The sequence below is a fragment of the Pseudomonas sp. Irchel s3b5 genome (assembly GCF_900187435.1).
Classification (GTDB): domain Bacteria; phylum Pseudomonadota; class Gammaproteobacteria; order Pseudomonadales; family Pseudomonadaceae; genus Aquipseudomonas.
Genome location: NZ_FYDY01000008.1, coordinates 1 through 101,390, shown reverse-complemented (window position 1 = coordinate 101,390; position 101,390 = coordinate 1). Strand labels below are relative to the sequence as shown.

Sequence of the window (101,390 nt, the reverse complement as noted above, 5' to 3'; positions counted from 1 at the left end):
CAACACAGCACTGACCCAGAGCGGCACCTTCACCATCACCGCGCTGGACGGCGTGCAAACCCTCACCGTGGGCGGTATCGCCGTCGTCAGCAACGGCGTGGCGGTTGGTTTTCCGCAATCTATCGGCACACCGCTGGGCAGCACGCTGACCATCACCGGGTTCAACGCCACAACCGGTGTCGTCAGTTACAGCTACACCCTGGTCGATAACGAAGCGCACCCTAATGCGAGTGGCGCCAACTCACTGCCTGAGCAGTTCGCTGTCACGGTGGTCGATGACAACGGCAGCACCGCTAATGCCACACTCGACGTCAACATCATCGATGACTTGCCGACCGCCAAATTGGACACCAGCTCGGTGGTGGAGGGCGGTACGGTCAACATCAGTGTGTTGGGCAACGATGTCTTCGGGGCGGATGGCGCGGCGGTAAGCGGTGCGGTGGTCGGCGTACGCGCTGGCAGCAACATCGCGACTTCAGCCATCGGCGGCCTCAACAGCAACATCATCGGCAACTACGGCTACCTGACGCTGGATGCGGCGGGCAACGCGATCTATCACAGCAACCCGAACACGGTGGGCCCGGCGGGTGCCACTGACACGTTCACCTACACCATCCGCGACAGCGATGGCGACGAAAGCACCACGACCATCACCATCAGCGTTGCCGACGGCAACCTCATCGCCAGTGTGGATCGGGATGTAACGGTCTACGAAAAAGCCCTCGACCTGAGCCAGGGCGGCCTGGATCTGGCCCCTGGTACGGTCACCGGCAGCGACCCGACGCACACCGGCGAAACCGCCACCGGCACGTTGGTCGGTTCGGTCTCCGGTGGCAACGGTGCGCTCACCTACAGCCTGGTCGGCAACGCCACCGGTTTGTACGGACAGATCGAAATCCACGCCGATGGCACTTACACCTACACCCTGACCTCGGCGCCAAAAACCACGCCGAATATCAACGACGGAGTGACCACCCTTACCCCGAACGAGACCTTCACCTACAAAGCCACCGATGCGCTGGGTAACAGCACCACCAGCACCATCGTCATCAGTGTTGTCGATGACATACCCAAAGCGGTGGCGTCGGAGCGTTCGGTGTCGGCGATGGAAATCGATTCGAACCTGCTGATCGTGCTCGACGTCTCGGGCAGTATGGGCGATGCCTCCGGCGTACCGGGTCTGACGCGACTGGCATTGGCCAAGAATGCGATCAGTGCTTTGCTGGACAAGTACGATGCCCTTGGCGACGTCAAGGTGCACCTGGTCACCTTCAGCAGCGGCGCCAACGACAGCTCGGGCGTATGGGTTGATATAGCGACGGCCAAGTCCTTGCTTGCCAGCCTCACATCGGGCGGCACCACCAACTACGACGCCGCCGTAGCCATGTTGAAAACCGCGTTCGTCACCACGGGCAAACTCACCGGGGCGCAGAATATCGGCTATTTCTTCTCGGACGGTAAACCTACCGATGGCCAGGAAATTGGCACCGCAGATGAGGCCTCGTTGAAAGCGTTCTTCGAGGCCAACGACATCAAGAACTACGCGATCGGCCTTGGCAGCGGTGTGAGCAATGCCAACCTCGATCCTTTGTCCTACGACGGCATCAGCAATACCAACACCAACGCGGTGGTGGTCACCGATCTCAACCAGCTCGACTCGGTGCTCACCGGCACCGTGCAGGGTGCGCCGGTTACCGGTTCCCTGCTGGGCGTGGGTGGCACATTCGGCGCCGATGGCGGTTTCATCAAGTCCATCGTCGTGGACGGCACCACTTACACCTATGATCCAAAAGCACTCGGCGGCCAGGGTTCGCTGACCCCAAGCGGCGGCACCAACGCTGGCACCTTCAACACCGCGAATAACACCCTGAGCATCGCCACCAGCAAAAACGGCATCTTGGTGGTCAACCTCGACACCGGCGACTACATCTATACGTCGCAGAAAATCACCACCGTGGTGGTCACCGAGAACATCGGTTTCACCGTCAGCGACAACGACGGCGACCTGGCCAGCTCGACGCTGACGGTCAAGGTCATTCCGAATACGGCGCCGGTGGCGGGAGCTGATCACATCATCACCAACGTGTTCTCGGAAAACATCGTGGTGCCGGGCGAACTGCTACTAGGCAATGACATCGACGCGAACGGCGATGCGCTCAGCGCTACGCCAACCACATTCAAGACGGGTTGGAAGCTCACCGGCTCCGGTGCGATCAATTTCGACGGCGAGAACGATATCGTCGCCAATCAGAGCCTGGCCAACGTACGCAGCTCGTTTCTCACTAAAACCGGGACCATGACGGCTTTACTGGTGATCAGCGGCTATCTTGGGGCGGTGACCAACGACAATGCCAACGATGTAGACCTGATTACCGTCAAACTGAATCAGGGTGAGACCCTTAACCTGAATCATGATTTGGCGGCTGGTCGAATTAAAATGGAGTACTCGCTCAACGACGGCGCGTTCACAGCTATCAACGATGGCGGTGACATCATTGCTGGCGTTGACGGCACGTATCAGATCCGCGTGACCAACATCACGAACTCCTCCGGTAGCCAAAACACTCGAGATCGGGCGGAGGACTATAACCTCACCATGACGCTCAGCTACAACGGATCGCATGAGGTCATCCCGGACTTCGATGGCACCTACACCGCCAACGATAACCACGGCGGCAGCGGCACGGGCAACGTGACCATCAGCTACCAGGCCGGTCACACCCTCACCGGTACAACAGGCGACGACGTGCTGGTTGCCGGCGACGGCAACAACCTCCTCAATGCTGGCGACGGCAACGACGTGCTCACCGCAGGCTCAGGCAACAACGAAATGCATGGCGGCGCAGGCGATGACTTGCTCTACAGCGGTCCAGGCGCTGATGTGCTCGACGGCGGCACCGGCATCGATACCGCGAGCTACGCCCACGCCACGGCCGGGGTCACCGTTAATCTGGGCACCCTTGTCGGGCAAAACACGTTTGGCGCCGGGACGGATACCCTGACCAGCATCGAAAACCTCATCGGTTCGAACTTCAACGACAACCTGACCGGCGATAACAACAGCAACGTCATCACCGGAGGCCTGGGTAACGACGTGCTCAAAGGCGAGGGCGGCGACGACCTCTTGATAGGCGGTATGGGCAACAACACTCTCTCCGGGGGCGCAGGCACCGACACCTTCCAATGGCTCAACGGCAATAGCGGTCACGACCTCATCACCGACTTTACCCCCGGCACCGACAAGCTCGACCTGTCGCAACTGCTGCAAGGTGAAAACAGCACCACGGCGTCGCTCGACGACTACTTGCACTTCACCGTCACCGGCAGCGGTGCTTCACTCCTCACCAGCATCAACGTCAGTGCCACGGCCGGTGCGATACCGAACCAGACCATCGACCTGGCGGGCGTGGACCTTGCCGACCACTACGGCGTAACACCGGGGGCCGGAGGACTGGTAGGGGGGGCAGACACGGCGACCATCATCAACGGCATGCTCAACGACCATACCTTGAAGGTGGATACCGTGTGACCTGAGGACCTGGGGGAGCGAGCCTGCTCGCGATGGCGTGGATCATTCAACATGGATTTTGAATGTGAAACCGCTATCGCGCGCAGGCTCGTTTCTTTATGGATTCAGCTCATCTCAAGGCCCAGTTCCTCGGGCTTACATCGGCTCCGGTGGCCCGATCAATCGTCCCATGGCACCGAACACGCCCAACTCCTTGATCACCGCCAACTCCCCACGCGTCTCGACCATCTCCGCAATCAGCGGCAAATCAATGCTGTTGGTCGCGCGAAAAATGGCGTCGATGAACAGGCGTTTATCCGGTTGCTCATCGATGCTGCGGATATAGGCGCCGTCGATTTTCAGATAGGCCAACCCCAACTGGGTGAGGTTGCCGATCTGGCTGAAGCGCCCACCAAAGTGCTGCAGGCCGATGCGATAACCGGTGTTGAGCAGGCTGATGTTCAAACGATGCAGCTCCTCGGGAGACGGTAGCTGGCGCTCGTCGATTTCCAGGGTCAGCAGCGGTGCGAGTTCGGGAAGGGAGTCGAGCAGATCGAGGATTTCCCTCAACTGTGTCTGATCACTCAAGGTGCTCCCGGACAGGCTCAATGCCAAAGGCCAGCGATTAACCACCAGGTAATCCAGCGTGGCTTCCAGCATCGCCATGTCGAACCTTGCCGACCATCCGAACCGTTCGATCCACGGCAAAAAATGCCCGGCGGCAATCGCCTCGCCTTGTGGATCGAGCAACCGTGCCAGCACTTTGTGATGCAGTACCAGGCTGGTGTCAGCGCATTGCACGACCGGCTGGAAATACAGCTTCAATTTGCCCTCGTTCAGCGCCTCGTCGATCCAGGTCCGCCAGTCGTGTTGAGTGTGATTGACGGTCGTGTCGTGGTGACTCAGATGTATCCATGGGCGTTCGGGGTGCTGCCGTGCTTCGGTCAATGCCTGATCAAGCCGCAGCCATACATCACTCGCCGGCTCGCCGGGTCGGTAGGTGACGATGCCCAAATGAGCAACAGGCGTGCAGTCGCTGGAACCGGTCAAGCGCAGGTTTTCCAGGGTCGCGCTGACTTCCGTGGCCAGGCGTGCAGCCTCTTCGTTGTTCAGGCCGGGAGTCAGCAGGCTGAATTCACCGCCGCGATTACGCGCTGCCAGCCAGGTCCGCCGTTCCGGTAACTGGGTCAGGCGAGTGAGCAACTCAGCGACGGTGCCGATCAATGCATCGGTACGCTGACCGCCCAGGCGTTGATTGAGGCCGGCCAGGTTGTTGATCTGCAACATCAACAAGTGTCCGTCGCGGCTTTGTTCGCCGACCCGCAAATGATCGCCCAGTTGTTCGTCCAGCAAGCGGCGGTTGGCCAGCCCGGTCAGGTTATCCAGATACGCTTCAGCCTGAAGTTTTTCACTGCGCGCCGCCTCTTCGGCGAACAGGGCCTTGAGCTTTTCGACCATCTGGTTCATGGCCAGCACGACCCGTTTCAGTTCCGGTGTGCGCGGCAGTTTCGGCAGGCTGAGGAATTCGCGTTTGCTGATGGCTTCGGCCTGCCGGACCATATTGTCGAGTGGCCGAAGCTGTCGCCGCAGCAACCATGCGCCAAACACGGCGCTGAGCAGGCCGCACAGCAGCAACCAAATCAGGCTGCCAAGGGTGCTGTCCCAGAGCTTGGCCAGGGCAAACTGCGGATTGCTCAGCACTTCGACCCGCGCCACTTGCTCCCAGCCGCGCATGATCAGCGCATCGCCACCTTCGGGGCGCAGATGGACCAAGCGGACGAACCAGCGCGGCACACCGTCGATTTTCGTGGAGGTGCTGCGTTCCAGCATCGTCTGGTCATCCTTGATGTCAACGATGCGGATGGTACTGAAGTAACCGCTGTCAAAAATGGAACTGACCATCAGCTCCACCATCGCCGGGTCATCGATTTGCGTCGTCAGGGACAATCCCAGGGCAGTGGCTGCATCCTGGGCATGGGCGCGCAATTGGCTGAGCGTCTGCTCGCGCGAGCTTTCCAGGCTGACGAAAAAACTGCCGCTGAACGCCACCAGCAAGAACAGGCAGATGGCCAGAAACAACTGTTTGCGCAATGTCATGAAATGGCTCCTTGCTGTCGCGCCTAACCGTCGCCGACATCGAACCCTTCGGCCTGCATCTTTTTCAGCACATCCTGCCAGCGCGACAGTTTTTTCGAATCGCTGCTGCGCTGGCCACCGTTCTTGCCAGGCAGGTACAAGCCTTCAGCATTGAAGGCGTACACCGGCAACAGGTCTTTACGTTGGGAGGCAGGGCGGATGTCGCCGATCAGGTTGTCCAGCACCAGCGGTTCGGCCGTGGGGCTGCTGTAATAGGTCAGCACCATGTGTGCCTGGTTCTGATTCAAGGCCTTGACGTAGGTGATGCGCAGTTTTTCGCTGGGCACGCCGAGTTGGCGCAGGCTGAAATACTTGGCCAGGGCATAGTCTTCGCAGTCGGCGGCGCCCTTGTTCAAGGCTTCGACCGGCGTGGCCCAGTAGTCGGTCTGTTTCCAGATGCGTGTGTCGTCCTGAAAATTCAGTTGCCCGTTGAAGAACCGATTGACCGCCGTGAGTTGCTCGCGCTCAGGTGCGCCGCGTTCACCTTGCAGCATTTGGCTCCAGGCTTCGATCCGCCCTCGCGCCGGGCCAAGGGGACCGTAGCGTTTTTCGGCTGATTGCAGGATTTGGGTGAAGTTCCAGTCGGCCTGGACGGCGTTGAGGGCGGCCAGCAGTAATAAACTGGCCAGCAGCCATCCACCGAACCGGAGTCGGAGCGCTGGCCATCCTGGACTACGCGGACCGCGGGGCATGTCGGGCTGCTCGAATGCAGATTGGTGAAGTCTAGGTGGTGTTTGTTACTAGTGCTCGGTTGAGTGATGGCGGCCTGACAGTCAACATCGATGTTGGATGTACTGGCCTCATCGCGAGCAAGCTTGCTCCTACAGGTTTTGTGTCGTTCGAATAGTTTGCGGTCGACGCAAAAACTGTAGGAGCTGGCTTGCCGGCGATGGCGGCCTGTCGGTCAGCATCGATGTTGGATGCACTGGCCTCATCGCGAGCAAGCTTGCTCCTAGAGGTTTGGTGCCAGTCGAGTAATTTGTGTGCCACACAAAAAACTGTAGGAGCTGGCTTGCCAGCGATGGCGGCCTGTCGGTCAGCATCGATGTTGGATGCACTGGCCTCATCGCGAGCAAGCTTGCTCCTACAGGTTTTGTGTCGTTCGAATAGTTTGCGGTCGACGCAAAAAACTGTAGGAGCTGGCTTGCCAGCGATGGCGGCCTGTCGGTCAGCATCGATGTTGGATGCACTGGCCTCATCGCGAGCAAGCTTGCTCCTACAGGTTTGGTGCCAGTCGAGTAATTTGTGTGCCACGCCAAAAACTGTAGGAGCTGGCTTGCCGGCGATGGCGGCCTGCCAGTCGACCTGATTTCGCGGATGTATCACTCCGTAGGAACTGCCGAAGGCTGCGATCTTTTGATCTTGCCTGTAAAAAACAGAGTCAAAAGATCGCAGCCTCGTTGCACTCGACAGCTCCTACAGGGGAACACAGACGCATCAGAACCAGGCCGGTAGGCCGCCGCGGGCACGGAACGTCAACGCGCTTTGGTTGCTCCGGCTTTTCGAAAGTGACCCGCCGTAAGGGCGGAGCCAATAGCGGCCGTGACCGCAGCAACGGATATGTACTCCGACTCAGAATCTCAAGACTTGCGCAGAGTTTTCTGCCGCAGAATATAAATCGTCACCAACACCGCACTGGTCAGCATGAACCCCCGCGCCCAAGGCAACGGCACCAGATAGCAGGAAAACAGAATGCTGGCCCACATCAGGCCGATGGCATACACCTTGCCCTTGAGCGGTATGCCATTGCCATCGAGGTAGTCGCGAATCCACGGCCCGAGCCGCGGATGTTCCACCAGCCATTGATAGAAACGCGGCGAGCTGCGGGCGAAACAGGCGGCCGCCAGCAAGAGGAAAGGTGTGGTGGGCAGTACCGGCAGGAAAATTCCGATGACCCCCAACGCTACGCTCAACCAGCCGATGGCCAGCAGCACGTAGCGCAACATCAGGGGGCGGTTGCCTATGGGGTTGTCCATAGGCAGGACCTTAGTGGTGACGTGGTTTCAGAATTGCCGGTTTTTCGTCGGGTGCGTTGCACAGCAGGTACAGCGCAGTCAGGGCTTCCGGGATCTGCACGATCATGTCGTCCATCAGGTTGGCATCCTTGGCGATGTCTTCGAATTCTGGCTGTTCGTCGAACAGGCCCGAACCGACCATGATCGGCAGCAGCATTTCGCTGACTTCCTCTTCAGCGCTTTCGAACCAGGCCGCTTCGCGCAGGAACACACCTTCCATGAAGCCGATGCACCAGCCGCGCAGGTCGGAATCATCCGGGTCGTCGCCCAGGTCCAGATCGCATGGCAACTCGAACTCTTCATCGGAGGCCAGTTGACGAGCGATGTGCGCTTTGAGACCGATCAGGGTGGCTTCGATTTCTTCGCGCTGGGCTTCGCTGCTGTAATGCGGCTCTTCGGCGAAGAGGGCATCGATCCATTCGCGATCGGGAACGACCTCGGAACAGATCGACAGCGCGGTGAGGTAGCCGTGGGCGGCCACGTAGTCCAGCGCCTCGTCATGCAGTTCGTCGGCGTCGAGGAAGACTTGCAGGCGGGTTAGTTGCTCAGCGAAGGACATTAAAGGACTACCTTGGGGAATGTTCGATGCGGGAATTCTAGGCCTTCTTGAGCGCTTGGGCCAGCCGCACGGCATATTTGCCTCCCTATTAATGTAGGAGCTACCGAAGGCTGCGATCGTTTGATCTTGAAAAACAAAATCAAAAGATCGCAACCTTCGGCAGCGCCTACCGGATCAGATTTGACTTATCAGCGGTGCCCTTCGCCGGACAGCGCTCGGGTATACTCGCGCGTTTTGTGATGCCCTGCGGGTCTCACGGCTGAAATGTGAAGCGTCATGCAATGCACCCTTACGATTTGTCGGTGCAGCATCGCGTGTTCTGAACCAGCCTTGCAGGGATGTTTCGGTGATTTTTGGAGTTTTTATGCTCGAACAGGCTCAACGCGTCCTCAAGGACATCTTCGGCTACGACAGTTTCCGTGGTCGCCAGGGTGCAATCATTGAGCGCGTGGCCAACGGCGGCGATGCCCTGGTCCTGATGCCTACCGGCGGCGGCAAATCCCTGTGCTTCCAGGTTCCGGCGCTGCTGCGCGACGGCCTGGCGGTGGTGGTGTCGCCACTGATCGCGTTGATGGACGACCAGGTTGCCACCCTCGAAGAACTGGGTGTGGCCGCTGCGGCGTTGAACTCCACGCTCAGCGCCGAGCAGCAGCGCGACCTCGCGGCCCGCATCAAGCGCGGAGAGGTGAAAATGCTCTACCTCGCCCCCGAACGCCTGGTCCAGCCGCGCATGTTGTCGTTCCTGCAAGGGCTGAACATTGCCTTGTTCGCCATCGACGAAGCCCACTGCGTATCGCAATGGGGCCACGACTTCCGCCCGGAATACCTGCAATTGGGCCAGTTGGCGGAAATTTTCCCCGATGTGCCGCGCATCGCCCTGACCGCCACTGCCGACAAGCGCACCCGCGAAGAAATCGTCACTCGCCTGCATTTGCAGAATGCCGAGCGCTTTCTGTCGAGCTTCGACCGACCTAACATCTTCTATCGCATCGTGCCCAAGGAACAGCCGCGCAAGCAGTTGCTGGCGTTCCTCGCCGAGCGGCGCAGCGATGCGGGCATCGTCTACTGCCTGTCGCGCAAGAAAGTCGAGGAAGTCGCGGCGTTTCTCAGCGAGCAAGGCTTTCCCGCATTGCCGTATCACGCCGGTCTGCCGAACGATCTGCGCGCCTTTAACCAGAAGCGCTTCCTCAACGAGGAAGGCCTGATCATGGTCGCCACCGTCGCATTCGGCATGGGCATCGATAAACCGAACGTGCGGTTTGTCGCTCACCTTGATTTGCCGAAATCCCTTGAAGCCTATTACCAGGAAACCGGTCGCGGCGGTCGTGATGGCCTGCCGGCGGATGCGTGGATGGCCTACGGCCTGCAAGACGTGGTGATGCTCAAACAGATGTTGCAGAACTCCGAAGGTGACGAGCGTCACAAACGCCTGGAGCAACACAAGCTCGATGCGATGCTGTCGCTATGCGAGGAAACCCGTTGCCGTCGCCAGACCCTGTTGGCCTACTTCGACGAAGACATGCCCGAGCCGTGCGGCCATTGCGACAACTGTGTCGACGGCGTGCAGACCTGGGACGCCACCGAACCGGCGCGTCAGGCGCTCTCGGCGATTTACCGAACCGGCCAGCGCTATGGCGTCGGGCATCTGGTGGATGTGTTGTTGGGCAATGACAACGAAAAGGTCCGCAGTTTCGGCCATCAGCACCTGTCGGTGTTCGGGGTCGGCAAGGCGCGGGCCGAGGGCGAATGGCGCTCGCTGTTCCGGCAGTTGGTGGCTCGCGGGCTGGCCGATGTCGACCATGAAGGGTATGGCGGTCTGCGCTTGAGCGATTCGTGCCGGCCGCTGCTCAAGGGGGAAGTGACCCTGGAGCTGCGCCGCGACCTCAAGGCACAAACCACAGCCAAGAGCAGCAAGAGCCAGGCGAGTCAGCTGGTCCGTGGTGAAGAGCGCGAACAATGGGAAGCCTTGCGCGCCTTGCGTCGCAAACTCGCCGAAGAACATGGCGTGCCACCGTACGTCATCTTCCCCGACTCGACCCTGCTGGAAATGCTGCGCAGCCAACCGACTTCGCTGGCACAAATGGCCACGGTCAGCGGCGTCGGCGCACGCAAGCTGGAACGCTATGGCGAGGCCTTCCTCGAAGTGCTCGGCGGTCAGGTCGAGGCACCGAAGGTGGTGGCCGATGTGCGTCACGAGCTGATCACACTGGCTCGCGCCGGCATGACGCCGGTGCAGATCGCCGGTCAGTTGCAGTGCTCGGAAAAGAACGTCTACACCATGCTGGCCGAAGCGATCGGCAAGCAGCAGCTGTCGCTCGAACAGGCGCTGGATCTGCCTGAGGATCTGATGGGCGAAGTCCAGGACGCGTTCCTCGACGGCGAAGGCGAGTTGCCGCCGGTTTCCGAGATCTCCGCGCTGTTTGCCGGCAGGGTGCCGGAAGGGGTGTTGTACTGCGTCCGGGCAGCGTTGCAGTCTGAATTCGAGATTTGATTGATCCATGCAGGTGATGTAACGATTCACCAAGGAACAAGCCTTGCTTCATTCCAAGGCTCATGATTAGCTGGCTAATAATTAGTTTTCCTCTATTTCAGTCTAATCATGAGTGTTTTATGCCGTTAACCGAACCGCACCGATTTGGCATGCAACTGGCGCAGATGTCTCGCGGCTGGCGTGCCGAACTGGACCGTCGTCTGGCTGGCCTGGGGCTGTCCCAGGCGCGTTGGCTGGTGCTGCTGCATCTGGCCCGTTTTGAAGACGCGCCGACCCAACGTGAGCTGGCGCAAAGTGTTGGTGTCGAAGGGCCGACCCTGGCCCGGTTGCTTGACAGCCTCGAAGGGCAGGGCCTGGTGCAACGCCAGGCAGTGTTGGAAGACCGTCGGGCGAAAAAAATTGTCCTCTGCGCTCCGGCGCTTCCCCTGATTGAACAAATTGAAACCATTGCCAATCAGCTTCGTCTCGAATTGTTCGAAGGCGTGGACGAGGCGGATCTCAAGGTCTGCATGCGGGTTCACGGGCACATTCTGGCCAATCTGGAAAAATCTTGAGGCATAACAAACCGTCAGGCTTTTGAGCGACAGCGTTGCGCGGACTATAAGAACTACTTGGCAATATCGTGTTCGTACCGGATGTGCGAATACGTGCGGGTCGGTTCTCGTAATCTAAAGGATGCTCATGTTCAAGCGTTGGCGGTTGGTTTTGCGCGGTGGTGGTCGCCTGTTTCTGGTCGGGGCCGCCGTCACTTACTCGGCATTGGCACCTGCGTTGGGCCTGGGTGAAATCACCCTGCATTCGGCGCTGAATCAGCCGTTGCGTGCCGAGATTGCGCTGGTGGATGCCTCAGGGCTTGAAGAGGGCGATTTGTCGGTCAGGCTCGCGACGGAAGATGAGTTCAGCCGCGCCGGGGTTGATCGCGCACCGTTCCTCCATCATCTGACGTTCACCCCGGTCCTGCGCGGCAATCGCAGCCTGATCCAGGTGACCTCCAGCAAACCGGTCAACGAGCCCTTCCTGGACTTCCTCGTGCAACTCGATCAGCCCAATGGTCGATTGGTGCGTGAATACACCGTGCTGATCGATCCGCCAGGCTCACCGGAGATTGTTCCCGCCACGGATGGGCCGGTTTTCAGCCCTTCGTCTTCTGCCTTCCCCCGCGTGGAACCGTCCGTCGTGGCGCCACTGGCGACGAAAAGTCCATCGCTGAAAACCGAGCCTGCATCATTCGTGTCAGAGCCGGAAACGGGCCCCGCTGCCGAGCAACTGGCGGCCAGTGTCCTGCAAAACCGACAGCTGCAAACCACTGTCGATGAACTCACAGCAAAGCTTCAAAGGCAGGACAAGGAGATTGCTGTCCAGCAAAAGCAGTTGGCCGAGCAACAATCGCAATTGTTGGCGCTCAAGAGTCTGCAAGCCGAGCCGGTTCCACTCAACCCCGACGCGCTTGAAGAACCCGGCACGGACTGGCTGCAGGCCGCCAGGTATCCAATGATGGCGGCGTTGCTGGTGTTGGGCTGGTTGGTGCTTCGCCAGCGTCGCCGCGCTCAATCCGAGCCCGAGGGGGCGATGGATGAACCTCGGGGGCAGGAGCCAGTGATGCAATCGACTCCCGTGCATCACGAATCTCCTGCGGATCAGGAGCATCAGCAGCTTACGTATTTCTCCCCGGCCACTGAGACAACGATGGCCGCTGCGGCCCCACCCGAAGATGTGCCCGACGACACCTCTCGGCTAAACCTTGATCAGCTGACCATGGACTCAAGTTGGGAGCTGATCAATCCGTACGCAAATGCCAAACCCGTCACCTTGAGCGAGCACGAAGCAACAATGGAGTGGGTATTGGAGGCCGATCCGCAGCCACGGGATGACCTCAAGCGTTCAGCTCCGGAGCTGCAAGCCGGGCTATCATAGCGGCGTCCTCAGACTTGGAGTTTCGCCCGCCATGACCGCCAGCAAACCGGAAATCATCATCACCTATTGCACCCAATGCCAGTGGCTGTTGCGTGCAGCGTGGCTGGCGCAGGAACTGCTCAGCACGTTCGGTGATGACCTGGGCAAAGTGTCCCTGGTGCCCGGCACGGGCGGGGTCTTTCATGTTTTTTGTAACGATGTACAGATCTGGGAACGCAAGGCGGACGGTGGTTTTCCTGAAGCCAAGGTCCTCAAGCAGCGGGTGCGTGATCAGATCGATCCGGACCGCGACCTCGGGCACAACGACCGTACTCAGTGAGACGAGGCCTGTGCCACAGGTGCTTTCTTGGGAGAACCGCCTGAGAGTCTGCTGGACACCACGATCGCCACGATGATCAAGGCGCCGCCGAGCAGCATGCGCAGGGTCGGATTTTCATCGAACAACAGCCATGCCATGGTGATGCCGTATACCGGCTCCAGGGCAAACACCACGGCGGCGGTGCGCGCCTTGATCACCGCGAGGCTGGCGACAAACAGGCTATGGGCGACACCGGTGCAGAACACGCCGAGCAGACCGATCCACAGCCAGTCGAGGGCGCGCACTTCACTCAACTGCGGTGCGGCGACCGGCAGCAGGCACACGGCGACTACCACGTTCTGACACAGGGCCGCCTGCACGGCCGGGATTCGTCCGGAGCTGGCGCGGTTAGTCAGTGACAGCAGGGCGAACAGCAAACCGGAAGCCACCGCCCACAGCAGGCCGGTGGTGGCGCCGCTGGCCAGGTCAAAATCAGGCGTCACCAGCACCAGGCCGACGCTGACCAGCACCACCAGCAAAATCTCGTTGGCACGGATGCGCTCGCGGAAGATCAGCCCTTCGAGGATCACGGTAAACGCCGGAAAACTGGCAAAACCCAGCGTCGCAATCGCCACGCCCGAGACTTTTACCGCAATGAAGAAACTCACCCAGTGCCCGGCCAGCAACAAACCACTGAGCAACAGGCGGCGCCAATCCACGGCTTCGAGCCTTTGCCAGCGCGTCTGGCTGGCGAACCGGGCAAAAAACGCCAGGGCCAACACGGCGAAGGCGGCACGACCAAAAACGATGACTGCCGGAGAGGCGGCAGCAAGTTTGCCAAACACGCCGGTCAGGCCAAACATCAGTGCGCCGATATGCAGGGCGCCAAGGGCAGTACGGGGAGTCATTGCGATCCTTAACAGTAAAATCATGTAGGCGCTGACGGAGGCTGCGATCTTTTGATCTTGATCTTGAAAAAAACAACGTCAAAAGATCGTAGCCTCCGGCAGCTCCTACATTGAACCGTGCGGCCCCGTGGTGTCTGTCGGCAAACTAGCGTTTTTTGTCGCCAGCCTCGCGCCGCAGTTTGCCGGGCGATGCGCCGAACTCCCGGAGCACCGCTGCCGCAAACGCACTCTGCGAGCTGTAACCGACCCGACAGGCAATCTCGCCAATGGGCAGCGCTGAGGTGCGCAGTAGATCCACGGCGATGTGCAGGCGCCGGCTGCGGATGTAATCCATCGGCGTCTGCCCGCATTCGGTCACGAATCGTGCGTGCAAACGAGCGCTGGAGAGCCCGGCCACGCGGGCCAGGTCGGCCACTTGCAGCGGATAGGCTGCGTAATGATCGATGTGCGCATTCAGCGCGGCATAGGGCAGGCGGCGACCGCCGACGGTTTCGGATCTTGCCTTGTTGAGACTGGCCAGCAGCAAGACTGCGCCCTGTTGCGCAATCAGCGGATCATCGACCGGACTGTTCGCCAGCCACTGGACCAGTTGGCTTTGCCCGGCATCCAGTGCCAACCGGCCGGCATTGTCGAGCAGGCGCCGGCTGGAATCTGCGTGATCCCCCAGCGACTGGGCCACCCACTGTTCGCTGGGCACGTCCAGCACCAGGCAACGGCTGCCATTGGCACTGCCGCACGCGTGATGCGCGCCGGACGGTATCACCACGAAGCTCTGCTGAACCACCTGACTGCCATGGCCGCCGACCTCGAAATCCAGGGCGCCCGACAGCCCGAACACCAGTTGCGCATGTTCGTGGCTGTGAACGATCAGGTCGTGGCTGTACTGGCGTAGCGTGAGGATCGGTCTCATCGCAGGTCTCCCGGATTAGGCGGCCAGTCTACACCGAGTCGGGTTGCAAACGCTGTCACGGGACTGACTTGGCGCTGTCATGGACCATTAACCGGTCCGGCGCAAACTTGCCAAAACTTGCCAGAGGGTTGCCCATGACCAGCGCCGAGCTCGCCAAACCTACCCGTAAGCAACGCGTGCGAACTTTGTGGATTTCCGACGTGCATTTGGGCACCCGGGATTGTCAGGCTGAACACCTGTCGCAGTTTCTCAAGGGCTACCACGCGGACAAGGTTTACCTGGTCGGCGACATCATCGACGGCTGGAAACTGCGCGGTGGCATGTATTGGCCCCAGGCGCATACCAATGTGATCCGCCGCTTGTTGACCATGAGCAAGCGTGGCACCGAGGTGATTTATGTCACCGGCAACCACGACGAATTCCTGCGTCGTTATTCAAAGCTGATTCTGGGTAACATCCAGTTGGTGGATGAAGCCGTGCACGTCACCGCCGATGGCCGGCATCTGCTGGTAATCCATGGCGACCAGTTCGATGTGATCACCCGCTACCACCGCTGGCTGGCATTCCTCGGCGACTCGGCCTACGAATTCACCCTGACCCTCAATCGCTGGCTCAACCATTGGCGTGCGCGTTACGGCTACGGTTATTGGTCGCTGTCGGCGTATCTCAAGCACAAGGTCAAAACCGCGGTCAGCTTTATCAGCGACTTCGAAGAAGCCATCGCCCATGAGTGCGTCAAGCGCGAGCTGCACGGCGTGGTGTGCGGGCACATTCACCATGCCGAGATCCGCAAGGTGGGCGGGGTGGATTACCTCAATTGCGGGGATTGGGTGGAGTCGTGCACGGCGTTGATCGAGCACTGGGATGGCACGATCGAGTTGTATCGGTTGGCGGATGCCCAGGCGCGGGAGGCGCAGTTGAAAGCTTCGAAAGTCGCAGAACTGGCTTGAAAAGATCGCTGCCGCAGGCTGCGATCTTTTGACTTCAGGCTGGCGAATGTTCTTCCATCGCCGCTTTGTAGATCGAGTTCTTCGGCTGCGCAAACAACCGCTCCATCATCGGCTCGAAGAAGCTCAGCGGCAGCGTGTCATACGCCGGATCAAACGCCGCGGCATCGTATTTGGCGCAGAACTCGGCCGTCGCCTGAAACTGCGGATGGTCCTTGAATTGCTCGCGCAGGTGCCGGTCCATGCCCAGGTGATGGAAGAAATAGTAACCCTGGAAAATCCCGTGTTTCTCCACCATCCATAAACACTCGGCGCTGACGAATGGCTTGAGGATCGCCGCCGCAATGTCCGGGTGGTTAAAGGAACCCAGCGTGTCGCCGATATCGTGAAGAAGGGCGCAAACCACGTACTCTTCGTCGCGGCCATCGCGCCAGGCTCGGGTGGCGGTTTGCAGGGAGTGTGTGAGGCGATCCACCGGGAACCCGCCAAAGTCACCCTCCAGCAACTTCAGGTGCGCCACAATCCGGGTCGGCAATTGTCGGGCGTAGGCACTGAAATCTGCGGCGATGATCGCCCAGTCTTCTTCGGTACCATCCTTCATGTGGGTGAAGCGGGCATTGGCATTCATCGGCAGGTCTCTTTTGACGGCGTGTGACTAGAACGGAACGCGCCCCAGAATCATGTCCCGGTACATGACGAAGTCACCGAGCAGGCTATAAAAGGGATGTTGAAACGTCGCAGGACGATTCTTTTCGAAGAAGAAGTGCCCGACCCAGGCGAAGCTGTAACCCGCCAGGGGCAGGGCCCACAACAGCATCCAGGCACCACGACCGATGGTCAGCGCGAGAATGAAAATGACCAGGGTTGTGCCGATAAAATGCAATCGTCGGCAGGTACTGTCACTGTGTTCGCTGAGGTAGTACGGGTAGAACTCAGCGAAGCTGTTGAAGCGCTTGATGTTTTCCACGACTGCGATCTCTGTGGTTGTTGTTTCTGATGACAACTTGTTCTGTGGGTAGCTTATTTGAGTCTAGAGTGATCAGTGGCATCAGCCAGTGACAATAGGCGCCACTTTACTATCCTTCGACAATCAGCCGCCTCGAGACGGCTCACCAAGACAGAAAACGCCATGAGCGAACGAACGACCTCTGCAAGCTGGGCGATGGGGATTGTCAAAGCGCTGGAGATGGACGGCCTGGATTGCCGGGTTCTGTTCAAGCAGCTGGGGCTCGACTATGCGGCACTGGATGATCCGGATGCGCGCTTCCCGCAGGATTCCATGACACGGCTGTGGCAACGCGCGGTCGAGCTATCTGGCAACCCGGCCATTGGCCTGAACATGGGCAAAGTGGTGCGGCCTGCGCAGTTTCACGTGGCGGGCTACGCCTTGATGTCCAGCCAGACCCTGGCCGAAGGCTTCCAGCGCCTGGTGCGGTTTCAGCGCATCATCGCCGAAAGTGCCGACCTGAGTTTCAAGCTGCTGGACGAAGGTTACGCGCTGATTCTGACGGTGCACGGCGATCATCTTCCGCCGACCCGACAAAGCGCCGAAGCTTCGCTGGCCTGTGCGCTGGCCCTGTGCGGCTGGCTGACCGGGCGGACGTTGCAACCACGCAAAGTGCTGGTTCAGGGCGATCAGCCGGTCGACCTGGAACCGTACAAGCAAGCCTTCCATGCGCCGCTGGTGTTCAGTGCGCCTTACGATGCGCTGATCTTCGAACGCTCGGACATGGAAGCGCCGCTACCGACGGCCAACGAGGCCATGGCGTTGCTGCATGATCGTTTTGCCGGTGAATACCTGGCGCGCTTTTCGGAAAGCCGCGTGACCCACAAGGCGCGGCAGGTGTTGTGTCGTCTGTTGCCTCAAGGGGAACCCAAGCGCGACACCGTGGCGCAGACGCTGCATTTGTCCCAGCGAACCTTGCAGCGTCGCTTGCAGGAAGAGGGCACGAGTTTCCAGGTGTTGCTCGACGATACCCGACGCGAATTGGCCGAGCAGTATCTGGCGCAACCGAACATGACCTTGCTGGAAATTGCCTATCTGCTGGGGTTCGCCGATCCGAGCAACTTCTTCCGCGCCTTCCGCCGCTGGTTCGATGCCACACCCGGCGAGTACCGGATGCGGCTATTGCAAGCGCCTGCGGCGATCAATGACGCCAAAATGCCGGAATACACAGCACAAACACAGTAATGATTTCCAGTCGGCCCAGCAGCATGCCGGCCGACAGAATCCACTTGGCGGCGTCCGGCAGGGTGGCGAAATTGCCTGCCGGGCCGATGGTTTCGCCCAAGCCCGGGCCGACGCCGGACACGGTGCTGGCCGCGCCGGTCAACGCAGTCATCCAGTCCACGCCGAGCAGCGACAGCAGCAGTGCGATCACACAGATGGTGATGGCAAAGAAGAACGAAAACGTCAGGATCGAACGCACGATCTCTTCGTCCAGCCGGTGGCCGTTGTACTTCTGCTTGATCACCGCTCGCGGGTGAATCAGCTGGTTAAGGTTGGCCTTGAGCAGGATGTAGGCGACCTGGAAGCGGAAAATCTTGATCCCGCCAGCGGTCGAACCCGAGCAACCGCCGACAAAGCCCAGATAAAAGAACAGCATCAGCGAGAAATTTCCCCACAGGCTGTAGTCCCCCAGCGCGAAACCGGTCGTGGTTACGACTGACGTCACGTTCAGCGCCACATGCCGCAGCGCGTCCAGCCAATGCATCTGGGTGGTCCACCAGTACCAGGTGCCGAGTACCAGCCAGGTCACCAGCAACATGCCGAGCAAGCCCTGCACCTGTTGGTCCTTGATCAGCGCCTTACGGTTGCCACGCAACGTCGCGACATACAGGGTGAACGGCAGGGCGCCGAGAATCATGATGACGATCGCCACCCAATGCACCGCTGGCTGCGGCCACTTGGCCAAGGACTGGTCGGAGGTGGAGAAACCGCCGGTGGAAATCGCCGACATCGCGTGGTTGATCGCATCGAACGGGCTCATCCCGGCCCACCAGAATGCCAGGCTGCCGAAAATGGTAATGCCGACATAGGCTGCCACGATCAGGCGCGCCACCATGTGCGAGCGGGGCATGACTTTTTCCGATCGATCCGACGATTCGGTCTGAAACAGCCGCATGCCACCAATGCGCAAGAGCGGCAGAATCGCGACCGCCATGCCGATAAAGCCGATGCCGCCGATCCAGTGCAGCAACGAGCGCCACATCAGGATGCCGGGGGACATGGTGTCCAGGCCGTTGAGCACGGTCGCGCCGGTGGCGGTGATGCCGGACATGCTTTCAAAGAAGGAGTCGGTGTAGCTGATGTGCTGAGTCAGCAGGAATGGCAGCGCCGCGAAGATGCACACCACCAGCCAACTGCTCACGGTCAGCAGGTACATGTCCCGCGGGCGCAGGTGAATGTGCTCGGGACGCCCCGGAATCACCAGCGCCAGACCGGCGACAAAGGTGATCATGCTGGCCCAGAGGAACGATGTCAGGTCGCTGGTGCGGTCAAAGATGACCAGCGTGGCCATGGGCACGACCATGGCAATCGCCAGCGTGATCAGGAAGATGCCGATGATGAAACCAATGATCCGTAAGGTCGGCAACGCCATGAGGTCCGCTCGGCTGAAGTAAGGAAGGGCGCCATTCTACCTGCGAGGCGGGGCATGTAAACCGCACTGCGGTGGTAGTTACAGCTAGAATAGCCGCACAAATTTTTCAGGAGGTGGCCGATGCAGGCTCTCGACGCTTTGCTCAACCGTGTTTCCGTCCCACGACTGCTTGATCCGGCACCGACCGCGGAGCAACGTGAAGTGCTGTTTGGCGCCGCCATGCGGGCACCGGACCACGGCCATTTGCAGCCTTGGCGCTTCCTGACGGTGGAAGGCGTGGCACGTGAGCAAATGGGCGAGTTGCTCGCCGAAGCGGCAAGACTGCAGGACAGCGAAGTCACCGAAGCGGCCATCGACAAGGCGCGCAACGGTCCGCTGCGGGCACCGTTGGTGGTCGTGGTGATTGCTCGCGTGCAGGATCACGTCAAATACCCTAAGTCCGAGCAACTGCTGGCGGCGGGTTGTGCAGCCCACGGGATTTTGCTGGCGGCGTATGCCCAAGGCATCGGCGCGGTATGGCGTACCGGTGACCTGGCGTATTCGTCGCATGTGGCCAAGGGTTTGGGATTGGCGGAAGGGGAGGAAGTGATTGCTTTCCTTTATCTGGGGACACCGCAGAAAGAACCGCGAGTGGCCGAGAAGGTCGACCTGGCCGAGTTCGTCAGCGCCTGGCGCGGTAAAGCCTAAAGATCAACAGATCGCAGCACCACAGCGCTTACAACGGCGCAACAGCCCCCGGCACCAACGGCAATTCCAGGCTGGCAATAAACCCGCCTTCAGGATGGTTGGACAGCGCCAGGCTGCCGCCATGCCGTTCTGCCGCACGCCGTGCAATGGCCAGCCCCAGGCCATGTCCGGCGGCGGTTTGCCCGGGGGCGCGGTAGAACGGCTCGCCGAGCTGACTCAAGTGCTCGGCATCCACTCCAGGCCCATGATCGCGCACCGTCACCACAATGCGTTCGCCCTGACGCAAGGCCTGTATTTCGATGGGCATGCCACCTGCCGGGTTGAAACGCTGGGCATTTCGCAGCAGGTTGTCCACGGCCCGTTCGATCATGGTCGGCCAGCCTTTGAGGTTCAGTTGCGGCTCGGCTTCGAGATGGACAAGCTGATCCGGTGAGGCCAGTTGCGCATCCTTTTGCAGGGTGGTGAGCAACGCGTTGAGGTCCACCTCTTCCGCACTGGCGTTGTCGGAATCGACCCGCGCCAATACTAGGATTTCGCTGATCAGCGCTTCCAGGCGATCGCACTCGCGGGTCAGGCGCGGCCACAGCTGTTCGCGTTCTTGCGGAGTGGCCCGCTCGGCCAGTGCCAAGGCGATGCGCAAACGAGCGAGGGGAGAGCGCAGCTCGTGGGACACGTCGCGCAGCAATTGCCGCTGACTGCCGATCAGGCTTTGCAGGCGCGCGCCCATGCGGTTGAAATCGTTGGCCAGTACGCCGAACTCGTCGCGGCGGTTAGCCAGTTTCACCAGGCTGTTTTGTTGATAGGTGGTTTGGCCGAGGTCATGCACCGCGCCGCGCAGGCGACTGAGCGGGCGGGTGATGGAAAAGGTCACCAGCAGGCTGAATAAAGTCAGCACCACCAAGGCAATACCCAGCGCACTCAACGGCCATAACAGGCTTTCGCGGTGCCAGGCGTCCAGTTCCGGGTGGGGGATGCGGTAGATCAGCAGGTAGGTGTCGCCGGTTTTTTCGCTGGTGTATTCATCGGTCAGACGTCGCCATGGCAGGCGTCGGTCTTCGTTATTCTGCCGCGCTTCGAACGCTGCGGCGCGACGAGGGAATGTGCCGCGCACCACCGGGTCGCCACTTTCGTTGAGCACCTGAACGTCAATGTGATACTGACGTTTGCGTTGCTGAAGAAGGTCCTGGGCGGCCTCTTCGCCTTCGGACTCGTAAGTCTGCGTCCACTGTTCGGGCAGCGTGTTGAGGCCCGGGTGACGGCTGAGAATCCATGCGTCCTGATTGAGCATGTGCCCGAGCAGAATGGACAACCCTGCAACCAGAGCGATGGCCAGCCAGAAGCTGGCCAGAATACGCCAGAACAATGAACGCACAGTAAATCCTCGAAACGTGTGGGAGCGAGCCTGCTCGCTCCCACATTAGACCAAACGCATGCGACCCAACGCGGTTGAGCCGTTGGGTCCGGGGTTAACGCATTATTGCGCCTTTTGCGGTTGTTGCGCTTTCCAGGCCTTGAACTCGGTCCATTCAGCGCGACGCTCAGCCTGTTTCTTCTGGATTTCGTCGAATTCTTTCTGCTGATCCGGTTTCAACAAGGCGCGTACATCCGCTTCCGCTTTTTTGTGGTTCGCGGTCATCTCGTCTTTCATGGCTTTCTGGTCGGCTGGCGAGAGCTTCTCCAGGTATTTGTCGACCACTTGCTTACGCTCGTGCATTTGCTCGCCCATGATTTTGCGGATCTGCTCGCGCTGTTCGCGGCTCAGGTCCAGCTGGCTGTACGGGCCTTTGCCGTGCATGCCGTGCATCTGACCGCCGTGGCGCGAACCGTCCATCGAGCCATCCATCGGGCCTGCGCCTTCGGGCATGGCCATGGCAACGGTCGGCAGGGCGGCAGCGAACATCAGAGCGATAAGAGTCTTGCGCATGGTGTATCTCCTTGTCTCGTTCCCGGTACGTTCCGGATGAGTGCAGATTACGGAGATCAAGGTCAGCGGCGGTCAGCGGAGTGTAAGGCTTGGGTAAAGATGGTTTTCTATGTCCCTGACAAAACATCCCTGTAGGAGCCGGCTTGCTGGCGAAGGGGCCTTGAGGCCATCAAAAGCTTCGCTGGCAAGCCAGCTCCTACAGGGGGCGTGTTTCGTCAAAGGCTGTAGTAGTAGCCGCGGCTACGAAGGGCAACGATGCGCGGTCGGCCATCGGCGTGCGGGCCGATTTTTTTGCGCAGGTTGCTGACGTGCATGTCCAGGCTGCGGTCGTACAGGGTCAGCTTGCGGCCGAGGGCGATCTGCGCCAGTTCCTGCTTGTCCAGAGGCTCGCCGGGTTGCTTGAGCAAGGCTTCGAGCAGGCGACTTTCAGAGACGGTGAGGATGTATTCCTGTTGATCGATGCTGACCACGCCGCGCACCGGGCTGAAACACAGGTCGCCCAGTTCCATCTGGCTGGACACCGCCGCCGGATGGCTGCGGCGCAACACCGCACGCAGGCGGGCGGTCAGTTCCCGCGGATCGCAGGGTTTGGCCAGGTAATCGTCGGCGCCGAGTTCCAGGCCGAGGATGCGGTCCAGCGGTTCGCCCCGGGCCGAGAGCATCAGCACCGGCAGATCCGGATGATCGCTGCGCAATTGCTTGAGCAGTTCCAGGCCGCTGCCGTCGGGCAGCATCACATCCAGCACCACGGCCGCCGGGGAGGCCTCCGCCAGTGCACGCCGCGCACTCTGGCCGTCGTGACAGGCGCGAACCTGAAATCCTTCCTGGCTCAGCCAACTGCTCAGGAGCTCACACAACTCCTGGTCATCATCAATCAGTAACAGCTCGCTCATGACTCACTCAATTTAGCCATTGTCGACGTTTTCGACTTGCCCCACTGGCGAAGATACCGCAGAGCAGAGCCAATAGCGCTACCCCGGCGCCGATCACGAACCATTGTTGCTGATCGGTCAACCAGCGTGGCACCGAACTGCCGGCCTGGGCTTCCTTGAGTTGCAGCTTCAGTCGCTGGTTCTCTTGGCGCAACCGGGCCAGTTGGGCGCTTTCGCGCTCGCCATCGGCATTCTGCAGTTGTTTGCTCAGTTCTTCCCGTTGCCGCTCGCTGTCTTTCAAGCGTTGCTGCAATTCATTGATCTGGCTGCCGGCGCTCAAGGACAGCGGCGTGGAGTGACCTTCCTCGGCGCTTTCTTCACCGTGGGCGGGTGCCATGATCGACAACGTGACCAACATCAGACACAACGGACCTTTGCGCATCGCGACTCCTGATTCCAATACGAGTATTGGGCAAGTTGTCGGCCGGCAAACGAGAATAATGAGCGATTGAGAACGCGATGAACCAATAAGGTTCACCGCGTGGAGAGGTGTTACGGCAGGACTTGCTTGAACGGCTTGACCAGAACGTTGGCGTAGACGCCTGCGGCGATGTACGGATCTGCGTCGGCCCAGGCTTGTGCGGCGCTCAGGGAATCGAACTCGGCGACGATCAGGCTGCCGGTGAAACCCGCAGCGCCTGGATCATTGCTGTCGATCGCCGGGTGTGGACCGGCCAAAACGATGCGACCTTCACCTTTGAGCACTTGCAGGCGCTCAAGGTGTGCAGGCCGTGCGGCCAGGCGGGCTTCCAGGGAGTTGGCGACGTCTGTGGCAATGATTGCGTAAAGCATGTCAGTCCTCGGTTTTAGGCGTTGTGGTATCGGCATCATGCAGATGGCGGGACAGGTAGATGCCCTGGCCGACCAGGAACAGCAAAGTCATGCCCAGGCTGCCGAAGACTTTGAAGTCGACCCAGTAGCTCTGGAAGGTGAACGCGACAAACAGGTTGGCGGCACCGCAAAACAGGAAAAAACCGATCCAGGCGATGTTCAGGCGCGTCCAGACCGGCTCCGGCAGGGTCAGTGCATGGCCCATGATGCGCTTGATCAGCAGGCTGTCACCGATGAAGTGGCTGCCGATGAATGCCAGCGCGAACAGCCAGTTGACCACCGGGGCTTTCCATTTCAGGAACGTCTCGCTGTGGAAAGCCAGCGTCAGGCTACCGAAGACCAGGCAGGCGATCAGCGTCAGCCACTGGCTCTTCTCCAGCTTGCGCTGCTTGATGAACAGCGTGCCGTAAACCGCCAGCGAACTGATGATCAGCATGGCCGTGGCGCTGTAAATACCGCCTACAGTTACCTCATGACCGGCAATGTCGACGACCCGTGGATCGATTTTGAAGACGATGAAAAACAGCAGGAGCGGGATGAAATCGATGAATTGTTTCACAGTGGCAGCCAGAAGCAGGATGTGGCTGCATAATAACAAACATATGGGCGCGCGATAGCGCCAGCTGATTTGAGGTTACAAAGCCCTGTGAATGTTGATTTGCACTGCCATAGCACGGCCTCCGATGGCGCCCTGGCGCCTGCGGTTCTGGTTGCGCGTGCGTTCGAGAACGGCGTGCGAGTCCTGGCCCTGACCGATCACGACACCCTCGAAGGTCTCGCCGAGGCGCGCAGCGCAGCGGATGCGCTGGGGATGCAACTGGTCAACGGGGTCGAATTGTCCTGCACCTGGGGCGGCGCCACCATTCACGTGCTTGGCTATGGTTTCGACGTCAACGCCGCGCCGTTGGTCGAAGCGATCGCCAAATTGCACGATGGGCGCTGGCTGCGTTCCGAAGAGATCAGCCGAAAACTGGCGCTCAAAGGCATGCCGGGGGCGCTCGAAGGTGCCCGGTCGATACAGCAGGAGCTGGGCGACAGCGGCAACGCACCGGCCCGCCCGCACTTTGCCGACTGGATGGTCCGTGAAGGTTTCGTCAAGGATCGCGCCGAAGCGTTTCGCAAATGGCTGGGCGCCGGCAAGCTGGGCGACGTCAAGCAACACTGGCCGACGCTGGAAGACACCGTCGAAACCCTGCGCGCGGCCAAGGCCTGGGTCAGTCTTGCTCACCCATGGCACTACGAATTCACTCGCAGCAAGCGCCGCCGCCTGATTGCCGACTATATTCAAGCAGGTGGCCACGCCATCGAAGTGGTCAATGGTTACCAGCCCGCCGAGCAAGTGGGCAGCCTGGCCATTCTGGCCCGTGAATTCGGTCTGCTGGTCAGCGCCGGCAGTGATTTTCATGGTCCGGGAGGCTGGTCAGAGATCGGTGAGTACCGCCCGCTCCCGGAGGATCTGCCGCCACTTTGGTGCCGATTCAAACATGACCCAGTTATTGCCGCCGTCTGAACAGGTAGAAAATGTGAGTCAATTTTTCCAGATTCATCCGGAAAACCCGCAAGCGCGCCTGATCAAACAGGCAGTCGAGATCATCCGCAGCGGCGGGGTGGTGGTTTATCCCACAGACTCGTCCTACGCCATTGGTTGCCAGATCGGCGACAAGGTTGCCGTCGAGCGCGTGCGCCGTTTGCGCGGGCTGGATGAAAAGCACAACTTCGCGCTGATTTGCTGCGATTTGTCGCAACTGGGGTTGTTTGCCAAGATCGATACCGGGACTTTCCGTCTGCTCAAGGCGCACCTGCCGGGGCCATACACCTTCATTCTCAACGCCACCCGCGAAGTGCCACGGTTGTTGCTGCACCCGAAAAAACGCACCATCGGCCTGCGTGTTCCGAGTCATCCGATTGCCCTGGCACTGCTGGAACAGTTGGGTGAGCCGCTGATGAGCGTGAGCTTGATCATGCCCGGCGAAACTGACCCGATGTCTGATCCCTATGAAATGCGCCAGCTGCTCGAACATCAGGTTGATCTGATCATCGACGGCGGTTTCGGCGGCATCAAGGCGTCCACTGTCATCAACCTCGCCGACGGCGAGCCTGAAGTCATCCGCGTTGGCTGCGGCGACCCTGCGCCTTTCATGGCCGAGGCGTAGATGTCGGCAGTAGAACCCGTCGACAGTCAGGCCGGTGCCCAGCAAGAGCTGCCTTTCGCCATGGTCTATGGCCAGGCGGTCATGGAAATGCCGCTGGACCTGTACATCCCGCCGGATGCGCTGGAAGTCTTTCTTGAAGCTTTCGAAGGCCCGCTCGACCTGCTGCTGTACCTGATCCGCAAGCAGAACATCAACATCCTCGACATTCCGGTGGCGGAAATCACCCGCCAGTACATGGGCTATGTCGAGTTGATGCAGTCGGTGCGCCTGGAACTGGCGGCCGAGTACCTGGTGATGGCCGCGATGCTCGCCGAGATCAAGTCGCGAATGCTGCTGCCACGGGCTGAAACCGTCGAGGAGGAAGAAGACGACCCGCGCGCCGAACTGATCCGCCGCTTGCAGGAGTACGAACGCTTCAAGGCTGCCGCCGAAGGGATCGATGGCCTGAGCCGCGTCGGACGTGACGTGGTGGTACCGAAGCTGGATGCACTTGAAGCCCGGGCGCGCAAGCTGTTGCCGGACGTGCGTCTGTCCGAGTTGCTTTTGTCCATGGCCGAGGTTTTGCGCCGTGGCGACATGTTCGAAAGCCACCAGGTCAGCCGCGAAGCGCTGTCTACGCGCGAACGCATGAGCGATGTGCTGGAACGGCTCAAGGGCGGCGGTTTCGTGCCGTTTGTCGAACTGTTCACCGCTGAAGAGGGACGCTTGGGGGTGGTCGTGACGTTTATGGCGATTCTCGAACTGGTCAAGGAATCTTTGGTCGAGCTGGTGCAGAATGAGCCGTTCGCAGCGATCCACGTGCGGGCCCGAGCCGAATAACGAGTTGAATCATGAACCTGAGTGAACCCCGCGAGCTGGCGCCATTGCTTGAAGCCTTTCTGTTGGCCTCGGGAAAGCCGCAATCCCTGGAAAGCCTGTTCGAACTTTTTGAGGAAGGCGAGCGCCCTGAGCCGCCGGTGTTCAAGAAGGCCCTGACGATTCTGGCCAAGTCCTGCGACGGCCGCGCTTTCGAACTCAAGGAAGTGGCCTCGGGGTACCGCCTGCAAATTCGCGAAAAATTCTCGCCGTGGGTCGGGCGTCTGTGGGAAGAACGCCCGCAGCGTTATTCCCGGGCCATGCTCGAAACCATGGCGCTGATTGCCTATCGCCAGCCGATCACCCGGGGCGAGATCGAAGACGTGCGGGGCGTGGCGGTCAACAGCAACATCGTCAAGACCCTCATGGAGCGCGAGTGGATTCGGATCGTCGGTTACCGCGACGTGCCCGGCAAACCGGCGATGTTTGCCACCACCAAGGCCTTTCTCGATCACTTCAACCTGAAAAATCTCGACGACCTGCCGCCGCTGGCCGAACTGCGTGAACTGGAACCGGACCCGGTGCTCGATTTCGACGACGCCCCGGTGCCGGCCGCCCTGCAAGCGCTGGCCGATGCCAGCGCCGAGCCGGAGGAACCGAAGGAAGAGACCAGTTTCCATACGCTGCTTCTGGAGCTGGACACCATGGAGGAGGGGATCAAGACTGATTTCGACGATTTGTTGCGTGATGGTGTGTCGCCTGAATTCGATTCGGAGCAGTCGGATGTCGAGCCAGACGTCGAAGCGGCGCAGCCCGAGCCCGAGCCTGAAACTGAAACTGAACCGGAGCAGGAAGACGATATCCTCGGCGTCGCACAAGCCCGGGAAAAACTCCTGGCCGCCGTCGCCGCCCTCGAGCCGCCGAAACCCGAGCCTGAACTGTCGGACGAAGAGGCCGAAGCCCAGGCATTGGCCGAAGCCATCGAAGCCGAACGTCGCGAATTCGAAGACTGACCACCATCCCGTAGGAGTCGGCTTGCTGGCGATGGCATCACCGCGGTCTCTCAGATACACCGCGTTGGCCGCATCGCCAGCAAGCCGGCTCCTACAAAAGCTCGCGATCACCGGTCGGCGGAAAAGCAAATAACCTTGCCTTGATCAGCTAGTCTCTGATGCGCAAACGCCCGCATGCGCGTATGATTCGCGACCCTTCGGCGATCCCATCGCCAAGAACCCAGATTTACATCGCTTCAGGCAACGCCTGAACAGACCACACCGGGAGGTGCCCAGATGAGTATCAAAGACCAGAAAGACGACCAGGAAATCGGCCCAGCAGGCGAAAAGCTGCAGAAAGTCCTTGCCCGTATCGGCATTGGCTCGCGCCGTGACGTGGAAGCCTGGATCAGCCACGGCCGCATCAAGGTCAACGGCAAAGACGCCACTCTTGGCCAGCGTGTCGACATGCACGACGCCATCACCATCGATGGCAAGGTGATCAAGCGCGAAGAGGCTGCCGAGTCGGTCCGCCGCGTGATCATGTACAACAAGCCTGACGGCGAGATCTGCACCCGCGTCGACCCGGAAGGTCGCCCGACCGTGTTCGACAAGATGCCAAAGCCGAAAGAAGGCCGCTGGATCAACATCGGTCGCCTGGACATCAACACCACCGGTCTGCTGATGTTCACCACCGACGGTGAGCTGGCCAACCGCCTGATGCACCCTTCCTACGAAATGGACCGTGAATACGCGGTACGTGTGCGTGGCGAAGTCGATGACGAGATGATCGAGCGCCTGAAGGCTGGCGTGGTCCTTGAAGATGGTCCGGCCAAGTTCACCGACATCAAGCAAGCGCCAGGCGGTGAAGGTTTCAACCACTGGTATCACTGCGTGGTGATGGAAGGTCGCAACCGCGAAGTTCGTCGTCTGTGGGAATCCCAGGGCCTGGTGGTCAGCCGTCTGAAGCGCGTGCGTTTCGGTCCGGTGTTCCTCAACTCCGACCTGCCGATGGGCCGCTGGCGCGAAATGAGCCAGTACGAAGTTGATGTTCTGAGTGCCGAAGTCGGCCTGACGCCGGTCGCGATGCCGCAGATGAACGCCAAGAGCAAAGACAAACTGGACCGGATGCAGCGTAAATCGTCACGTCCGATGGCCAAGACCGAGCGCGTTCGTACCCTGCGTCCGGCTGCTGCCGTACCCGGTGCACCCGCCGCTCCGCGTGCCAGCCGCGAACCGAAGATCGAAGGCGAGCGTCCAGGTCGCAAGCCAGCCGCCCGTCAGGACGGTGAGCGCGGTCCACGCACGCCGCGTCCGGCCAATGGCCGTACCGAGCGCGGCGAAGGTCGTGGCACGCCGGTGGCCGATCGTCCGGTCGACACCAAGCGCCCGGCCAAGCCTGCACCGAAAAAGCGTCCTGGCATCAGCCTGGTCGACAGCGACAAACCGTCGGGCAAGCGCCGTGGCGCTCCGGCGGGTTCGGGTCAGCGTCCTGGCTTTGGTCGTCGCAAGCCTGAGTAATCGGTCAGCGCTTCATAAAAAACGCCAACCTTCGGGTTGGCGTTTTTTTTGGTCTGGTTTTAGCCATGAAGTGTTTTCAATGGCCTCTTCGCGGGCAAAGCGGCAACACCATACTCTCCCGAATGGAAACCCGATGTTACGGTCTGTAAAGAAATCCTGACAAATCCCACGGATTCACCCCGTGAATTCGACACTTCCTGGATGCCGTAAGAAAACGCTTACACATCAGCCCCTCCCGGTTAGCTTCCAGCCCTCTGGCCCGCTTGTTTCACCACTCCAGTCAGGGTGTCATGCGCGCCATGCCTGTCGTGCAGGTGCATAACAAAAAGGAGGCGCAATGATCGCCGCAATCCATTTTCAGTTCTCCGCGAGGGGCGATTTTACTGCCGTCCCCGTCTTTGATCCGCAAGGGTCCGACCCCGTATTTGCAGCCGCCCGAGCCTCTCGTGGCGGACACAGGCAATCCCGGCCATAGACACGCTTGTCCAGCGAGTCTGGCAGCAGGGGGTTACAGGTGTACAATGCGCCGCGTTTTACCTGTGACCTCCTGCGCATCTGCGCAAACCTCAAGGCTATCCGCCTTGTTCACTCCGCTGCGCCACAAGCGTGTCGGGTTCGATTTCGTCACAGATAAAAACAAACAGGTGACGCATGACCGTAGTAAATACGCTGAACTCCTGGTGCCTGCGCTGGGGTTTGATCGGTGCCGCTTAATGTCTTTGCTGAGCAGCAACGTTTACTGAACATCATCAAACCTTGCGTGAGACCCTTTTCATGAGTGGACAAAACTCGCATTCAGGCGAGCTGAAACGCGGCCTGAAGAATCGCCACATTCAACTGATCGCCCTCGGTGGCGCGATCGGTACCGGTCTGTTCCTCGGCTCGGCCGGGGTATTGAAATCTGCCGGTCCGTCGATGATCCTCGGCTATGCCATCTGCGGCTTCATTGCCTTCATGATCATGCGCCAACTGGGCGAAATGATCGTCGAAGAGCCAGTGGCCGGTTCCTTCAGCCATTTCGCGCACAAGTACTGGGGCGGCTTTGCCGGTTTCCTGTCGGGCTGGAACTGCTGGATCCTGTACATTCTGGTGGGCATGTCCGAGCTGACGGCTGTCGGCAAATACATCCACTACTGGGCGCCGGACATCCCGACCTGGGCCTCCGCTGCCGCCTTCTTCGTGCTGATCAATGCGATCAACCTGGCCAACGTCAAAGTCTTTGGCGAAGCCGAGTTCTGGTTCGCGATCATCAAGGTCGTTGCCATCGTCGGCATGATTGCCCTGGGCAGCTATCTGCTGGTCAGCGGCAACGGCGGCCCGCAAGCGGCGGTGAGCAACCTGTGGACCCACGGCGGTTTCTTCCCGAACGGCGTGAGTGGTCTGGTGATGGCCATGGCGATCATCATGTTCTCCTTCGGTGGTCTGGAAATGCTCGGTTTCACCGCGGCTGAAGCCGACAAGCCGAAAACCGTGATCCCGAAAGCCATCAACCAGGTGATCTACCGGATCCTGATTTTCTACATCGGCGCACTGGTCATTCTGCTGTCGTTGACGCCGTGGGACAGCCTGCTGGCTACCCTGAACGCGTCCGGTGATTCCTACAGCGGCAGCCCGTTCGTACAAGTGTTCTCGATGCTCGGCAGCAGCACCGCCGCGCACATCCTCAACTTCGTGGTCCTGACTGCGGCGTTGTCGGTGTACAACAGCGGCACCTACTGCAACAGCCGTATGCTGTTGGGCATGGCCGAACAGGGCGACGCGCCGAAAGGCCTGGCGAAGATCGACAAGCGCGGCGTGCCGGTGCGTTCGATCCTGGCTTCGGCGGCCGTGACGCTGATCGCAGTGTTGTTGAACTACTTGATCCCGCACAGCGCGCTGGAACTGCTGATGTCGCTGGTGGTGGCTACCCTGGTGATCAACTGGGCGATGATCAGCTACTCACATTTCAAGTTCCGCCAGCACATGAACAAAACCAAACAGACGCCGCTGTTCAAGGCCTTGTGGTACCCGTACGGGAACTACGTTTGCCTGGCGTTCGTGGTGTTCATTCTGGGCGTGATGCTGTTGATTCCGGGGATCCAGGTCTCGGTGTACGCGATTCCGGTGTGGGTCGTGTTCATGTGGGTCTGCTACGGCATCAAGAACAAGCGCAGTGCTCAACACGCGTTGCAGGCAGCAGTGAAGTAACACTGACGCAGAATCAACCAACCCGGCCAAGTGCCGGGTTTGTTTTGGGCGCTGCAAAACCTGTAGGAGCTGGCTTGCCAGCGATGACGGCGTCACGTTCACCATCGTCATCGCTGGCAAGCCAGCTCCTACGAAAGGTGGGCCGAAAACAGGGGGGATTCGCGGTATCCTGCACGCTCTGAATACGGACGCTTTTCCATGCTGGTAATTTCCAACAACGTGCATCTGCCGGATGCCGAGATCGAGTTGACCGCCATTCGCGCCCAGGGCGCCGGTGGCCAGAACGTCAACAAGGTCTCCAGTGCCGTGCACTTGCGCTTCGACATTCCGGCCTCGTCCTTGCCCGACTTCTACAAAGAGCGGCTGCTGGCACTGCGCGACAGTCGCATCACCAGCGACGGCGTGTTGATCATCAAGGCCCAGCAATACCGGACGCAGGAACAGAACCGGGCCGATGCGCTGGAGCGTTTGGTCGAGCTGATCCTCAGCGCCACCAAGGTGGAAAAGAAACGCCGTCCGACCAAACCAACCCTGGGCTCCAAGACGCGTCGGCTTGAATCCAAGAGCAAGCGCGGCAACATCAAGGCCGGTCGCGGCAAGGTGGATTTCTAAGGCGCGTCCCGCGATTCACGCAGCTTCGGTGCCTGCCGGTACAAATAGAGACTCAGCATCAATCCGCTCAAAGCGGCAAGGGCGGCAAACAGGAAGATCGAAGCAAATCCGAAACCTGCGGCAATCGCACCGGCCAACGGCCCGGTGATCCCCAGCGACAAATCGATGAACAGCGAGTAAGCCCCCACTGCCGCACCACGACTGGACGCCGGTACCAGATTGACCGCTTCCACCCCCAGCGCCGGGAACACCAGCGAAAAGCCGAACCCGCTCAATGCTGCACCCGCCAAGGCCCAATGCGCATCCGGTGCCAGCCATAGCAGCAGCAATCCCAGGGTCTCCACCGACAGGCAGGCAATCGCCACGCGAAAGCCGCCGAGGCGGTTGATCAGGTTGCCGAACAGCAAGCGCGCGCCAATGAAGCTGACGCCGAACAGGCTCAGGCACAGCACTGCGTTGTCCCAGTGCTGGGTGGCGTAATACAGCGTGATGAAGGTGGCGATGGTGCCGAAACCGATCGAGCCCAACGCCAGCCCGCAGCCATGGGGCAGCACGCGACCTAGCACATGCATGAACGGCAAACGTTCACCGGCAACGATCGGCGCGGCGGTTTTCGGCCAGGCCAGCAGCAGGCCAATGACGGCCAGCAGCACAATGCTCACGCCCATGCTCCACAAGCCCAACCGACTGACCAGCCACACGCCGAGCGGCGCGCCGACCGCCAATGCGCCGTAACTGGCGATGCCATTCCAGGAAATAACCTTGGCGGTATTCGCCGCGCCAACCCGGCCGATACCCCAGCCAATCGAACCGGAACCGACCAGACTTTCCGAGCTGCCGAGTATCAAACGGCCGATCAACAGGCTGATCAAGGTGAGCATCGGCAGGCTTTGCGTCCACGCCGACATCAACATGAACACACCGCTCAAGCCGCATCCGGCCAGGCCATACATCACCGCGAGTTTGCTGCCTTTGTTGTCGATGATTTTCCCGGCATACGGGCGGCTGAGCAGGGTGGCCAGGTATTGCACGCTGATCACCAACCCGGCGATCACGGTGCCGAAGCCCAGGTCGTTGTGGACGTAACCCGGCAATACGGCCAAGGGGATGCCGATATTCAGGTAGCCGATAAAGGTAAACAGGACGATGGATACAACTTGCAGCGTGACCGTCAGGGGGCGCTGGTTTTCAGACATGGGTAAAGGTCCACGGTAAAGCAGATAGATAGGCTGCTTATGATAGCGGCGAGGCCGCTCGTGGGCCGGGGAAAAATGAAACTATTTGCCGGGCGGTGTCACTCGGGCTTGGCGGGCGCAACCAGGTGCGTAGTGACCAGGGCGGCCAACGCGTTTTCTTCGGTGCCAAATCGGGCGAGTAAAGCGGCTTGTTTCTCGGGGGAGAGGCGATTCCAGATCTCGATCATTTTCTCGGCGGTGCCGATCAGGGCGCTGGCCTGGGCTTCGCTAAATTCATCGGTCATGGACAGGGTCTCGTTTCAGGCAGTGTGGAAAGCGCATGTTAGCGCTTTCCACACGGTCTGTACGGCGGGTATTTCAGTCTTCGCTGTCAGCTTGGCAGCTGTCAGTGCCATCTTTCGGCTCGGGCTGTTGGGCTCCGGCTTGTCGCGTGGTCGTCTGCTCAGGTTCGTGCAGGCTTGGGAAGGGGAGATTAGGAATCTCGTGCATAGTCGCGCTCCTCGCTAAGTCTGTTGATAGATCTGGTAGATCCGCGCTTTTACAAAGCCTGGGCAGGATACAGCAACAGAAATGACAAACAGACTTTTATATCCATTTGTTTCGATTAGCGGGGTTGTCTAGACAGGTCTGGAAGGGCAACGAGAATCCATTGTGGCGAGGGAGCTTGCTCCCGCTGGGTCGCGGAGCGGCCCCATGAGAATACAAGGAGTTCTTTCAGTGAGAACTCGTTTGCAGTTCAAGCGACCGCTGCGCGCTCGAGCGGGAGCAAGCTCCCTCGCCACAGGGTGTTCGGCATATCACTTTGTTACTGGCAAACCTTGGCAATCGCCTCGGCCAGCAGATCCAGGCGCGTGGCATCAATGCCGGCGACGTTGGCCCGGCCGGAGCTGACCATGTACACGCTGTGATGATCCCTCAGGTTCTTCACCTGTTCAGGTGAAAGGCCGGTGTAGGAAAACATCCCGCGCTGCGCGCCAATGTGCGCAAAGCGTTCGCGCAAACCATGTGGCTCCAGCGCTTCCACCAGGCCGCTGCGCAGCTGGGCGATGCGCAAGCGCATGCTTTCCACTTCGTCGGCCCAGAGGCTTTTCAGCTCCGGATCGCCGAGGATCGTCGCGACCACGGCAGCGCCATGATCCGGCGGCGTCGACCACAAATTGCGGGCGATGTTGGCCAGTTGGCTGCGAATGTCGGTGAGCTTGTCGGCGCTTTTCGCACAGACAATCAGCGCACCGGTGCGGTCGCGGTACAGGCCGAAGTTCTTCGAGCACGAACTGGTGATCAGCACTTCCGGCAACTCGGCGGCGAACAGTCGAGTCGACCAGGCGTCCTGCTCCAGGCCATCGCCGAAGCCTTGGTAGGCGAAGTCGATCAGTGGCAGCAGTTCGCGTTTGCGAACAACCTCCAGCACCCGGCGCCAATCGTCATGGGACAAGTCGAAACCGGTCGGGTTGTGGCAGCAGGCGTGCAGCAACACCACGTCGCCCTTGGGCGCTTCATTGAGCGCCGCGAGCATCCCTTCAACGTCGAGTCGGTTGTCGCTGCCCACGTACGGGTAATGACTGACCTTGACGTTGGCGGCCGCGAAAATGGTTTCGTGGATCGGCCAGGTCGGATTGCTCAGCCAGACGCCACGGCCCGGCAGGCACTGGGCGATGAAGTCCGCGCTCAGGCGCAGCGCCCCGGTGCCGCCCGGTGTCTGGGTGGCGCCAGCACGTTGCTCGGTCAGCAGCGTCGAGTCGACACCCAGCACCAGCTCATTGATCGCTTTGCCGAACGCCGGCTCGCCATGACCACCGATGTAGGTCTTGGTGGTCTGACGCTCGACCAGACGCGCCTCGGCCAGTTTCACTGATTGAGGAATCGGTGTCAGGCCCTGGGCGTCTTTGTAGACACCCACGCCAAGGTCGAACTTGCGCGGGTTCGGGTCCTGCGCGTAGGCCTCCATCAGGCCCAGGATTGGGTCGCCGGGCACACGGCCGATGGCGTCGAAGTGCATTACTTGCGGCCCTCGGCGTCCTTGGCAACGATGTCAGTGCGCGCGGCCATGATGAAGTCGTTGCGGTGCAGGCCCTTGATCGAATGGCTCCACCAGGTCACGGTGACTTTGCCCCACTCGGTCAGTAAGCCTGGGTGGTGACCTTCAGCCTCGGAGATTTCACCGACAGCGTTGGTGAATGCCAGGGCGTGCTTGAAGTTTTTGAACAGGAAGACTTTTTCCAGCTGCATGATGCCGTCGCGGACTTCGATGTTCCAATCCGGGATTTGCTTGATCAGGATCGGCAATTCTTCGTCGCTGACTTGTGGAGCATCGGCGCGGCAGGCTTCGCAATGGGCTTGGGTGAGTGCGGTCATGATGTGTTCCTGAAATCGAATGTTGGGAAATCGGCCCTCAGTGGCACCACGCTAATCCAAAGCGATGGTTTCTGACAGGCTCACTTGATTCTAAAAGCGGCGGATCACGCGGCTTTTGGTTTTGGCGGAAACTTCGGTGCGTGCAGACCCATCTGCATCGCTTGCTTGACCATGCCCATGATGTCTTCGTGAGCGAGGTCGAACAGACGCTTGAGATTGGGCAGCGCGAAGTACAGCGGTTGCAGGATGTCGATGCGGTAAGGCGTGCGCATGCATTCCAGCGGATCGAACGCCTGATGCTCAGGCTCGTCCGACAGGCAATACACGGTCTCTTTCGGCGAGGACAGAATGCCGCCACCGTAGATGCGTTGGCCTTGCGGGGTGTCGACCAGGCCGAACTCGATGGTCATCCAGTACAGGCGCGCCAGGTACACGCGTTCTTCCTTGGTCGCTTGCAGGCCGAGTTTGCCGTAGGTGTGGGTGAACTCGGCGAACCACGGGTTGGTCAGCAGCGGGCAGTGGCCGAAAATCTCGTGGAAAATGTCCGGCTCTTGCAGGTAATCCAGCTCTTCGCGGGTACGAATAAAGGTAGCCACTGGAAACTGCTTGCTGGCGAGCAATTCGAAAAAGGTCTGGAAAGGGATGAGTGCCGGTACGCGGGCGACCTGCCAACCGGTGGTTTCACCGAGGACTTTATTGATCTCGCCCAGTTGCGGAATGCGGTCGTGGGGCAGACCGAGTTTTTCGATACCGTCCAGGTATTCCTGGCACGCACGCCCTTCGATCACTTTCAGTTGGCGAGTGATCAGCGTGTTCCACACCGCGTGTTCTTCGGCGGGGTAGTCGATAAAACCTTGCGCATCGGGCTCACGAGCCACGTATTGCGTCTGCTTCATGCTGCTCTCCTGCTAGGGGATTCGTTCTTGTTATGTGCTGCTATGGACTTAGAAATACCCCAAGGATTGCGTCGTTGCAGCAGGCAGTCCGCGAACTGTGTGGGAAAACTCCTCAAATATAGTAAAGTTTTCGTTACGTATCGGCCGTCATCGCGCAGATGTTGAGATTGGCGGCTGGGAAACGCCCTACATCTGTAACATAATCTTGACGACTATCTGAGCGCCCCGACAGAAAAATGCTTGCCTGGGACCTTTGTAGGAGCCGGCTTGCTGGCGATAGCGTCCTTGAGGGTGTCATCGCCAGCAAGCCGGCGCCTACAGGTTCAATGCCACCCCTTTCATCCAGATCCAGGTCTTTTATATGCGTATCAAAGTCCACTGCCAGAACCGCATCGGCATCCTGCGCGACATTCTCAACCTGCTGGTGGAATACGGGATCAACGTGGCCCGCGGTGAAGTGGGCGGCGAGCATGGCAACGCCATCTACCTGCATTGCCCGAACCTGATCAACATTCAGTTCCAGGCGCTGCGCCCGAAGTTCGAGTCAATTGCCGGGGTATTTGGCGTCAAGCGTGTAGGGCTGATGCCCAGCGAGCGTCGGCACATGGAACTCAATGCGCTGCTCGGTGCGCTGGAGTTTCCAGTGCTGTCGATCGACATGGGCGGTTCGATCGTCGCGGCCAACCGTGCAGCGGCGCAGCTGTTGGGCGTGCGCGTCGATGAGGTGCCGGGCATTCCACTGTCGCGCTACGCCGAAGACTTCGACTTGCCGGAACTGGTGCGTGCCAACAAATCGCGGATCAACGGGCTGCGGGTCAAGGTCAAGGGCGACGTGTTTCTGGCCGACATCGCGCCACTGCAATCAGAGCACGACGACAGCGAAGCCATGGCCGGCGCAGTGCTGACGCTGCACCGTGCCGACCGGGTGGGCGAGCGTATCTACAACGTGCGTAAGCAGGAATTGCGAGGCTTCGACAGCATCTTTCAAAGTTCGAAAGTAATGGCCGCCGTGGTCCGAGAAGCTAGGCGCATGGCGCCGCTGGATGCGCCGCTGTTGATCGAGGGCGAAACCGGCACCGGCAAAGAATTGCTGGCGCGGGCCTGCCATCTGGCCAGCCCCCGTGGGCAATCGCCGTTGATGGCGCTCAACTGCGCCGGCCTGCCCGAGTCGATGGCCGAGACCGAACTGTTTGGCTACGGCCCCGGCGCTTTCGAAGGTGCGCGGGCCGAGGGCAAGCTCGGGCTGCTGGAGCTGACGGCGGGCGGTACGTTGTTTCTCGACGGCGTCGGGGAAATGAGCCCGCGGTTGCAGGTGAAGTTGCTGCGCTTCCTGCAGGACGGTTGCTTCCGGCGTGTAGGCAGCGACGAAGAGGTTTATCTGGATGTGCGGGTGATCTGCGCGACCCAGGTCGATTTGTCCGAACTGTGTGCCCGTGGCGAATTCCGTCAGGACCTGTACCACCGCTTGAACGTGCTGTCGCTGCACATCCCGCCGCTACGCGAATGCCTCGACGGGTTGACGCCTCTGGTGGAGCACTTCCTCGATCAGGCCAGCCGGCAGATCGGTTGTCCATTGCCAAAACTCGCGCCAGCCGCCATGGAACGGCTCAGTCACTACCATTGGCCGGGCAACGTCCGGCAACTGGAAAACGTGTTGTTCCAGGCGGTTTCCCTGTGCGAGGGCGGGACGGTCAAGGCTGAGCATATTCGTCTGCCGGATTACGGCGTGCGTCAGCCATTGGGCGATTTCTCGCTCGAGGGCGGGTTGGACGAAATTGTCGGGCGTTTTGAAAAAGCGGTGCTGGAACGGCTTTATTCGGAACATGCCAGCAGTCGATTACTGGGCAAGCGCCTGGGTGTTTCTCATACAACGATTGCCAACAAGTTGCGTGAATATGAAATAGGGAAGCTTGCTTAAATAAGAATACTTATTGAATACCAATATTTAACCAGCGCCTTGGTTTCGTATTTAAGGCGCTGGAACCACCGTTGTTGATCCAAATCATGGAACTTATTGCGTAAGCCGTCTAGGCTCCTTTGACAGTTTGGCAGGAGCGCTAACCATGCCATCAACGGATGACTCTACCCAGCGGGTTCGTAAAGAAACGCGCCTGTTCTATTTCCTGATCATTGTTCTGTTTCCACTGTTATCGGTGGCGATAGTCGGTGGTTACGGTTTTTTTATCTGGTTTCTGCAAATGCTCCTCGGTCCGCCAGGCCCCCCCAACTGATCGACATCCATCTCTAACTCAGCAGGGAGTACGGGTCGTGGAAAAGACGCTGCACATTGCCAGTCTGGTAGTACATGCCCGTCCCGCCTTGTTCGAGGCGGTCAAAGCCAACCTGCGGTTGCTCACGGGCGTTGAACTTCATCAGGAAAGCCCCGCCGGCAAGTTAGTGGTTGTGCTGGAAACCGATCACGAAAGCCAGATTCTTCAGCGAATCGATCAGATCAATCGCTTGCCAGGCGTGCTCAATGCCGCCCTGGTTTATCACGAGATTCTCGATGTGACGGGAGAAAGCACATGCCTATGACTCGGCGAGAGTTTGTCAAAGCCCAAGCGGCCGGAATCGCGGCAGCGGCTGCGGGTCTCCCGGTGTTTACCTCGGCCAGTAACCTGATTACCGAACAAGACATGGTTTCCCTGAACTGGAACAAGGCGCCCTGTCGTTTTTGCGGTACCGGTTGCAGCGTCATGGTGGCGACCAAGGACAACAAGGTGGTGGCAACTCACGGCGATGTAAAAGCCGAGGTCAACCGCGGGTTGAACTGTGTCAAAGGCTACTTTTTATCCAAGATCATGTACGGCGTAGATCGTCTGACGCAGCCGCTGTTGCGCATGACCAATGGGCAATATGACAAACAAGGCGAGTTTCATCCGGTGTCCTGGGAACAGGCATTCGATGTCATGGAGTTGAAGTACAAAGAGGCGCTGAAGAACAAGGGCGGGGAATCCGTCGCCATGTTCGGCTCCGGGCAGTGGACGATCTGGGAAGGGTACGCGGCCAACAAATTGATGAAAGCGGGATTCCGCTCGAACAACATCGACCCCAATGCACGCCATTGCATGGCATCGGCGGTCATGGGGTTCATGCGCACGTTCGGTATCGACGAGCCGATGGGCTGTTACGACGATATCGAAGTCACCGATGCGTTCGTCCTGTGGGGTTCAAACATGGCGGAAATGCACCCGATTCTTTGGAGTCGGGTGACTGATCGCCGTTTAAGCCAGCCGGATGTGAAAGTGGCCGTGCTCTCCACGTTTGAACATCGCAGTTTTGAACTGGCTGACATTCCGATGGTGTTCAAGCCACAGACTGACTTGCTGATTCTCAACTACATCGCCAACCACATCATTGAAAGCGGTTCGGTCAACAAAGACTTCGTCAGCAAACACACCAAGTTCGCCAAAGGCACCGATGACATCGGCTACGGTTTGCGTTCCGACAATCCGCTGGAGATGAAGGCCAAGAATGCCGACAAGGCGAATACCTGGACCGACATCGACTTCGAGCAGTTCGCCGCGTTCGTCAAACCCTACACCCTGGAGCGCACCGCGAAGGAAACCGGGGTGCCGGCCGAGCGCCTCAAGGCATTGGCCGAGCTGTACGCCGACCCCAAGCGCAAGGTGGTTTCGTTCTGGACCATGGGCTTCAACCAGCACACCCGAGGTGTGTGGGCCAACAACCTGATCTACAACATCCACCTGCTGACCGGGAAAATCAGCGAGCCGGGCAACAGTCCGTTCTCCCTGACGGGCCAGCCTTCGGCCTGCGGTACGGCGCGAGAAGTGGGCACGTTCTCCCATCGCTTGCCGGCCGACCTGGTGGTGACCAATCCGAAGCACCGCGCCACCGCAGAAAAAATCTGGAAACTGCCGGCGGGAACCATCAAGGAAAAGGTCGGGTTCCACGCCGTGCAGCAGAGCCGCATGCTCAAGGACGGCGTGCTCAATGTGTATTGGACGATGGCCAGCAACAACATGCAGGCCGGGCCCAACATCATGCAGGAAGTGTTGCCGGGGTGGCGCAATCCCGAGAACTTCGTGGTGGTGTCGGATGTGTATCCCACCGTCTCGGCGCAGGCCGCGGATCTGATTTTGCCCACGGCGATGTGGGTCGAGAAAGAGGGCGCTTACGGCAACGCGGAGCGGCGTACGCAGTTCTGGCATCAACTGGTTTCGGCGCCGGGAGATGCCAAGTCGGACCTCTGGCAATTGGTCGAATTTTCCAAGCGTTTTACAACCGACGAAGTCTGGCCGGCGGAACTGTTGGAGAGTTCACCGCAGTACAAGGGCAAGACCCTGTATGAGGTGCTGTTCAAGAATGGTCAGGTCGATCAATTCCCCGCTGATCAACTGGCTGAGGGCTATCAGAACGACGAGGCCAAGGCTTTCGGTTTCTACCTGCAAAAAGGCCTGTTCGAAGAATATGCCCAGTTCGGCCGTGGACATGGTCATGACCTGGCGCCCTTTGATCGTTATCACTCCGAGCGCGGTTTGCGCTGGCCCGTCGTCGAAGGCAAGGAAACGCTGTGGCGCTTTCGCGAGGGTTATGACCCCTATGTCGAGAAGGGCAGTGGCGTGCAGTTCTACGGCTATCCCGACAAGAAAGCGATCATCTTCGCGCTGCCTTACGAGCCGCCTGCGGAAGCCCCGGACGCGGACTTCCCGTTCTGGTTGAGTACCGGGCGGGTGCTTGAGCATTGGCACACGGGGACCATGACCCAGCGTGTCGAAGAACTCTATAAAGCAGTGCCCGATGCGCTGGTCTACATGCACCCGGCCGATGCCAAGGCGTTGAATGCGCGGCGTGGCAGCGAAGTGAAACTCATCAGCCGACGCGGCGAGATGCGTGCCCGGATTGAAACCCGAGGGCGCAACAAACCGCCTCAAGGTTTGGTGTTCGTGCCGTTTTTCGATGCCAACAGGCTGATCAACAAAGTCACGCTGGATGCGACGGACCCCATCTCCAAGCAGACCGATTACAAAAAATGCGCGATCAGGATTGAGTTGATCAAGACGGCATAAGGAGCGCTTTCATGAATTATCGTTCGCTGTCCCTGCTTGCCGCTCTGCTGGTGTGGGTGCCCTTGGCATTTGCGGCAGAGCCCGGTTACCCACTGGATGCGCCTGCACCGGATGGTCGTCGGGTCGGCGGGACCTTGACTCAGGAGCTGCCCGCTCCACCCATCGCGGAAGACGAGAACAAGGACCTCAAGCGTGAACGTAATTATCCCGAGCAACCGCCGACCATTCCCCACAGCATTCGCGGGTATGGCATCGACATGAACAGCAACAAGTGCCTGACCTGCCACAGTCGCGGCAACAGTGCGCGCACCCAGGCGCCGATGATCAGCATCACGCACTACATGGACCGTGACGGCCAGGCGTTGGCGGCGGTGTCGCCGCGCCGGTACTTCTGCAACCAGTGTCATGTGCCGCAGAAAGATGTGAAGCCACTGGTGAACAACAGCTTCAAGAACATCGATCAGGTGTTGCAAGACGAAATCAACCGTCAGCCGAAACCTTGAGGAGAGGCCATGAAATCTTTGCTTGCCTTGCTCAAGGATTATTGGAGCGTACTGCGTCGGCCCAGCGTGCATTACAGCCTGGGCTTTCTGACGCTCGGCGGGTTTATCGCCGGGGTGATTTTCTGGGGTGGGTTCAACACCGCGCTGGAAGCGACCAACACCGAGAAGTTCTGCACGTCCTGCCATGAAATGCGCGACAACGTGTTTGTCGAATTGCAGGAAACCATTCACTACTCCAACCGCTCGGGCGTACGCGCCACGTGCCCGGACTGCCACGTCCCCCACGAGTGGACGCACAAGATCGCACGCAAGATGCAGGCTTCCAAGGAAGTCTGGGGCAAGCTGTTCGGAACGATCAGCACCCGGGACAAGTTCCTGGGCATGCGCCGGGAGCTGGCCGAACACGAGTGGGCGCGGCTCAAGGCCAACGATTCCCGAGAGTGTCGCAACTGTCACAACTTCGAGTTCATGGACTTCACCCGCCAGGGCAAGCGCGCCGCCAATATGCACTCCACTTCATTGGCCAGCGGCCAGGCGACCTGCATCGACTGCCATAAAGGCATTGCCCACAAACTGCCCGACATGAGCGGTGTGAAAGGCTGGTAGCCGGGTTTTCCCGGCGTTGCCGCCAAGCGGCACAAGCGCGCCGGTTTTTCGTCTTCGATACATTGTTCAATTCCCCTCTGATGAGCCTCAAGCCCCGTGTTTAAAGGGGGTTTGAGCCGCTGCGCGCAAGTTGGTCTGCAAATTGCTACAACCAGCGCAACACAGCGGTGGGCGGCAACCGTCCGGCATGCAGAGGAAAGATTGTGGACAAGTACCTTTATGTGGCAATGACCGGCGCCAGCCAGAATGCACTGGCGCAAAAGGCGCATGCCAACAACCTCGCGAACATCTCCACCAACGGCTTCCAGAAAGACCTGGAGCAGGCGCGTTCGATGCCGGTGTTCGGTGACAGCTTTCCGGCGCGTGCGTTTGCCTTGTCCGAACGCCCGGCCACCGATTTCTCCCCTGGTTCGCTGGTAGAAACCGGCCGCGACCTCGACGTTGCCGTGCAAGGCGATGGCTGGATTGCCGTACAGAATCCTGACGGCGGCGAAAGCTACGTGCGCACCGGCAGCCTGAACATTGACGCGCTGGGCGTGCTGCGTGCCGGCAACGGCATGCCGGTGATGGGCAATGGCGGGCCGATTGCCGTGCCGCCCGAGCAGCAGATCGAAGTGGGCGAGGACGGCACCATCAGTATTCGCGCGATGGGCGAAGGTCCTCGCGTGATGGCCGAAGTCGACCGCATCAAGCTGGTCAATCCGGACTTCAAGAACATGACCAAAGGCCTGGACGGTTCGATCCACACCAGGGACGGGCAGCCGGCGCAAGCCGATGCCAACGTCAAACTGGTGTCCGGGTTCCTCGAATCGAGCAACGTCAATGCCGTGGAAGAGATGACCTCGGTGCTGGCGCTGGCCAAGCAGTTCGAACTGCACATCAAGATGATGAACACCGCCAAAGACGATGACCAGGCCATGGCTCGGGTCTTGCAGATCAGCTAATTACCAGAACGTCGCGCCGTAAAACAGGCGCACGAGGAGAATCGAATGCTTCCGGCTCTATGGGTTGCCAAAACAGGTCTGTCCGCCCAGGACACCAACCTGACTACCATTTCCAACAACCTGGCCAACGTGTCGACCACGGGTTTCAAACGTGACCGCGCCGAGTTCCAAGACTTGCTCTACCAGATCAAGCGTCAGCCTGGCGCCCAGTCGACCCAGGACAGCGAACTGCCGTCGGGTCTGCAACTGGGTACCGGTGTGCGCATTGTCGGCACCCAGAAAAACTTCACCGCCGGCAGCCTGCAAACCACCGAGCAGCCGCTGGACATGGCCATCGACGGCCGTGGTTTCTTCCAGATCCTGCAACCGGACGGCACCACGTCCTACACCCGTGACGGCACGTTCCACCTGGACTCCAACGGCCAGATCGTCAACGCCAGCGGTTTTGCCCTGGAGCCGGCGATTGTCATTCCGAACGATGCTCAGACCTTCACGGTCGGCCGTGACGGTACCGTGTCCGTCACCGTGCCTGGCAACGCTGCGTCCCAGGTGATCGGCAACCTGCAAACCGCCGACTTCATCAACCCGGCCGGCCTGCAGGCGGTGGGTAACAACCTGTTCCTGGAAACCGCCGCCAGTGGCGCGCCGCAAGTCGGCACCCCGGGCCTGGCCGGTTTCGGTACCACGCTGCAGAACACCCTGGAAACGTCCAACGTCAGCACCGTTGAAGAGATGGTCAACATGATCACCACTCAACGTGCCTACGAGATGAACTCCAAGGTGATCTCCACCGCCGACCAGATGCTCTCGTTCGTAACGCAGAATCTGTAATCAAGTCTATGAGGCGGCCATGAGGTCGCCTGCAACACCGTGAGGTAGGGTCATGAATCGCTATGCATTTGTTCTGGCACTGAGTGGGATCACCGCGCTCGCAGGCTGCGTGCCTGTGCCGCCCAAGCCCAATGACCCTTATTACGCTCCGGTGTTGCCGCGCACGCCGTTGCCGTCTGCGGCGAACAATGGCTCGATCTATCAGGCCGGTTTTGAACAGAACCTGTACAGCGACCGCAAGGCGTACCGGGTGGGCGACATCATCACCATTACGCTGAACGAAAAAACCCAGGCCAGCAAAAACGCCAACTCGCAGATCGGCAAGAACAGCAAGGCCGATATCGGCCTGACCTCGTTCTTTGGCGGTGGCTTGAGCACCAACGATCCAATCGGCAGCGGCGACCTGAGTCTCGACGTCGGCTACAGCGGCGAACGCGCCACCAAGGGCGACAGCAAGGCCGCGCAGGGCAACACCCTGACCGGTTCGATCACCGTGACCGTGGCCGATGTGTTGCCCAACGGCATCATCGCCGTACGCGGCGAGAAGTGGATGACGCTCAACACTGGCGACGAACTGGTGCGGATTGCCGGTCTCGTTCGTGCCGATGACATCGCCACCGACAACACCGTGTCGTCGACCCGTGTCGCCGATGCGCGCATCACCTATTCGGGCACCGGTTCGTTTGCCGATGCGAGTCAGCCAGGCTGGTTCGACCGTTTCTTCCTCAGCCCGCTGTTCCCTTTCTAGGTGGCTACGTTGAATCTAAAACACCTCATGGTGGCCGCCCTGATGCTGTCCGCAGCCTTCAATGCTCAAGCCGAGCGCCTGAAGGACATCGCCAGTATTTCCGGCGTGCGCTCCAACCAATTGATCGGTTACGGCCTGGTGGTCGGGCTTAACGGCACCGGTGACCAGACGACACAAACCCCGTTCACCCTGCAGACCTTCAACAACATGCTCTCGCAGTTCGGCATCAAGGTGCCGCCGGGTTCGGGCAACGTGCAGTTGAAGAACGTCGCGGCGGTGTCGATCAGTGCCGATCTGCCGCCGTTCGCCAAGCCGGGTCAGCAAGTCGATATCACCGTTTCGTCCATCGGTAACTCCAAGAGCCTGCGCGGTGGCACCTTGCTGCTGACGCCGCTCAAGGGTATCGACGGCAACGTGTATGCGGTGGCTCAAGGCAACCTGGTGGTTGGCGGTTTCGACGCGGAAGGTCGCGACGGTTCGAAGATCACCGTCAACGTTCCGTCGGCCGGTCGCATCCCGGGCGGTGCATCGGTGGAGCGTGCGGTTCCGAGCGGTTTCAATCAGGGCAACAGCCTGACCTTGAACCTCAATCGTTCCGACTTCACCACGGCCAAGCGCATCGTCGACAAGGTCAATGACATGCTCGGCCCTGGCGTGGCCCAGGCCATCGATGGTGGTTCGGTGCGTGTCTCGGCGCCGCTCGATCCGAGCCAGCGGGTCGACTATCTGTCGATCCTGGAAAACCTCGAAATCGATCCGGGCCAGGCAGTGGCGAAAGTCATCATCAACTCCCGTACCGGCACCATCGTGATCGGCCAGAACGTCAAGGTGTCTCCGGCCGCCGTGACCCACGGCAGCCTGACCGTGACCATCACCGAAGACCCGATCGTCAGCCAGCCCGGCCCACTGTCCAATGGCACCACGGCGGTGGTGCCGCGTTCGAAGGTCAACGCTCAGCAGGAAGCCAAGCCGATGTTCAAGTTCGGCCCGGGCACCACCCTCGACGAAATCGTGCGTGCGGTGAACCAGGTCGGCGCGGCGCCGGGTGACTTGATGGCCATCCTCGAAGCCCTGAAACAGGCCGGCGCGTTGCAAGCCGACCTGATCGTGATCTGAGGACGGCGTTCATGGATATGCGCAAGAGCGGTCTGGTCAGCAGCAGCGATTCGGGTTCCTACTCGGACCTTAATCGACTGAACCAGCTCAAGGTCGGCGACAAGAACAGCGACGGCAACCTGCGCAAAGTGGCGCAGGAGTTTGAATCGCTGTTCCTCGGAGAAATGCTCAAGTCCATGCGCTCGGCGACCGAAGCGCTGGGGCAGGACAATCCGCTCAACACGCCAGCCGCCAAGCAGTATCAGGAAATGTACGACCAGCAGCTGGCCGTTTCGATGTCCCGTGAAGGCGGCGGTATCGGTCTGGCGGACGTGCTGATGCGTCAGATGTCGAAGGACAAACCCATGGCCCCGGGCGAGGCCGCCGCCGCATCGGCTGCCAAGCAAGAGGCGGCGAAAGCAGCGGTGCAAACGCCGGTGGCCGCCGGTACGGTCGCGCTCAACGGGCCACTGTCGCGGGTCAATGGTCAGCGTCCGTTGTGGGCTTCGCGCTCGGTGCATGCGCCGCAGGAAGCAGGCGAGGGCGCCCATCGCAATGACATGGCGCTGATCAATCAGCGACGTCTGGCGCTGCCGCCAAAACTGGCCGACCGCTTGCTCGCGGGGCTGGTGCCTTCGGCAACGACCACCGCTGCATCGGTCAGCGCAACCCCATTGCCGCAGCGCACGACCACCACCGGTACCGGTCCGTTGTACAACGGCGACTGGCTGGCCAACGCGCAGCAAGCCTCCAGCGGCGGCATGCAGATTTACGGTCGCGCCATGGCGCAGATTCCGCTGGCGCCAGCGAAGAAAGCCTTCAGTTCCTCCGATCAATTCGTCAACACCATGTTGCCGATGGCCAAGGAAGCCGCCGCCCGCATCGGCGTCGATCCACGTTACCTGGTGGCCCAGGCCGCCCTCGAAACCGGCTGGGGCAAGTCGGTCATGCGTGCTCAGGACGGCAGCAGCAGCCACAACCTGTTCGGCATCAAGGCCGGCAGCAGTTGGCAGGGCAACTCGGCACGGGCCATCACCAGCGAATTCAGGAATGGCGAGATGGTCAAGGAGACGGCGCAGTTCCGTTCCTATGATTCCTACAAGGACAGTTTCCATGACCTGGTGACGTTGTTGCAGAGCAACAATCGTTATCAAGAAGTCGTGAAGTCGGCCGATAACCCAGAACAGTTTGTACGCGAGTTGCAAAAGGCCGGTTACGCAACCGACCCGGACTACGCAAGCAAGATTTCGCAGATAGCCAGGCAGATGACGAGTTATCAAAACTACGCTGCGGCGGGCGTTTCAACGAATTTATAAGGTTTGAACCATGAGTTTGCTCAACATCGGAATGTCGGGTTTGTCCGCTAGCCACGCATCGTTGGTGACTACCGGTAATAACATTTCCAACGTCGATACCATCGGGTACTCGCGCCAGCAAACTGTTCAGGGCACCAAAAGCTCTATTCAGCATGGCAATGTGTTCATCGGCACCGGTACGACCCTGGCGGATGTGCGCCGGGTGTACAACAGCTACCTTGACGCGCAACTGCAAACCACCACTTCGCTCAATGGCGATGCGCAGGCCTATCTTGGCCAGGCCACGCAAATTGACAAGCTGTTGTCAGACAGCGGCACGGGCATTACCAAGACGTTGCAGTCGTTCTTCTCGTCGCTGCAAACCTTGTCCGGCAACTCGAACGACAATGCTTCGCGCCAGGCTCTGCTGACCAATGCCCAAGGCTTGAGCAGCCGCTTCAATGCCATGTCCCAGCAATTGAAGCAGCAGGGCACCTATATCAACGATCAGTTGGGCTCGATGGCCGATCAGGTCAACAAGCTGGCGTCGACCGTCGCCGCCTACAACAAGAAAATCGGTGAAGTCAGTAGTTCGGGTGGTACCCCCAACGAACTGCTGGACCAGCGTAATGAAGCCATCCGTCAACTCAACGAACTGGTCGGCACCCAGGTCACTGAAACCGATGGTCGGAAGGATATTTACCTGGGCAGCGGCCAGCCGCTGGTGGTCGGCGACACCGTCAACAAATTGCGCGTGGCGACCGATCCGACCGACCCGACTCGCTCATCGATCATCATGGACCGTGGCAGTTCGTCGATCGACATCACCAGCGTGATGAGCGGTGGCCAGATGGGTGGGTTGTTGCGCTATCGCAGCGAAGTGCTGACGCCTGCCGTCAACGACCTGGGGCGTATTGCCATGGTCGTGGCCGATCAAGTCAATAAACAACTGGGTCAAGGCCTGGATCAGAACGGCAATTTCGGTGCGGCGCTGTTCAACAACATCAACAGCGCGACGGCCATCAGTCAGCGCAGCATTGCCAACGCCAACAACAATCCGGCGTCCGGCAACCTGAATGTCACCATCAAAGACACCAGCAAGCTGCAAGCCAGTGACTATCAAGTGACGGTCACTGCTGCGGGCTACAACGTGCGTCGACTGTCGGATAACACCGACATGGGTAACTTCGCCTTCGCCACGCCTCCTGCGGCCGATCCGGTCATCGATGGTTTCAGCCTGAGCCTGAACAGCGGTTCGGTCGCCGTCGGGGACTCTTTCAAGATTACCCCGACCCGCAGTGGCGCTGCGGACATGACGACGGTCATGACTGACGCCAAAACCCTGGCCACCGCCGCTCCTCTGACCTCCACGAAGGCGTCGGGCAATGACGGCACCGGTGCTGTCAGCCAGCCGGACCTGACCACCACCCTGGATATCTACGATCCGGTCCAGCGCCTGGAAGTGCAGACGGCGGTCAAGGCATCAATGCCCGTGCGCATGCTGATGACCAGCGCCACCGCCTACGAAGTGTTCGATTCCAAGGGCAACAGAATCGGCACCGGCAACATCGTGCCAGGCCAGAATAACGACCTGAGTATCGCTGTGCCTTACACCGATGCCGGTGGCAATGCCAAAACCTTCAATGTGGGGATGACCGTCAGTGGTAGCCCCGCTTCAGGCGACAGTTTCAACATTGCCATGACAGCGGCGGGCAGCACCGACAACCGTAATGCCCAGTCGCTGCTGGGATTGCAGACCAAGGCGACGGTGGGTGCTACTGCCACCAGTCCTGGCGTGAGTTTTACCGAGGCTTATGGTGGACTGGTATCGAGCGTCGGCTCCCAGACCAAGCAGGCTCAACTGGATGGCACGGCCACCGACACCATCCTGACCGGGGCACGCAACGCCCGTGACTCGCTCTCCGGTGTCGACCTCGATGAAGAGGCAGGCAACCTGACCAAATACCAGCAGTACTACACGGCCTCTTCGCAGATCATCAAGACTGCGCAGGAAATTTTCAGCACTCTGATCAATGCCCTTTAAGGAGCCGTAGAACATGCGCATTTCTACAGCACAGTATTACGCCACGACGGCTGCGAACTATTCTCGCAACCTCAACAACGTAATGAAGACTGCCGAGCAGGCCAGTAGCGGCGTCAAGCTCGAGACAGCAGCGGATGATCCGGTCGGTGCGGCCCGCTTGCTGCAACTCGAACAGCAAAAGGCCATGTTGGGTCAGTACACAACCAACATCAGCGCGTTGAACACCGCACAGGCACAAGAAGAAAGCGTACTGGACAGCATCAATAACGTGCTGCAGAAAGTCAGCGAATTGGCTGTGCGTGCCGGTGGTGGTTCGTTGAACGACGATGACCGTAAATCCATTGCCGCCGAGCTAAAGCAGTCCGAAGAACAACTGCTGAGTCTGATGAACAGCAAGGACGCCAATGGTAAATTCATTTTTTCCGGCGCCAGCAACAACACTCAGCCGTTCGTGCGCAATAGCGACGGCACCTACAGCTATCAGGGTGACCAGACTCAGTTGGAACTGAAGATCGGCGATTCGATGAAGCTGGGTCTGAACGATACCGGTTGGGACGTTTTTCAGCAGGCGATCAACGCTGCGCGCAGTTCCACTACCATGACGGCGCCGCCTGTCGATGACGGACGCGTAGCCTTGTCGCCAGGTCTGGTGAGCTCGGGGCCTGCCTTCGATTCAAGTTTCCGTAGCGGCGAGCCATACACCTTGTCGTTCACCAGTAGTACTCAATATTCGATCAAGGATGCTTTGGGTAACGACGTGACCGCTGAGTCCACCCAGGGCGGTAAGTTCGATCCAAACACCAAGGGTGGCTCCGACATCAATTTTCGGGGTGTGACGTTCAAGCTGGATATTACGTTTCAGGCGGGTGACAACCCTGCTGACGCGGCCAGTGCTGATGCGGTCATCGCCGGTCACAACTTCAAATTAACGGCCAAACCCGACAGCTTTGTTTCCAACCGCTCCCCGAGCAACAATTCGACGGCAATCATTTCCCAGGCTTCGGTGAGCAATGCCGCCGATTACAAGAGCTTCTTTCCTGAAGGTGGGGCCGTGTTGAAGTTCACGGGGCCTGGGGCCTTTGAACTGTACGCGCGACCAATGACCAGCAGCAGTACGCCGGTCACCACGGGCACCGTAACGGCAGGCGTGGCAACGGCGGCCGGGGTTAGCTTCACCCTTGGAGGCACGCCGCCGACTCCAGCGGCAGGTGATCAGTTCGATATAGCGGTCAATACCCACCAGACTCAGAATGTGCTGGATACCATCAGCCAGCTGCGTTCGGCGCTTGACACTCCGACCCAGGGTAACCCGTCTGCACAGCGTTTTCTCGAGGACACGATAGCGTCGTCCATTGCCAACCTTAACAACGGTAAGAACCAGGTTGACCTGGCGCGCGGCGCGATTGGTGCCCGTGGCAATGTGATGGACATGCAGACTGACCAGAACACCAGTACCAGTCTGATCAACGAATCGACGAGTAACTCGATCAAGAATGCCGATCCAGCCGAAGTGCTGACCCGTCTGACCTTGCAGCAGACCATGCTGCAGGCCGCGCAACTGGCATTTGCGAAAGTCTCCCAGCTGAGCCTGTTCAACAAACTTTAAGTCAGTCTTGATCGATCAAAGCCAGCCCCTGTAATCGGGGGCTGGCTTTTTTTTGCATTTTTTTCAGGGGCGTGCAAAGCAGTGCGGGGCGTAATCCGGACCACAAAATCAAATAAAGCAGCGATCTCTGAGTGACCCGTCAGTCAAAACGCGCATCTTCACTGTATCCTGTCTGCGGGCGGTGAAGGTGGCGGGGCTGTCCAAGGTGTTTGTTTGAGCCCCGACGTTGCCTCTTCTGGGGGCCAGACCCTGACTGTAGACGCCCTCGATTCAGCGAGCGGCGATGTTCAGCTGTTTATTATTGGGAAGCCATAATGATTGGCATAAAAAATATAGCGAGTTACGTGCCGGCAGCCGGGATTGATAATTACGCCCAGGGTGCAAAGTTCGACAAGGATGAAACCTTCATCCTTGGCAAGATCGGTTCGGCATTTCTGCCGCGCATGGGTGCCGATCAGGAAACATCCGATCTGTGTGTCGAAGCCGCCAAAGCGCTGTTCGCCGCCAGTCCCGAGCTCAAGCGTGAAGCCATTGACTGCCTGATCGTCGTCACCCAGAACGGTGATGAAGAAGGGTTGCCGCACACCGCTGCAATCGTTCAGGACAAACTGGGTTTGCCGACCCATGTTGCCGCGTTCGATATTTCCCTGGGCTGTTCGGGTTACGTCTACGGCATCTATGCGATCAAAGGCTTCATGGAAGCGGCAGGGCTGAAAAACGGCCTGCTGATCACCGCCGACCCGTATTCGAAGATCGTTGACCCGGAAGACCGCAACACCACCATGCTGTTCGGCGATGCTGCCACTGCGACCTGGATGGGTGAAAACGCGGTCTGGCAGCTGGGTAAATCGAAGTTCGGCACTGACGGGGCCGGCGCACCACACTTGAAGGTCAGCGACGGCGTGTTCTTCATGAATGGCCGCCAGGTGTTCAACTTTGCCTTGTTGAAAGTCCCGGCGCATTTGCATGAACTGCTGGATGAGTCGAATTTGCAGGCCAGCGACATCGATGCCTTCTGCATCCACCAGGGCAGCGCGGCCATCGTCGATGCCGTGGCACGCCGCTTCGAAGAGGGTGAGCCTGAGAAGTTCATCAAGGACATGCTCGAAACCGGCAACACGGTTTCGTCGAGTATTCCGCTGCTGTTGCAGAACCACGTGTTCGATTCCAAGTGGACGCGCGTGGCCATCAGCGGCTTCGGCGTAGGCCTGTCATGGGGCTCGGCAATTCTCTATCGCGGTTGATCGACTGAATCGACGCAAAAAAACGCCCGGACATTTAAACGTCCGGGCGTTTTGCGTTTTACTGGCGCCGACTTTCTGGCTCTAAAGCCTTGAATATAAAGGGCTGGCACGCTGCCACTAAAAATTTGCAAAAAACCCCTCAAGCAAAGCCATCTCACGACGATAACTATTACGTAGGTTCTCTAGGCCAAACCCGACGGATGTCAGGGCCGGAAGCCGAAGTATCCATCCAACGAGGATTTCGTCATGGCTTTAACAGTAAACACCAACCTTGCTTCCTTGACCGTTCAGAACAACCTGAACAAAGCTTCCGGCAACCTGCAGACTTCGATGCAGCGCCTGTCCTCCGGCCTGCGTATCAACAGCGCTAAAGACGACGCCGCTGGCCTGCAAATTTCCAACCGTCTGACCAGCCAGATCAACGGCCTGGGCACTGCCATCAAGAACGCCGGTGACGGTATCTCCATCGCGCAAACGGCTGAAGGCGCGATGCAGGAATCCACCAACATCCTGCAAAAAATGCGTACCCTGGCCCTGGCTTCCGCCAACGGCTCGCCAAGCGCCGAAGACCGTAAGTCGAACAACGCTGAGTACTCGGCTCTGACCGCTGAACTGACCCGTATTGCTACCACCACTACTTTCGGTGGTCGTAACCTGCTGGACGGTTCGTTTGGTACTACTGCTTTCCAAGTGGGCGCCAACGCTAACCAGACCATCAACATGAGCCTGGGTAACGTATCTGCTAACAAAGTTGGTTCGCAGCAGCTGAAAAGCGTGGCCATCGCGCCATCGACAATAGCCGCAATGGTGCCAACTGGTGGTGCCGTCACTGTTACCGGTGGTGGCCAAACCGCTAGCTTCACCACCGTCACCGGCCAGTCTGCACAGAAAACGGCTTCTCAGCTCAATGGTGCTATCGGTGGTCTGTCGGCTACCGCCAGCACTGAAGCCAAGTTCACGGTTGACACTGCTGCGATTCTCGCTTCTGCTGCACCATCCAGCGCCAACTTCAGCATCCAAGTGGGCACCGGCACCGCTGTCAACATGGTTGGTGTCACCACAACTGCTGGTTTGGCTGACCAACTAAAATCCAACGCCGCCAAGTTGGGCATCAGCGTTAACTACAACGCCTCGACCGATATCCTGGAAGTCAAATCCGATATCGGCGAAAACATCACTATGGGTATCGGCGATGTCGGTGCCGTCGCTGGTATCACGGTTGCAGCTAAAGACGGTGCTGGTGCGTACGGTTCCGCTGTTGCCGCTGGCCCAGCCGCAGTACAGGTGACTGGTGCAGTATCGCTGAACTCCACCAACAGCTATTCGATGAGCGGTACTGGTGTAGATGGTCTGTTCGCACTCGGTGCGGTTCAAACTGCTGCCTCGACCCTTACCACCGTCAGCAACACTGACGTAACCACCGCTGCCACCGCGCAAAACGCTGTTGATGTGATCACCCAGGCAATCGCCAACATCGACTCCCAGCGTGCAGATCTCGGTGCCGTACAAAACCGTTTCGACAGCACCGTGTCGAACCTGCGTAGCATCTCGGACAACTCCACTGCCGCTCGTGGTGTAATCCAGGACGTTGACTTCGCAGCAGAAACTGCTCAGCTGACCAAGCAACAAACCCTGCAACAGGCTTCCACCGCGATCCTGTCCCAGGCTAACCAATTGCCATCCGCTGTACTGAAGCTGCTTCAGTAATTCCAGCGCTTGGTGACTGACGGAAGGGCGCGTTTACGTGCCCTTTCGTCTTTTCCATGAAAAGGAGATTTAGCATGGACATGAGCGTCAAGTTGAACCTGTCTTATCCTGCCGTTGCGCCGCAGAGCGCAGCGCCTAGTGCGACCGCCAAACAGGAGCAGGCTAAGGCTGAAGCCGTTGCGTCGTCGGGCTCCGAGCTCAAGCGCGATGAGCTGGAAAAGGCCGTGACCGATATTCAGGAGTTCGTCCAGGCTGCCCAGCGCAAACTGGATTTTTCCATCGATGATTCCACCGGCCGGGTCGTGGTCAAGGTCATCGCCACCGAAACCGGTGACGTGATTCGACAGATCCCTTCGGAAACTGCACTGAAACTGGCCCAGAGCCTGTCGGACGCCAGTAGTTTGTTGTTTGACGACAAAGTCTGAACTGGCATGAATTTTGTTGCTGTCTGCGTTCGAGGCGCTCTTCGTCAAGAAAGCAGTAGCTACTGAACTAGGAGTTAGATGATGGCGGGTACATCGGTTAGTGGTATTGGTTCGAACATCGATACCCAGGCGATCGTGAAGTCTTTGGTTGACTCAGAAAGAGCGCCGAAGCAGACGCAGATCAACAACCAGACGCTGAAAGCAACCACCTCGCTGTCGTCTATCGGTAAAATCCAGGCGGCGCTGGATGCCTTCCGTGGCGCGTTGGATAACATGAAGACCGCCTCCAGTTTCAGCGGGTTGAGCGGTTCATCCTCGGATGAAAAAGTCGCCACCGTGACCACGGGTAACGGTGCGGCGGCGGGCAATTTCTCGCTGCTGGTCACCCAATTGGCGACGGCTTCGAAAATCTCCACCAAGGTCTATGCCGGCGGCGCTTCTTCGGTGGTCAATGCTGGTTCGGTGCCGGCAACCCTGAGCATCAAACAGGGCAGCGACACTTTCGACGTCAGCATTCCTGCTGGCGCGACCCTGCAGCAGGTGCGCGATTCGATCAACTCCCAATACGCGAACAAGGGCTTGAGCGCCAACATTCTGACCGATGCCAACGGTTCTCGCATGGTGCTGACTTCCAGCAAAACCGGTGTCGGTTCGAATCTCACTCTGGTGGGTAACTCCGGCTTGGAAACCGGCACCTCGATTCTCGCAACGCCTCAGAACGCAATTTACAAACTCGATGGCGTGGCGATGGAATCCAAGAGCAATACCGTTGCCGATGCGGTAAGCGGGATTACTCTAAAGTTGACGGGGGTTTCTCCGACTCCGTCCGGCGGCGGTGCGGTGACGCCAACCACGATCACAGTGGCAGCCGACACAACGACGCTGAAGTCTTCGGTCAAGGGGTTTGTTGATACCTACAACGCGCTGATCAAGGCTGCCAGCTCCGAGACTCAAGTCACCACCAATGCTGATGGTTCGTTGACGACGGGCGCTCTTACGGGAGACGCATCTCTGCGCTCGTTGCTGTCGTCGGTACGTAATGAGTTGAACGCCATGGGCGGCACCGGGCAGTTGAAGTCCCTCGCTCAGTTCGGTGTTCAGACTGACCAGAAGACCGGATTGCTTTCGATCGACGATAAAGTATTCGGTGCAGCGGCCCTTACCAACGCCGCCGATATCAACGGGATCTTTTCTGGCGATACCGGTTTGCTTGCGCGCATGAAGTCTGCTACCGACAGCTTTGCGCAGAAAAATACCGGTGTTTTTGCAGCACGTTCAACGAGCCTGAGTGATAGCCTGAACGATCTGAAAAAGCAGCAAGACTCCCTTGATGCGCGGATGAGCAGCCTGCAAGCGAGCTTGAGCGCTAAATACTCGGCGATGGACTCTCTGGTGGCCAGGCTGCGAGCCCAGAGCGACAGCATCATGACCACGCTCAATGCGCTGAACAATCCGAAGTCGGACTGATCCGGACCAGGCATAAAAAACCCAGACAATCTGCAATGACAGTGCCTGGGTTTTTTCTTTGGTGACGACTCCGGGTTAAAGTTATCTGTCGCTCAGTCGACATAACGATCAGAGCAATCCTTTTTCAGTTGTTGTCTGTCACGAGGTAGAAACATGAACCCCATGAGAGCCCTTCGCCAATACCAGAAGGTCAATTCCCATGCCCAGATCTCTGAAGCCAACCCCCATCGCCTTGTGCAACTGTTGATGGAGGGCGGGCTGGATCGCATGGCCCAGGCCAAGGGTGCCATGGAGCGTGGCGACATCGCACTCAAGGGGTTGATGATGGGTAAGGCCGTAGACATCATCATCGGCCTGCGCGATGGGTTGAACCCGGAAAAGACTGAAGACCCGGCATCGCTGCAACAGCTCGACAATTTGTATGCCTACATGATGACGCGTTTGATGGAAGCCAATCGCGATAACAACGCAGCAATCATCGACGAAATATCAGGTTTGCTCGAAACCCTGAAAAGCGGCTGGGATGCGATTGGCAACCCACAGGCCTGACGGCCGAGGATGACGTCATGAGTCAAGCACTCCAACGGATCGAACAAACCCGTGAAGCCTTGGTCGACGCCCTGGCAGCGCGCAATTGGGACGCCATCGGTGAACTGGATGCGGCCTGTCGGGAATGCGTTGATGAGGTGCTCAGCGAAGCGCCGGTTGATGAAGACGCTGTGCGCAGCAATCTGGAGGGGTTGTTGGCGGTGTACAAGGATTTATTGACGGCGACGATGGGTGAGCGTCAGGCGATAGTCGATGAGATGTCGCAGATCAACCAAGCGAAGAGCGCGGCAAAGGTTTACCATCTGTTTGGTTAAATAATCCCCGGTTAATCCAAACAAGCGCGCCATAAATTTGACTGTGCACGGTTTTTTGACTTAACTAGTGGCTGGTTCCAGATTTCAGTCGTCTTCAGGCATATCAGGCCTGCAAGCGTTTAGCTTGCCCCAGCATTTTGGGCATTGAGTTGACTAGGGAAGTTGCTATTGCATGTGGCGTGAAACCAAAATTCTGCTGATTGATGACGATAGCGTCCGCCGCCGCGACCTGGCGGTGATTTTAAATTTTCTTGGTGAAGAAAATTTACCCTGCGGCAGCCATGACTGGCAGCAGGCTGTCGGCTCTTTGTCATCAAGTCGTGAAGTCATCTGTGTCCTTATCGGGACGGTTAACGCTCCTGGTGCACTTCCGGGCCTGTTAAAGACACTCGCAACCTGGGATGAGTTCCTTCCGGTTTTGTTAATGGGCGATAATTCTTCCATTGACCTGCCTGAAGACCAGCGTCGCCGCGTGCTTTCGACCCTCGAAATGCCACCCAGCTACAGCAAACTGCTCGATTCGCTGCACCGTGCCCAGGTCTATCGCGAGATGTACGACCAGGCCCGTGAGCGCGGTCGTCACCGTGAACCCAATCTGTTCCGTAGTCTTGTCGGCACCAGCCGGGCGATTCAGCACGTCCGTCAGATGATGCAGCAAGTCGCGGATACCGACGCCAGCGTGCTGATCCTCGGTGAGTCCGGGACTGGCAAGGAAGTGGTTGCGCGTAACCTGCACTACCACTCCAAGCGCCGCGAAGCGCCGTTCGTACCGGTCAACTGCGGGGCTATTCCGGCAGAGCTGCTGGAAAGCGAATTGTTCGGTCACGAGAAGGGCGCGTTCACCGGAGCGATCACCAGCCGTGCCGGGCGTTTTGAGCTGGCCAATGGCGGCACCCTGTTCCTCGATGAAATCGGCGACATGCCGCTGCCGATGCAGGTCAAGCTGCTGCGCGTGTTGCAGGAGCGCACCTTCGAGCGCGTGGGCAGCAACAAGACCCAGAGCGTCGATGTGCGCATCATCGCGGCCACCCACAAGAATCTCGAAAGCATGATCGAGATCGGCTCCTTCCGCGAAGACTTGTACTACCGCCTGAACGTGTTCCCGATCGAGATGGCGCCGCTGCGTGAGCGCGTCGAAGACATTCCGCTGCTGATGAACGAATTGATCTCGCGCATGGAGCACGAGAAGCGCGGTTCGATCCGTTTCAACTCCGCCGCCATCATGTCGCTGTGCCGACATGGCTGGCCGGGCAACGTCCGCGAACTGGCCAACCTGGTGGAGCGCATGGCGATCATGCATCCGTATGGCGTCATCGGCGTGGTCGAGTTGCCGAAGAAATTCCGCTACGTCGACGATGAAGACGAGCAGATGGTCGACAGCCTGCGCAGCGATCTGGAAGAGCGCGTAGCCATCAACGGTCATACTCAGGATTTCGCCGCCAGCGCCCTGTTGCCGCCGGAAGGTCTGGACCTCAAGGATTATCTTGGCGGGCTGGAGCAAGGGCTGATTCAGCAGGCGCTCGATGATGCCAATGGCATCGTGGCGCGTGCGGCTGAGCGGCTGCGTATCCGGCGCACCACGCTGGTGGAGAAGATGCGCAAGTACGGCATGAGCCGTCGTGATGGAGATGAACAGGCGGATGATTGACGCCTGTTTTTCAACTCATTCATTTTCAAGCGGTTTTTTTTAGGCACGGGTATTGCTAAGTCCCTCGCAACGTTCCGTTTAACTGACGGTCAGCCAAGCGAGAAAACACAATGCCCCAAGCCGCCCAGATGTCTCCTGTTCCTGTTGCCTTGGGGCAATCGTCGTCCGTAGAGCAGGCGAGCCGGTTGGGTCTTGAGCAGACCTTGACGCTGTTCAATCAGATGTCGAGCCAATTGACCGATTCCTACAGCATGCTTGAAGCCCGAGTCACCGAGCTCAAGGGCGAGTTGGCGGTGGTCAGCGCTCAGCGCATGCAGGAGCTGGCCGAAAAAGAACGCTTGGCCAATCGTCTGCAAAACCTTCTTGATCTGTTGCCGGGCGGCGTCATTGTCATTGATGCCCAGGGCATCGTGCGCGAAGCGAATCCGGCGGCGTGCGAGTTGCTTGGTCTGCCGCTCGAAGGCGAGTTGTGGCGCCATGTCATCGCCCGCTGCTTTGCGCCGCGCAAAGACGATGGCCATGAAGTCTCTCTCAAGGATGGTCGGCGCCTGTCGATCGCCACGCGTTCGCTGGATGCCGAGCCCGGTCAGTTGGTGCTGCTCAACGACCTGACCGAAACCCGTCACCTGCAAGATCAACTGGCCCGCCACGAACGACTGTCTTCCCTCGGCCGCATGGTCGCTTCCCTGGCTCACCAGATTCGCACCCCGTTGTCGGCGGCGCTGCTGTACGCCAGCCATCTGACCGAGCAGGCGTTGCCGGTCGCGACCCAGCAGCGTTTTGCCGGGCGCCTCAAGGAGCGCTTGCACGAGTTGGAGCATCAGGTGCGTGACATGTTGGTGTTCGCTCGCGGTGAACTGCCGCTGACTGACCGCGTGACGCCGGGCCAGTTGATGCAATCGCTGCAGGCCGCAGCGTTGACGCATGTGCAGGATTTGCCGATTCGCTGGCAGTGCGACAGCCATGCGGGGGAGTTGCTGTGCAATCGCGACACCCTGGTCGGAGCGATCCTCAACCTGATCGAAAACGCCATTCAGGCCAGCGCCGGCGATCTGTGCCTGAAAGTCCATCTCTATACCCGCGGCAATCACCTGCGCCTGTGTGTCAGCGACAGCGGTAGTGGTATCGACGATGCCGTGCTGGCGCGATTGGGTGAGCCATTTTTCACCACTAAACCCACTGGCACGGGCCTTGGTCTGACCGTGGTCAAAGCCGTGGCGCGTGCGCATCAAGGGGAATTGCAGCTGCGTTCGCGACTCGGTCGCGGTACGTGTGCGCAAGTGATTCTGCCGTTGTTCATCGGCACTCAGGGAGCGGAGTGACAAGTATGTCCATCAAGGTTTTATTGGTCGAGGACGACCGCGCCTTGCGCGAAGCGCTGGCGGATACGCTGCTGCTCGCGGGGCACGATTACAAGGCCGTGGGCTCGGCGGAAGAGGCGCTGACTGCGGTGGGGAGCGAGGCTTTCAGCCTGGTGCTCAGCGACGTCAACATGCCGGGCATGGACGGGCATCAATTGCTTGGCTTGCTGCGGGCGCGCCAGCCGCAACTGCCGGTGTTGTTGATGACGGCGCACGGAGCGGTGGAGCGTGCAGTCGATGCGATGCGTCAGGGGGCGGCGGATTATCTGGTCAAGCCGTTCGAGCCCAAGGCGTTGCTCGATCTGGTGACGCGTCACGCCTTGGGCAGTCCTGGTCCGGCCGACAGTGAGGGGCCGATCGCATTCGAACCGGCCAGCGCCCAGCTGCTGGAGCTGGCAGGACGAGTGGCGCGCAGCGATTCCACGGTGCTGATTTCCGGTGAGTCGGGAACCGGCAAGGAAGTGCTGGCGCGTTACATTCATCGGCATTCCCATCGAGCTGATCAGCCGTTTGTGGCGATCAACTGCGCCGCGATTCCGGACAGCATGCTCGAGGCCACATTGTTCGGCCATGAGAAGGGTTCCTTCACGGGCGCCATCGCCGCCCAGGCGGGCAAGTTCGAGCAGGCGGAAGGCGGCACGCTGCTGCTCGATGAAATTTCCGAGATGCCCCTGGGGCTTCAGGCCAAGCTGTTGCGGGTGCTTCAGGAGCGTGAAGTTGAAAGGGTGGGGGCGCGCAAGCCGATCAGCCTGGATATCCGTGTGGTTGCGACGACCAATCGCGATTTGGCGGCAGAGGTCGCGGCCGGTCGCTTCCGCGAAGACCTGTTCTATCGTCTCTCGGTATTTCCGTTGGCCTGGCGCCCGTTGCGTGAGCGCACCGCCGACATCCTGCCGCTGGCCGAGCGCCTGCTGGCCAAACACGTCAATAAAATGAAGCATGCACCCGCGCGCCTGTCGCCCGAGGCCCAGGCGTGCCTGATCGGCTATCCGTGGCCGGGGAACGTGCGGGAGCTGGACAACGCGATCCAGCGTGCACTGATTCTTCAACAGTGCGGATTGATTCAGCCGCAGGATTTCTGTCTGGTCGGAGCGGTGGCCTGCGCCCCGTTACCGGTCGCGTCATCGGCCCCCGTTCACATCGCAGAGAGCGAGTCCGAGTCGGCCGGCGCCCTGGGTGATGATCTGCGTCGTCGTGAATTCCAGATGATCATCGATACCCTGCGCGCTGAGCGTGGCCGGCGCAAAGAAGCGGCTGAACGCCTGGGGATCAGCCCGCGAACCCTGCGCTACAAGCTGGCGCAAATGCGCGATGCCGGCATGGATGTGGAAGCGTACTTGTTCGTAACCTGAAGGACTGGCGAAGAACCATATAGGCCACAGCACGATCCTGGGGGCGCTGGTTTACCGGCGAATCGATGGTGGTCGTGACGCCGTCTTCGCTGGCAAGCCAGCTCCTGCAAGGGAGCGAGATGTCTGGAAAGGGCTTTTGTTAAATGAGGCGATGGAGCTGGCACCCTTGTTGCTAACACCTCAATGCCCGACGAGTGAGTGTCAAAAAAATGCGGGTCGCCCAAGAGAGTGGATCATGAGCCAAGGTATTGAATTTAATCGGTTGATGCTGGATATGCGCGCCATGCAAATGGATGCCATGTCTGCGCCGAAATCGACTGCCGCTGTCCCCGAACTGAATGGCAGCAGCTTTTCCGACATGCTCGGTCAAGCCGTCAATAAAGTGAACGACACCCAGCAGGCGTCTACTCAATTGGCCAGTGCGTTCGAAATTGGCAAAAGCGGCGTCGACCTGACGGACGTGATGATTTCCTCACAGAAGGCCAGCGTGTCCTTCCAAGCGTTGACCCAAGTGCGTAACAAGCTGGTTCAGGCATATCAAGACATCATGCAGATGCCTGTTTAAAGGACGAGATTGAGTCATGGCAGAAGCAGTCGCCGATAACGTTCCGGCCAAGACCACCCCGATTGACGGCAAACCGCCGCTGTTCGGGTTGTCTTTCCTGGAAAACCTCTCCGAGATGACCATGTTGCGTCAGGTAGGCCTGTTGGTCGGCCTGGCAGCGAGCGTGGCGATTGGCTTTGCCGTGGTGCTGTGGTCACAGCAACCGGACTACCGGCCTCTGTACGGCAGCCTTGCCGGTATGGACGCCAAGCAGGTCATGGATACCCTGGCCGCCGCCGACATTCCCTACACCGTAGAACCAAACTCCGGCGCGTTACTGGTCAAGGCTGAAGACCTCTCCCGGGCGCGGCTCAAGCTCGCGGGCGCTGGTGTCACTCCCAGCGATGGCAACATCGGTTTTGAAATCCTCGACAAAGAGCAGGGCCTGGGGACCAGCCAGTTCATGGAAGCGACCCGCTATCGTCGCGGCCTCGAAGGTGAACTGGCGCGCACCATTTCCAGCCTGAACAACGTCAAGGGTGCCCGTGTGCACCTGGCGATCCCGAAGAGTTCGGTGTTCGTGCGCGACGAGCGCAAGCCAAGTGCTTCGGTGCTGGTTGAGCTGTACTCCGGTCGTTCGCTGGAGCCTGGGCAGGTCGTTGCGATCATTAACCTGGTGGCGACCAGCGTCCCGGAACTCAGCAAGTCGCAGATCACCGTTGTCGACCAGAAGGGCAACCTGCTCTCCGATCAGGCGGAAAACTCCGAACTGACCATGGCCGGCAAGCAATTCGATTACAGCCGCCGCATGGAAAACATGCTCACCCAGCGTGTGCACAACATTCTGCAACCGGTGCTGGGCAATGACCGCTACAAAGCCGAAGTCTCGGCCGACGTGGATTTCAGTGCCGTTGAGTCGACCTCCGAGCAGTTCAATCCGGATCAGCCGGCGTTGCGCAGTGAGCAGTCGGTCAACGAGCAGCGCACCGCCAGTAACGGTCCGCAGGGCATTCCCGGTGCCTTGAGCAACCAGCCACCATTGCCAGCCTCTGCGCCGCAAACCACCGGTGGCGCCACGGCGTCGGCGGGCATGGTGCAGCCAGGTCAGCCGCTGATCGATGCCAACGGTCAGCAAATCATGGACCCGGCCACCGGCCAGCCGATGCTCGCGCCGTACCCGGCGGACAAGCGTCAACAATCGACCAAGAACTTCGAGCTCGACCGTTCCATCAGCCACACCAAGCAACAGCAGGGTCGTTTGAATCGCCTGTCGGTGTCGGTCGTGGTCGACGATCAGGTCATGATCAACCCGGCCAACGGTGAAACCACCCGCGCGCCATGGACCGCCGATCAATTGGCGCGCTTCACGCGTCTGGTTCAAGATGCGGTCGGTTTCGATGCCAGCCGTGGCGACAGTGTCAGCGTGATCAACATGCCGTTCTCCGCCGAGCGCGGTGAAGCGATTGCCGAAATTCCGTTCTATTCCCAGCCGTGGTTCTGGGACATCGTCAAGCAAGTGCTGGGTGTCCTGTTCATCCTGGTATTGGTGTTCGGCGTGTTGCGTCCGGTGCTCAACAACATCACCGGTGGCGGCAAAGACAAACAATTGGCCGGCATCGGTAGCGATGTCGAGCTGGGTGGCATGGGCGGTCTGGATGGCGAACTGGCCAACGACCGCGTCAGCCTCGGCGGACCGCAGAGCATTCTGCTGCCGAGCCCGAGCGAAGGCTATGACGCTCAGTTGAACGCAATCAAGAGCCTGGTGGCCGAAGATCCGGGTCGCGTGGCCCAGGTCGTGAAAGAGTGGATTAACGCAGATGAGTGATAACCGAGCCGCGACCGTCAAACTCAGCAAGGTCGACAAAGCCGCGATCCTGTTGCTGTCCCTGGGCTCTACCGACGCGGCCCAGGTGTTGCGCCACATGGGACCCAAAGAGGTTCAGCGTGTGGGCGTGGCCATGGCGCAGATGGGCAATGTGCATCGCGAACAGGTCGAACAGGTGATGAGCGAGTTCGTCGACATCGTCGGCGACCAGACCAGCCTGGGCGTCGGCTCCGACGACTACGTGCGCAAGATGCTCACCCAGGCGCTGGGCGAAGACAAGGCCAACGGCCTGATCGACCGCATCCTGCTCGGCGGCAACACCAGCGGCCTCGACAGCCTGAAATGGATGGAGCCGCGCGCGGTTGCCGACGTGATCCGTTTCGAACACCCGCAGATCCAGGCGATCGTGGTGGCATACCTCGATCCGGACCAGGCCGGTGAAGTGCTGGGCAACTTCGACCACAAAGTGCGGCTGGACATCATTCTGCGGGTTTCCTCGCTGAACACCGTGCAGCCAGCGGCGCTGAAAGAACTCAACCAGATTCTCGAGAAGCAGTTCTCCGGCAACTCGAACGCCTCGCGCACCACCTTGGGCGGTATCAAGCGTGCGGCGGACATCATGAACTTCCTCGACAGCTCAATCGAAGGCCAGCTCATGGACTCGATCCGCGAAGTCGACGAAGACCTGTCCGGTCAGATCGAAGACCTCATGTTCGTGTTCAACAACCTGGCCGATGTCGACGACCGCGGCATTCAGGCGTTGCTGCGCGAGGTGTCTTCGGACGTGCTGGTGCTGGCCCTCAAAGGGTCGGACGAAGGCGTCAAGGAAAAGATCTTCAAGAACATGTCCAAACGTGCCGCCGAACTGTTGCGCGACGACCTGGAAGCCAAGGGCCCGGTGCGCGTCAGCGACGTCGAAACCGCGCAGAAGGAAATCCTCACTATTGCCCGCCGTATGGCCGAAGCCGGAGAAATCGTGCTCGGTGGCAAGGGCGGCGAGGAAATGATCTAACCCCATGGCCAAGCATGATGACGCGCCTACTGACTTGATCCGGGCCGGGGATGTCAGCGGTTTTGATACCTGGGCATTGCCCAGTTTCGATCCGCCACCCCCCGAGCCGGAACCGGAGCCCGAACCCGAGCCGCCGGAAATGGAGGAAGTGCCGCTGGAGGAAGTCCAGCCACTGACCCTCGAAGAACTCGAAAGCATTCGCCAGGAAGCCTACAACGAAGGCTTCGCCGTGGGCGAGAAGGAAGGCTTTCACAGCACCACGCTCAAGGTCCGCCAGGAAGCCGAAGTGGCCCTGACCGCGAAGGTCGCGGCGCTGGAGCAGTTGATGACGCATCTGTTCGAGCCCATCGCCGAGCAGGACACGCAGATTGAGAAGTCCCTGGTTGATCTCGTGCAGCACATCACCAAACAAGTGATTCAGCGCGAACTGGCCATCGACTCGACGCAGATCGAACACGTCATGCGCGAGGCGCTCAAGCTGTTGCCGCTGGGCGTCGGCAATGTGCGGTTGTACATCAATCCCCAGGATTTCGAACAGGTCAAAGCCTTGCGCGAGCGCCATGAAGAAACCTGGCGCATCGTCGAGGACGAGTCGCTGTTGGCGGGCGGTTGCCGGGTCGAGACGGAGCACAGTCGCATCGACGCGACGGTCGAAACCCGCGTCGCACGGGTGATGGACAAGCTGTTCGACCAATTGCACGAGCAAGCGCTGCACCCGGCCGCACCTGACGTGAGCCTGGAATTGCCCGTCGAGAGCAAACCCGCGGTCGCGCCAGAGCCGGACATTCCCGATGCGCCTTGATCGCACCAGTTTCGCCAAACGCCTGGGCAGTTACGCCGAGGCGACGGAACTGGCCGGTGCTCCCATTCTTGAAGGCCGCCTGCTGCGCATGGTCGGCCTGACCCTCGAAGCCGAAGGCCTGCGCGCCGCCATGGGCAGCCGCTGCATGGTCATCAACGACGACAGCTATCACCCGGTGCAGGTTGAAGCTGAAGTCATGGGCTTCTCCGGCAGCAAAGTCTTTTTGATGCCCGTCGGCAGCGTTGCCGGCATCGCCCCCGGCGCCCGCGTGGTGCCTCTGTCTGACACCGGTCGACTGCCCATGGGCATGAGCATGCTCGGGCGTGTGCTTGACGGTGCCGGTCGTGCGCTGGACGGCAAGGGCGGGATGAAGGCCGAAGACTGGGTGCCGATGGACGGCCCGACCATCAACCCGCTCAAGCGCGAACCGATCAGCGAGCCGCTGGATGTGGGCATTCGTTGCATCAACGGCATGCTGACGGTCGGTCGCGGTCAGCGGCTCGGGCTGTTCGCCGGTACCGGTGTCGGTAAATCCGTACTGTTGGGCATGATGACCCGGTTCACCGAGGCCGACATCATCGTCGTCGGACTCATCGGCGAGCGGGGTCGTGAAGTTAAAGAGTTCATCGAGCACATCCTCGGTGAAGAAGGGCTCAAGCGTTCAGTGGTGGTGGCGTCCCCGGCGGACGATGCGCCATTGATGCGTCTGCGCGCCGCGATGTATTGCACGCGAATCGCCGAATACTTTCGCGACAAGGGCAAGAATGTCCTGTTGCTCATGGATTCCCTGACCCGTTTCGCCCAGGCCCAGCGGGAAATCGCGTTGGCCATTGGCGAGCCGCCCGCGACCAAGGGCTATCCGCCGTCGGTTTTCGCCAAGTTGCCGAAACTGGTGGAGCGAGCGGGCAACGCGGAGAAGGGCGGTGGTTCGATCACTGCGTTCTATACCGTGCTGTCCGAAGGCGATGACCAGCAGGACCCGATTGCCGACTCGGCGCGAGGCGTGCTCGACGGGCACATCGTGCTGTCCCGTCGACTCGCAGAAGAGGGGCATTACCCTGCCATCGATATCGAAGCGTCCATCAGTCGGGTGATGCCGGCGGTGGTGTCTCCGGAGCACATGGTGCGTGCGCAGTATTTCAAGCAATTGTGGTCGCGTTATCAACAGAGTCGCGACCTGATCAGCGTCGGTGCCTATGTCGCCGGCGGCGATCGCGAGACCGATCTGGCAATTTCCCTGCAGCCGCAATTGGTCAAATACCTGCGCCAGGGGCTCAACGACAGCATCAGCCTGGGCGAAAGTGAGGCTTACCTCGCCTCGATCTTCGCGCCTGCGGCTGGCGGTTAACCGGGCATGGCGCAGACTCGGGCAGGGCGTCTGGCTCCCGTCGTGGAAATGGCGGAAAAAGTCGAGAAAACCGCGGTCCAGCGTTTGGGGCATTTTCAGGGGCAGGTGCGGCTGGCGGAAAGCAAGCTCGCCGACCTCGAAGCCTTTCGTCTGGACTACCAGGAACAATGGATCGTACGCGGTAGCAGCGGCGTTTCCGGTCAATGGTTGCTGGGCTATCAAGGGTTCCTCGCGCAACTGGGCACGGCCATTGACCAGCAGCGGCAAAGCCTTGCCTGGCATCAAAACAATCTGAACAAGGCGCGGGAAACCTGGCAGCAGGCGTTCGCAAGAGTCGAAGGTTTACGCAAACTGGTTCAGCGTTATACCGATGAGGCGAGGGCGCTGGAAGACCGGCGTGAACAGAAGTTGCTGGACGAATTGTCCCAACGCTTGCAGCGCGAGAATCCGTATTGAGTCAGTGGGGCCGCATTATCGTTCATCGCGGGCAAGCCACGCACACACAGGTTTTGCGTCGTTCGCGTGGGAGCGTGGCTTGCCCGCGATGGCGATTTCAGGGCCGCTGCAATGTTCATTCTTGCTCCAACCTCTACCCAATGCTAAACCTTGTACAAGCAGGTTCCTCAATGACAAGGAAGCCATGACATGCCAGTCGTTACTGAAATCTCCCCGGACGGGAAAAAGCTGACGATATCGATCAAGGGGCGATTCGATTTCGCCAAGCATCAGGAATTTCGCGAGTCTTACGAAAAAAACCACCTTTCAGCCATTGTGGTCGACCTCAAAGAGGCCACCTACCTCGACAGCTCCGCATTGGGCATGCTGCTCTTGCTGCGTGATCACGCCGGCGGCGAAAGCGCTGATATCCGAGTGGTCAACAGCAGCTCGGATGTGCGAAAAATCCTCGCCATCTCTAACTTCGACAAACTGTTCGACATCAGTTGAACACCGTGCAGCCGCTTGAGTTGCTGACGATCCTGATCGCCGAGGACAGCGCTGCTGATCGCATGCTGTTGGCGAGCATTTTGCGTCGTCAGGGGCATGCGGTACTGACAGCGGCCAACGGTGCGGAGGCGGTCGATGTTTTCCGCGAACTTCGGCCGCATTTGGTGCTGATGGACGCGATGATGCCGGTGATGGACGGCTTCGAGGCGGCCCGGCAGATCAAGGCGTTGTCCGGGGAAAACCTGGTGCCGATCATCTTCCTCACGTCGTTGTCCGAGAACGAAGCCCTGGCCCGCTGCCTGGAGGTGGGGGGCGACGACTTTCTGGCGAAACCCTATAACCAGGTCATCCTCGCTGCCAAGATCAAGGCGATGGATCGCCTGCGACGGTTGCAGGCCACCGTGCTGCAGCAGCGTGACCAGATCGCCAGACACCATGAATACCTGCTCAACGAGCAACGCGTAGCCAAAGCCGTTTTCGACAAGGTCGCGCACTCCGGTTGCCTGAATGCCGCTCCCAATATCCGCTATTTGCAGTCGCCTTATGCGCTGTTCAACGGTGACCTGTTGCTGGCCGCGTACACCCCGGCGGGCGACATGCATGTGCTGCTCGGCGATTTCACCGGCCACGGTTTGCCCGCCGCCGTGGGTGCCATGCCCCTGGCCGAAGTCTTTTACGGCATGACCGCCAAGGGGTATGGGGTGTCGGAAACCCTGCGCGAGATGAATGCCAAGCTCAAACGCATCCTGCCCGTGGACATGTTCTGTTGCGCGATCTTGCTGTGCCTGAGTTTTCAGCGGCGCTCGGTGGAGGTCTGGAACGGTGGCATGCCGGACGGATACCTGCATCACATTGCCGACGGTGAACGCGAGCCCCTGGCGGCGCGGCATCTGCCACTTGGCGTGCTGAGTCCGGAGTCGTTCGATGACCGCACCGAGGTGCACCCCATGGCCATCGGGGACCAGGTTTTCCTGCTATCCGACGGTGTAGTCGACACCTGTAATGCCGATGACCAACTGTTTGGCGTGGAGCGATTGCAGCAGGTGTTCGCGGCCAATCGGCAACCTGATGCTGTGTTCGAAGAGATCAAGCAGGCACTGCGGGATTTTGGCGGTGAGTCCCGCGATGATGTCAGCATGGTCGAGATCAGTCTGTTGGAGCCGGCGCAGATCAGCCCGCCAGCGTTAATGTATTCCGACAGTGGTCAGTCCTGTCCGCTGGATTGGTCGGTCAGCTTCGAGTTTCGCGCCGCAACGCTCAAACGCTTCAATCCGTTGCCCTATCTGTTGCAATTGCTGCTGGAAGTGCATGGCCTGCGCGCTCAGAGCGGGGCGCTGTACAGTGTGCTGGCGGAGTTGTACTCCAATGCACTGGAGCATGGCGTTCTGGGTCTGGATTCAAGTCTCAAGCGCAATGCCTCCGGTTTTGCACGCTATTATCAACAGCGCAGTGTCCGCCTCGAGGCGCTCGAGGACGGCTATATCCGGGTGAATTTGCAGGTAGCACCGAGAGACGAGGGTGGTTGCCTGACCATTCACGTCGAGGACAGCGGCAAAGGTTTTGATGTGGTGCGAGTGATGGAGAGACCCTTGGATGACGTCCGTCTGTCGGGGCGCGGGATCAGTCTGATCCGTCAGTTGGGCCGAAACGCTCAATGGACCGACAATGGTCGAAGTGCCCGCGTGGAGTTTTTCTGGAAGGCTCTGGCATAATCCTCGAATTCTTGATCAGGGAGTGAGCAAGTGGCTGATAAACATCTGGACCCGGACGTATTGAGTGCGTTGCGGGAGGTCATGGAGGATGAGTATCCGAAGTTGCTCGATACTTTTCTTGCCGACTCTGAAGCGCGTTTGAATCGTCTGCACGCAACAGAAGACACTGCGCAGCTCATTGAAGCTGCTCACAGCCTCAAAGGCAGCAGCGGCAACCTGGGGGCTAACAGGCTCGCCGAGCTGTGTAGCCAACTCGAATACAACGCCAACAGCATGCCTTCCCAAAGCATCAAAAAGCTGATCGCTGAGATTGATGACGAGTTCGCGATCGTGAGGCCACTTTACAAAGCCGAACGGCAGCGTTCTCTGACCGAAAGATGACCTGTCCGATATGTTTCCTCGTTTTCGGCTGAAACTGGCTCGCCCCTTGCAGATAACTTTTTCAACTGTATCTACGAGCCCCGTGCGGCGGAGACCGTTTCATGTCTGTCACTCCCAATATCCTGCTTCAGGCCACCGCACAGGCCAAGGCGCAAGCGGCGTCCGCCAATAGCCCGGCGCTGGCGGCCGAGCCTGAAGGCAAGGCGTCCAGCTTTGCTCATGTGTACGCCAATCAGGCCCAGAACAAGCCTTCGGCGATGGGCGATGGCTCGTCCAAATCAATGCGCGATAAAGCGGTTGATGGGACCGGCAAAAAAGACAGCGGCGACGACAAGTCTGCCGCTGTGCAGCCAGCCATTGCCGATAACGGCAAATCCTTGCCCGCCGACAAACCGTCGCCCGCTGATGACACGTCGGTCAGTGATGAGGTCTCAGAGGCCGAACAGGCTCCGTTCGTCGATACACTGCCAACTGACCCTGCGCTCGACCCGGCATTGCAACAGGTCGCTCAAGCGTTAGTGCCAGCACCGCTGCCAGTGACGGATGCCGCACAGCCCGCAGCGGAAACACCGTTGGCGTCAGCTATTCCAGCTGCCACGACGACGGCGCTGGTAGCCACCGACGGGGATTTCGATCCAGAGGCCGACCCGCTCGATGCGCTGCCGGCGTTGCGCCTGGCCATGGAGCAGAGTGGGCATGTGTCCGCGTCCAGCCAGGCTCAGGCGAAGAGTGTACAGACACCCGCCCAGGCACAGGCTGACGGAGAGTCAACCGCGGCACAGAATTTTGCTGCGGGAATGGCGAACATGCTGGACGTGCAGGTCGACAAGGACAGCACCAGCCTGGGAGGCGACAACGCGTTCAGTGGTCTGATCGACGACGGTCTCAAGGATCTGAAGAGCGCCAGCAGCGATACCCGTGTCGATGATTTCGCCAACCGTCTGGCCGCGTTAACCCAGGCTGCCACGCCGAAAACCGCCAACGCCTTGCCAGTGAACCAGCCGATTGCCATGCATCAAAGTGGTTGGACCGAAGAAGTGGTGAACCGGGTCATGTACCTGTCCAGCGCCAATCTCAAGGCGGCTGACATACAGTTGCAGCCCGCGGAACTGGGGCGCCTGGATATTCGGGTGAACATGGTCCCGGATCAGCAGACCCAGGTAACGTTCATGAGCGCCCATCCGGGTGTCCGTGAAGCGCTCGACAGTCAGGTGCACCGCTTGCGGGACATGTTTGTGCAGCAGGGTATGGGACAGGTTGACGTCAACGTCTCCGACCAGTCCCGTGGTTCACAGGATCAAGGGCAGCATCAGCAGGCCCGCAGCGGTCGAACCAACGCCAATGGCGGTCGACTTGACGGCGTGGACGAGAGTCTCACCCCAAGCGTCGCCGAAGTCGCCGCAACCACCACCAGCGTGATCGGCTCCAGCGCGGTCGATTACTACGCCTGACGAACACAACGCCCAACCTTGTAGGAGCGAGCTTGCTCGCGATGGACGTTAACGATGACGAGTGCCGTCTGGATAAACGCGGCGCTCTCACGTCTTTCGCGAGCAAGCTCGCTCCTACATGGCATAACACTTGCTCTTGCCTATCCGTGCGACTGTAAAAACCCGAATAGTGACGGATTATTGGCATGGCGAAGAGCGACTCAGCAGTAAAAGACCCCGCAACCAAAGGCAAACTCAAGCTGATTATCGCGATCGTGGTGGCCCTGCTGCTGGCGATCGGTTTGTCCGTGGGGGCGACCTGGTACTTCATGCACAGCGCCCAGAGCAAGCCTGCCACCGTGGCTGAGACCGCCCCGATCGGCAAGCAGCCAGCGATTTTCGAACCGATGGCGCCGGCATTCGTGGCCAACTTCAACCAGAACGGTCGCCAGCGTTACATGCAAGTGAGCATCACCATGCTCGGCCGCAACCAGGCTGATCTGGAAGCGCTCAAGGTCCACATGCCAGTGATCCGCAATAACCTGGTCATGCTGTTCTCCGGTCAGGACTTCGCGACCCTCGCGTCGCCGGTCGGCCAGGAAATGCTGCGCCAGAAAGCCACGGCCAGTGTCCAGGAAGTGGCGCAGAAAGAGCTGGGCAAAGTGGTGATCGAACAGTTGCTTTTCACTAATTTCGTACTGCAGTAGGAACACGACATGGCCGTGCAAGACCTGCTGTCCCAGGATGAGATCGATGCGTTGTTGCATGGCGTCGACGATGGTCTGGTACAGACCGAGAACGCTGCCGAACCGGGCACCGTCAAAAGCTATGACCTGACCAGTCAGGATCGCATCGTCCGTGGACGCATGCCGACGCTGGAAATGATCAACGAACGTTTCGCCCGCTACACGCGCATCAGCATGTTCAACATGCTGCGTCGTTCGGCGGACGTGGCGGTCGGTGGTGTGCAGGTGATGAAGTTCGGCGAATACGTGCACTCGCTGTACGTGCCGACCAGCCTCAACCTGGTCAAGATCAAACCCCTGCGCGGTACCGCGCTGTTCATCCTCGACGCCAAACTGGTGTTCAAACTGGTGGACAACTTCTTTGGCGGCGATGGCCGTCACGCGAAGATCGAAGGCCGTGAATTCACGCCGACCGAGCTGCGTGTGGTGCGCATGGTGCTGGAGCAGGCGTTCGTCGATTTGAAGGAAGCCTGGCAGGCGATCATGGAAGTGAACTTCGAGTACATCAACTCGGAAGTGAACCCGGCCATGGCCAACATCGTCGGCCCCAGCGAAGCCATTGTGGTGTCGACGTTCCACATCGAACTCGATGGTGGTGGCGGCGACCTGCACGTGACCATGCCGTACTCGATGATCGAGCCGGTGCGTGAAATGCTCGATGCCGGCTTCCAGTCCGACCTCGACGATCAGGACGAGCGCTGGGTCAATGCCCTGCGCCAGGACGTGCTGGATGTCGACGTGCCGATCGGTGCCACCGTTGCCCGACGTCAGTTGAAACTGCGCGACATCCTGCACATGCAGCCGGGGGACATCATCCCGGTCGAAATGCCGGAAGACATGATCATGCGCGCCAACGGCGTGCCGGCCTTCAAGGTCAAGATGGGCTCGCACAAAGGCAACCTGGCGTTGCAAGTGATCGAGCCGATCGAGCGTCGTTGATCGGCGCTCCAAACACATTCGCAGTTAACCGAATTCTGAATTTTTGCTCGCCGAGGACACTGACACTATGAACACGCAAGACGATCAGGCTCTGGCCGATGAATGGGCTGCCGCCCTGGAAGAAACCGGTGACGCCGGGCAGGCCGATATCGATGCCTTGCTGGCAGCCGACACGGGCAATTCGTCATCCAACCGTCTGCCGATGGAAGAGTTCGGCAGCGTGCCGAAAAACAACGAGCCGGTCACTCTCGACGGCCCGAACCTGGATGTGATTCTCGATATTCCGGTATCGATTTCCATGGAAGTGGGCAGCACTGACATCAACATCCGTAACCTGCTGCAACTCAACCAGGGTTCGGTGATCGAGCTGGATCGTCTGGCCGGTGAACCGCTGGACGTGCTGGTCAACGGCACACTCATCGCCCATGGCGAAGTGGTGGTGGTCAACGAGAAGTTCGGCATCCGCCTGACCGACGTGATCAGCCCAAGCGAACGCATCAAGAAGCTGCGCTGAGTGAAAAAGGTTCTGGGCGTTCTTCTGGCATTGCCGTTGACTGCACTGGCGGCCGAACCGGTCGCAACGGCCACCGCCGCTGCTGCGCCGACGGTCAACAGTGGTGTGGCCGGGCAACTGACGCAACTGGTGTTTGGTTTGCTGTTGGTGCTCGGGCTGATCTTCTTCCTGGCCTGGTTGCTGCGCCGGGTGCAGCAGGCCGGACCCGCAGGCAAAGGGCAAGTCATCGAGTTGATCGGGTCCCGTGCACTGGGTCCGCGAGACCGGTTGATGCTGGTGCAGGTTGGCAATGAGCAGATTCTGCTGGGACTGAGTCCTGGGACCATCACCGCGCTACACGTCCTCAAGGAGCCGGTGCAGGTGCCGAGCACGACTGAAAAAACGACGCCGGAATTTGCCCAGCGCCTGCTGGAGATCCTGGGCAAAGATCACAAGGATAAGAAGTAATGGGTGCGTTACGCATCGTCTTGACGTTGGCCCTGATGCTGGCTGCGCCGTTGGCGTTCGCCGCCGATCCGTTGTCGATCCCGGCCATCACGTTGGGCACCAACGCCGAAGGTGCTCAGGAATATTCGGTCAGCCTGCAAATCCTGCTGATCATGACCGCGCTGAGTTTCATCCCGGCGTTCGTCATGCTGATGACCAGTTTCACCCGGATCATCATCGTTTTCTCGATCCTGCGTCAGGCCCTTGGCTTGCAACAGACGCCTTCGAACCAGATCCTCACGGGCCTGGCGCTGTTTCTGACGATGTTCATCATGGCGCCGGTGTTTGACCGGGTGAACCAGGACGCCTTGCAGCCGTACCTGGCGGAAAAACTCACGGCCCAGGACGCCGTTGCCAAGGCGCAGGTGCCAATCAAGGACTTCATGCTCGCCCAAACGCGCAGCAGCGATCTTGAGCTGTTCATGCGCTTGTCCAAGCGCACCGACATTGCCACGCCGGATCAGGCGCCGCTGACCATCCTGGTGCCGGCCTTCGTGACGTCCGAACTGAAAACCGCTTTCCAGATCGGCTTCATGATCTTCATTCCGTTCCTGATCATCGATCTGGTCGTGGCCAGTGTGCTGATGGCGATGGGCATGATGATGCTCTCGCCACTTATCATTTCGCTGCCGTTCAAGATCATGCTGTTCGTGCTGGTGGATGGCTGGGCCTTGATCATCGGCACGTTGGCTAGCAGCTTTGGCGGTTTCTCGCCATGACGCCGGAAGTCGCCGTCGACATTTTTCGCGAAGCGCTGTGGCTGACCACGTTGATGGTGGCGGTGCTGGTGATTCCGAGTTTGCTGGTGGGCCTGATCGTGGCGATGTTCCAGGCTGCTACCCAGATCAACGAACAGACCCTGAGCTTCCTCCCGCGTCTGCTGGTGATGCTGGTGACGCTGATCGTCGCCGGCCCGTGGCTGGTGCAGACCTTCATGGAATACATCATCCAGCTGTACCACAACATTCCGATGGTCATCGGCTAAGCCATGTCATCGCTGCTGCAGTTGACCGACACCCAGATCAGCACGTGGGTCGCGACCTTCATGTTGCCGCTGTTTCGTGTCGGCGCCTTGCTGATGGTCATGCCGGTGTTCGGCACTTCGCTGGTGCCCAAGCGTATTCGGCTCTATTTCGCCCTCGCCATCACCGTGGTCATTGCGCCCAACCTGCCGCCCATGCCGCCGGTACATGCGCTGGATCTGAGCGGGCTGCTGCTGATTGCCGAGCAGATTCTCGTCGGCGCGATCCTCGGGTTCTCTCTGCAATTGTTCTTCCAGGCTTTCGTGGTGGCCGGGCAAATTGTCTCGATCCAGATGGGCATGGGCTTCGCGTCCATGGTCGACCCCACCAACGGCGTGTCGGTGGCGGTGATCGGACAGTTCTTCACCATGCTGGTAACGCTGATGTTCCTGGCTATGAATGGCCATCTGGTAGTGTTCGAGGTGCTGACCGAGAGCTTCACAACGTTGCCGGTCGGTAGCGGCCTGATGGTCAATCATTACTGGGAAATTGCAGGCAAACTGGGTTGGGTCCTGGGTGCGGCATTGCTGCTGGTACTGCCGGCGATCACCGCGCTGCTGGTGGTTAACATCGCGTTCGGTGTGATGACGCGGGCGGCGCCGCAACTGAACATTTTCTCCATCGGTTTTCCGCTGACGCTGGTGCTCGGGCTGTTCATCGTCTGGGTCGGTCTGGCGGACATTCTCAATCAGTATCAGCCGCTGGCCACCGAGGCCTTACAGCTTTTACGCGAACTGGCAAAGGCGCGCTGAGCCATGGCTGAGAGCGAAAGCGGTCAGGACAAGACAGAAGACCCCACGGAGAAAAAGAAAAAGGACGCCCGTGAAAAGGGTGAGATTGCCCGTTCCAAGGAGCTTAATACGCTGGCGATCATGCTTGCAGGTGCTGGCGCGTTGCTGGTGTTCGGCGGAGCGCTGGCTCAGGAAATGATGGACCTGATGCGCCTGAATTTTACGCTGTCGCGGGAAGTGGTGCTGGATCAGCGCTCGATGGGCGCCTATCTGCTGCACTCGGGACAGATTGCCTTGCTGGCGATTCAGCCGGTGATGATCACCTTGCTGCTGGCCGCGTTGATCGGCCCGATTTCCCTCGGTGGCTGGTTGTTCTCCGCGGGCACCATGGCGCCCAAATTCAGCCGTATGAACCCCGGCGCAGGTCTCAAACGCATGTTTTCGGCCAAGGCCGTGGCCGAACTGCTCAAAGCCTTGGCGAAGTTCTTCATCGTGCTGTTTGTGGCGCTGTTGGTCTTGTCCGCAGATATCGACGACCTGTTGCGTATCGCCCACGAACCGCTGGATCGGGCCATCACTCATAGCCTGCAATTGGTCGGCTGGAGCACTCTGTGGATGGCCTGCGGATTGATCATCATTGCCGCCGTAGACGTACCGATCCAGATCTGGGAAAGCATCAAGAAACTGAAGATGACCAAGCAGGAAGTGCGCGACGAGCACAAGGATCAGGAAGGACGACCGGAGGTCAAACAGCGCATTCGCCAGTTGCAACGCGAAATGTCCCAGCGCCGGATGATGGCGGCAATCCCCGATGCCGACGTGGTCATCACCAACCCGACCCACTACGCCGTGGCGCTCAAGTACGACCCGGACAAGGGCGGGGCGCCGATGCTGATCGCCAAGGGCAGCGACTTCCTGGCGCTGAAGATTCGTGAAATCGCGGCGGCCAATGAGATTTTGCTGCTGGAATCGCCGGCGCTGGCGCGGTCGATTTATTACTCCACGGAGCTGGAGCAGGAAATTCCCGGTGGGCTGTACCTCGCGGTTGCGCAGGTGTTGGCTTATGTCTATCAGATTCGTCAGTACCGCGCGGGCAAGGGTAAGCGGCCTGATCCGCTCAAGGATGATTTGCCGATTCCGCCGGATTTGCGCCGCGATTCCTGAGGTCTGCAGTGCTTGTGCCGACGCCTTCGCTGGCAAGCCAGCTCCTACAGGATTGCGTTGGATGTTGCATAGATCTTGCCCACGCCTTCTGTAGGAGCTGGCTTGCTAGCGAAGGCGTCTTTTCAGGCAAAGCAAATCGCGGTTAAACCTCTCTATTTCAGCCTCCCGCCAAAGTTGGAAGGCTTCTTGCAATAGCCACCCTGCGCCTGCTTCTGGCGTCAAAAGTTTGCTTCAAAGGAACGGGGAATACCGGTGGATCGCTCTCAGTTAATCAGCGCAGCTCGCACAAACGTCGCCGACCTCAGTCGGGGCAATTTGGGTGTGCCATTGTTGCTGCTGGTCATGCTGGCGATGATGATGTTGCCGATTCCGCCGTTTCTGCTGGACGTGTTCTTCACGTTCAACATTGCGTTGTCGATTGTGGTGCTGCTGGTCTGCGTGTACGCCTTGCGGCCGCTGGATTTTGCGGTGTTTCCGACCATTTTGCTGGTGGCGACATTGCTGCGGCTGGCGCTGAACGTGGCCTCCACCCGGGTGGTGATGCTCCACGGCCAGGACGGTCACGCCGCTGCCGGTAAGGTGATCCAGGCCTTCGGTGAAGTGGTGATTGGCGGTAACTACGTGGTCGGTATCGTGGTTTTCGCGATCTTGATGATCATCAACTTCGTCGTGGTGACCAAGGGTGCCGGGCGGATTTCCGAGGTGAGTGCGCGTTTCACCCTCGATGCAATGCCCGGCAAACAAATGGCGATCGACGCCGACCTCAACGCCGGCCTGATCGACCAGGCGCAAGCCAAGGCGCGTCGTTCGGAAGTTGCGCAGGAAGCCGAGTTCTACGGTTCCATGGACGGTGCCAGCAAGTTCGTCCGGGGTGACGCCATTGCCGGCCTGCTGATTCTGTTCATCAACCTGATCGGCGGCATGGCGGTCGGTATCTTCCAGCACGGCATGACCTTCGGCGACGCCGGTAAGGTTTACGCGTTGCTGACCATCGGTGACGGTTTGGTGGCGCAATTGCCATCACTGTTGTTATCGACAGCGGCGGCAATCATGGTGACCCGTGCTTCCGGTTCGGAAGACATGGGCAAGCAGATCAATCGCCAGATGTTCGCCTCGCCCAAAGCGCTGGCGGTGGCGGCGGGCTTGATGGCGGTCATGGGGCTTGTCCCGGGCATGCCGCACTTTTCCTTCCTGAGCATGGCGGCCCTCGCGGCAGGTGGTGCCTACCTGTTCTGGAAGAAGCAGAACGGCGCCAAGGTGCAGGCGCTGCAAGAGGTCAAGCGTCAGCAGGAATTGCTGCCTTCGCCAGCCCGGGCCCAGGAAACCAAGGAGCTTGGCTGGGATGACGTGACACCGATCGACATGATCGGCCTGGAAGTGGGCTATCGCCTGATTCCATTGGTCGACCGCAACCAGGGCGGCCAGCTGCTGGCGCGGATCAAGGGCGTGCGCAAGAAGCTGTCCCAGGATCTGGGCTTCCTGATGCCGACCGTGCATATCCGCGACAACCTCGACCTGGCCCCCAGCGCCTATCGCCTGACCCTCATGGGGGTGATCCTGGCGGAAGCGGAGATTTACCCGGATCGCGAACTGGCGATCAACCCGGGGCAGGTCTACGGCACGCTCAACGGCATCACCGCCAAAGACCCGGCTTTTGGTCTGGAGGCGGTGTGGATCGAGATCAGTCAGCGTGCCCAGGCACAATCCCTTGGCTATACAGTGGTCGATGCCAGTACAGTAGTGGCCACCCACTTGAACCAGATTCTCTACAAGCATTCCAGTGAGCTGATCGGCCACGAGGAAGTGCAGCAACTCATGCAATTGCTGGCCAAGAGTTCGCCGAAACTGGCAGAAGAACTGGTGCCGGGTGTGGTGTCGCTGTCGCAATTGCTCAAGGTGCTGCAAGCGTTGTTGGCGGAACAAGTGCCGGTGCGTGACATTCGCAGCATTGCCGAAGCCATCGCGAACAATGCCGCCAAGAGTCAAGATACCGCCGCATTGGTGGCGGCGGTGCGTGTTGGCGTATCCCGCGCAATCGTCCAAAGCATTGTAGGCACTGACTCCGAGCTGCCAGTTATCACGCTGGAGCCAAGGTTGGAACAGATATTGCTCAATAGTCTGCAGAAGGCGGGACAAGGCTCGGAAGAGGGTGTTCTGCTGGAGCCAAGCATGGCTGAAAAGCTGCAGCGCTCGTTGATCGATGCCGCGCAGCGTCAAGAGATGCAAGGTCAACCGGTGATTCTGCTGGTGGCCGGTCCGGTTCGCGCGATGCTCTCGCGATTTGGCCGGCTCGCAGTACCGGGTTTGCACGTGTTGGCTTACCAGGAAATCCCTGACAACAAGCAAGTGACCATCGTTGCGACAGTAGGGCCCAACGGCTGAGGTAGTGGTTTATGCAAGTTAAGCGTTTTTTCGCCGCCGATATGCGTCAGGCCATGAAGCTGGTTCGCGATGAGCTGGGCGCTGATGCGGCGATCATTGGCAACCGCCGGATCGCCGGGGGTGTCGAGCTGACTGCCGCGCTGGATTACAAGCTGTCGGCGCTGGCGCCACGTGTTCCGAACATGGAGCTCGAGGATGAGCTGCGCAAGACCCAATCGCGGATCGTCACCGCCCAGGCCGAACTGAGCCTGCGCAGCGAAGGCGAGAGCGACGAGAGCACCAATCGCCAGTTGTTCGCTGGCCTGCCGCTGACCGCTGCCGAGCCGTTGATCGAACCGACTTACGCCGAGCCGCGTCGCCCGGCACCAGCGCCTGCTCCAGCAGCGGCTGTTGACGCTCGCGTGTTCGACTCGATGCGTTTCGAGCTCAACAGCCTGCGCGAACTCATGGAAGTACAGCTGGGATCGCTGGCCTGGAATCAGCTGCAAGGCAGCAGTCCGGGTCAGGCCAACCTCTGGCGTCGTCTGCAACGCATTGGTCTGTCCGGCCCGTTGTCGCGTGATCTGCTGGCACTGATTACTGAAATCCAGGAGCCTCGTCAGGCCTGGCGCATGTTGCTGGCGCACCTGGCACGAATGATCGCCACGCCGGAAATCGAGCCCCTGGAAGAAGGCGGCGTGATTGCCATGGTCGGCCCTGCCGGCATGGGCAAGACCACCACGCTGGCCAAGCTGGCGGCCCGGTACGTGCTCAAGTACGGCGCACAGAACATTGCGCTGGTGAGCATGGACAGCTTCCGCATCGGCGCACAGGAGCAGCTCAAGACCCTCGGCCGCATCCTCAATGTGCCGGTGACCCACGTCGACCCGGGCCAGTCCCTGGTGCAGGCGCTGGAACCTTTGCTGCGCAAGCGTGTAGTGCTGATCGACACCGCCGGCCTGCAAGCCAGCGACCCGGCGCTGCGTATGCAGCTCGAAAGTCTGGCCGGCCGTGGCATCCGCTCAAAAAATTATCTGGTGTTGGCAACCACCAGCCAGAAACAGGTTCTAACCGCCGCCTATCACAGTTACAAGCGCTGCGGGCTAGCTGGCTGCATCCTGACTAAACTGGATGAAACAGCCAGTCTGGGCGAGGTACTAAGTCTGGCCATCAGCCATGAATTACCGGTGGCGTACCTGACCGATGGCCCGCGGATTCCGGATGATCTGCATCTGCCGCGTCGTCATCAATTGGTCAGTCGCGCCGTCAGCGTGCAAATGCAGGAAGAACCCAGCGAAGAAGCCATGGCTGACATGTTCGCTGACATTTACCACAGCCCCACCAAGCAGGTAGGCTGAGGTAAAAATGAATAGTTTTTGTACCTACATCGATGGTCTGCCATGCATTGTTCCGTTTGTGAACGCGCAGCCAGTAATGTGGCCTCCGTCTATGCAAGACAAGGTAAAGAAATAACATGGGCAGCATGCATCCCGTACAGGTGATCGCGGTGACCGGCGGCAAAGGTGGCGTCGGGAAAACTAACGTGTCAGTGAACTTGTCCCTGGCTTTGGCCGAGCTCGGCCGGCGCGTCATGTTGCTGGACGCCGACCTGGGACTGGCGAACGTCGACGTCCTGCTGGGACTGACACCCAAACGTACCCTGGCCGACGTGATCGAAGGCCGCTGCGAGCTGCGCGACGTCTTGTTGCAGGGCCCCGGTGGCATTCGCATCGTTCCGGCCGCATCCGGCACTCAGAGCATGGTGCATCTGAGTCCGGCGCAACACGCCGGGCTGATCCAGGCGTTCAGTGATATCGGCGACAATCTCGATGTGCTGGTGATCGATACCGCCGCCGGTATTGGCGAGTCGGTCGTCAGTTTTGTGCGCGCCGCTCAGGAAGTGTTGCTGGTGGTCTGCGACGAGCCGACGTCCATCACCGACGCCTACGCCCTGATCAAATTGCTCAACCGCGACCACGGCATGAACCGCTTCCGCGTGCTGGCCAACATGGCCCAGAGCCCGCAGGAAGGTCGCAACCTGTTTGCCAAGTTGACCAAGGTCACCGATCGTTTTCTCGACGTTGCATTGCAATACGTCGGTGCGGTGCCTTACGACGAAAGCGTGCGCAAGGCTGTGCAGAAGCAGCGCGCCGTGTACGAAGCCTTCCCGCGTTCCAAGTGCTCGCTCGCCTTCAAGGCGATCGCGCAGAAGGTCGACACCTGGCCGCTGCCTGCCAACCCGCGCGGGCACCTGGAGTTTTTCGTCGAGCGGCTCGTGCAGCAAACGGCAGGACCCGTGCTATGAGTGCCAGCGGCTACAACCTCTACAAAAAATCGGCACGCGATGCGCAGTACGAGCTGATCGAGCGTTACGCGCCGCTGGTCAAACGCATTGCTTACCACTTGCTGGCGCGTCTGCCGGCCAGTGTTCAGGTTGAAGACTTGATCCAGGCCGGGATGATCGGCCTGCTTGAAGTCTCGACCAAATACGACGCCAGCAAAGGCGCGAGTTTCGAGACGTACGCGGGCATACGAATCCGCGGCGCCATGCTCGATGAAGTGCGCAAGGGCGACTGGGCACCCCGTTCGGTCCACCGCAATACGCGCATGGTCAGCGACGCAATTCGCTCGATTGAAGCTAAAACCGGCCGTGACGCTAAAGATCACGAAGTTGCGGCCGAACTCCAATTGAGTCTCGATGATTACTACGGAATTTTGAACGACACCCTGGGCAGCCGGTTATTCAGTTTCGACGATCTGTTGCAGGACGGCGAACACGAAGGGCTGCACGAGGATGGCGCGAGTGCTCATCTCGAGCCGTCTCGCGATCTGGAAGATGAACGCTTCCAGGCAGCGCTGGCGGACGCGATTGCCAATTTGCCGGAGCGTGAGCGACTGGTGTTGGCGCTGTACTACGACGAAGAGTTGAATCTCAAGGAAATCGGTGAGGTCCTGGGGGTCAGCGAATCGCGGGTCAGCCAGTTACACAGCCAGTGCGCGGCCCGTTTGCGGGGGCGTTTGGGGGAGTGGCGAGCGCGCTGAAGGCAGTGTGGGGGACACTGCGAAAAGGGCTGGTGTGGCGTTGAACTGCACCGGTCTCGATCTGTTGTGCTCCAGACAGTCATTGAGTGCTTTGCCGGATTGATTGAAATGGCGCGTCCAGGTGCTGGGCGCGTTTAAGACTGCTTGGAGGTCGAATTGGACAAGAACATGAAAATCCTCATCGTTGATGACTTCTCAACGATGCGGCGGATCATCAAGAACCTGCTGCGTGACCTTGGGTTCACCAACACCGTCGAGGCCGACGATGGCACTACCGCCATTCCGGTGCTCAACAGCGGAAGCATCGACTTTCTGGTGACGGACTGGAACATGCCTGGCATGACTGGTATCGATCTTCTGCGCCACGTGCGTGCCGATGAAAAGCTCAAGCACCTGCCAGTATTGATGGTGACCGCTGAAGCCAAGCGCGAACAAATCATCGAAGCGGCCCAGGCTGGCGTTAACGGCTATGTGGTCAAGCCCTTCACGGCCCAGGCGTTGAAAGAAAAAATCGAAAAGATTTTCGAACGCATCGGTTGATGAACGCGCCACGGGGGAGCTATGGGGCATAACGAATCTTCATTGGGCGATTTTGAATCGACCCTGAAAAAACACGCCGTCGAACTGGTCGCCAGCCTTGAAAAAGGCAGGTTCGGTGACGCAGTGCAATTGATCCATGAGCTCAATCAGACCCGTGACCGCGGCCTGTATCAGGAAGTGGGAAAACTGACTCGCGAGTTGCATAGCGCGATCGTCAATTTCCAGATTGACCCGCACATGCCGCAAGCCGAAGAAGTGTCCCAGATTACGGATGCTGCGGAGCGTCTGGGCTACGTTGTGAAGCTCACCGAAGCGGCGGCCAACCGCACCATGGACCTGGTCGAAAGTGCTACGCCGCTGGTCAATGGTCTGGGTGACGAAGCCCAGGCCTTGAGCGCGGATTGGGGGCGGTTCATGCGTCGTGAAGTCGGCGCTGAAGAGTTTCGTGATCTGGCGCGGCGGGTCGACGGCTTTCTGTCACGCAGCAGCGTCGATAGCCGGGCAGTGTCGAGCAACCTGAACGACATCCTGCTGGCTCAGGATTACCAGGACCTCACAGGTCAAGTGATCAAGCGTGTGACACAGTTGGTCACCGAAGTCGAAAGTAATTTGCTCAAGCTCGTACTCATGGCCAGTCAGGTGGACCGCTTTGCGGGCATCGAACATGACCGTGAAGCGATGCTTGCAGAAAAAGATCCACAAAAACATCTCTCTCAGGGTGAAGGTCCGCAGATTCATGCCGATAAAAGAGAAGACGTTGTGTCCGGTCAGGACGATGTGGACGATTTGTTATCCAGCCTGGGATTTTAGCGTTTTAGAATTTTAGGTTTTTTGGGTTTTTAGACCTGTAGGAGCACCCCCTTAATGAGCTTCGGCGCCGATGAAGAGATCCTTCAGGATTTCCTGGTTGAGGCCGGCGAGATTCTAGAGCAACTGTCCGAGCAACTGGTCGAGCTGGAAAGCCGTCCGGATGATGCGGATCTGCTCAATGCAATTTTTCGCGGTTTTCACACTGTAAAAGGGGGCGCCGGTTTCCTCCAGCTCAACGAGCTGGTGGAGTGCTGCCACATCGCCGAGAACGTGTTCGACATCCTGCGCAAGGGTGAGCGTCGTGTCGATTCGGAACTGATGGACGTGGTGCTCGAAGCACTGGACGCGGTGAACAGCATGTTCAGCGAAGTCCGCGAGCGCAGCCCGATCACGGCCGCCACACCTGAACTGCTCGCGGCACTGGCCCGTCTGGCCGAACCACAGTCGGCTGACGAGGCTGTACCTGCGCCCGTCGCCGAAGTGGTTGAAGCGCCTGAAAGCGAATCGGGTGACATCACCGACAACGAATTCGAACAACTGCTGGACTCGCTGAACGCCGTCAAGGCCCAGGCCGGGGCACCGGCAGCTGCTCCAGCTCCAGTGCCTGCCGGCAATGCCGCGGCAAGCGATGAAATCACCGATGCCGAGTTCGAGTCCTTGCTCGATCAATTGCATGGTAAAGGCCAGTTTGCCGTCGACGCAGTGGCACCCGCGCCGACTGCACCGCCAGCGCCGAAAGCCGCAGGCGACAGCTCCGATATTACCGACGAAGAATTCGAAGCACTGCTCGACCAGCTGCACGGCAAGGGTAACTTTGCGGTTGATGCGCTGGAATCCGCTATTGCTTCAGTACCGACGCCGGTGGCACCTGCCGCTTTAGCAGCGGGTAGCGATCTGATCAGCGATCACGAGTTCGAGTCGCTGCTCGACGAATTGCACGGCAAAGGCAAGTTCAGCGAAGTCGGCACCGCAACCGCCGCAACCGCCGCAAGTGCTTCTGTCGCTGCACCGGCAGCCAAAGCGGTAACGCCGAAAGCTGTCGCCAAGGCACCAGAACCGAAGGCCGAAGCACCTGCTGCGGCACCGGCACCGGCACCTGCCCGCGCCGTCGCCGCGCCACCTGCGGAAAAACCGGCCAGCGAAGCCGAAACCACCGTGCGGGTCGATACCGCGCGTCTCGACGAAATCATGAACATGGTCGGCGAACTGGTGCTGGTGCGTAACCGCCTGGTGCGCCTGGGTGCCAACAGCGCCGACGAAGCCATGTCCAAGGCCGTATCGAACCTCGACGTGGTCACGGCCGACCTGCAAACCGCGGTCATGAAAACCCGGATGCAACCGATCAAGAAAGTCTTCGGACGCTTCCCGCGTCTGGTTCGCGACTTGGCCCGTCAGCTCAAGAAAGAGATCAACCTGGAACTGGTCGGCGAAGAAACCGACCTCGACAAGAACCTCGTCGAGGCCCTGGCCGACCCGCTGGTCCACTTGGTGCGCAACGCGGTCGACCACGGCATCGAGTCGCCGGAAGAACGCGAAGCCTCGGGCAAGGCCCGGGGCGGCAAGGTGATTCTGGCGGCCGAGCAGGAAGGCGATCACATCCTGCTGTCGATCTCCGATGACGGCAAAGGCATGGACCCGAACGTCCTGCGTTCCATCGCGGTAAAACGCGGTGTGATGGACAAGGACGCGGCCGATCGCCTGAGCGATACCGAGTGCTACAACCTGATCTTCGCGCCGGGCTTCTCGACCAAGACCGAGATTTCCGACGTGTCGGGTCGTGGCGTGGGCATGGACGTGGTGAAAACCAAGATCTCCCAGCTCAACGGCTCGATCAACATCTACTCGGCCAAGGGCCAGGGTTCGAAGATCGTCATCAAGGTGCCGCTGACCCTGGCGATCATGCCGACACTGATGGTGATGCTCGGCAACCAGGCCTTTGCGTTCCCGCTGGTCAACGTCAACGAAATCTTCCACCTCGACCTGTCGACCACCAACGTCGTCGACGGCCAGGAAGTGGTGATCGTGCGGGACAAGGCGCTGCCATTGTTCTACCTCAAACGCTGGCTGGTCAGTTCCGCCGCTCACGAAGAGCAGCGCGAAGGCCATGTGGTGATCCTTTCGGTGGGCACTCAGCGGATCGGCTTCGTCGTCGATCAACTGGTTGGCCAGGAAGAAGTGGTCATCAAGCCATTGGGCAAAATGCTTCAGGGAACGCCGGGCATGTCGGGCGCCACGATTACCGGTGACGGTCGCATCGCGCTGATTCTCGATGTTCCGAGCATGCTCAAGCGTTACGCCACACGGCGTATTTGATTCTGGTGGAGCGGGGCGACTGAGCTTCGCTCCATCTAATGGAGTGTTTATGGCAGTCAAAGTCCTGGTGGTGGACGATTCGGGGTTTTTCCGCCGCCGCGTTTCGGAAATTCTTTCAGCGGATTCCAATATCCAGGTCGTCGGCACCGCGACCAACGGCAAAGAGGCGATTGATCAGGCGCTGTCCCTCAAGCCCGACGTGATCACCATGGACTACGAGATGCCGATGATGGACGGCATCACTGCCGTGCGGCACATCATGCAGCGCTGCCCGACGCCGGTCTTGATGTTCTCCTCGCTGACCCACGAAGGCGCCCGGGTGACCCTCGATGCGCTGGACGCCGGTGCCGTGGACTTCCTGCCGAAGAATTTCGAAGACATCTCCCGCAACCCGGAGAAGGTCAAGCAACTGCTGTGCGAGAAGATCCTGAGCATCTCGCGCAGCAATCGTCGTGTCAGCACTTACAGCGCGCCGGCCCCTGTGGCCGCGCCAGCTCCAACCCCGGCGCCTTCGAGCATCGGCAGTTACGGCCACAGTGCGCCTGTGCGTCCAGCACCGGCACCGGCACCGATTCCTGCGCGAGCGCATGCACCCGTGACGTCTTCGCCCGCTCCCAAGCGCAAAGCCTACAAACTGGTGGCCATCGGCACGTCCACCGGTGGGCCGGTTGCCCTGCAGCGGGTGTTGACCCAATTGCCGGCCAACTTCCCAGCACCGATCGTGTTGATCCAGCACATGCCGGCCGCGTTCACCAAAGCGTTCGCCGAGCGCCTGGACAAACTCTGCCGCATCAGCGTCAAGGAAGCCGAGGATGGCGACATCCTGCGACCCGGTGTTGCGCTACTGGCGCCGGGTGGCAAGCAGATGATGATCGATGGCCGTGGCGCGGTGAGAATCCTGCCGGGTGACGAGCGTCTGAATTACAAGCCGTGTGTGGATATCACCTTCGGTTCGGCTGCCAAGACCTTCGGTGACAAAGTTCTGGCGGTGGTGTTGACCGGCATGGGCGCCGACGGCCGCGAAGGTGCGCGCCTGCTCAAGCAGGGTGGCAGTTCGATCTGGGCTCAGGATGAAGCCAGTTGCGTGATCTACGGCATGCCGATGGCCATCGTCAAAGCTGAGCTCGCCGACGCGGTGTACAGCCTCGACGACATTGGCCGGCACATTGTCGAGGCTTGCGTCTGATGGATGTTCTAAGCCTCATTGGCATCATCATGGCGTTCGTCGCCATCATCGGCGGCAACTACCTCGAAGGCGGGCATCTCGGTGCGTTGGCCAACGGTCCGGCCGCTTTGATCGTATTGGGCGGGACTGTCGGCGCGGCATTGCTGCAAGCGCCGATGAGCGCTTTCAAGCGTGCGATGCAGATTCTGGCGTGGATCCTGTTTCCACCGCGCGTCGACCTCGCCGGTGGTATCGATCGCGTGGTGAACTGGAGTTTGACGGCACGCAAGGAAGGCCTGCTTGGCCTGGAAGGCATCGCTGACGCAGAACCCGACAACTACGCACGCAAAGGCCTGCAACTGCTGGTCGATGGCGCCGAGCCGGAAGCGATCCGCAGCATTCTCGAAGTGGATTTCTACACCCAGGAAAGCCGCGATATCGAAGCCGCCAAAGTGTTTGAAAGCATGGGCGGTTATGCGCCGACCATCGGCATCATCGGTGCGGTCATGGGCCTGATTCATGTCATGGGCAACCTCGCGGATCCGTCGCAACTGGGCAGCGGTATCGCCGTGGCTTTCGTCGCGACCATCTACGGCGTGGCCAGCGCTAACCTGGTGCTGTTGCCGATTGCCGCCAAACTCAAATCCATCGCGTTGCGTCAGTCGCGTTATCGCGAAATGCTGCTGGAAGGGATCCTGTCGATCGCCGAAGGTGAAAACCCTCGTTCCATAGAGTTGAAGCTGCAAGGCTTCATGGATTAAGGGAATAAGCTCATGGCCCGTCGTCGACATCAGGAAGAACACGTTAACCACGAGCGCTGGCTGGTGTCTTACGCGGACTTCATCACCTTGCTGTTCGCCTTTTTCGTGGTGATGTACTCCATTTCTTCGGTCAACGAAGGCAAGTACAAAATCATTTCCGAAGCGCTGATCGGCGTCTTCAGCGATAACGACCGCGCACTCAAGCCGATCCCGATCGGTGACGAGCGGCCGAAGACCGTCACGCCGGCCAAGCCATTGGTCAAGGACAGCGAGCAGGTCGACGCCGGTGTCGCCGGGGCCAGCGATCCGCTCAAAAGCATCGCCGATGACATCAGCGCAGCGTTCGGCGATCTGATCAGCTCCAACCAGATGACCGTGCGCGGCAACGAGTTATGGGTCGAGATCGAACTCAACTCCAGCCTGTTGTTCGGCAGCGGCGACGCCATGCCCAGCGACATCGCGTTCAACATCATCGACAAGGTCGCGGCGATTCTGAAACCGTTCGACAACCCGATTCACGTCGAGGGTTTCACCGACGATCAACCGATCCGCACCGCGCAGTACCCGACCAACTGGGAGCTGTCCTCCGCCCGGTCGGCGAGCATTGTGCGCATGCTGGCGATGCAGGGGGTGAACCCGGGTCGCCTGGCGTCGGTGGGTTACGGTGAGTTCCAGCCGGTGGCCAATAATGCCACCACCGAGGGCCGTGCGCGTAACCGTCGCGTGGTGCTGGTGGTGTCGCGCAACCTGGATGTGCGCCGCAGCCTGACCGGAACCGGAACCGCCCATGCGCAACCGGATGCCGCATTGAAGCGTGCTGGCACACAAACTGCACCGACCCCGGTCAAGTCGCCGGTACGAGAGAGCGCCGTCAATTCTCCGTCACCCGCATTAACACGTTGAGCTATTTCTCGGCCGATCCATTCGGTCGGGAGGAACCATTCGAATGAGAGTCTGGGCAGTCGCCAATCAAAAGGGTGGTGTCGGTAAAACCACTTCCTCCATCGCTTTAGCCGGGTTACTGGCCGAGGCGGGCAAGCGCGTGGTTGTGGTCGACCTCGACCCCCACGGCTCGATGACCAGCTATTTCGGTTACGACCCCGACACCCTGGAGCACAGCAACTACGACTTGTTCCTGCACAAGGGCAGCGTGCCGCAGGGCTTGCCCGGGCAATTGTTGCTGTCGACCAGTGACGAACGCATTTCTCTTTTGCCTTCCAGTACCGCGCTGGCGACCCTTGAGCGTCAGACGCCAGGCCAGAGCGGTCTGGGCCTGGTGATTGCCAAGAGTCTGGCGCAGTTATGGCAGGACTTCGATTACGCGATCATCGACAGCCCGCCGCTGCTCGGTGTGCTGATGGTCAATGCCTTGGCGGCGAGCCAGCAACTGGTGATCCCGGTGCAGACCGAACACCTGGCGGTCAAGGGCCTTGAGCGCATGGTCAACACGCTGGCGATGATCAACCGCTCTCGCAAACAGGCGTTGCCGTTCTCCATCGTCCCGACCTTGTTTGACCGACGCACACAAGCGTCCCTTGGAACGCTGCGTGTCCTGCGCGACAAATTCCCCGAGGAGATCTGGCAGGGCTACATCCCGGTCGACACGCGCCTGCGTGATGCCAGCCGCGCCGGATTGACGCCTTCGCAGTTCGACGGCAAGAGCCGCGGCGTTCTTGCTTACCGTGCATTGCTCAAGCATCTGCTGGCGGCGCAACTCGTCGCGCAGGTGGCCTGAGATGAATTCAATACGTGTAGGAGCTGGCGAAGGCTGCGATCTTTTGATCTTGCTCGGCGGCGCTCTTTATATCGCTAAAAGATCGCAGCCTGCGGCAGCTCCTACAGTGGGGATGTTCCAGTGAACCGGCCGATCAAGATCACATCGCGCCCACAGCTGGCGTTGCAGTCTTATCTGGACAACCTGCTGCAAGACGCGACCGAAGAGTTTTCGCCAGACCTTTCGGCAATTCCCGAAGTCGTCGCAACGGTAAAAGCCATTGAAGAGCAGGGCGTGCTGGATGAATTCCAGGCAGCCGTGCTTGAAGAGCAGGCCCGGGATGCGCAGAAAAACACGGTGGCGGTTGCGCCGGTAGTCAAAACGCTCGTTGCCGTGGTCGACGCGCCTGCACCCGCCATGGTGTCGGTATCGACTATCGCGCCGTTGCTGCAAACCTTGTCCGAGCCCGTCGTCGAAGTGCCTGAAACCGAGGAGCCGCTGCCCACGCAAACGCAGCAAGTCCTGGTGGAACCCGTCGTCGAAGTTCATCTGCCGCCGAGCAACACGCCGCCACCGGTGGAAACCGATGGGCGTCCGTCATGGGCCGCCGAGCCGTTCGAGTGCCTTTTGTTCGACGTCGCCGGGTTGACCCTGGCGGTGCCGCTGGTCTGCCTGGGTTCGATCTATTCTCTGGCCGGCCACGAGCTCACGCCGTTATTTGGCCAGCCGGAATGGTTCCTCGGCATCTTGCCGAGCCAGGCAGGCAACCTGAAGGTGCTGGATACCGCACGGTGGGTCATGCCCGATCGTTATCGCGACGATTTCAAGCAGGGCCTGCAATACGTGATTTCGGTTCAGGGTTACGAATGGGGGCTGGCGGTGCATCAGGTCAGCCGCTCGTTGCGCCTGGATCCGAATGAAATCAAATGGAGAAGTCACCGAGGTCAGCGGCCATGGCTCGCCGGCACGGTGATTGAACACATGTGCGCCTTGCTCGATGTCACCTCACTGGCCGAGCTGATCGCCAGCGGCGGCGCCAGGCACATGACTGGCAGCAAGCCGAACCACAAACCGACATCAGTCAAATAAACAAAACAGGCAGCGTCACGTCTGATGACGTTGCACAGAACACACACCGCCAGGGCGGTTTCTTGAGGGGTCAGGGTATGAATGACAAGGCAACGGCGGCAAAAGGTTCCGAAGATCCGATCCTGCAATGGGTCACCTTCAAGCTGGACAACGAGACCTACGGCATCAACGTGATGCGCGTCCAGGAAGTCCTGCGCTACACCGAAATTGCCCCGGTTCCGGGTGCGCCAAGCTACGTGCTGGGCATCATCAACCTGCGCGGCAACGTGGTCACCGTGATCGACACCCGTCAGCGCTTCGGCCTGATGAATGCTGAAATCAGCGACAACACCCGGATCGTCATCATCGAAGCCGACAAGCAGGTGGTCGGGATCATGGTCGACAGCGTGGCTGAAGTGGTTTACCTGCGTCAGTCGGAAATCGAAACCGCGCCGAACGTCGGTAACGAAGAGTCCGCCAAGTTCATTCAAGGCGTGTGCAACAAGAACAACGAATTGCTCATCCTGGTCGAACTGGACAAGATGATGAGCGAAGAAGAATGGTCGGACCTGGAGAACATCTGATTGATTCTTGAGGTGGCGGTCATTGTCCTGTTCCTGTTTTGGGCAGGCACGCTGGCGATGTTCCTGGCGTACATTCGCGGGCAAAAACTCATCGCCGCGCAACAGGCCCAAGGCGATGCGCTGCGTGATCAGCGCATCAAAGACCTGGCCAAGCGCGTCGACGATTATCAGAACGGCAATGTGCGCATGGGCGAAGACCTGCACGAACTGCGGGCCATCGTGGCGCCATTGCCGGACAAACTGGTTCAACTGGAACAGCGCGACCCAACCAGCCTGTCGTTCGCCCAGGCGGCGCGACTGGTCGGGATGGGCGCAAGCGTCGACGAACTGACCCAGTCCTGCGGCTTGACCCAGGCTGAGGCGGAGTTGATGAGCAAGCTTCACAAGAACTGACAGATCAAAAGATCGCAGCCTCGTTTCACTCGACAGCTCCTACATTGGGACGGCGTAAGCCCTGTAGGAGCTGTCGAGTGAAACGAGGCTGCGATCTCATCTATTCACCTCTAACTCAATAATCATCCCCGCGCGCGGTCACATCCTTCTCGACCATCGCCCCATCCGGATCCTGCCCCGCCGGAAACTTCCCTTTCAAATTCCACGCAAACGCAATGATCTCGGCGATCGTCAGATAGAGCTCCTGCGGAATGCTGTCCCCCAGTTCCATGCGCGCCAATAACCTCACCAACTCGGCGTTTTCGTAGATCGGCACTTCGCAGTCGCGGGCGATGCGCAGGATTTCCTCCGCCAGCTCTTCGTCGCCCTTGGCGGTGAGGGTCGGGGCGTGGGTGCCGTCGTATTTGAGGGCGATGGCCTGGCGTGGGGCGTTGGTATTGTTCATGCGGTTTCGTCGACCCAGCGTTGTTCGAGGCGGGTTTGTGGGCCTTGGGGCGGTGTGCCGAGGTGGCAATCCAGGTCGCCGACGTTCAGGCCCGCGCCCAGCAAGCGTTCGCGCAGGCCCGTCAGATTGCTTTCGATCAGGCTGGCGGTGTACGGGCGCTCGGCCCAGAGCTGGCTGGACAGGCTGCCGTTGATCAGTTGTGCCTGTATTTGCAAGGGGCCCAACGGCTCCATGGCAAAGGCCAGCTCCACGTGCCACAACTGTTGTTTGGGTTCGCGTTCTTCGCGACGTTCTTTTGGCTGTTCTTTCTCGGGGGCGTCTTCGCGCTGGAACTTGACCTGCAACGGCACGATGTCCTGCAGATTGCGCATCGGGATTTCCAGCTGCCAGGTGCTCATCAGCCGTCCGTCGGCGGTGACGCCGGTCTGTTCCAGGCTGGAGAGCTGATGGCTTTGCAGGCGTGAAACAGCGGCGGCTGCCAGGCGCAGCAAGTGTTCGAGATCGCCTTCGCCCTCGGCGCTTTGCAGCAAGCGCTCGGGCAAAGGGAAACTCGTCGGCGATGGCTTGGCGCTGACCTGGCCGAGCATGCCGAGGGCGTTGCGCACGAAACTTGGCATGGCCTGGGCCAGGGTATTGGCGGCGATGATTGCGCCGAGACTAGTGCTCGTCGGCAACCCCGGCGTCAGTTGCCCGATCAGTTTGAGCAGATCGCCTTTCATGTCCGGTACCAGTGCTGGATTCTGGCCGCTCAGCAGTTTCGACTCGAGGAATGCGCCGCTGCTGGCCAAGGCTAACGCGAGCCCTTTGGGTGTGCTGAGTTGCTGCGCATCAGGCAGGCCGGCGAGCAGTTTGTCGACGGCTGCGCGCAGACCGCTGGAGGTCTGCTCGGAGGGCGGCAGGTTTTGCAGGAGCTTGAGCAATCCATCCAGCGAGCCCTGGCGACTTTGCTGGCTGACCAATTGCTGGGTCACGGCCAATTGCTCCTGGCGACTGCTCAGCGGTACGAATTTCAGTGTCTGGTTATCCTGCACCTGGGCGCTGAGCAAGGTGCCGATGCGCAACGGTTGCTCGCTGTCGATGCTCAGGGTGCTACCGCTCAGGGCGGTATTGAGCAGGCTGACCATCGAGCGAAACACCGCGGGCTGACCCGGCACTTGCGGCAGCACTTGAGACGTCAATACTTTGCCTTGCAGCAACGTGCCCGGGGGCAGTTGCGCGGTGTCGATGCGGGTGAGGGTGGCGACGCTGGAGGCGATGGCCTGTTGCACGGTCACCGCCAGGTTGCCCGCCGAAGGCTGGGTGACGAGCATGCTGGTGCCTTGAGCCAGCGGTTGGTTGCTGGTGGTCTGGACCGTGGTCTGACGGCCGCTGTCGAGGGTGACTTTTAACAGCAGTTGAAAGGTCTGGTCCGCCTGCTTGAGCGACAGCACTTCAGCCTTGGCAGTCTGGCCTTCAGTGATTAGACCTTCGATGGGCGTCAGCAGTTTGAGCAACTCGCCACTGATTGCCTGCGCACGCGAAGTCGCCGGGGTGGGCTGCGGCAGCGGGAGGATGTTCATTTCGCCTGTCATACGCGGTCACAACCTGAGGAAAATGCACTCTTTAGAGTAAGGCATGGCATGTATAATGCGGCGCCGTTGTATCCAAAAATGACGGAAACTTTGCAAATGTTTGACGCAGCTCTCTAGATCGAGCCGTCATTGCATTTATGCTGCATCTCTTTAACGGCCGCGCCAGAGCCGACTTGAACCGTATAAGGCCCGTGAACCCTTGACCAGTCCTGTCCTGCAAACCGTTGCCCTTGCCTGCGAGCGAGACCTTCGGCTGCTCTTCGAAAATCTCGATTTGAGACTGGCCAGTGGCGAAATGGTGCAGATCAGCGGCCCCAACGGTAGCGGCAAGACCAGCCTGTTGCGTTTGCTTTCGGGATTGATGCAGCCGACCGCCGGTCAAGTGCTGCTCAACGGTCAGCTACTGAACGAGCAACGCACGGAACTGGCGCGCAATCTGTTGTGGATCGGCCATGCTGCCGGTATCAAAGACCTGCTGACGCCGGAAGAGAACCTGACTTGGCTCTGCGCCTTGCATCATCCGGCGACCCATGAGGCGATCTGGCAGGCGCTGGCGGCCGTTGGCCTGCGTGGTTTCGAGGATGTGCCGTGCCATACCTTGTCCGCCGGTCAGCAGCGCCGCGTCGCACTGGCGCGACTGTATCTGGACAGCCCGCCGCTGTGGATTCTCGACGAACCCTTCACCGCCCTCGACAAGCAAGGCGTGGCGCAACTCGAAGAACACCTGGCCGCCCACTGCGAGCGCGGCGGTATGGTGGTCCTGACCACTCACCATACGCTGAGCCGGATGCCGGCCGGTTATCGCGACATTGACCTGGGGAATTGGGCCGTATGAGTGTGTTCGGCCTGTTGGTCGCCCGTGAGGCTCGCCTGCTGTTCCGCCGTCCTGCGGAACTGGCCAATCCGTTGGTATTTTTCGCCATCGTCGTTTCGCTGTTCCCGTTGGCGGTCGGCCCCGAGTCTCAATTGTTGCAAACCTTGTCTCCGGGTCTGGTCTGGGTCGCGGCCCTTTTATCGGTTTTGCTCTCGCTGGACGGGCTTTTCCGCAGTGATTTCGAAGATGGATCGCTCGAACAGTGGGTCCTTTCGCCGCACCCCCTGGCTCTTCTGGTTTTGGCCAAAGTGCTGGCACACTGGGCGTTTTCCGGCTTGGCACTGGTTCTGCTCGCACCCCTGCTGGCGTTGATGCTCGGTTTGCCTGCCGCTTGTCTGCCGGTGTTGCTGCTTTCGTTGTTGCTCGGTACACCGGTGTTGAGCCTGCTCGGTGCGGTGGGCGCGGCGCTGACGGTCGGATTGAAGCGCGGTGGGCTGTTGCTGGCGTTGTTGATTCTGCCGCTGTACATCCCGGTGTTGATCCTCGGCAGTGGCGCCTTGCAGGCGGCCTTGCAGGGAATGCCGGCGACCGGTTATCTGCTGTGGCTTGGTAGCCTGACCGCCCTGGCGATAACCCTTACACCTTTTGCAATAGCTGCTGGCCTGAAGATCAGCGTCGGCGAATAATGAGGTCTGGTCAAATTTTGATCAGTAAAGACCCTGGCTCTTCACAGTAAAGAGCAACCGTGATGGAAACAGTATGAACTGGACGTGGTTTCACAAACTCGGCTCGCCCAAATGGTTTTACGGCATCAGCGGCAGAATGCTGCCCTGGCTGAGCGTTGCGGCGTTGCTGCTGATCGGTGTTGGCGTGGTCTGGGGCCTCGCCTTTGCGCCGCCGGATTACCAGCAGGGCAACAGCTTTCGCATCATTTACATCCACGTTCCGGCCGCCATGCTGGCGCAGTCCATCTACGTGATGCTGGCGGTGTGCGGTATCGTCGGGCTGGTGTGGAAGATGAAACTGGCCGACGTCGCCCTGCAATGCGCAGCGCCGATTGGCGCCTGGATGACCGCCGTGGCGCTGGTCACCGGGGCGATCTGGGGCAAGCCGACCTGGGGCTCGTGGTGGGTCTGGGATGCGCGACTTACGTCCATGTTGATTCTGCTGTTTTTGTACTTCGGTCTTATTGCACTGGGCAACGCCATCAGCAATCGTGACAGTGCGGCCAAGGCCTGCGCGGTGTTGGCGATTGTCGGTGTGATCAACATTCCGATCATCAAGTACTCGGTGGAGTGGTGGAACACCCTGCACCAGGGCGCGACCTTCACCCTCACCGAAAAACCGGCGATGCCTGCCGAGATGTGGCTGCCATTGCTGCTGACGGCGCTGGGTTTCTATTGTTTCTTCGGTGCGGTCCTGTTGCTGCGCATGCGCCTTGAAGTGCTCAAGCGTGAAGCGCGGGCCAGTTGGGTGAAAGCCGAAGTGGAAAGCAGCCTGGAGGTCGCTCGATGAGTTTTGCTTCATTCGGCGACTTCATCGCCATGGGCCATCATGGCCTGTATGTCTGGTCAGCCTATGGCATCTGCCTGGCGGTATTGGCCCTCAACGTGGCGGCGCCGATCCTGGCCCGCAAGCGGTATCTGCAACAAGAGGCGCGTCGTCTGCGCCGGGAGAACGGCAAGTGAATCCGCTGCGCAAAAAGCGTCTTATCATCATTCTCGCGATCCTGGTTGGTGTCGGCGCTGCCGTCGGCCTGGCCCTGAGCGCCCTGCAGCAGAACATCAATCTGTTTTACACACCGACCCAGATCGCCAACGGCGAAGCCCCGCAAGACACGCGCATCCGTGCGGGCGGCATGGTCGAGGCGGGTTCGTTGCAACGCTCCGGCGACTCGCTGGACGTGAAGTTCGTCGTCACCGACTTCAACAAATCCGTGACCATCACGTATCGCGGCATTCTTCCGGATCTTTTCCGCGAAGGGCAGGGCATTGTCGCCCTGGGCAAGATCAACGCCGATGGCGTGGTAGTGGCCGATGAAGTGCTGGCCAAGCACGATGAAAAGTACATGCCGCCGGAAGTGACCAAAGCCCTGAAAGACAGCGGCCAGTCGGCACCCACTCCCGCGAAAGAGGGCTAACTGATGACAGCTGGAATTTTCATTCCCGAGTTGGGCCACCTGGCCATGATCCTGGCGCTGTGTTTCGCGCTGGTTCAGGCCGTGGTGCCGTTGGTGGGTGCCTGGCGCGGTGACCGCTTGTGGATGAGCCTGGCCCAGCCGGCCGCGTGGGGGCAGTTCGCGTTTTTGCTGTTCGCCTTCGGTTGCCTGACGTACGCCTTCATGGTCGATGACTTCTCCGTCGCCTATGTGGCCAACAACTCCAACAGCGCGCTGCCCTGGTACTACAAGTTCAGCGCCGTGTGGGGTGCCCACGAAGGTTCGTTGCTGCTGTGGGCCATGATCCTCGGTGGCTGGACCTTCGCGGTATCGGTGTTCTCCCGGCAGTTGCCGCAAGTCATGCTGGCCCGTGTGCTGGCGGTGATGGGCATGATCAGCACCGGTTTCCTGCTGTTCCTGATCCTCACCTCGAACCCGTTCAAACGCATCCTGCCGCAAATGCCCACCGACGGCGCCGACCTCAATCCGCTGCTGCAAGACATCGGCCTGATCGTTCATCCGCCGATGCTGTACATGGGTTACGTCGGTTTCTCGGTCGCCTTCGCCTTCGCCATCGCCGCGTTGATGGGCGGTCGTCTGGACGCCGCATGGGCCCGTTGGTCGCGTCCGTGGACCATCGTTGCCTGGGCATTCCTCGGCATCGGCATCACCCTCGGTTCGTGGTGGGCTTATTACGAACTCGGCTGGGGCGGCTGGTGGTTCTGGGACCCGGTGGAAAACGCCTCGTTCATGCCTTGGCTGGTGGGCACCGCGCTGATTCACTCGCTGGCGGTCACGGAAAAACGTGGCGTGTTCAAGAGCTGGACTGTGTTGCTGGCCATCGCCGCGTTCTCGCTGAGCTTGCTGGGCACCTTCCTCGTGCGCTCCGGCGTGCTGACGTCGGTGCATGCGTTTGCCTCCGATCCGGAGCGCGGCGTGTTCATCCTGATTTTCCTGCTGTTCGTCGTCGGCGGATCGCTGACGCTGTTCGCCTTGCGCGCACCGGTGGTCAAGAGCCAGGTCGGTTTCAACCTGTGGTCCCGGGAAACCCTGCTGCTGGGCAACAACCTGGTGTTGGTTGTCGCGGCGTCGATGATCCTGCTCGGCACGTTGTACCCGCTGATTCTCGATGCCATGACCGGCGCCAAGCTTTCCGTCGGCCCGCCGTACTTCAACGCGCTGTTCATTCCGTTGATGGCGTTGCTGATGATGGTGATGGCGGTCGGCGTGATCGTGCGTTGGAAAGACACTCCGGTGAAATGGCTGGTGAGCATGCTCACGCCCGTCCTGCTCGGCAGCGCTACGCTGGCGGTCGTCGCAGGCGTCGCCTACGGCGATTTCAACTGGGCGGTCCTCGCGACCTTCATGCTTGCAGCCTGGGTGTTGCTGGCGGGTGCGCGTGATATTTTCGACAAGACTCGCCACAAAGGCCTGATCAAAGGTTTGCCGACCCTGACCCGCAGCTACTGGGGCATGCAGGTCGCGCATTTGGGCATTGCCGTATGTGCGCTGGGTGTCGTGCTGTCCAGCCAGAACAGTGCCGAGCGCGACCTGCGCTTGGCGCCGGGCGAATCCATGGACCTGGGCGGTTATCAGTTCGTGTTCGAAGGCGCCAAGCATTACGAAGGCCCGAACTTCACCTCGGACAAGGGCACCGTTCGCGTCATCCGCGATGGCAAGGAAATCAGCGTGCTGCACCCGGAAAAACGCCTCTACACCGTGCAAAATTCGGTGATGACCGAAGCCGGGATCGACGCAGGTTTCACCCGTGACCTCTATGTCGCCCTTGGCGAACCGTTGGGCGATGGCGCGTGGGCCGTGCGCGTGCACGTCAAACCGTTCGTGCGCTGGATCTGGTTCGGCGGTCTGCTGACAGGTCTGGGTGGATTGCTGGCGGCGCTCGATCGTCGTTATCGGGTCAAGGTGAAAAGCCGTGTGCGTGAAGCGCTGGGCCTGTCGGGAGCGACTGCATGAAACGTTGGTTGATGGTGTTGCCACTGGCGATTTTTCTGGTGGTGGCGGTGTTCCTTTATCGCGGTCTGTACCTGGACCCGGCCGAACTGCCTTCGGCGATGATCGGCAAGCCGTTCCCGGAATTTTCCTTGCCCGCGGTGCAGGGCGACAAGACCCTGACCAAGGCCGACATCCTCGGTAAACCGGCGTTGGTCAACGTGTGGGGCACCTGGTGCATTTCCTGCCGGGTCGAGCACCCGGTGCTGAACAAACTGGCCGGGCAGGGCGTGGTGATCTATGGCATCAACTACAAGGACGTCAATGCTGACGCCTTGAAGTGGCTGGCGGATTTCCACAACCCGTACCAACTGGACATCCGCGATGACGATGGCTCGCTGGGCCTGAACCTCGGCGTGTATGGCGCACCGGAGACCTTCTTCATCGACGCCAAGGGCATCATCCGCGACAAGTTCGTCGGGGTGATCGACGAGCAGGTCTGGCGCGAAAAACTGGCGGCGAAGTATCAGGCGCTGGTCGACGAGGCCAAGCCATGAAGCGCTGGATTGCTGCCGCTGTCCTGGGTTTGAGCATGGCCGGCGTGGCCCACGCGGCCATCGACACCTACGAGTTCGCCAAGGAAGGTGATCGCGAGCGTTTTCGCGAGCTGACCAAGGAACTGCGTTGCCCCAAGTGTCAGAACCAGGACATTGCCGATTCCAACGCACCGATTGCCGCTGACTTGCGCAAAGAGATTTTCCGCATGCTCGGCGAGGGCAAGGACAACCAGCAGATCATCGACTTCATGGTCGATCGCTACGGTGATTTTGTCCGTTACAAACCCGCCCTGAATGCCAAGACCGCGTTGCTCTGGTTCGGCCCCGCCGGCCTGTTGCTGGGCGGCGTCGTGATTATCGCGGTGATCGTCCGCCGTCGTCGCGTGCAGCGCGCCGACATCAAGGATGAGCTGTCTCCTGAGGAACGTTCGCGCCTCGACAACCTGTTGGATAAAAACCAAGAATGATTGATTTCTGGCTCGCTGCAGGTCTGCTGCTTCTGGTTGCCCTGAGTTTTCTGTTGATTCCGGTCCTGCGCAGTCGTCGTGCCCAGCGCGAAGAGGATCGTACCGCCCTGAACGTAGCGCTTTATCAGGAACGCGTGGCTGAGCTGCAGGCTCAGCAGGAAGAAGGCGTTCTTGATGTTGCGCAAATGGACGCCGGTCGCGCCGAAGCCGCCCGCGAGTTGCTGGCGGACACCGAGGGTGTCGAAGCGCCGCGGGTGTCGCGTTTGGGCAAACCCTTGCCGTTGCTGGCGGCGATTCTGGTGCCGGTGTTGGGCCTGGGGTTGTACCTGCATTTTGGTGCCAGCGACAAAGTCGAGCTGACTCGCGAATTCGCCCATGCTCCGCAGTCGATGGAAGAGATGACCAAGCGCCTGGAGCGTACAGTCGCGGCTCAACCGGATTCTGCCGAGGGTGTGTATTTCCTCGGTCGTACTTACATGGCTCAGGATCGCCCTGCGGAGGCGGCGAAGATGTTCGAGCGCACCGTGAGCCTGGCGGGTCGCGAGCCGGAGTTGCTTGGCCAATGGGCTCAGGCCCTGTACTTTGCCGACGGCAAGAAATGGTCTGACAAGATCCAGGCCCTGACCGATGAAGCGCTCAAGGCGGATCCGAAAGAGGTCACCAGCCTTGGCCTGCTCGGCATTGCCGCTTTTGAAAGTGAGCGTTATCAGGACGCCATCGATTACTGGAATCGCCTGCTGGCCCAATTGCCGGCAGAGGATAATTCCCGGGAGGCCCTGCAAGGCGGGATTACCCGCGCCACCGAGAAACTGCAGGACAGTGGCGGCAAGGTCGCGCAAGCACCGGCAGCCAAGGCCGCGGCAGTGCTCAAGGTCAGCGTCGATCTGGCAGCGGAGCTCAAAGCCAAGGTCCAGCCCGGCGACAGCGTCTTCATCTTCGCCCGTGCTGTTTCCGGTCCTCCGGCACCGCTGGCGGTCAAGCGTATGACCGTGGCCGATTTGCCGGTGACGGTCGAGTTGGGTGACGCCGATGCGATGATGCCGCAATTGAAACTGTCGAACTTCCCTGAAGTCCAACTGGTTGCGCGCATTTCCCGTGCTGGCAAACCGACCGCCGGCGAGTGGATCGGTCGCAGCCAGCCCCTGGCCAGCAGCACCACTGCGCCGCAAACACTGACCATCGACAGCCCGGACAAATAACAGGAAGCGCCACCATGACCGCCATTGCTCGTATTGCCCTGCTCAGCGCTGTTTTGGGGTTAAGCGCTTGTGCGGTCCAGCGGCCGCCGGAACAGCCGACCCCTGCACCGATGCCGCCGTCGCAGCCAAGACCTACACCATCGACGTCGCCCACCCCGAGCAAACCGAGCGTCCCGGTCAAACCGGCCAAGCCGATGCCGCGTACCTCGGCCAGCTTCGCGCCGCCGCCGGGCGGGAACAGTCATTGGGATCAGAAGCTGGGGGTTTATGTGCTTGATGACCAGCCCAATACCTTTTATCGCCAGCGGACTTACTACCGTTGGGATAATGGCTGGAGCCGTTCGATCAGTCCGAAAGGGCCTTGGGAGGAGACGGATATCCACGGGGTGCCGGGCGGGTTGGGGCGGCAGTTCGAGCAGTAACGCAGACAGGCGACCTTCGGGTCGCCTTTTTTGTGGGCGTTGAAAGTGTTTTTCGGGCCGCGTGTGAACTCTTTGGGAATGGGCTTGTTCGCGAAGGCGGCCTGACTTTGGTTGACCGGGTACATATCCATTCCTGCGGTAACGACGGCTTATGGTTTCGCCCTTACGGCGACTCACTTTTTTACAAGCGCCCTCCGTGTCAGGCTACCTGTCACCCTTGTTGATTGACTCATTCATTCAAGAGGGCGAAGGTGCATAACAATGTCCAATCTAGGCAAACGCTACGACGACGACTTCAAAGATTGGGTCGTCTTGCA

General features: G+C 59.7%; 101 protein-coding genes. 79 read left to right on the top strand and 22 right to left on the bottom strand.

Translation table 11 applies throughout. The features are described 5' to 3' along the window. Positions 1-3,529 (top strand): S-layer family protein (locus CKW15_RS11615; RefSeq protein WP_143498423.1); only part of this gene is annotated, 3,529 nt, incomplete at its 5' end. A gap of 135 nt (positions 3,530-3,664) precedes the next feature. On the opposite strand, the gene lapD is transcribed toward CKW15_RS11615, so the two are convergent. From lapD to CKW15_RS11595, 4 genes are all read right to left on the bottom strand, one after another. Further along, positions 3,665-5,605: a cyclic di-GMP receptor LapD gene (gene lapD, locus CKW15_RS11610; RefSeq protein WP_095152153.1), complete on the bottom strand. Its 1,941-nt coding sequence runs from the start codon at positions 5,603-5,605 to the stop codon at positions 3,665-3,667. A 23-nt stretch (positions 5,606-5,628) separates the two neighbouring features. After that, positions 5,629-6,336 (bottom strand): cysteine protease LapG, encoded by a 708-nt coding sequence (gene lapG / locus CKW15_RS11605; protein ID WP_095058965.1) that lies wholly within the window; start codon positions 6,334-6,336, stop codon positions 5,629-5,631. Between the two features lie 888 nt (positions 6,337-7,224). Continuing rightward, positions 7,225-7,620, bottom strand: coding sequence for a YbaN family protein (locus CKW15_RS11600; protein ID WP_007975274.1), 396 nt, complete (start codon positions 7,618-7,620; stop codon positions 7,225-7,227). 10 nt (positions 7,621-7,630) lie between these two features. Beyond that, a complete protein-coding gene (locus CKW15_RS11595) occupies positions 7,631-8,218 on the bottom strand; it encodes a YecA family protein (protein ID WP_095058966.1) in 588 nt (195 codons plus the stop codon). A gap of 364 nt (positions 8,219-8,582) precedes the next feature. On the opposite strand from CKW15_RS11595, the gene recQ reads away from it, so the two are divergent. From recQ to CKW15_RS11575, 4 genes are all read left to right on the top strand, one after another. Then, on the top strand, positions 8,583-10,709 hold the full coding sequence (gene recQ, locus CKW15_RS11590; protein WP_095152152.1) for a DNA helicase RecQ: 2,127 nt from the start codon (positions 8,583-8,585) through the stop codon (positions 10,707-10,709). Between the two features lie 119 nt (positions 10,710-10,828). After that, on the top strand, positions 10,829-11,263 hold the full coding sequence (locus CKW15_RS11585) for a MarR family transcriptional regulator (RefSeq protein WP_095152151.1): 435 nt from the start codon (positions 10,829-10,831) through the stop codon (positions 11,261-11,263). Between the two features lie 127 nt (positions 11,264-11,390). Next, complete coding sequence (locus CKW15_RS11580) at positions 11,391-12,623, top strand: FimV family protein (protein ID WP_095152150.1); 1,233 nt, start codon at positions 11,391-11,393, stop codon at positions 12,621-12,623. A 31-nt stretch (positions 12,624-12,654) separates the two neighbouring features. Beyond that, entirely contained in the window at positions 12,655-12,942 is a 288-nt protein-coding gene (locus CKW15_RS11575) for a SelT/SelW/SelH family protein (RefSeq protein WP_095058970.1), read from the top strand. On the opposite strand, the gene CKW15_RS11570 is transcribed toward CKW15_RS11575, so the two are convergent. Together CKW15_RS11570 and CKW15_RS11565 are read right to left on the bottom strand one after the other, a co-directional pair. Beyond that, on the bottom strand, positions 12,936-13,829 hold the full coding sequence (locus tag CKW15_RS11570) for a DMT family transporter (protein ID WP_095152149.1): 894 nt from the start codon (positions 13,827-13,829) through the stop codon (positions 12,936-12,938). The genes CKW15_RS11575 and CKW15_RS11570 overlap by 7 nt on opposite strands. Before the next feature lie 145 nt (positions 13,830-13,974). Then, the gene (locus CKW15_RS11565; RefSeq protein WP_095152148.1) at positions 13,975-14,739 is read right to left on the bottom strand and encodes an AraC family transcriptional regulator; all 765 of its coding nucleotides are present in this window, start codon (positions 14,737-14,739) and stop codon (positions 13,975-13,977) included. Between the two features lie 134 nt (positions 14,740-14,873). Between CKW15_RS11565 and CKW15_RS11560 the strand changes: the two genes are divergently transcribed. Next, positions 14,874-15,689, top strand: coding sequence for a UDP-2,3-diacylglucosamine diphosphatase (locus CKW15_RS11560; protein WP_095152147.1), 816 nt, complete (start codon positions 14,874-14,876; stop codon positions 15,687-15,689). A 34-nt stretch (positions 15,690-15,723) separates the two neighbouring features. On the opposite strand, the gene CKW15_RS11555 is transcribed toward CKW15_RS11560, so the two are convergent. Together CKW15_RS11555 and CKW15_RS11550 are read right to left on the bottom strand one after the other, a co-directional pair. Beyond that, positions 15,724-16,314 carry an HD domain-containing protein gene (locus CKW15_RS11555; RefSeq protein ID WP_095058974.1) on the bottom strand — a complete coding sequence of 197 codons (591 nt, stop codon included), beginning with the start codon at positions 16,312-16,314 and terminating at the stop codon, positions 15,724-15,726. A 27-nt stretch (positions 16,315-16,341) separates the two neighbouring features. Then, positions 16,342-16,653: a DUF962 domain-containing protein gene (locus tag CKW15_RS11550; protein ID WP_095058975.1), complete on the bottom strand. Its 312-nt coding sequence runs from the start codon at positions 16,651-16,653 to the stop codon at positions 16,342-16,344. A gap of 162 nt (positions 16,654-16,815) precedes the next feature. Between CKW15_RS11550 and CKW15_RS11545 the strand changes: the two genes are divergently transcribed. Continuing rightward, positions 16,816-17,877 carry an AraC family transcriptional regulator gene (locus CKW15_RS11545; protein WP_095058976.1) on the top strand — a complete coding sequence of 354 codons (1,062 nt, stop codon included), beginning with the start codon at positions 16,816-16,818 and terminating at the stop codon, positions 17,875-17,877. Here the strand turns inward: CKW15_RS11545 and CKW15_RS11540 are convergent. Further along, complete coding sequence (locus tag CKW15_RS11540; protein WP_095058977.1) at positions 17,834-19,288, bottom strand: TrkH family potassium uptake protein; 1,455 nt, start codon at positions 19,286-19,288, stop codon at positions 17,834-17,836. The two genes, CKW15_RS11545 and CKW15_RS11540, sit on opposite strands and share 44 nt — an antisense overlap. A gap of 120 nt (positions 19,289-19,408) precedes the next feature. Between CKW15_RS11540 and CKW15_RS11535 the strand changes: the two genes are divergently transcribed. Further along, on the top strand, positions 19,409-19,975 hold the full coding sequence (locus tag CKW15_RS11535) for an NAD(P)H nitroreductase (RefSeq protein ID WP_095058978.1): 567 nt from the start codon (positions 19,409-19,411) through the stop codon (positions 19,973-19,975). Between the two features lie 28 nt (positions 19,976-20,003). On the opposite strand, the gene CKW15_RS11530 is transcribed toward CKW15_RS11535, so the two are convergent. The 6 genes from CKW15_RS11530 to CKW15_RS11505 all read right to left on the bottom strand — a co-directional run bounded on the left by CKW15_RS11530 (position 20,004) and on the right by CKW15_RS11505 (position 24,221). Further along, entirely contained in the window at positions 20,004-21,347 is a 1,344-nt protein-coding gene (locus CKW15_RS11530; RefSeq protein ID WP_095152146.1) for a HAMP domain-containing sensor histidine kinase, read from the bottom strand. Positions 21,348-21,449: 102 nt separating this feature from the next. Next, positions 21,450-21,899: an LTXXQ domain protein gene (locus CKW15_RS11525; protein WP_095058980.1), complete on the bottom strand. Its 450-nt coding sequence runs from the start codon at positions 21,897-21,899 to the stop codon at positions 21,450-21,452. Between the two features lie 215 nt (positions 21,900-22,114). Beyond that, positions 22,115-22,792, bottom strand: coding sequence for a response regulator transcription factor (locus CKW15_RS11520; protein WP_095058981.1), 678 nt, complete (start codon positions 22,790-22,792; stop codon positions 22,115-22,117). Between the two features lie 7 nt (positions 22,793-22,799). Next, positions 22,800-23,213: a translation initiation factor 2 gene (locus CKW15_RS11515; RefSeq protein ID WP_095058982.1), complete on the bottom strand. Its 414-nt coding sequence runs from the start codon at positions 23,211-23,213 to the stop codon at positions 22,800-22,802. A gap of 110 nt (positions 23,214-23,323) precedes the next feature. Further along, complete coding sequence (locus CKW15_RS11510) at positions 23,324-23,623, bottom strand: YciI family protein (protein WP_057715934.1); 300 nt, start codon at positions 23,621-23,623, stop codon at positions 23,324-23,326. A 1-nt stretch (position 23,624) separates the two neighbouring features. Then, entirely contained in the window at positions 23,625-24,221 is a 597-nt protein-coding gene (locus CKW15_RS11505) for a septation protein A (protein WP_095058983.1), read from the bottom strand. Between the two features lie 87 nt (positions 24,222-24,308). Between CKW15_RS11505 and CKW15_RS11500 the strand changes: the two genes are divergently transcribed. The 7 genes from CKW15_RS11500 (at position 24,309) to arfB (ending at position 31,922) form a co-directional block, all read left to right on the top strand. After that, positions 24,309-25,172 carry a PHP domain-containing protein gene (locus CKW15_RS11500; RefSeq protein WP_095058984.1) on the top strand — a complete coding sequence of 288 codons (864 nt, stop codon included), beginning with the start codon at positions 24,309-24,311 and terminating at the stop codon, positions 25,170-25,172. Positions 25,173-25,185: 13 nt separating this feature from the next. Next, the gene (locus CKW15_RS11495) at positions 25,186-25,815 is read left to right on the top strand and encodes an L-threonylcarbamoyladenylate synthase (RefSeq protein ID WP_095059054.1); all 630 of its coding nucleotides are present in this window, start codon (positions 25,186-25,188) and stop codon (positions 25,813-25,815) included. A 120-nt stretch (positions 25,816-25,935) separates the two neighbouring features. Then, a complete protein-coding gene (locus CKW15_RS11490; RefSeq protein ID WP_177450570.1) occupies positions 25,936-26,634 on the top strand; it encodes a ScpA family protein in 699 nt (232 codons plus the stop codon). Positions 26,635-26,645: 11 nt separating this feature from the next. After that, on the top strand, positions 26,646-27,623 hold the full coding sequence (gene scpB / locus CKW15_RS11485) for an SMC-Scp complex subunit ScpB (RefSeq protein ID WP_095152144.1): 978 nt from the start codon (positions 26,646-26,648) through the stop codon (positions 27,621-27,623). Positions 27,624-27,899: 276 nt separating this feature from the next. Further along, complete coding sequence (gene rluB, locus CKW15_RS11480; RefSeq protein WP_095152143.1) at positions 27,900-29,123, top strand: 23S rRNA pseudouridine(2605) synthase RluB; 1,224 nt, start codon at positions 27,900-27,902, stop codon at positions 29,121-29,123. Between the two features lie 774 nt (positions 29,124-29,897). Further along, complete coding sequence (locus tag CKW15_RS11475) at positions 29,898-31,310, top strand: amino acid permease (protein ID WP_095152142.1); 1,413 nt, start codon at positions 29,898-29,900, stop codon at positions 31,308-31,310. Between the two features lie 198 nt (positions 31,311-31,508). Continuing rightward, the gene (gene arfB / locus CKW15_RS11470) at positions 31,509-31,922 is read left to right on the top strand and encodes an alternative ribosome rescue aminoacyl-tRNA hydrolase ArfB (RefSeq protein ID WP_095058989.1); all 414 of its coding nucleotides are present in this window, start codon (positions 31,509-31,511) and stop codon (positions 31,920-31,922) included. On the opposite strand, the gene CKW15_RS11465 is transcribed toward arfB, so the two are convergent. The 5 genes from CKW15_RS11465 to phhA form a co-directional block, all read right to left on the bottom strand. After that, on the bottom strand, positions 31,919-33,118 hold the full coding sequence (locus CKW15_RS11465) for an MFS transporter (protein ID WP_095152141.1): 1,200 nt from the start codon (positions 33,116-33,118) through the stop codon (positions 31,919-31,921). The two genes, arfB and CKW15_RS11465, sit on opposite strands and share 4 nt — an antisense overlap. Positions 33,119-33,216: 98 nt before the next feature. Further along, positions 33,217-33,402, bottom strand: a complete 186-nt coding sequence (locus CKW15_RS11460) for a hypothetical protein (protein WP_095152140.1) — start codon at positions 33,400-33,402, stop codon at positions 33,217-33,219. A gap of 521 nt (positions 33,403-33,923) precedes the next feature. Next, positions 33,924-35,117, bottom strand: a complete 1,194-nt coding sequence (locus CKW15_RS11455; protein ID WP_095152139.1) for an amino acid aminotransferase — start codon at positions 35,115-35,117, stop codon at positions 33,924-33,926. Next, entirely contained in the window at positions 35,117-35,473 is a 357-nt protein-coding gene (locus tag CKW15_RS11450; RefSeq protein ID WP_095058993.1) for a 4a-hydroxytetrahydrobiopterin dehydratase, read from the bottom strand. The genes CKW15_RS11455 and CKW15_RS11450 overlap by 1 nt, the downstream gene beginning before the upstream one ends. A 104-nt stretch (positions 35,474-35,577) precedes the next feature. Then, positions 35,578-36,369 carry a phenylalanine 4-monooxygenase gene (phhA, locus tag CKW15_RS11445; protein ID WP_056853041.1) on the bottom strand — a complete coding sequence of 264 codons (792 nt, stop codon included), beginning with the start codon at positions 36,367-36,369 and terminating at the stop codon, positions 35,578-35,580. A 361-nt stretch (positions 36,370-36,730) separates the two neighbouring features. Here phhA and CKW15_RS11440 point away from each other — a divergent pair, with 361 nt between their 5' ends. The 54 genes from CKW15_RS11440 (at position 36,731) to CKW15_RS11175 (ending at position 91,490) form a co-directional block, all read left to right on the top strand. Continuing rightward, on the top strand, positions 36,731-38,287 hold the full coding sequence (locus tag CKW15_RS11440; RefSeq protein WP_095152138.1) for a sigma-54-dependent transcriptional regulator: 1,557 nt from the start codon (positions 36,731-36,733) through the stop codon (positions 38,285-38,287). A 145-nt stretch (positions 38,288-38,432) separates the two neighbouring features. Then, complete coding sequence (locus tag CKW15_RS11435) at positions 38,433-38,600, top strand: periplasmic nitrate reductase, NapE protein (protein ID WP_095058995.1); 168 nt, start codon at positions 38,433-38,435, stop codon at positions 38,598-38,600. Between the two features lie 37 nt (positions 38,601-38,637). Further along, positions 38,638-38,904 carry a chaperone NapD gene (locus CKW15_RS11430; protein ID WP_095058996.1) on the top strand — a complete coding sequence of 89 codons (267 nt, stop codon included), beginning with the start codon at positions 38,638-38,640 and terminating at the stop codon, positions 38,902-38,904. Then, complete coding sequence (gene napA / locus CKW15_RS11425; RefSeq protein ID WP_095058997.1) at positions 38,895-41,399, top strand: nitrate reductase catalytic subunit NapA; 2,505 nt, start codon at positions 38,895-38,897, stop codon at positions 41,397-41,399. The genes CKW15_RS11430 and napA overlap by 10 nt, the downstream gene beginning before the upstream one ends. 11 nt (positions 41,400-41,410) lie before the next feature. Further along, the gene (locus CKW15_RS11420; protein WP_095058998.1) at positions 41,411-41,902 is read left to right on the top strand and encodes a nitrate reductase cytochrome c-type subunit; all 492 of its coding nucleotides are present in this window, start codon (positions 41,411-41,413) and stop codon (positions 41,900-41,902) included. Positions 41,903-41,911: 9 nt separating this feature from the next. Continuing rightward, positions 41,912-42,508, top strand: coding sequence for a cytochrome c3 family protein (locus CKW15_RS11415; RefSeq protein ID WP_095058999.1), 597 nt, complete (start codon positions 41,912-41,914; stop codon positions 42,506-42,508). 203 nt (positions 42,509-42,711) lie between these two features. Further along, positions 42,712-43,452 (top strand): flagellar basal body rod protein FlgF, encoded by a 741-nt coding sequence (locus CKW15_RS11410; RefSeq protein WP_095059000.1) that lies wholly within the window; start codon positions 42,712-42,714, stop codon positions 43,450-43,452. A 45-nt stretch (positions 43,453-43,497) separates the two neighbouring features. Next, complete coding sequence (flgG, locus tag CKW15_RS11405) at positions 43,498-44,283, top strand: flagellar basal-body rod protein FlgG (protein WP_053156553.1); 786 nt, start codon at positions 43,498-43,500, stop codon at positions 44,281-44,283. A 52-nt stretch (positions 44,284-44,335) separates the two neighbouring features. Beyond that, a complete protein-coding gene (gene flgH, locus CKW15_RS11400; protein WP_095059001.1) occupies positions 44,336-45,031 on the top strand; it encodes a flagellar basal body L-ring protein FlgH in 696 nt (231 codons plus the stop codon). A 27-nt stretch (positions 45,032-45,058) separates the two neighbouring features. After that, the gene (locus tag CKW15_RS11395; protein WP_095059002.1) at positions 45,059-46,147 is read left to right on the top strand and encodes a flagellar basal body P-ring protein FlgI; all 1,089 of its coding nucleotides are present in this window, start codon (positions 45,059-45,061) and stop codon (positions 46,145-46,147) included. Between the two features lie 11 nt (positions 46,148-46,158). Further along, on the top strand, positions 46,159-47,442 hold the full coding sequence (gene flgJ, locus CKW15_RS11390) for a flagellar assembly peptidoglycan hydrolase FlgJ (protein ID WP_095152137.1): 1,284 nt from the start codon (positions 46,159-46,161) through the stop codon (positions 47,440-47,442). 10 nt (positions 47,443-47,452) lie between these two features. After that, entirely contained in the window at positions 47,453-49,465 is a 2,013-nt protein-coding gene (gene flgK / locus CKW15_RS11385; RefSeq protein WP_095152136.1) for a flagellar hook-associated protein FlgK, read from the top strand. Positions 49,466-49,478: 13 nt separating this feature from the next. After that, positions 49,479-51,071 carry a flagellar hook-associated protein 3 gene (locus CKW15_RS11380; RefSeq protein ID WP_095152135.1) on the top strand — a complete coding sequence of 531 codons (1,593 nt, stop codon included), beginning with the start codon at positions 49,479-49,481 and terminating at the stop codon, positions 51,069-51,071. Between the two features lie 314 nt (positions 51,072-51,385). Further along, positions 51,386-52,315, top strand: a complete 930-nt coding sequence (locus CKW15_RS11375; RefSeq protein WP_095152134.1) for a ketoacyl-ACP synthase III — start codon at positions 51,386-51,388, stop codon at positions 52,313-52,315. A gap of 246 nt (positions 52,316-52,561) precedes the next feature. Further along, on the top strand, positions 52,562-54,022 hold the full coding sequence (locus CKW15_RS11370; RefSeq protein ID WP_095152133.1) for a flagellin: 1,461 nt from the start codon (positions 52,562-52,564) through the stop codon (positions 54,020-54,022). A 74-nt stretch (positions 54,023-54,096) separates the two neighbouring features. Next, on the top strand, positions 54,097-54,447 hold the full coding sequence (locus tag CKW15_RS11365; protein ID WP_095152132.1) for a flagellar protein FlaG: 351 nt from the start codon (positions 54,097-54,099) through the stop codon (positions 54,445-54,447). 81 nt (positions 54,448-54,528) lie between these two features. Continuing rightward, positions 54,529-55,914, top strand: coding sequence for a flagellar filament capping protein FliD (gene fliD, locus CKW15_RS11360; protein ID WP_095152131.1), 1,386 nt, complete (start codon positions 54,529-54,531; stop codon positions 55,912-55,914). Between the two features lie 153 nt (positions 55,915-56,067). Further along, complete coding sequence (fliS, locus tag CKW15_RS11355) at positions 56,068-56,463, top strand: flagellar export chaperone FliS (protein ID WP_095152130.1); 396 nt, start codon at positions 56,068-56,070, stop codon at positions 56,461-56,463. Between the two features lie 17 nt (positions 56,464-56,480). Next, a complete protein-coding gene (fliT, locus tag CKW15_RS11350) occupies positions 56,481-56,777 on the top strand; it encodes a flagellar protein FliT (RefSeq protein WP_095152129.1) in 297 nt (98 codons plus the stop codon). Positions 56,778-56,949: 172 nt separating this feature from the next. Beyond that, complete coding sequence (locus tag CKW15_RS11345; RefSeq protein ID WP_095059012.1) at positions 56,950-58,425, top strand: sigma-54 dependent transcriptional regulator; 1,476 nt, start codon at positions 56,950-56,952, stop codon at positions 58,423-58,425. A gap of 128 nt (positions 58,426-58,553) precedes the next feature. Beyond that, positions 58,554-59,747, top strand: a complete 1,194-nt coding sequence (locus CKW15_RS11340) for a PAS domain-containing sensor histidine kinase (RefSeq protein WP_177450568.1) — start codon at positions 58,554-58,556, stop codon at positions 59,745-59,747. Between the two features lie 5 nt (positions 59,748-59,752). Further along, positions 59,753-61,138, top strand: a complete 1,386-nt coding sequence (locus CKW15_RS11335) for a sigma-54 dependent transcriptional regulator (protein ID WP_095152127.1) — start codon at positions 59,753-59,755, stop codon at positions 61,136-61,138. A 235-nt stretch (positions 61,139-61,373) separates the two neighbouring features. After that, positions 61,374-61,703, top strand: a complete 330-nt coding sequence (gene fliE, locus CKW15_RS11330) for a flagellar hook-basal body complex protein FliE (protein WP_034146274.1) — start codon at positions 61,374-61,376, stop codon at positions 61,701-61,703. Positions 61,704-61,719: 16 nt separating this feature from the next. Continuing rightward, a complete protein-coding gene (gene fliF / locus CKW15_RS11325; protein ID WP_095152126.1) occupies positions 61,720-63,507 on the top strand; it encodes a flagellar basal-body MS-ring/collar protein FliF in 1,788 nt (595 codons plus the stop codon). After that, positions 63,500-64,519 (top strand): flagellar motor switch protein FliG, encoded by a 1,020-nt coding sequence (gene fliG, locus CKW15_RS11320; protein ID WP_095059016.1) that lies wholly within the window; start codon positions 63,500-63,502, stop codon positions 64,517-64,519. Before fliF ends, fliG begins: the two co-directional genes overlap by 8 nt. Positions 64,520-64,523: 4 nt before the next feature. Beyond that, positions 64,524-65,321 carry a flagellar assembly protein FliH gene (gene fliH, locus CKW15_RS11315; protein ID WP_095152125.1) on the top strand — a complete coding sequence of 266 codons (798 nt, stop codon included), beginning with the start codon at positions 64,524-64,526 and terminating at the stop codon, positions 65,319-65,321. After that, positions 65,311-66,669, top strand: a complete 1,359-nt coding sequence (fliI, locus tag CKW15_RS11310) for a flagellar protein export ATPase FliI (RefSeq protein ID WP_095059018.1) — start codon at positions 65,311-65,313, stop codon at positions 66,667-66,669. The genes fliH and fliI overlap by 11 nt, the downstream gene beginning before the upstream one ends. Before the next feature lie 6 nt (positions 66,670-66,675). Further along, complete coding sequence (gene fliJ / locus CKW15_RS11305) at positions 66,676-67,125, top strand: flagellar export protein FliJ (RefSeq protein ID WP_095152124.1); 450 nt, start codon at positions 66,676-66,678, stop codon at positions 67,123-67,125. A gap of 189 nt (positions 67,126-67,314) precedes the next feature. Beyond that, positions 67,315-67,614: an STAS domain-containing protein gene (locus CKW15_RS11300; RefSeq protein WP_095059020.1), complete on the top strand. Its 300-nt coding sequence runs from the start codon at positions 67,315-67,317 to the stop codon at positions 67,612-67,614. A gap of 5 nt (positions 67,615-67,619) precedes the next feature. After that, the gene (locus CKW15_RS11295; RefSeq protein WP_095059055.1) at positions 67,620-69,326 is read left to right on the top strand and encodes a fused response regulator/phosphatase; all 1,707 of its coding nucleotides are present in this window, start codon (positions 67,620-67,622) and stop codon (positions 69,324-69,326) included. A 30-nt stretch (positions 69,327-69,356) separates the two neighbouring features. Next, positions 69,357-69,707 (top strand): Hpt domain-containing protein, encoded by a 351-nt coding sequence (locus CKW15_RS11290; protein WP_095152123.1) that lies wholly within the window; start codon positions 69,357-69,359, stop codon positions 69,705-69,707. A 101-nt stretch (positions 69,708-69,808) separates the two neighbouring features. Continuing rightward, positions 69,809-71,158, top strand: a complete 1,350-nt coding sequence (locus CKW15_RS11285; RefSeq protein WP_095152122.1) for a flagellar hook-length control protein FliK — start codon at positions 69,809-69,811, stop codon at positions 71,156-71,158. Between the two features lie 185 nt (positions 71,159-71,343). Continuing rightward, positions 71,344-71,844, top strand: coding sequence for a flagellar basal body-associated protein FliL (gene fliL, locus CKW15_RS11280; protein WP_095152121.1), 501 nt, complete (start codon positions 71,344-71,346; stop codon positions 71,842-71,844). A gap of 9 nt (positions 71,845-71,853) precedes the next feature. Then, positions 71,854-72,822, top strand: a complete 969-nt coding sequence (gene fliM, locus CKW15_RS11275; RefSeq protein ID WP_095152120.1) for a flagellar motor switch protein FliM — start codon at positions 71,854-71,856, stop codon at positions 72,820-72,822. A 67-nt stretch (positions 72,823-72,889) separates the two neighbouring features. Then, positions 72,890-73,336 (top strand): flagellar motor switch protein FliN, encoded by a 447-nt coding sequence (fliN, locus tag CKW15_RS11270; RefSeq protein WP_095059025.1) that lies wholly within the window; start codon positions 72,890-72,892, stop codon positions 73,334-73,336. Beyond that, positions 73,337-73,783: a flagellar biosynthetic protein FliO gene (gene fliO / locus CKW15_RS11265; RefSeq protein WP_095152119.1), complete on the top strand. Its 447-nt coding sequence runs from the start codon at positions 73,337-73,339 to the stop codon at positions 73,781-73,783. Then, positions 73,783-74,541: a flagellar type III secretion system pore protein FliP gene (fliP, locus tag CKW15_RS11260; protein WP_095152118.1), complete on the top strand. Its 759-nt coding sequence runs from the start codon at positions 73,783-73,785 to the stop codon at positions 74,539-74,541. The genes fliO and fliP overlap by 1 nt, the downstream gene beginning before the upstream one ends. Then, a complete protein-coding gene (fliQ, locus tag CKW15_RS11255; protein ID WP_095059028.1) occupies positions 74,538-74,807 on the top strand; it encodes a flagellar biosynthesis protein FliQ in 270 nt (89 codons plus the stop codon). Before fliP ends, fliQ begins: the two co-directional genes overlap by 4 nt. Positions 74,808-74,819: 12 nt before the next feature. Continuing rightward, positions 74,820-75,596: a flagellar biosynthetic protein FliR gene (gene fliR / locus CKW15_RS11250; RefSeq protein ID WP_371856295.1), complete on the top strand. Its 777-nt coding sequence runs from the start codon at positions 74,820-74,822 to the stop codon at positions 75,594-75,596. Positions 75,597-75,599: 3 nt separating this feature from the next. Continuing rightward, on the top strand, positions 75,600-76,739 hold the full coding sequence (gene flhB, locus CKW15_RS11245) for a flagellar biosynthesis protein FlhB (RefSeq protein WP_095059030.1): 1,140 nt from the start codon (positions 75,600-75,602) through the stop codon (positions 76,737-76,739). Between the two features lie 252 nt (positions 76,740-76,991). Further along, positions 76,992-79,121 carry a flagellar biosynthesis protein FlhA gene (gene flhA, locus CKW15_RS11240; RefSeq protein WP_095059032.1) on the top strand — a complete coding sequence of 710 codons (2,130 nt, stop codon included), beginning with the start codon at positions 76,992-76,994 and terminating at the stop codon, positions 79,119-79,121. Between the two features lie 11 nt (positions 79,122-79,132). Beyond that, positions 79,133-80,458, top strand: coding sequence for a flagellar biosynthesis protein FlhF (flhF, locus tag CKW15_RS11235; RefSeq protein ID WP_095059033.1), 1,326 nt, complete (start codon positions 79,133-79,135; stop codon positions 80,456-80,458). Between the two features lie 116 nt (positions 80,459-80,574). Further along, positions 80,575-81,405, top strand: a complete 831-nt coding sequence (fleN, locus tag CKW15_RS11230) for a flagellar synthesis regulator FleN (protein WP_095152117.1) — start codon at positions 80,575-80,577, stop codon at positions 81,403-81,405. Then, complete coding sequence (fliA, locus tag CKW15_RS11225) at positions 81,402-82,142, top strand: RNA polymerase sigma factor FliA (RefSeq protein ID WP_095059035.1); 741 nt, start codon at positions 81,402-81,404, stop codon at positions 82,140-82,142. The genes fleN and fliA overlap by 4 nt, the downstream gene beginning before the upstream one ends. 168 nt (positions 82,143-82,310) lie before the next feature. Then, entirely contained in the window at positions 82,311-82,682 is a 372-nt protein-coding gene (locus CKW15_RS11220; protein ID WP_003183998.1) for a chemotaxis response regulator CheY, read from the top strand. A gap of 21 nt (positions 82,683-82,703) precedes the next feature. Continuing rightward, positions 82,704-83,492 (top strand): protein phosphatase CheZ, encoded by a 789-nt coding sequence (locus CKW15_RS11215; RefSeq protein WP_095059036.1) that lies wholly within the window; start codon positions 82,704-82,706, stop codon positions 83,490-83,492. A 54-nt stretch (positions 83,493-83,546) separates the two neighbouring features. Continuing rightward, entirely contained in the window at positions 83,547-85,805 is a 2,259-nt protein-coding gene (locus CKW15_RS11210; RefSeq protein ID WP_095152116.1) for a chemotaxis protein CheA, read from the top strand. Positions 85,806-85,854: 49 nt separating this feature from the next. After that, positions 85,855-86,991, top strand: a complete 1,137-nt coding sequence (locus tag CKW15_RS11205) for a chemotaxis response regulator protein-glutamate methylesterase (protein ID WP_095059038.1) — start codon at positions 85,855-85,857, stop codon at positions 86,989-86,991. Next, a complete protein-coding gene (locus CKW15_RS11200) occupies positions 86,991-87,731 on the top strand; it encodes a flagellar motor protein (protein ID WP_095059039.1) in 741 nt (246 codons plus the stop codon). Before CKW15_RS11205 ends, CKW15_RS11200 begins: the two co-directional genes overlap by 1 nt. A 12-nt stretch (positions 87,732-87,743) precedes the next feature. Continuing rightward, positions 87,744-88,634, top strand: a complete 891-nt coding sequence (gene motD, locus CKW15_RS11195) for a flagellar motor protein MotD (protein WP_095152115.1) — start codon at positions 87,744-87,746, stop codon at positions 88,632-88,634. A gap of 43 nt (positions 88,635-88,677) precedes the next feature. Continuing rightward, complete coding sequence (locus CKW15_RS11190; protein WP_095059041.1) at positions 88,678-89,466, top strand: ParA family protein; 789 nt, start codon at positions 88,678-88,680, stop codon at positions 89,464-89,466. A 120-nt stretch (positions 89,467-89,586) separates the two neighbouring features. Further along, positions 89,587-90,534, top strand: a complete 948-nt coding sequence (locus CKW15_RS11185) for a CheW domain-containing protein (RefSeq protein WP_095059042.1) — start codon at positions 89,587-89,589, stop codon at positions 90,532-90,534. A 77-nt stretch (positions 90,535-90,611) separates the two neighbouring features. Next, positions 90,612-91,097, top strand: coding sequence for a chemotaxis protein CheW (locus CKW15_RS11180; RefSeq protein ID WP_007946765.1), 486 nt, complete (start codon positions 90,612-90,614; stop codon positions 91,095-91,097). Next, on the top strand, positions 91,098-91,490 hold the full coding sequence (locus CKW15_RS11175; protein ID WP_095059043.1) for a DUF2802 domain-containing protein: 393 nt from the start codon (positions 91,098-91,100) through the stop codon (positions 91,488-91,490). A gap of 115 nt (positions 91,491-91,605) precedes the next feature. Here the strand turns inward: CKW15_RS11175 and CKW15_RS11170 are convergent, their stop codons facing one another. Continuing rightward, positions 91,606-91,935, bottom strand: a complete 330-nt coding sequence (locus CKW15_RS11170; RefSeq protein ID WP_095059044.1) for an EscU/YscU/HrcU family type III secretion system export apparatus switch protein — start codon at positions 91,933-91,935, stop codon at positions 91,606-91,608. Next, positions 91,932-93,506, bottom strand: coding sequence for a flagellar hook-length control protein FliK (locus CKW15_RS11165; RefSeq protein ID WP_095059045.1), 1,575 nt, complete (start codon positions 93,504-93,506; stop codon positions 91,932-91,934). The genes CKW15_RS11170 and CKW15_RS11165 overlap by 4 nt, the downstream gene beginning before the upstream one ends. Before the next feature lie 199 nt (positions 93,507-93,705). Between CKW15_RS11165 and ccmA the strand changes: the two genes are divergently transcribed. The 10 genes from ccmA (at position 93,706) to CKW15_RS11115 (ending at position 101,073) form a co-directional block, all read left to right on the top strand. Next, positions 93,706-94,341: a cytochrome c biogenesis heme-transporting ATPase CcmA gene (gene ccmA / locus CKW15_RS11160; protein WP_095059046.1), complete on the top strand. Its 636-nt coding sequence runs from the start codon at positions 93,706-93,708 to the stop codon at positions 94,339-94,341. Further along, a complete protein-coding gene (gene ccmB / locus CKW15_RS11155) occupies positions 94,338-95,006 on the top strand; it encodes a heme exporter protein CcmB (protein WP_007980754.1) in 669 nt (222 codons plus the stop codon). The genes ccmA and ccmB overlap by 4 nt, the downstream gene beginning before the upstream one ends. Before the next feature lie 73 nt (positions 95,007-95,079). Continuing rightward, positions 95,080-95,835 carry a heme ABC transporter permease gene (locus tag CKW15_RS11150; protein ID WP_095059047.1) on the top strand — a complete coding sequence of 252 codons (756 nt, stop codon included), beginning with the start codon at positions 95,080-95,082 and terminating at the stop codon, positions 95,833-95,835. Continuing rightward, positions 95,832-96,008 (top strand): heme exporter protein CcmD, encoded by a 177-nt coding sequence (gene ccmD / locus CKW15_RS11145; protein WP_007980758.1) that lies wholly within the window; start codon positions 95,832-95,834, stop codon positions 96,006-96,008. Before CKW15_RS11150 ends, ccmD begins: the two co-directional genes overlap by 4 nt. Further along, on the top strand, positions 96,005-96,460 hold the full coding sequence (gene ccmE / locus CKW15_RS11140; protein ID WP_060541439.1) for a cytochrome c maturation protein CcmE: 456 nt from the start codon (positions 96,005-96,007) through the stop codon (positions 96,458-96,460). Before ccmD ends, ccmE begins: the two co-directional genes overlap by 4 nt. A gap of 3 nt (positions 96,461-96,463) precedes the next feature. Continuing rightward, positions 96,464-98,452, top strand: a complete 1,989-nt coding sequence (locus CKW15_RS11135; protein WP_095059048.1) for a heme lyase CcmF/NrfE family subunit — start codon at positions 96,464-96,466, stop codon at positions 98,450-98,452. After that, positions 98,449-98,985, top strand: a complete 537-nt coding sequence (locus CKW15_RS11130; protein WP_095059049.1) for a DsbE family thiol:disulfide interchange protein — start codon at positions 98,449-98,451, stop codon at positions 98,983-98,985. Before CKW15_RS11135 ends, CKW15_RS11130 begins: the two co-directional genes overlap by 4 nt. Beyond that, complete coding sequence (locus CKW15_RS11125) at positions 98,982-99,452, top strand: cytochrome c-type biogenesis protein (RefSeq protein ID WP_095059050.1); 471 nt, start codon at positions 98,982-98,984, stop codon at positions 99,450-99,452. The genes CKW15_RS11130 and CKW15_RS11125 overlap by 4 nt, the downstream gene beginning before the upstream one ends. Continuing rightward, positions 99,449-100,651, top strand: coding sequence for a c-type cytochrome biogenesis protein CcmI (gene ccmI, locus CKW15_RS11120; RefSeq protein WP_095059051.1), 1,203 nt, complete (start codon positions 99,449-99,451; stop codon positions 100,649-100,651). Before CKW15_RS11125 ends, ccmI begins: the two co-directional genes overlap by 4 nt. A gap of 14 nt (positions 100,652-100,665) precedes the next feature. Further along, positions 100,666-101,073, top strand: a complete 408-nt coding sequence (locus CKW15_RS11115) for a hypothetical protein (protein WP_095059052.1) — start codon at positions 100,666-100,668, stop codon at positions 101,071-101,073. Positions 101,074-101,390 lie beyond the last annotated feature (317 nt).

Bases quoted from the DNA above. Each gene is read 5' to 3' on its own strand.
- flgJ (WP_095152137.1), top strand. From the start codon at position 46,159: ATGGATATGCGCAAGAGCGGTCTGGTCAGCAGCAGCGATTCGGGTTCC.
- CKW15_RS11465 (WP_095152141.1), bottom strand. From the start codon at position 33,118: ATGTCTGAAAACCAGCGCCCCCTGACGGTCACGCTGCAAGTTGTATCC.
- fliE (WP_034146274.1), top strand. From the start codon at position 61,374: ATGAGCCAAGGTATTGAATTTAATCGGTTGATGCTGGATATGCGCGCC.
- CKW15_RS11555 (WP_095058974.1), bottom strand. From the start codon at position 16,314: ATGAATGCCAATGCCCGCTTCACCCACATGAAGGATGGTACCGAAGAA.
- ccmI (WP_095059051.1), top strand. From the start codon at position 99,449: ATGATTGATTTCTGGCTCGCTGCAGGTCTGCTGCTTCTGGTTGCCCTG.
- CKW15_RS11515 (WP_095058982.1), bottom strand. From the start codon at position 23,213: ATGCGCAAAGGTCCGTTGTGTCTGATGTTGGTCACGTTGTCGATCATG.
- CKW15_RS11380 (WP_095152135.1), top strand. From the start codon at position 49,479: ATGCGCATTTCTACAGCACAGTATTACGCCACGACGGCTGCGAACTAT.
- CKW15_RS11300 (WP_095059020.1), top strand. From the start codon at position 67,315: ATGCCAGTCGTTACTGAAATCTCCCCGGACGGGAAAAAGCTGACGATA.
- fliN (WP_095059025.1), top strand. From the start codon at position 72,890: ATGAACACGCAAGACGATCAGGCTCTGGCCGATGAATGGGCTGCCGCC.
- CKW15_RS11375 (WP_095152134.1), top strand. From the start codon at position 51,386: ATGATTGGCATAAAAAATATAGCGAGTTACGTGCCGGCAGCCGGGATT.
- CKW15_RS11450 (WP_095058993.1), bottom strand. From the start codon at position 35,473: ATGACCGCACTCACCCAAGCCCATTGCGAAGCCTGCCGCGCCGATGCT.
- CKW15_RS11215 (WP_095059036.1), top strand. From the start codon at position 82,704: ATGGGGCATAACGAATCTTCATTGGGCGATTTTGAATCGACCCTGAAA.
- CKW15_RS11170 (WP_095059044.1), bottom strand. From the start codon at position 91,935: ATGAACAATACCAACGCCCCACGCCAGGCCATCGCCCTCAAATACGAC.
- CKW15_RS11580 (WP_095152150.1), top strand. From the start codon at position 11,391: ATGTTCAAGCGTTGGCGGTTGGTTTTGCGCGGTGGTGGTCGCCTGTTT.
- fliL (WP_095152121.1), top strand. From the start codon at position 71,344: ATGGCGAAGAGCGACTCAGCAGTAAAAGACCCCGCAACCAAAGGCAAA.
- CKW15_RS11585 (WP_095152151.1), top strand. From the start codon at position 10,829: ATGCCGTTAACCGAACCGCACCGATTTGGCATGCAACTGGCGCAGATG.
- CKW15_RS11575 (WP_095058970.1), top strand. From the start codon at position 12,655: ATGACCGCCAGCAAACCGGAAATCATCATCACCTATTGCACCCAATGC.
- CKW15_RS11200 (WP_095059039.1), top strand. From the start codon at position 86,991: ATGGATGTTCTAAGCCTCATTGGCATCATCATGGCGTTCGTCGCCATC.
- CKW15_RS11520 (WP_095058981.1), bottom strand. From the start codon at position 22,792: ATGAGCGAGCTGTTACTGATTGATGATGACCAGGAGTTGTGTGAGCTC.
- CKW15_RS11420 (WP_095058998.1), top strand. From the start codon at position 41,411: ATGAATTATCGTTCGCTGTCCCTGCTTGCCGCTCTGCTGGTGTGGGTG.
- CKW15_RS11525 (WP_095058980.1), bottom strand. From the start codon at position 21,899: ATGCGCAAGACTCTTATCGCTCTGATGTTCGCTGCCGCCCTGCCGACC.
- CKW15_RS11150 (WP_095059047.1), top strand. From the start codon at position 95,080: ATGAACTGGACGTGGTTTCACAAACTCGGCTCGCCCAAATGGTTTTAC.
- rluB (WP_095152143.1), top strand. From the start codon at position 27,900: ATGAGTATCAAAGACCAGAAAGACGACCAGGAAATCGGCCCAGCAGGC.
- CKW15_RS11365 (WP_095152132.1), top strand. From the start codon at position 54,097: ATGGACATGAGCGTCAAGTTGAACCTGTCTTATCCTGCCGTTGCGCCG.
- ccmB (WP_007980754.1), top strand. From the start codon at position 94,338: ATGAGTGTGTTCGGCCTGTTGGTCGCCCGTGAGGCTCGCCTGCTGTTC.
- lapD (WP_095152153.1), bottom strand. From the start codon at position 5,605: ATGACATTGCGCAAACAGTTGTTTCTGGCCATCTGCCTGTTCTTGCTG.
- fliI (WP_095059018.1), top strand. From the start codon at position 65,311: ATGCGCCTTGATCGCACCAGTTTCGCCAAACGCCTGGGCAGTTACGCC.
- motD (WP_095152115.1), top strand. From the start codon at position 87,744: ATGGCCCGTCGTCGACATCAGGAAGAACACGTTAACCACGAGCGCTGG.
- CKW15_RS11475 (WP_095152142.1), top strand. From the start codon at position 29,898: ATGAGTGGACAAAACTCGCATTCAGGCGAGCTGAAACGCGGCCTGAAG.
- CKW15_RS11560 (WP_095152147.1), top strand. From the start codon at position 14,874: ATGACCAGCGCCGAGCTCGCCAAACCTACCCGTAAGCAACGCGTGCGA.
- CKW15_RS11595 (WP_095058966.1), bottom strand. From the start codon at position 8,218: ATGTCCTTCGCTGAGCAACTAACCCGCCTGCAAGTCTTCCTCGACGCC.
- fliD (WP_095152131.1), top strand. From the start codon at position 54,529: ATGGCGGGTACATCGGTTAGTGGTATTGGTTCGAACATCGATACCCAG.
- CKW15_RS11540 (WP_095058977.1), bottom strand. From the start codon at position 19,288: ATGGCGTTGCCGACCTTACGGATCATTGGTTTCATCATCGGCATCTTC.
- napA (WP_095058997.1), top strand. From the start codon at position 38,895: ATGCCTATGACTCGGCGAGAGTTTGTCAAAGCCCAAGCGGCCGGAATC.
- CKW15_RS11130 (WP_095059049.1), top strand. From the start codon at position 98,449: ATGAAACGTTGGTTGATGGTGTTGCCACTGGCGATTTTTCTGGTGGTG.
- scpB (WP_095152144.1), top strand. From the start codon at position 26,646: ATGAACCTGAGTGAACCCCGCGAGCTGGCGCCATTGCTTGAAGCCTTT.
- CKW15_RS11435 (WP_095058995.1), top strand. From the start codon at position 38,433: ATGCCATCAACGGATGACTCTACCCAGCGGGTTCGTAAAGAAACGCGC.
- fliG (WP_095059016.1), top strand. From the start codon at position 63,500: ATGAGTGATAACCGAGCCGCGACCGTCAAACTCAGCAAGGTCGACAAA.
- flhB (WP_095059030.1), top strand. From the start codon at position 75,600: ATGGCTGAGAGCGAAAGCGGTCAGGACAAGACAGAAGACCCCACGGAG.
- CKW15_RS11370 (WP_095152133.1), top strand. From the start codon at position 52,562: ATGGCTTTAACAGTAAACACCAACCTTGCTTCCTTGACCGTTCAGAAC.
- fliM (WP_095152120.1), top strand. From the start codon at position 71,854: ATGGCCGTGCAAGACCTGCTGTCCCAGGATGAGATCGATGCGTTGTTG.
- fliH (WP_095152125.1), top strand. From the start codon at position 64,524: ATGGCCAAGCATGATGACGCGCCTACTGACTTGATCCGGGCCGGGGAT.
- phhA (WP_056853041.1), bottom strand. From the start codon at position 36,369: ATGAAGCAGACGCAATACGTGGCTCGTGAGCCCGATGCGCAAGGTTTT.
- CKW15_RS11600 (WP_007975274.1), bottom strand. From the start codon at position 7,620: ATGGACAACCCCATAGGCAACCGCCCCCTGATGTTGCGCTACGTGCTG.
- CKW15_RS11340 (WP_177450568.1), top strand. From the start codon at position 58,554: ATGTCTCCTGTTCCTGTTGCCTTGGGGCAATCGTCGTCCGTAGAGCAG.
- CKW15_RS11115 (WP_095059052.1), top strand. From the start codon at position 100,666: ATGACCGCCATTGCTCGTATTGCCCTGCTCAGCGCTGTTTTGGGGTTA.
- CKW15_RS11205 (WP_095059038.1), top strand. From the start codon at position 85,855: ATGGCAGTCAAAGTCCTGGTGGTGGACGATTCGGGGTTTTTCCGCCGC.
- CKW15_RS11335 (WP_095152127.1), top strand. From the start codon at position 59,753: ATGTCCATCAAGGTTTTATTGGTCGAGGACGACCGCGCCTTGCGCGAA.
- fliT (WP_095152129.1), top strand. From the start codon at position 56,481: ATGAGTCAAGCACTCCAACGGATCGAACAAACCCGTGAAGCCTTGGTC.
- flgK (WP_095152136.1), top strand. From the start codon at position 47,453: ATGAGTTTGCTCAACATCGGAATGTCGGGTTTGTCCGCTAGCCACGCA.
- arfB (WP_095058989.1), top strand. From the start codon at position 31,509: ATGCTGGTAATTTCCAACAACGTGCATCTGCCGGATGCCGAGATCGAG.
- CKW15_RS11190 (WP_095059041.1), top strand. From the start codon at position 88,678: ATGAGAGTCTGGGCAGTCGCCAATCAAAAGGGTGGTGTCGGTAAAACC.
- fliS (WP_095152130.1), top strand. From the start codon at position 56,068: ATGAACCCCATGAGAGCCCTTCGCCAATACCAGAAGGTCAATTCCCAT.
- CKW15_RS11545 (WP_095058976.1), top strand. From the start codon at position 16,816: ATGAGCGAACGAACGACCTCTGCAAGCTGGGCGATGGGGATTGTCAAA.
- lapG (WP_095058965.1), bottom strand. From the start codon at position 6,336: ATGCCCCGCGGTCCGCGTAGTCCAGGATGGCCAGCGCTCCGACTCCGG.
- CKW15_RS11220 (WP_003183998.1), top strand. From the start codon at position 82,311: ATGAAAATCCTCATCGTTGATGACTTCTCAACGATGCGGCGGATCATC.
- CKW15_RS11535 (WP_095058978.1), top strand. From the start codon at position 19,409: ATGCAGGCTCTCGACGCTTTGCTCAACCGTGTTTCCGTCCCACGACTG.
- fliJ (WP_095152124.1), top strand. From the start codon at position 66,676: ATGGCGCAGACTCGGGCAGGGCGTCTGGCTCCCGTCGTGGAAATGGCG.
- CKW15_RS11165 (WP_095059045.1), bottom strand. From the start codon at position 93,506: ATGACAGGCGAAATGAACATCCTCCCGCTGCCGCAGCCCACCCCGGCG.
- ccmD (WP_007980758.1), top strand. From the start codon at position 95,832: ATGAGTTTTGCTTCATTCGGCGACTTCATCGCCATGGGCCATCATGGC.
- CKW15_RS11570 (WP_095152149.1), bottom strand. From the start codon at position 13,829: ATGACTCCCCGTACTGCCCTTGGCGCCCTGCATATCGGCGCACTGATG.
- CKW15_RS11440 (WP_095152138.1), top strand. From the start codon at position 36,731: ATGCGTATCAAAGTCCACTGCCAGAACCGCATCGGCATCCTGCGCGAC.
- CKW15_RS11345 (WP_095059012.1), top strand. From the start codon at position 56,950: ATGTGGCGTGAAACCAAAATTCTGCTGATTGATGACGATAGCGTCCGC.
- flgH (WP_095059001.1), top strand. From the start codon at position 44,336: ATGAATCGCTATGCATTTGTTCTGGCACTGAGTGGGATCACCGCGCTC.
- fliQ (WP_095059028.1), top strand. From the start codon at position 74,538: ATGACGCCGGAAGTCGCCGTCGACATTTTTCGCGAAGCGCTGTGGCTG.
- fliA (WP_095059035.1), top strand. From the start codon at position 81,402: ATGAGTGCCAGCGGCTACAACCTCTACAAAAAATCGGCACGCGATGCG.
- fleN (WP_095152117.1), top strand. From the start codon at position 80,575: ATGGGCAGCATGCATCCCGTACAGGTGATCGCGGTGACCGGCGGCAAA.
- CKW15_RS11565 (WP_095152148.1), bottom strand. From the start codon at position 14,739: ATGAGACCGATCCTCACGCTACGCCAGTACAGCCACGACCTGATCGTT.
- CKW15_RS11125 (WP_095059050.1), top strand. From the start codon at position 98,982: ATGAAGCGCTGGATTGCTGCCGCTGTCCTGGGTTTGAGCATGGCCGGC.
- CKW15_RS11395 (WP_095059002.1), top strand. From the start codon at position 45,059: ATGGTGGCCGCCCTGATGCTGTCCGCAGCCTTCAATGCTCAAGCCGAG.
- CKW15_RS11180 (WP_007946765.1), top strand. From the start codon at position 90,612: ATGAATGACAAGGCAACGGCGGCAAAAGGTTCCGAAGATCCGATCCTG.
- CKW15_RS11210 (WP_095152116.1), top strand. From the start codon at position 83,547: ATGAGCTTCGGCGCCGATGAAGAGATCCTTCAGGATTTCCTGGTTGAG.
- CKW15_RS11510 (WP_057715934.1), bottom strand. From the start codon at position 23,623: ATGCTTTACGCAATCATTGCCACAGACGTCGCCAACTCCCTGGAAGCC.
- fliF (WP_095152126.1), top strand. From the start codon at position 61,720: ATGGCAGAAGCAGTCGCCGATAACGTTCCGGCCAAGACCACCCCGATT.
- CKW15_RS11135 (WP_095059048.1), top strand. From the start codon at position 96,464: ATGACAGCTGGAATTTTCATTCCCGAGTTGGGCCACCTGGCCATGATC.
- recQ (WP_095152152.1), top strand. From the start codon at position 8,583: ATGCTCGAACAGGCTCAACGCGTCCTCAAGGACATCTTCGGCTACGAC.
- flhF (WP_095059033.1), top strand. From the start codon at position 79,133: ATGCAAGTTAAGCGTTTTTTCGCCGCCGATATGCGTCAGGCCATGAAG.
- CKW15_RS11415 (WP_095058999.1), top strand. From the start codon at position 41,912: ATGAAATCTTTGCTTGCCTTGCTCAAGGATTATTGGAGCGTACTGCGT.
- CKW15_RS11455 (WP_095152139.1), bottom strand. From the start codon at position 35,117: ATGCACTTCGACGCCATCGGCCGTGTGCCCGGCGACCCAATCCTGGGC.
- fliP (WP_095152118.1), top strand. From the start codon at position 73,783: ATGGGTGCGTTACGCATCGTCTTGACGTTGGCCCTGATGCTGGCTGCG.
- flgG (WP_053156553.1), top strand. From the start codon at position 43,498: ATGCTTCCGGCTCTATGGGTTGCCAAAACAGGTCTGTCCGCCCAGGAC.
- CKW15_RS11285 (WP_095152122.1), top strand. From the start codon at position 69,809: ATGTCTGTCACTCCCAATATCCTGCTTCAGGCCACCGCACAGGCCAAG.
- CKW15_RS11460 (WP_095152140.1), bottom strand. From the start codon at position 33,402: ATGACCGATGAATTTAGCGAAGCCCAGGCCAGCGCCCTGATCGGCACC.